General features: G+C 39.5%; 99 protein-coding genes and 3 pseudogenes (1 of these 102 running past the window's edge). 14 read left to right on the forward strand and 88 right to left on the reverse strand.

Annotated features, from left to right (window positions below; genetic code table 11):
* Positions 1-50 precede the first annotated feature (50 nt).
* Together J7E52_RS17390 and J7E52_RS17395 are read right to left on the reverse strand one after the other, a co-directional pair.
* The gene (locus tag J7E52_RS17390) at positions 51-1,520 is read right to left on the reverse strand and encodes a helix-turn-helix transcriptional regulator (RefSeq protein WP_214749154.1); all 1,470 of its coding nucleotides are present in this window, start codon (positions 1,518-1,520) and stop codon (positions 51-53) included.
* Between the two features lie 315 nt (positions 1,521-1,835).
* Positions 1,836-3,149, reverse strand: a complete 1,314-nt coding sequence (locus J7E52_RS17395) for an MFS transporter (RefSeq protein ID WP_214749157.1) — start codon at positions 3,147-3,149, stop codon at positions 1,836-1,838.
* Positions 3,150-3,571: 422 nt separating this feature from the next.
* On the opposite strand from J7E52_RS17395, the gene J7E52_RS17400 reads away from it, so the two are divergent.
* The 3 genes from J7E52_RS17400 to J7E52_RS17410 all read left to right on the forward strand — a co-directional run bounded on the left by J7E52_RS17400 (position 3,572) and on the right by J7E52_RS17410 (position 6,295).
* Positions 3,572-4,177, forward strand: coding sequence for a TetR/AcrR family transcriptional regulator (locus J7E52_RS17400; RefSeq protein WP_214749159.1), 606 nt, complete (start codon positions 3,572-3,574; stop codon positions 4,175-4,177).
* Between the two features lie 133 nt (positions 4,178-4,310).
* Positions 4,311-5,741: an FAD-binding oxidoreductase gene (locus J7E52_RS17405; protein WP_214749162.1), complete on the forward strand. Its 1,431-nt coding sequence runs from the start codon at positions 4,311-4,313 to the stop codon at positions 5,739-5,741.
* Positions 5,738-6,295, forward strand: coding sequence for an MFS transporter (locus J7E52_RS17410; protein ID WP_214749165.1), 558 nt, complete (start codon positions 5,738-5,740; stop codon positions 6,293-6,295). The genes J7E52_RS17405 and J7E52_RS17410 overlap by 4 nt, the downstream gene beginning before the upstream one ends.
* A 268-nt stretch (positions 6,296-6,563) precedes the next feature.
* Here the strand turns inward: J7E52_RS17410 and J7E52_RS17415 are convergent, their stop codons facing one another.
* The 6 genes from J7E52_RS17415 to J7E52_RS17440 form a co-directional block, all read right to left on the reverse strand.
* Complete coding sequence (locus J7E52_RS17415) at positions 6,564-7,154, reverse strand: TetR/AcrR family transcriptional regulator (protein ID WP_214749168.1); 591 nt, start codon at positions 7,152-7,154, stop codon at positions 6,564-6,566.
* A gap of 139 nt (positions 7,155-7,293) precedes the next feature.
* Positions 7,294-7,893: a nitroreductase family protein gene (locus J7E52_RS17420; protein WP_214749171.1), complete on the reverse strand. Its 600-nt coding sequence runs from the start codon at positions 7,891-7,893 to the stop codon at positions 7,294-7,296.
* Positions 7,894-8,002: 109 nt separating this feature from the next.
* On the reverse strand, positions 8,003-8,980 hold the full coding sequence (locus tag J7E52_RS17425; RefSeq protein ID WP_214749174.1) for a ring-cleaving dioxygenase: 978 nt from the start codon (positions 8,978-8,980) through the stop codon (positions 8,003-8,005).
* A gap of 459 nt (positions 8,981-9,439) precedes the next feature.
* Complete coding sequence (locus J7E52_RS17430; protein WP_214749177.1) at positions 9,440-10,363, reverse strand: DMT family transporter; 924 nt, start codon at positions 10,361-10,363, stop codon at positions 9,440-9,442.
* 423 nt (positions 10,364-10,786) lie between these two features.
* A complete protein-coding gene (locus tag J7E52_RS17435) occupies positions 10,787-11,770 on the reverse strand; it encodes an alpha-ketoacid dehydrogenase subunit beta (protein WP_214749180.1) in 984 nt (327 codons plus the stop codon).
* Positions 11,771-11,782: 12 nt separating this feature from the next.
* Positions 11,783-12,778, reverse strand: a complete 996-nt coding sequence (locus J7E52_RS17440) for a thiamine pyrophosphate-dependent dehydrogenase E1 component subunit alpha (RefSeq protein WP_214749183.1) — start codon at positions 12,776-12,778, stop codon at positions 11,783-11,785.
* A 508-nt stretch (positions 12,779-13,286) separates the two neighbouring features.
* Here J7E52_RS17440 and J7E52_RS17445 point away from each other — a divergent pair.
* Genes J7E52_RS17445 through J7E52_RS17455 form a run of 3 tightly spaced genes read left to right on the forward strand, consistent with a single transcriptional unit; the run spans position 13,287 to position 17,343 of the window.
* Positions 13,287-13,766 (forward strand): MarR family winged helix-turn-helix transcriptional regulator, encoded by a 480-nt coding sequence (locus J7E52_RS17445; RefSeq protein WP_214749186.1) that lies wholly within the window; start codon positions 13,287-13,289, stop codon positions 13,764-13,766.
* Entirely contained in the window at positions 13,763-15,487 is a 1,725-nt protein-coding gene (locus J7E52_RS17450) for an ABC transporter ATP-binding protein (protein ID WP_214749190.1), read from the forward strand. Before J7E52_RS17445 ends, J7E52_RS17450 begins: the two co-directional genes overlap by 4 nt.
* A complete protein-coding gene (locus J7E52_RS17455; RefSeq protein ID WP_214749192.1) occupies positions 15,484-17,343 on the forward strand; it encodes an ABC transporter ATP-binding protein in 1,860 nt (619 codons plus the stop codon). Before J7E52_RS17450 ends, J7E52_RS17455 begins: the two co-directional genes overlap by 4 nt.
* Before the next feature lie 122 nt (positions 17,344-17,465).
* On the opposite strand, the gene J7E52_RS17460 is transcribed toward J7E52_RS17455, so the two are convergent.
* A complete protein-coding gene (locus tag J7E52_RS17460) occupies positions 17,466-17,918 on the reverse strand; it encodes a MarR family winged helix-turn-helix transcriptional regulator (RefSeq protein WP_063233436.1) in 453 nt (150 codons plus the stop codon).
* Positions 17,919-18,041: 123 nt separating this feature from the next.
* On the opposite strand from J7E52_RS17460, the gene J7E52_RS17465 reads away from it, so the two are divergent.
* Positions 18,042-18,482: a GNAT family N-acetyltransferase gene (locus J7E52_RS17465; RefSeq protein ID WP_214749197.1), complete on the forward strand. Its 441-nt coding sequence runs from the start codon at positions 18,042-18,044 to the stop codon at positions 18,480-18,482.
* A 127-nt stretch (positions 18,483-18,609) separates the two neighbouring features.
* Here J7E52_RS17465 and J7E52_RS17470 read toward each other — a convergent pair whose 3' ends face one another.
* Both J7E52_RS17470 and J7E52_RS17475 read right to left on the reverse strand, forming a co-directional pair.
* Entirely contained in the window at positions 18,610-19,878 is a 1,269-nt protein-coding gene (locus J7E52_RS17470) for an erythromycin esterase family protein (RefSeq protein ID WP_309476903.1), read from the reverse strand.
* 25 nt (positions 19,879-19,903) lie between these two features.
* Positions 19,904-20,275, reverse strand: a complete 372-nt coding sequence (locus tag J7E52_RS17475) for a hypothetical protein (protein WP_214749203.1) — start codon at positions 20,273-20,275, stop codon at positions 19,904-19,906.
* A gap of 255 nt (positions 20,276-20,530) precedes the next feature.
* On the opposite strand from J7E52_RS17475, the gene J7E52_RS17480 reads away from it, so the two are divergent.
* The gene (locus J7E52_RS17480; protein ID WP_214749706.1) at positions 20,531-21,055 is read left to right on the forward strand and encodes a divergent PAP2 family protein; all 525 of its coding nucleotides are present in this window, start codon (positions 20,531-20,533) and stop codon (positions 21,053-21,055) included.
* A gap of 686 nt (positions 21,056-21,741) precedes the next feature.
* Here J7E52_RS17480 and J7E52_RS17485 read toward each other — a convergent pair.
* From J7E52_RS17485 to J7E52_RS17565, 17 genes are all read right to left on the reverse strand, one after another.
* Positions 21,742-22,845, reverse strand: coding sequence for a chitobiase/beta-hexosaminidase C-terminal domain-containing protein (locus J7E52_RS17485; protein WP_214749206.1), 1,104 nt, complete (start codon positions 22,843-22,845; stop codon positions 21,742-21,744).
* Positions 22,846-22,849: 4 nt separating this feature from the next.
* Entirely contained in the window at positions 22,850-23,185 is a 336-nt protein-coding gene (locus J7E52_RS17490) for an AtuA-related protein (protein ID WP_214749208.1), read from the reverse strand.
* Positions 23,166-24,506 (reverse strand): acyclic terpene utilization AtuA family protein, encoded by a 1,341-nt coding sequence (locus J7E52_RS17495; protein WP_309476904.1) that lies wholly within the window; start codon positions 24,504-24,506, stop codon positions 23,166-23,168. Before J7E52_RS17495 ends, J7E52_RS17490 begins: the two co-directional genes overlap by 20 nt.
* A gap of 7 nt (positions 24,507-24,513) precedes the next feature.
* Positions 24,514-25,818: a CitMHS family transporter gene (locus J7E52_RS17500; RefSeq protein ID WP_214749211.1), complete on the reverse strand. Its 1,305-nt coding sequence runs from the start codon at positions 25,816-25,818 to the stop codon at positions 24,514-24,516.
* 444 nt (positions 25,819-26,262) lie between these two features.
* The gene (locus tag J7E52_RS17505; protein WP_214749214.1) at positions 26,263-27,678 is read right to left on the reverse strand and encodes a sigma-54 interaction domain-containing protein; all 1,416 of its coding nucleotides are present in this window, start codon (positions 27,676-27,678) and stop codon (positions 26,263-26,265) included.
* Positions 27,679-28,288: 610 nt separating this feature from the next.
* On the reverse strand, positions 28,289-28,996 hold the full coding sequence (locus J7E52_RS17510) for a GntR family transcriptional regulator (RefSeq protein ID WP_214749216.1): 708 nt from the start codon (positions 28,994-28,996) through the stop codon (positions 28,289-28,291).
* A 267-nt stretch (positions 28,997-29,263) separates the two neighbouring features.
* Positions 29,264-30,316 carry a YeiH family protein gene (locus tag J7E52_RS17515; protein WP_214749219.1) on the reverse strand — a complete coding sequence of 351 codons (1,053 nt, stop codon included), beginning with the start codon at positions 30,314-30,316 and terminating at the stop codon, positions 29,264-29,266.
* 45 nt (positions 30,317-30,361) lie between these two features.
* The gene (locus tag J7E52_RS17520) at positions 30,362-31,111 is read right to left on the reverse strand and encodes a PIG-L family deacetylase (RefSeq protein WP_214749222.1); all 750 of its coding nucleotides are present in this window, start codon (positions 31,109-31,111) and stop codon (positions 30,362-30,364) included.
* 150 nt (positions 31,112-31,261) lie between these two features.
* Positions 31,262-32,614: an aminotransferase gene (locus J7E52_RS17525; protein WP_214749712.1), complete on the reverse strand. Its 1,353-nt coding sequence runs from the start codon at positions 32,612-32,614 to the stop codon at positions 31,262-31,264.
* Between the two features lie 144 nt (positions 32,615-32,758).
* On the reverse strand, positions 32,759-34,522 hold the full coding sequence (xsc, locus tag J7E52_RS17530) for a sulfoacetaldehyde acetyltransferase (protein WP_214749225.1): 1,764 nt from the start codon (positions 34,520-34,522) through the stop codon (positions 32,759-32,761).
* A 173-nt stretch (positions 34,523-34,695) separates the two neighbouring features.
* Positions 34,696-35,526, reverse strand: coding sequence for a phosphonoacetaldehyde hydrolase (phnX, locus tag J7E52_RS17535; protein ID WP_214749228.1), 831 nt, complete (start codon positions 35,524-35,526; stop codon positions 34,696-34,698).
* A 45-nt stretch (positions 35,527-35,571) separates the two neighbouring features.
* Positions 35,572-36,027 carry a hypothetical protein gene (locus J7E52_RS17540; RefSeq protein ID WP_214749231.1) on the reverse strand — a complete coding sequence of 152 codons (456 nt, stop codon included), beginning with the start codon at positions 36,025-36,027 and terminating at the stop codon, positions 35,572-35,574.
* Between the two features lie 166 nt (positions 36,028-36,193).
* On the reverse strand, positions 36,194-37,606 hold the full coding sequence (locus J7E52_RS17545) for an amino acid permease (protein WP_214749234.1): 1,413 nt from the start codon (positions 37,604-37,606) through the stop codon (positions 36,194-36,196).
* A 376-nt stretch (positions 37,607-37,982) separates the two neighbouring features.
* On the reverse strand, positions 37,983-38,615 hold the full coding sequence (locus tag J7E52_RS17550) for a YitT family protein (RefSeq protein ID WP_214749237.1): 633 nt from the start codon (positions 38,613-38,615) through the stop codon (positions 37,983-37,985).
* A gap of 580 nt (positions 38,616-39,195) precedes the next feature.
* Positions 39,196-39,897, reverse strand: a complete 702-nt coding sequence (gene tatC, locus J7E52_RS17555; protein WP_286197880.1) for a twin-arginine translocase subunit TatC — start codon at positions 39,895-39,897, stop codon at positions 39,196-39,198.
* A gap of 147 nt (positions 39,898-40,044) precedes the next feature.
* Positions 40,045-40,257 (reverse strand): twin-arginine translocase TatA/TatE family subunit, encoded by a 213-nt coding sequence (locus J7E52_RS17560; protein ID WP_214749243.1) that lies wholly within the window; start codon positions 40,255-40,257, stop codon positions 40,045-40,047.
* Between the two features lie 61 nt (positions 40,258-40,318).
* Positions 40,319-42,061 (reverse strand): alkaline phosphatase D family protein, encoded by a 1,743-nt coding sequence (locus J7E52_RS17565; protein WP_214749246.1) that lies wholly within the window; start codon positions 42,059-42,061, stop codon positions 40,319-40,321.
* A 478-nt stretch (positions 42,062-42,539) separates the two neighbouring features.
* On the opposite strand from J7E52_RS17565, the gene J7E52_RS17570 reads away from it, so the two are divergent.
* Positions 42,540-42,707 carry an aspartyl-phosphate phosphatase Spo0E family protein gene (locus J7E52_RS17570; protein ID WP_214749249.1) on the forward strand — a complete coding sequence of 56 codons (168 nt, stop codon included), beginning with the start codon at positions 42,540-42,542 and terminating at the stop codon, positions 42,705-42,707.
* Between the two features lie 1,145 nt (positions 42,708-43,852).
* On the opposite strand, the pseudogene J7E52_RS17575 reads toward J7E52_RS17570, so the two are convergent.
* The 3 genes and pseudogenes from J7E52_RS17575 to J7E52_RS17585 form a co-directional block, all read right to left on the reverse strand.
* Positions 43,853-44,838, reverse strand: a pseudogene (locus J7E52_RS17575) (2-hydroxyacid dehydrogenase).
* A gap of 21 nt (positions 44,839-44,859) precedes the next feature.
* Positions 44,860-46,158, reverse strand: coding sequence for an MFS transporter (locus tag J7E52_RS17580; RefSeq protein WP_214749251.1), 1,299 nt, complete (start codon positions 46,156-46,158; stop codon positions 44,860-44,862).
* Positions 46,159-47,114: 956 nt separating this feature from the next.
* Positions 47,115-48,035 (reverse strand): patatin-like phospholipase family protein, encoded by a 921-nt coding sequence (locus J7E52_RS17585; protein WP_214749254.1) that lies wholly within the window; start codon positions 48,033-48,035, stop codon positions 47,115-47,117.
* A gap of 698 nt (positions 48,036-48,733) precedes the next feature.
* Here J7E52_RS17585 and J7E52_RS17590 point away from each other — a divergent pair.
* Both J7E52_RS17590 and J7E52_RS17595 read left to right on the forward strand, forming a co-directional pair.
* A complete protein-coding gene (locus J7E52_RS17590) occupies positions 48,734-49,018 on the forward strand; it encodes a DUF3784 domain-containing protein (RefSeq protein ID WP_214749256.1) in 285 nt (94 codons plus the stop codon).
* Between the two features lie 118 nt (positions 49,019-49,136).
* Positions 49,137-49,640 carry a DinB family protein gene (locus tag J7E52_RS17595; RefSeq protein WP_214749259.1) on the forward strand — a complete coding sequence of 168 codons (504 nt, stop codon included), beginning with the start codon at positions 49,137-49,139 and terminating at the stop codon, positions 49,638-49,640.
* Positions 49,641-49,825: 185 nt separating this feature from the next.
* Here J7E52_RS17595 and J7E52_RS17600 read toward each other — a convergent pair whose 3' ends face one another.
* The 21 genes from J7E52_RS17600 to J7E52_RS17700 all read right to left on the reverse strand — a co-directional run bounded on the left by J7E52_RS17600 (position 49,826) and on the right by J7E52_RS17700 (position 77,428).
* Complete coding sequence (locus J7E52_RS17600; protein WP_214749715.1) at positions 49,826-52,213, reverse strand: heavy metal translocating P-type ATPase; 2,388 nt, start codon at positions 52,211-52,213, stop codon at positions 49,826-49,828.
* A 103-nt stretch (positions 52,214-52,316) separates the two neighbouring features.
* Positions 52,317-52,523 carry a copper chaperone CopZ gene (gene copZ, locus J7E52_RS17605; protein ID WP_053534714.1) on the reverse strand — a complete coding sequence of 69 codons (207 nt, stop codon included), beginning with the start codon at positions 52,521-52,523 and terminating at the stop codon, positions 52,317-52,319.
* Positions 52,524-52,539: 16 nt separating this feature from the next.
* Complete coding sequence (locus tag J7E52_RS17610) at positions 52,540-52,878, reverse strand: metal-sensitive transcriptional regulator (RefSeq protein ID WP_286197881.1); 339 nt, start codon at positions 52,876-52,878, stop codon at positions 52,540-52,542.
* Positions 52,879-53,309: 431 nt separating this feature from the next.
* A complete protein-coding gene (locus J7E52_RS17615; protein ID WP_214749265.1) occupies positions 53,310-53,612 on the reverse strand; it encodes a hypothetical protein in 303 nt (100 codons plus the stop codon).
* A 151-nt stretch (positions 53,613-53,763) separates the two neighbouring features.
* A complete protein-coding gene (locus tag J7E52_RS17620) occupies positions 53,764-55,014 on the reverse strand; it encodes an ABC transporter permease (protein WP_214749268.1) in 1,251 nt (416 codons plus the stop codon).
* Positions 55,007-55,906 carry an ABC transporter ATP-binding protein gene (locus J7E52_RS17625; protein WP_214749271.1) on the reverse strand — a complete coding sequence of 300 codons (900 nt, stop codon included), beginning with the start codon at positions 55,904-55,906 and terminating at the stop codon, positions 55,007-55,009. Before J7E52_RS17625 ends, J7E52_RS17620 begins: the two co-directional genes overlap by 8 nt.
* 444 nt (positions 55,907-56,350) lie before the next feature.
* Positions 56,351-57,112: a DeoR/GlpR family DNA-binding transcription regulator gene (locus tag J7E52_RS17630; protein ID WP_214749274.1), complete on the reverse strand. Its 762-nt coding sequence runs from the start codon at positions 57,110-57,112 to the stop codon at positions 56,351-56,353.
* Positions 57,113-57,232: 120 nt separating this feature from the next.
* The gene (locus tag J7E52_RS17635; protein WP_214749278.1) at positions 57,233-58,528 is read right to left on the reverse strand and encodes a class II aldolase/adducin family protein; all 1,296 of its coding nucleotides are present in this window, start codon (positions 58,526-58,528) and stop codon (positions 57,233-57,235) included.
* 15 nt (positions 58,529-58,543) lie between these two features.
* Positions 58,544-60,001 carry a rhamnulokinase gene (rhaB, locus tag J7E52_RS17640; RefSeq protein WP_214749281.1) on the reverse strand — a complete coding sequence of 486 codons (1,458 nt, stop codon included), beginning with the start codon at positions 59,999-60,001 and terminating at the stop codon, positions 58,544-58,546.
* On the reverse strand, positions 60,001-61,665 hold the full coding sequence (locus tag J7E52_RS17645; RefSeq protein ID WP_214749284.1) for a ribulokinase: 1,665 nt from the start codon (positions 61,663-61,665) through the stop codon (positions 60,001-60,003). Before J7E52_RS17645 ends, rhaB begins: the two co-directional genes overlap by 1 nt.
* Positions 61,666-61,759: 94 nt before the next feature.
* Positions 61,760-62,797 (reverse strand): autoinducer 2 ABC transporter substrate-binding protein, encoded by a 1,038-nt coding sequence (locus J7E52_RS17650; protein ID WP_214749287.1) that lies wholly within the window; start codon positions 62,795-62,797, stop codon positions 61,760-61,762.
* A gap of 69 nt (positions 62,798-62,866) precedes the next feature.
* Positions 62,867-63,841, reverse strand: a complete 975-nt coding sequence (locus J7E52_RS17655; protein ID WP_214749290.1) for an ABC transporter permease — start codon at positions 63,839-63,841, stop codon at positions 62,867-62,869.
* A 15-nt stretch (positions 63,842-63,856) separates the two neighbouring features.
* Positions 63,857-64,840, reverse strand: coding sequence for an ABC transporter permease (locus J7E52_RS17660; RefSeq protein ID WP_214749294.1), 984 nt, complete (start codon positions 64,838-64,840; stop codon positions 63,857-63,859).
* Positions 64,837-66,384, reverse strand: coding sequence for a sugar ABC transporter ATP-binding protein (locus J7E52_RS17665; RefSeq protein WP_214749297.1), 1,548 nt, complete (start codon positions 66,382-66,384; stop codon positions 64,837-64,839). The genes J7E52_RS17660 and J7E52_RS17665 overlap by 4 nt, the downstream gene beginning before the upstream one ends.
* A gap of 23 nt (positions 66,385-66,407) precedes the next feature.
* Complete coding sequence (gene rbsK / locus J7E52_RS17670) at positions 66,408-67,379, reverse strand: ribokinase (RefSeq protein ID WP_214749300.1); 972 nt, start codon at positions 67,377-67,379, stop codon at positions 66,408-66,410.
* Positions 67,376-68,065: a ribulose-phosphate 3-epimerase gene (gene rpe / locus J7E52_RS17675; RefSeq protein WP_214749303.1), complete on the reverse strand. Its 690-nt coding sequence runs from the start codon at positions 68,063-68,065 to the stop codon at positions 67,376-67,378. The genes rbsK and rpe overlap by 4 nt, the downstream gene beginning before the upstream one ends.
* Positions 68,066-68,255: 190 nt before the next feature.
* The gene (locus tag J7E52_RS17680; RefSeq protein WP_214749306.1) at positions 68,256-69,869 is read right to left on the reverse strand and encodes a response regulator; all 1,614 of its coding nucleotides are present in this window, start codon (positions 69,867-69,869) and stop codon (positions 68,256-68,258) included.
* Positions 69,835-71,706, reverse strand: a complete 1,872-nt coding sequence (locus J7E52_RS17685) for a cache domain-containing sensor histidine kinase (protein ID WP_214749309.1) — start codon at positions 71,704-71,706, stop codon at positions 69,835-69,837. The genes J7E52_RS17680 and J7E52_RS17685 overlap by 35 nt, the downstream gene beginning before the upstream one ends.
* The gene (locus tag J7E52_RS17690; protein ID WP_214749312.1) at positions 71,696-72,733 is read right to left on the reverse strand and encodes an autoinducer 2 ABC transporter substrate-binding protein; all 1,038 of its coding nucleotides are present in this window, start codon (positions 72,731-72,733) and stop codon (positions 71,696-71,698) included. The genes J7E52_RS17685 and J7E52_RS17690 overlap by 11 nt, the downstream gene beginning before the upstream one ends.
* A 1,027-nt stretch (positions 72,734-73,760) precedes the next feature.
* Positions 73,761-75,014 carry an L-rhamnose isomerase gene (gene rhaA, locus J7E52_RS17695; RefSeq protein ID WP_214749315.1) on the reverse strand — a complete coding sequence of 418 codons (1,254 nt, stop codon included), beginning with the start codon at positions 75,012-75,014 and terminating at the stop codon, positions 73,761-73,763.
* A 344-nt stretch (positions 75,015-75,358) separates the two neighbouring features.
* On the reverse strand, positions 75,359-77,428 hold the full coding sequence (locus tag J7E52_RS17700) for a bifunctional aldolase/short-chain dehydrogenase (RefSeq protein WP_214749318.1): 2,070 nt from the start codon (positions 77,426-77,428) through the stop codon (positions 75,359-75,361).
* 767 nt (positions 77,429-78,195) lie between these two features.
* Between J7E52_RS17700 and J7E52_RS17705 the strand changes: the two genes are divergently transcribed.
* Positions 78,196-78,954 (forward strand): GTP cyclohydrolase II, encoded by a 759-nt coding sequence (locus J7E52_RS17705; protein WP_214749321.1) that lies wholly within the window; start codon positions 78,196-78,198, stop codon positions 78,952-78,954.
* Between the two features lie 843 nt (positions 78,955-79,797).
* Here J7E52_RS17705 and J7E52_RS17710 read toward each other — a convergent pair.
* From J7E52_RS17710 to J7E52_RS17880, 35 genes and pseudogenes are all read right to left on the reverse strand, one after another.
* On the reverse strand, positions 79,798-80,025 hold the full coding sequence (locus J7E52_RS17710; RefSeq protein WP_214749756.1) for a hypothetical protein: 228 nt from the start codon (positions 80,023-80,025) through the stop codon (positions 79,798-79,800).
* A 421-nt stretch (positions 80,026-80,446) separates the two neighbouring features.
* A complete protein-coding gene (locus tag J7E52_RS17715) occupies positions 80,447-81,460 on the reverse strand; it encodes a bifunctional metallophosphatase/5'-nucleotidase (protein ID WP_286197852.1) in 1,014 nt (337 codons plus the stop codon).
* A gap of 44 nt (positions 81,461-81,504) precedes the next feature.
* Positions 81,505-81,732 (reverse strand): twin-arginine translocase TatA/TatE family subunit, encoded by a 228-nt coding sequence (tatA, locus tag J7E52_RS17720; RefSeq protein WP_214749324.1) that lies wholly within the window; start codon positions 81,730-81,732, stop codon positions 81,505-81,507.
* Between the two features lie 44 nt (positions 81,733-81,776).
* Positions 81,777-83,324, reverse strand: a complete 1,548-nt coding sequence (locus J7E52_RS17725) for an alkaline phosphatase PhoX (protein ID WP_286197853.1) — start codon at positions 83,322-83,324, stop codon at positions 81,777-81,779.
* Between the two features lie 1,475 nt (positions 83,325-84,799).
* Positions 84,800-85,783, reverse strand: a complete 984-nt coding sequence (locus J7E52_RS17730; protein ID WP_214749724.1) for a tRNA dihydrouridine synthase — start codon at positions 85,781-85,783, stop codon at positions 84,800-84,802.
* Positions 85,784-86,366: 583 nt separating this feature from the next.
* Positions 86,367-87,146, reverse strand: a complete 780-nt coding sequence (locus J7E52_RS17735) for a sulfite exporter TauE/SafE family protein (protein ID WP_214749327.1) — start codon at positions 87,144-87,146, stop codon at positions 86,367-86,369.
* A gap of 52 nt (positions 87,147-87,198) precedes the next feature.
* Positions 87,199-87,426, reverse strand: coding sequence for a sulfurtransferase TusA family protein (locus tag J7E52_RS17740; RefSeq protein WP_214749330.1), 228 nt, complete (start codon positions 87,424-87,426; stop codon positions 87,199-87,201).
* A 41-nt stretch (positions 87,427-87,467) separates the two neighbouring features.
* Entirely contained in the window at positions 87,468-88,595 is a 1,128-nt protein-coding gene (locus J7E52_RS17745; protein ID WP_214749333.1) for an MBL fold metallo-hydrolase, read from the reverse strand.
* A gap of 283 nt (positions 88,596-88,878) precedes the next feature.
* Entirely contained in the window at positions 88,879-89,451 is a 573-nt protein-coding gene (locus J7E52_RS17750; protein ID WP_214749336.1) for a sulfurtransferase TusA family protein, read from the reverse strand.
* 47 nt (positions 89,452-89,498) lie between these two features.
* On the reverse strand, positions 89,499-89,759 hold the full coding sequence (locus J7E52_RS17755; protein WP_214749339.1) for a rhodanese-like domain-containing protein: 261 nt from the start codon (positions 89,757-89,759) through the stop codon (positions 89,499-89,501).
* 48 nt (positions 89,760-89,807) lie between these two features.
* Entirely contained in the window at positions 89,808-90,176 is a 369-nt protein-coding gene (locus tag J7E52_RS17760) for a rhodanese-like domain-containing protein (RefSeq protein WP_214749342.1), read from the reverse strand.
* A 27-nt stretch (positions 90,177-90,203) separates the two neighbouring features.
* The gene (locus J7E52_RS17765) at positions 90,204-90,683 is read right to left on the reverse strand and encodes a DsrE/DsrF/DrsH-like family protein (protein ID WP_214749345.1); all 480 of its coding nucleotides are present in this window, start codon (positions 90,681-90,683) and stop codon (positions 90,204-90,206) included.
* A gap of 85 nt (positions 90,684-90,768) precedes the next feature.
* Entirely contained in the window at positions 90,769-91,074 is a 306-nt protein-coding gene (locus tag J7E52_RS17770) for a monooxygenase (RefSeq protein ID WP_214749348.1), read from the reverse strand.
* 39 nt (positions 91,075-91,113) lie between these two features.
* Complete coding sequence (locus J7E52_RS17775; protein WP_214749351.1) at positions 91,114-91,374, reverse strand: metal-sensitive transcriptional regulator; 261 nt, start codon at positions 91,372-91,374, stop codon at positions 91,114-91,116.
* Between the two features lie 487 nt (positions 91,375-91,861).
* Positions 91,862-92,262 (reverse strand): annotated as a pseudogene (locus J7E52_RS17780) (YybH family protein).
* A 158-nt stretch (positions 92,263-92,420) separates the two neighbouring features.
* On the reverse strand, positions 92,421-93,227 hold the full coding sequence (locus J7E52_RS17785; RefSeq protein ID WP_214749354.1) for a sugar phosphate isomerase/epimerase family protein: 807 nt from the start codon (positions 93,225-93,227) through the stop codon (positions 92,421-92,423).
* A gap of 21 nt (positions 93,228-93,248) precedes the next feature.
* Positions 93,249-94,595, reverse strand: coding sequence for an MFS transporter (locus tag J7E52_RS17790; protein WP_214749357.1), 1,347 nt, complete (start codon positions 94,593-94,595; stop codon positions 93,249-93,251).
* A gap of 165 nt (positions 94,596-94,760) precedes the next feature.
* A complete protein-coding gene (locus tag J7E52_RS17795; protein ID WP_214749360.1) occupies positions 94,761-96,128 on the reverse strand; it encodes an MFS transporter in 1,368 nt (455 codons plus the stop codon).
* 233 nt (positions 96,129-96,361) lie between these two features.
* Entirely contained in the window at positions 96,362-97,174 is an 813-nt protein-coding gene (locus J7E52_RS17800) for a dioxygenase family protein (RefSeq protein WP_214749363.1), read from the reverse strand.
* 27 nt (positions 97,175-97,201) lie between these two features.
* Positions 97,202-98,395 (reverse strand): thiolase family protein, encoded by a 1,194-nt coding sequence (locus J7E52_RS17805; RefSeq protein WP_214749366.1) that lies wholly within the window; start codon positions 98,393-98,395, stop codon positions 97,202-97,204.
* A 4-nt stretch (positions 98,396-98,399) separates the two neighbouring features.
* Complete coding sequence (locus J7E52_RS17810; RefSeq protein WP_214749369.1) at positions 98,400-98,738, reverse strand: DUF3870 domain-containing protein; 339 nt, start codon at positions 98,736-98,738, stop codon at positions 98,400-98,402.
* Between the two features lie 75 nt (positions 98,739-98,813).
* The gene (locus tag J7E52_RS17815; protein ID WP_214749372.1) at positions 98,814-99,929 is read right to left on the reverse strand and encodes a muconate cycloisomerase family protein; all 1,116 of its coding nucleotides are present in this window, start codon (positions 99,927-99,929) and stop codon (positions 98,814-98,816) included.
* Between the two features lie 20 nt (positions 99,930-99,949).
* The gene (locus J7E52_RS17820; RefSeq protein ID WP_214749375.1) at positions 99,950-100,582 is read right to left on the reverse strand and encodes a 3-oxoacid CoA-transferase subunit B; all 633 of its coding nucleotides are present in this window, start codon (positions 100,580-100,582) and stop codon (positions 99,950-99,952) included.
* Complete coding sequence (locus J7E52_RS17825) at positions 100,575-101,264, reverse strand: CoA transferase subunit A (protein ID WP_214749378.1); 690 nt, start codon at positions 101,262-101,264, stop codon at positions 100,575-100,577. Before J7E52_RS17825 ends, J7E52_RS17820 begins: the two co-directional genes overlap by 8 nt.
* A gap of 22 nt (positions 101,265-101,286) precedes the next feature.
* On the reverse strand, positions 101,287-102,006 hold the full coding sequence (locus J7E52_RS17830) for a carboxymuconolactone decarboxylase family protein (protein WP_214749381.1): 720 nt from the start codon (positions 102,004-102,006) through the stop codon (positions 101,287-101,289).
* 14 nt (positions 102,007-102,020) lie between these two features.
* The gene (locus tag J7E52_RS17835; RefSeq protein WP_214749384.1) at positions 102,021-102,707 is read right to left on the reverse strand and encodes a cyclase family protein; all 687 of its coding nucleotides are present in this window, start codon (positions 102,705-102,707) and stop codon (positions 102,021-102,023) included.
* A 240-nt stretch (positions 102,708-102,947) separates the two neighbouring features.
* Positions 102,948-103,781, reverse strand: a complete 834-nt coding sequence (locus J7E52_RS17840) for an alpha/beta fold hydrolase (protein ID WP_214749387.1) — start codon at positions 103,779-103,781, stop codon at positions 102,948-102,950.
* A 278-nt stretch (positions 103,782-104,059) separates the two neighbouring features.
* Positions 104,060-104,521: a pyridoxamine 5'-phosphate oxidase family protein gene (locus J7E52_RS17845; RefSeq protein ID WP_286197856.1), complete on the reverse strand. Its 462-nt coding sequence runs from the start codon at positions 104,519-104,521 to the stop codon at positions 104,060-104,062.
* A 58-nt stretch (positions 104,522-104,579) separates the two neighbouring features.
* Positions 104,580-105,155: a UbiX family flavin prenyltransferase gene (locus tag J7E52_RS17850; protein ID WP_214749390.1), complete on the reverse strand. Its 576-nt coding sequence runs from the start codon at positions 105,153-105,155 to the stop codon at positions 104,580-104,582.
* Positions 105,156-105,210: 55 nt separating this feature from the next.
* On the reverse strand, positions 105,211-106,698 hold the full coding sequence (locus tag J7E52_RS17855) for a UbiD family decarboxylase (protein WP_214749394.1): 1,488 nt from the start codon (positions 106,696-106,698) through the stop codon (positions 105,211-105,213).
* A gap of 129 nt (positions 106,699-106,827) precedes the next feature.
* The gene (locus J7E52_RS17860) at positions 106,828-107,655 is read right to left on the reverse strand and encodes a MerR family transcriptional regulator (RefSeq protein WP_214749397.1); all 828 of its coding nucleotides are present in this window, start codon (positions 107,653-107,655) and stop codon (positions 106,828-106,830) included.
* 565 nt (positions 107,656-108,220) lie between these two features.
* Positions 108,221-108,706 (reverse strand): peptidoglycan-binding domain-containing protein, encoded by a 486-nt coding sequence (locus J7E52_RS17865; protein ID WP_214749400.1) that lies wholly within the window; start codon positions 108,704-108,706, stop codon positions 108,221-108,223.
* A gap of 214 nt (positions 108,707-108,920) precedes the next feature.
* Complete coding sequence (locus J7E52_RS27050; RefSeq protein ID WP_286197857.1) at positions 108,921-109,172, reverse strand: hypothetical protein; 252 nt, start codon at positions 109,170-109,172, stop codon at positions 108,921-108,923.
* Between the two features lie 114 nt (positions 109,173-109,286).
* Positions 109,287-109,512 (reverse strand): annotated as a pseudogene (locus J7E52_RS17875) (tripartite tricarboxylate transporter permease); the annotation flags it as partial.
* Positions 109,513-109,670: 158 nt separating this feature from the next.
* Entirely contained in the window at positions 109,671-111,281 is a 1,611-nt protein-coding gene (locus tag J7E52_RS17880) for an FMN-binding glutamate synthase family protein (protein WP_214749403.1), read from the reverse strand.
* Positions 111,282-111,439: 158 nt separating this feature from the next.
* Here J7E52_RS17880 and J7E52_RS17885 point away from each other — a divergent pair, with 158 nt between their 5' ends.
* Positions 111,440-113,074: an acetolactate synthase large subunit gene (locus J7E52_RS17885; RefSeq protein WP_214749406.1), complete on the forward strand. Its 1,635-nt coding sequence runs from the start codon at positions 111,440-111,442 to the stop codon at positions 113,072-113,074.
* A 27-nt stretch (positions 113,075-113,101) separates the two neighbouring features.
* Positions 113,102-114,535 carry an aldehyde dehydrogenase family protein gene (locus J7E52_RS17890; RefSeq protein WP_214749410.1) on the forward strand — a complete coding sequence of 478 codons (1,434 nt, stop codon included), beginning with the start codon at positions 113,102-113,104 and terminating at the stop codon, positions 114,533-114,535.
* 436 nt (positions 114,536-114,971) lie between these two features.
* Here J7E52_RS17890 and J7E52_RS17895 read toward each other — a convergent pair whose 3' ends face one another.
* Positions 114,972-115,343, reverse strand: the final stretch of a protein-coding gene (locus J7E52_RS17895; RefSeq protein WP_214749413.1) for a M20 family metallopeptidase. Its footprint extends 804 nt past the window's final position; only the last 372 of its 1,176 coding nucleotides appear in the window; its start codon lies beyond the right edge, outside the window; it ends in the stop codon at positions 114,972-114,974.

Below are 115,343 nucleotides of genomic sequence, written 5' to 3' on the forward strand. Positions count from 1 at the left end.
CCTTTTGTCTACAAACTGAAAGGACGATTCATTTATTGAATCGTCCTTTTTTATAATCCAGACCGATATGCTGATGGTGTACATGCTTCAAGCAATTTGAATTTGGCATTGAAATAAGTTTGATGTGAATAGCCGGCTAATTGTGAGATTTCCTCCAATGATAAATCCGTTTCCTTTAATAAACGTTTAGCTTCCCTAATTCGAACTTGATGCAGCGTATTTCGAAAAGACTCGCCGGATTCAGCCGCAAAACGACGGCTGAGTGTGCTTTTATTGATACGCAGAGTATCTGCACAACTCGCTAGATTCCACTGGGCGTCCCAATAGTTGGACTCGATCAGCTCCCTTGCTTTTTCGCTAAGTGTGCGTGCCCCTTCCTGTAATTGTCCATGATCCTGCAGAAGTAAATGGGTGGTGAACGCATGCAGCTCTTTTACTATTTGGTGAATGACTGGTTTGTGTACGATTTGCTGAAATACGTCATAGTATATTGCTTCTAGAGAAGCATTCTGCAAGTTGTATGATTTCATATGCCTACGGACTTGCGCAAGTACGCTTGTAAGGCGAATACGAACGATTTCCGGGTCAGGGTATGGTTGTTGAAAAGTAAGGAATTCACGTTCGATCCAGTTCCTTATGGCTTTCGCATCCCGTCTTTCGAGCATTTCTATCCAAAGCCTTTGTTCAAGGGGCGTGAGGAATGGATCCATCTCTTGAGGGGAAGTTTGTTGACTTTCGGCTAAAATGATATCATATCCATCGAAAAATATTTGCCTCGTAAATTCACGTGTTTGCTGATACATCCTTTTTAAAGACTCATCAGGATTTGCCGCTTTTATTATGATGGCAAGGGGCTCATCCATTCTTTCTTTCCAGTGAGCCAGGAACGCTTGGTATTCTTCCTTATATACCTCAATTTCCTTTGTTTCCTGAACGCATAAAATAAAATCCGATAAAGCAAAGATTTGATTCTTCCCAGTAAAAGAATATCGTTGCAGTTCATCATAAACTAAAGGAAGGGTCTTGTTATCAGGTGTCAAAAATGCCACCATGATTATTCGACTTTCATGCCTCCGGTCTGTCAAGAAGAAATCAGGATACCCAATATCAAGTGTATTCTCACCATCCATGGCGTTAGTCGAGGATAAACCTTTACCATTTCTCAAATGAAAACGCAATTGTTGGATATGCTTTACCAAATCCGCTGAAGAAAAAGGACGGAATAGGACATCTTCAGCGCGAAAACGCAAGGCCCGGTAAGCCGTTTGAAAGATTCGCTCAGATGAAATTCCTAACCATCGAATTCCCCTTCGCTTTAACGATACACCCATCGCCTCACTTTCATCCGTCCAAATATCCATATCCAAAATAACGAATTCCGGTGACTGATTGCGGATGCCCTTTTCAAATTCTTCAATCGTTTTCCACAAGATCAATCTAACTCCCGTTAGGTGGGACTCCACTATCCAACGAATTCCTTGAGCCTCAATCTCATCTTTTGCCACCAAATGAATTTCCACATCATCACCTCATTTCTGCTGATATTCCTGTAATGAAAATAAATATGAAGGTCAGCACTTGAAAAGAAAAGGAATCCCTGGTCTTTTCGAATGCACTTGTATCTTATCTCCATTCTAATCCCGCCGAAAACTACAAACAAGTCTTATTGGGCAGAACCTGCGATTAAGATTGAATTGTTGAAATGCCCAACTGGGATTTTGATATACTCGGGAAGTACCCACATGAAAATATAAAAAGAAACATCATAGGAATTTTGTGATTTCGAATGATGTTTCTTTTTTAGTCACTTTTAATCTTCAATACATTTAGAACCTTTATAATCGATTAATATTGACTTCAACTTCTTTTACGATGTTTTCCTCTGAAGCATCTTTCAATGATAATAGGGTGATGACTCCTATTACAAGTAATCCAGATAAAATAAACATACCTTGAGTAAATGCAACAGTTCCAAGAATCATCGGTCCTACAAAACCGCCTAAAGCCGCAAATGAATTGACTATGGCTATTCCAACTGGTGCAGTGGACTCGGTGAAGAAAAATGTCAAATAGGCAAAGAAACATCCACTGAACCCGTATAACCCGAAAGATGTAATCGTTAACATAAGCACCATCATAAAAACACTATCTGAAAAGCCGCACCCGATAAATCCGACAACTGCTATCATGAGGCAAACGAGCAAGTGTGATTTATGTGCATTGGTCCGATCTGAATTCCAGCCTACAAACATAATGGCAGGTATGCCGACTAACGATGGAATCATCGCTAACCAGCCTATTTCTAGATTGGTTGTTGCATTCTCCGATAAAGATTTAATGATGGTTGGCATCCAGAAAGACAATCCATAGATAGATGTGTACCCTGCGAAATAAAAAAGGGCCAACTTCCAAATTTTCGCATCTTTCAGCATAGCAAGCTTTGTGACTTTATTTATTTTTGAGCTAACTTTCCTTTCTGCACTCAATTCCCCTTCTAACCAATCACTTTCTTCTTTAGATAACCATTTAGCGTTAGTCGGTCTATTAGTTAAATAGAAAACAACAACAATTCCAATCATAATGGCCGGAATGCCTTCAAGGATGAACATCCATCTCCAGCCGGCCATACCGAACCAGGAAATATTGTCAAGAATCCACGTCGACACAGGCGCACCAATCAATCCGCCAATCGGTAAGGCTAAAAGCAGGACCGCTGTTGCCCGTCCTCTCTCGCGGGCCCTGAACCAATAAGTTAAATACAAAATTATTCCAGGGAAAAAACCAGCTTCGGCGACACCTAATAAAAAACGGAGAATGTATAAATGCATCGTTGTTTGCGCAAAACCTGTTAATATTACCACTAGCCCCCACGAAATCATTATACGGGCAATCCATATCCGAGCTCCCACTTTATGCATGATCATGTTGCTAGGAACTTCAAAGAAGAAATAGCCTATAAAAAAAATGCCAGAAAGCAATCCAAAAACTTCAGCGGATAAGGCTAATTCTGCATTCATTTGTAAAGCAGCATAGCCTAAATTGACCCTGTCCAAGTAAGCAATGATATAAAGGAGCAAAATAAATGGAAGAATGCGTTTCATCGTTTTACTGATCGTTCTTTTCTCTATTTCACCACTGGAATGTTTCATGATTACTTCCTCCCTTTTCATGCTACTATTTCCCAAAAAATAATCCGTTTACCGTACATCTCTTTTCCTGCTTCCCGACACTCTGGTTCATTCCCAGGACCATCAATTTACCCTGATTCCCCCCCTCCATTTACATATAATGAATCCAACACCAATTGTATAGGAATCTTAGAAAAATCTAACCAACCTTTTCACCTAATTCTTCTACTTGAAAAACCTCCTCTTTAAACTGAATTAGCCTCCCCATACTTGATCCCAAATCTTTGTAAGCGCTTTCTGAATTTGTAAAATGCAATTAAGAAAACGTTGTGATTATTGATGATCTACGTTAGATTAAATAGACCACCAATCATTTAACTAGACTGTAGTCTGATATTAAACTATACAGGAATATTCTGTCAATTATCATTTGGAGGTTTTTTATGATTGAACCCAGAAAGAAACAGCTTAGGGGAGAAAAGACTCGTGAAAAAATTTTAAAAATATCTTTAAAGTTATTTAGCGAAAAAGGTTATGATAAAGTTACCGTTGACGAGATCGTGAAAAAAAGCGGTACATCAAAAGGGTCATTTTACCAACACTTTTCAGCGAAATCGGACATTTTTTTAGTGAGATTCATAGAAGTCGAAGATTACTATCGCGAAGTCTTCCATTCGTTCCCAGTTGATATGGATGCTACAGAGAAATTGTTTATTTTCATACGCAAATTGATGCGTATTCTGGAAGAAGAAATGGGCAAAGATTTAATGAAAGTGATTTACAGTTCCGCTTTAAATTCAAAAGAACATACTTACTTTTTAAATTCAAATCGCTCCCTCTTCCAAATTATTCGTTCATTAGTTGAAGAGGCGAAAGAACAAAACGACATTGGCAATGACCAATCAGTTAACGAAATTTCACAACTTATCACCCAAAGCCTGATGGGAATCATCTATCATTGGGGATTAAACAACTCAGAACAAAGCTTGGAATCACTATCCATACCGCTAACCAAAACAATCATTAATGGGCTGAAAACTAAGAACTAATACATAAACCAAAAGATTCATTTTCAATCACACTGAATGGACAGGGTAACTCCATTAATCTATAAGTTCATACATTTTCATTATTTCAATTGAGTGTCAGACAAATTAAACGAGGAGTCGAAAGCCAGATATCATGAAACGGTTTTTATTTATCATTCTATATGCACTATTATTTGGATTATCGCTGCAGGCTTTTAATTTCAAGCTTGACCAACCTATTGCAGAAGATATCAGCCGGCTGATGCCAGTTAAAATGAAAGCGATAAAGGCAGAAGATAGTGAAGAAGCAATCAAAAAGGTCGTTTTGGATGCCGAAAAAAATGATGATCCCATTTCCATTGCCGGAATGCAGCATAGCCAAGGAGGGCAGACATTATATCCAAACGGGATCCTGCTCGATATGAAGCACTATGATAAAATAATTGATTTGGATGTAAAAGAAAAACGCATCAAAGTCCAAAGCGGAGCAACCTGGGCTGCTCTTCAGGAATATATCAACCCATATGGACTTGCACTGAAGGTCAGTCAATCTCAAAACATTTTTACCATTGGCGGTTCTTTGAGCGTTAATGTCCATGGCCGAGATATCCGTCATCATGCCTTGATAGAAACCGTGGAATCTTTTAGATTGCTTAACGCAAAAGGACAAATATTAACAGTGAGCCGCGAAGAAAATTCAGAGCTCTTCCATTCGGTTATTGGCGGGTATGGATTGTTTGGAGTAATACTCGATGTAACACTCCACCTTACCGATAACGAACTTTATAACATTAAAACTAAATCACTCCATTATGATGAATATACGTCGTACTTTAAAAGAGATGTTCTTCAAAACGATGATGTTAAAATGCATCTTGCAAGAATATCAGTTGCTCCTGGCTCCTATTTGGATGAAATGTATGTAACGGATTATTATAGGGCAAATGACCAAACAAGGCTATCTGACTACAATACTCTCAAAAGGGAAACGATCATTGCCGTGCCAAAATTCTTTCTTGGCCTCTCACGTTATAATGACTGGGGAAAAAAAAGTTTTTGGGAAACTCAAAAAACCTACACGGCCAAGATTGATGGTACCTTGGTTTCGAGGAATAATGTGATGCGGTCAGACTCTGCCTTTATGGATTACAGCAACCCCAACAAAACTGAAGTGCTGCAAGAATACTTCGTTCCGATTGATCAATTTGCTGATTATATCGATGACTTAAGAAAAACCTTATCTGATGAGAAAGATTTTAATTTATTAAATATTACAATTCGTTATGTGGAACATAATGATGAATCACTCATGTCCTATGCCAAGGATGATATGTTCGCTCTTGTAATGCTCATCAATCAAGGGACAGATAACAAAAGCAAGGCAAATACGGGAAGGGTCATCCGAAACATGATTAATGTGACGCTTGACCATAACGGGAGCTACTATTTGCCCTATTATGGGTACCCAACCAAGACACAATTATTTGAAGCGTATCCGCGTACTGAGGAATTTTTTCGATTAAAGAAGAAGTATGATCCTGATAATCGCTTCATGAATCTTTTCTATGAGGAGTATCATCCATGAATTATAAACGTTTTGTTTTGTACCAAGGCACTGTTGGAATGGCTGCCAGCATGATTTTCCCTTTTTATATTTTGCTTATCAAAAATGTAGGCACAAGTTATTCGCAATTCGGGTGGGCATATGGAATATTCTCACTGACTGCAGCACTTAGCTATCCTTTAATCGGAAAATTCACTGACAAAACCGGTGACAAAGCATTTCTCCTTATCTATTCATGGGGGATGGCACTCATCCTTCTTGCCTTTCCTCTCGCATATGAAATTTGGCATGTCTATCTCCTGCAAATCATTATGGGGGTACTTGGGGCAGTACAAAAAAACACTGAAAAAACGGTACTTGCAAGATATGTTACGAAGAAAACAGCGGGTGAGGAAATTGGAAACTACCATGTTTGGACATCCATCGGTGCTGCAGCGGCGGTGATTGCAACCGGATATTTAGTCGACTTTTTAACGATCGGCAGCATCTTTTACATTGCCTCCTTAATGTTTGCCTGGAGTGGATTTACCATAATGAAGATGGAAAAAATCACAACACTGCCGTTGGAGGAATAATTAAAACACGCCATCCCCTTTTAAAGAAGCATCTACTATTATCCATTGCAGATGCTTCTTTTATTGTTTCACCGCCTGAAGGAATCCGAGTACATCAATTGTTTAAAGGTTTGATTAAATGACCCTGATAGGACTGGTTAAAGCAAAGCAACAGTCTCTCTTAACTTAAGATTGCCTGTTGCTTTGTTTTTTATTTAGTACGGCACGCCTTCATGCGAAACTGAGTGTAAAATGATTTAATGCACTTATATGCGATTTATAAAAACTACTATGGGGTTAAAGCCCTAGTGAATATAGTGACACTCTCTTTAATAAAATCATCCAGTGATATGCTTGAAAAATCAGCATTGGATTCTAACTCGTTCATATAAGCACCAAAATGCATCATCATAAATGATAAGGCTTGCAATTCAGGATTGGTCTGAATGACTTTTCCTTTATCTGACATAACCCTTAAATAATTGGTTAAGATCATCATTAATTGTTGAGGATGCTTTTGCATTTTTTCGTGTAGACCTGGCAAATTAACTTGCTCTTTCATTCCAATTTGGATCAGTTTTCGGTTATGGTTCATAATTTCATGATACTTTCGACTGATAAGAAGCAAGTCTTGAGACAAATTAAAAACGAGTTTTCCCTCAAAAAGGCTTCTCATCTCTTCGGCATAATGAAATCGGTCAAACGCGGTTTCAAGAAGGTTTTGTTTGCTGCCGAAATGGCGAAATAGCGTCTTTTCGCTCAACCCTGCCGCATCCGCTATTTCTTGGGTGGATACGCCATTGTATCCTCTTTCTGCCATAAGATTTATAGCAGCGATCATAATTTTATCAGAAGTGTCTTGTTTTCTATTACCATTCATTTTAATAACCTCTATCATTAATCGTATGTCAGTAGTGACTGACATAAATATATAATATGACATTATCGTTGTCAAGATATCCCGGAACGAAAAAAAGAGCCATTGTGGTTGGCTCTCTGTAACTTATTTAGCATCTCACTCATTTGTAAAATTTTATACGTTCCTCAAGTGGTTTGAATTCTTTATCACCCGGTTGAGCTGTTGGATTTCCAAATGGCATTTGAGCAATCAATTTCCAATTACTTGGAACATCCCATTCTTTTTTCACTTCATCATCAATTAGAGGATTATAATGCTGTAAAGTTGCTCCCAATCCTTCTGCTTCAAGTGCAGTCCAAACAACTAATTGATGCATGCCTGATGTTTGTTGTGACCAGATCGGGAAATTATCGGCATAAGTTGCAAATTGTTCTTGAAGCGAATTCACAACAGATTCATCTTCAAAGAATAATATTGACCCATATCCCGCTTTAAAGGAATCCATTTTTTGTTGAGTGCCAGAGAAATCTCCCTCACCAACCGCTTTCCTCAACGCCTGCGTAGTAATGTCCCATAATTTATCATGTGCCGAACCTGTCAAAACAACAAGGCGGGAAGATTGGGAATTAAAAGCCGATGGCGTGTGTTTTACCGCAAATTCAACAATTTCTTTAATTTTCTCATCCGATACTCCGACCTCTTTATTGATTCCATAATATGAACGTCTTTCTTTAATGGCCGTGTAAAAATCTTTTGTCATGAGTCATTCCTCCAGAGCATTTTTTCTATTTCAAATGATTATTCCATTTTTATTTCTACCTGTTTTAGTATGGGCATAAACCAATATATCATCCGCTAAAGATCGTCAATTATTCTTTAATGAAATCCTTGATGCTTCTTACTGTATCAATGGGACGGACCAACTTTTCGATTTGATCCCTTTTAGGTTCCAAGAACGGTGGCAGAGATAACTTTTCCCCAAGCGTTTCATACGGCTCATCCCCCATGAATCCAGGACCATCCGTGGCAAACTCGAATAAAATTTGCGGTGCCACCCGTACGTAAAGCGACTCAAAAAAGTGACGATCAACATAACCGGACGTATTAAATTGGAAGCTTTCCATTCGTTTGATCCATTCTTCCAGAACGGAACGGTCTTCAACACGGAAGGCTGTATGGTGAACAGTCCCAAACCCCTGCCGTGCCTGAGGAAGGATCGAATTATGCTCGACGATCACTTGTGCACCATTCCCACCTTCCCCTACTTCAAATAGGTGAAATGATCCTTCCTTGTCTATTTCTTTGAATAATAGGACTTTTTCCATCATTTCTTTAAAGTAATCGAAGTTGGCGATGCGAATGAAAATTGGTCCTAATCCTGTAATGGCATACTCCAGGGGAATAGGTCCTTTTTGCCAAGGTATTCCAGCTGCAACCCCTTCATTATTTTCATCTGAAATCAATTGATATTGCTGATCATCAAAATCCACAAAAGAAATGATCTTTTTACCAAATTGTTCTTGGATTCCTGTATTCCCAACTTCTAAGCGGTCGAAGCGCTTAACCCAATACTCCAATGCCGCATCATTCGGTACACGGAAAGATGTTTTTGAAATCTCATTAGTCCCATGCACTCCTTTGGGAATACCAGGAAAATCGAAGAATGTCATGTCAGTACCTGGTCCGCCAACATCGTCGGCAAAAAACAGGTGATAGGTTTGGATATCATCTTGGTTAACTGTTTTCTTGACTAAACGCATGCCTAATATATTTGTGAAAAATTCATAATTCTTTTCTGCACTACTTGTTATGGCCGTTACGTGGTGTATACCTTTTAATCCATTCATAAATTATTCCTCCCATTAAAACGATTCAATTTTTGGATGTTCAGCTTTTTCATTAATCCCCTATATTTTTCCTTCAAGAAGAATGGCTATTCATTAAAGGGGTTTGATAAGGTTTTACTATACTTTTCATTATCTTGAATTAATATATCTTTACTTAAAGATAATTTATCACGAATACCATTCACTGTCAACAACATTATCTCAAATTAATATATCTCAAGATCGAAATAATTACAGCAAAAACACACCACTGTCAATTTTCTTGATTCTAAATATCTTTCGAAAGAATTATGGAAACAGAATATCCATTCTAAAGCAAATGCCATTCCAAGCTATAAGTCCGGCAAAGACGATCAATCACTTGTTTTGCAAAATTGAATCAGAGTTAAAGTGTTTCAATACGAAAGCCCCCCAGGTAAAAACAAAACCTTGACGTGAGGGCTATTTCGTTTTGGTTTCTTATTTTACATGACGCAATTCCCCTTGTTTTCCGGAGGAAGAGTTTGTGCCATCTTTTTCTTTTGACTTCTTAGAAGAAAGGTAAACTCCTGCGAAAATAATCAGCAGGCCAATAATTACATTAGGATTAATCGCTTCCCCAAGCAGAACATAGCCCCAAACCATAGCGCTTGCAGGAATAAGGTATGTAACCGTTGCGGCTAATTCGGGGCTGCCATTTTTATTGATGTAGAAATAGATCAGCTGACCGAGCCCAGAGCCAAAGCACCCAAGACCGACTATGGAGAAAATTGTTAGCGGGTCCATCAACATCACTAGCTTAATCGGCCCTGCCATTAGCATCCCGATCAATCCGATAATGGCACCCGTGAGCAGCGTAAAGGTAGTAATGACCAATATGCTGGTATTGGAAAGAAATCTTTTCGTAAATTGGCCGGCAAAACCATAACAGGTGGACGCTAGCAGCATTGTCCCAATCCCTATGAATTCCTTGCCGAAAAGCTGACCGACTTGAAAATCCATCAAAACTAGAATTCCGAAAAAACCGATAAGAATGCCCATCCATTGCCGGGCGGTTAAAACATAAGAAAAAATGATAAATCCGATGATCCCCGTCCAGATCGGAGTGGTTGCATTAAGAATCGATGCCGTGCTGCTGTTAATCTCTGTTTCACTTAAAGCTATTAAACCCCATGCTAATCCGCAATTGAAGATTCCGACAACGACCAGCGCTTTCCACGGTAATTTCCAGTTGATTTCCCTGCGCCTCCACCATAAAATGGGAAGCAGAACAACAGCACCCGCCAAACAGCGGAGAAACACAATCCCCCAAATGCCCGCTGGCGGGAGCAGCCACTTCATAAAAACAAACGATAACCCCCATATCAAACTAAGACCGATTAAAGCCCCGTATAATCGAAGCATGATGTTCCCCTTCCTACTTTCTTATTATGACAAACATTGTTATGGATTTCATATAAAATCTTGCTATATAAGATGAAATTGAAATTTATTTTCTGCCAAATTCGGTATAGAATAAAAAAACCATGCTTTCTACTGATTGCAAAAGACTGTTCGAGAGATACATGCTGCTGCCTTTATCTTGAAGGTAAAACCATCAGTGAAACGATTAAACGAACTGAACCAAACGTTCGCATCTATTAATTGTAAATATACCCTTCTGCATATCTTCATGTTTCAACTTAACTGTTCATACTTTTTGGTCAAATTCACGGACATCCTTGGCGATTTCCTTAATTGGTTTTTCACCGGCATGATCAATCACGGGAACAAACAAAGCATCCCCCATCTGGGGGGATGCTTTGTTTGTTCTATTTTAAGGTTCATTTAATAGGCAGCCAGGTCCCGCAGGGCCTTTTCCACTTTTTCTGGATTCACCATGAAAGATTTCTCCAATGATGGTGAATATGGCATTGCTGGAACATCCGGGCCTGCGAGTCTCATGATTGGGGCATCGAGATCGAAGAGGCAGTTTTCTGCAATGATTGCCGATACTTCACTAATGATGCTCCCTTCCATATTATCTTCCGTAATCAATAAGACTTTTCCCGTTTTAGATGCTGCTTCCATTATGGCTTCTTGATCTAAAGGATAAACGGTTCGTAAATCAAGTATATGTACAGATATGCCATCACTGGCCAGCCTTTCAGCTGCCTGAAGCGCAAAATGAACACAAAGGCCGTAAGTAATCACTGTAACGTCTTCGCCTTCACGTTTTACATCCGCTTTACCAATGGGTAAAACATAATCATCATTCGGCACTTCTCCTTTAATAAGGCGATAGGCACGTTTATGTTCAAAGAAAAGGACCGGGTCTTCATCGCGAATGGCAGCCTTCAATAACCCTTTTACGTCATAGGGTGTAGAAGGCATGACAATTTTCAGTCCAGGTTGATTGGCAAAAATGGCCTCAACGGATTGTGAATGATATAACGCCCCATGTATACCCCCACCGTATGGAGCTCTGATGACGATAGGGCAATGCCAGTCATTATTGGAGCGATAACGGATTTTTGCAGCTTCTGAAATGATTTGGTTGATTGCAGGCATGATAAAATCTGCGAATTGCATTTCCGCAATCGGCCTCATTCCATACATGGCCGCGCCGATGCCAACTCCTGCGATTGCGGATTCAGCAAGCGGTGTATCAATGACACGCTGTTCACCAAATTTTTCGTATAACCCTGAAGTCGCTTTAAAAACGCCGCCTTTTACCCCTACGTCCTCACCTAATACAAATACACGGGAATCACGTTCCATTTCTTCCCGCATCGCCATTATCACGGCATCTATATAAGATATCACTGCCATCTTCTTTCCCCCTTACTTACCTGCGTAAACGTAATTTGAGAGCGTATCTTCATTTGCAAATGGAGCATTTTCCGCATAATCCGTCGCTTCGTTCACAACTTCCATTATTTCCTCATTCATTTGTTTCTCCATTAGATCATCCATGATTCCTGTCGCTTTTAAATAGGCACCAAAAGTAATGATCGAATCTATTTTTTTTGCCTCCAATACTTCATCAGGCGACCTATATTGACTATCATCATCATCACTTGAATGTGGTGTAAGCCTGTATGAAACCGTCTCGATTAAGCTTGGTCCTTCACCACGCCTTCCTCTCTCGGCCGCTTCTTTCACCACCCGGTATACTTCGATCGGATCATTTCCATCAACCGTCACCCCTGGCATGCCGTAACCAATGGCCCTGTCGGACACTTTCGCGCAAGCCAATTGCTTTTCAATCGGGACGGAAATGGCATACTGATTATTTTCGCACATCAAGATGACCGGAAGTTTATGTACACCTGCAAAATTCGCTCCTTCATGGAAATCACCTTGGTTTGATGAACCCTCTCCGAATGTAACGAATGAAACAATATCTTTTCCTTCCATTTTTGCAGCGAGTGCAATCCCCACTGCATGTGGCACCTGAGTGGTAACTGGCGAAGATCCCGTTACGATGCGATTCTTTTTTTGCCCAAAATGCCCAGGCATTTGACGTCCGCCTGAATTTGGATCTTCTGCTTTGGCAAAACTGGATAACATTAAATCCCTGGCGGTCATCCCAAACGCGAGCACCACTCCGAGATCCCGATAATAAGGAAGGACATAATCCTTTTCACGATTCAATGCAAATGCAGCCCCCACTTGAGCTGCTTCCTGCCCTTGACAAGAAACGACAAATGGAATTTTTCCAGATCTGTTCAACAGCCACATCCGTTCATCAATTCGTCTTGCCAACAACATAATTCTATACATCTCAAGCACCTGTTCATCACTCAGTCCTGCCTGTAGATGACGGTTTTCAACCATATGTCATCATCCCTCCTAATAATTAAAACTTTTCTCTGTTAAAACCAGGATATCGTCCTCATACTTGCACCTAATTTAAACTGGGGCTCTGTATCACAAATTACCAATCTTTCTTATTAGCTGTTTGTTTGTCTCGCAAACTTAAATCCTGTTATGTATCTACGGAAGAAAAATTCTTTTATGTATACATGCGCTTGCCATTTAACACCCGTACACTCTCATTTGCGTTATCATCTAGTATTATTACCTGGTACTAACTCAATATTATCCTAACACTTTTCATCTCACATTTTCAAGTTAATTTCACTTTGTATGGGTTGTTTTCACGCGAAAGCCTTGCCTGACTTTAAAACTCATTTTCATATACGCACCTCAGACTAGATAAACACCGGGGTGTTGAAGTTATTTTTTTGTTGACTAAGCGGATAAATAGCTGTAAATTAAAATGATTCATAAAATTAAATGTTCGGAATGGAACAGTTCAAAACAGAAAGAATGGTGAAGTTGAGTGGAGGATGAAAAACAATTAATGCGTTCCGTACAACTATTGCGTTCATTTTGGAACGTGCAGAAAAATATAATGCGGTTCGTTCAAAAGACAGCCGCAGAAAATGGATTAACAGTTCCTCAATATTCCATTTTGATGACCATTACCCTTTACAAAGAGACCACTCAAAAAAATGTCGGGGAGAAAACATTTCTTCCAAAAAGCACCTTGAGCCAAGCGGTCGATGGTCTCGTTCGCGCAGGAATGCTCCATCGTGAGCATGTGGAGGGCAACCGGCGTGAGATTCAGTTGTCAATCACCGACCAGGGGAAAAATTTATTAAAAACGATTCATTTTCACGAAGGAAGCATCCACCAAATCTTTCAAACGGCCATTGAAATGCTTTCCGAAGAACAGTTTGAAGAGTTGCTAGAAACGCATCTTCAAATTACAAACTTTTTAGAAGCACAAGCAACCGAACAGGGAGAGTGTACAAAATGATAAAAATACTGAAAAATTTATCCGTTTATAAGTGGATTGTTTCAGCAGTTATCGGTCTGGTTTTTATTCAGTCCATGTCGGACCTCTTTTTGCCTACACTAATGGCAGATATTATTGACAAAGGCGTCGTTCGAGGAGACACTCCTTACATTTGGAAAATCGGTGGTTTGATGCTGTTGGTTTCCGCACTTGGCGCTTGTGCATCCATAATCGCAAGCTACTATTCGTCCAAAGCGGCAATGGGGATGGGACGCGATCTTCGCCTGAGAGTCTTTAATCATGTTGAAAAATTTTCATTACAAGAATTTGATGAGGTCGGTACGGCGTCATTGATTACACGGACGACCAATGATATAACACAAGTCCAGCAAGTGGTTATCATGATGCTTCGTATGGTTATCAGTGCACCTATCATGTTAATCGGCGGTGTGATCATGGCTGTATCCATGGATGCAAAATTATCCCTTGTCATTGTTGTCACAATGCCTTTATTGATTGGGTCGATCTTGCTTATTCTATATAAAGGTGTGCCCCTCTTTCAAACGGTGCAAAAACGATTAGACCGGTTGAACCTTGTATTACGAGAAAATTTAACTGGGATTCGCGTCATTCGTGCTTTCAATCGTGAAACACAAGAGAAAGAACGTCTTAAGAAAGCGAATAAAGAATTGACGGATGTCTCGATCAAAGTCAATAAAATCATGGCCTTCATGATGCCTGTAATGATGCTTGTCATGAACTTGACGGTTGTTGGTATCATTTGGTTTGGTGGATTTCGTATTGATAACGGCGGTATGCAGATCGGGGACTTAATGGCATTTATTCAATATGTTATGCAAATTATGTTCGCCCTCGTTATGGCATCCATGATGTTCGTTATGGTTCCACGAGCGGCCGTGTCGGCAACAAGGATAAACGAAGTCCTTGACATGAAACCTTCATTCCTGGATGAGGGGACAGAAAAGGCAGATCGTGAACACGGTACACTTGAATTTGAACATGTGACGTTCAGTTACCCAGGAGCAGAAGAACCTGCATTATTGGATATTAGTTTTTCTGCAAATCCTGGTGAAGTCACCGCAATAATCGGTGGAACAGGTTCAGGGAAAACGACGCTCGTCAATTTGATCCCTCGCTTCTATGATATTTCAAGTGGAACGATTCGCGTCAATGGTGTTGATATTCGTAATTCATCACAAGATGAAGTTCGTTCAAAAATTGGCTTTGTACCACAAAAGGCCGTCCTCTTTACAGGTACTATCGCTGAAAACATTCGCTTTGGAAAACAAACAGCCACACAAGATGAAGTTGAGCATGCGGCTCGGATCGCGCAAGCGGAAGATTTTATCAGCAACATGAAAGACGGCTATGAGGCAGAAATCGAACAAGGCGGTTCAAACCTATCGGGAGGGCAAAAACAACGGCTTTCGATTGCACGGGCACTCATTCGGAAACCCGATATTTATATATTCGATGATAGTTTTTCTGCACTTGACTTCAAGACCGATGCCAACCTTCGCGCTGCCCTGAAAGATGAAACGAAAAATTCGACGGTACTGATCGTTGCACAGCGTGTCAGTACGGTCGTGGACGCTGATCGAATCATTGTGTTAGACGAAGGCCACATTGTAGGTATGGGAACACACAAAGAGTTGCTAAGTACAAACGACATATACCGTGAAATCGCCCTATCACAGCTCACAGAGGAGGAAATTGCATGAGTAATCAAAAAAAACCTCAAGGCGGCGGTCAGGTTGGGCATGGTCCTGGTGGCGGTAACATGATGATGATGGGTCAAAAAGCAAAAGATTTTAAAGGAACACTAAGACGTCTATTGACTTATTTAAAACCTCGGCGCAACAAATTGATTGCCGTGTTCTTCGCTGCAATCATGAGTACGATTTTTATGATTGTTGGACCAAAGATCATGGGAAATGCAATTACAGAATTATTCGAAGGGGCTTACGGGAAATTCCAGGGAATACCAGGAGCAGCTATTAACTTTGATAAAATTGGCCAGATCCTTCTACTCCTTGCCGGACTTTATGCTTTAAGCAGCCTTTTCAACTATGTACAACAATACATTATGTCAAGTGTTGCACAAGACACGGTATATGATCTTCGAGAAGATGTGAACCAAAAGCTCGAGAAACTTCCACTCAAATATTTTGAAGGACGTCCAAATGGAGAAACACTTAGCCGAATGACAAATGATATTGATACAATCGGGAGCACCCTTCAGCAAAGCTTAACGCAGTTCATCACATCAATCGTAACGATTTTGGGGATTATCATCATGATGCTTTCGATAAGCCCGTTATTGACATTAATCTCGATTGTCAGCTTACCTTTGTCAATATTTGCAATCCGCCCTATTTTAAAAAGATCCCAAAAATATTTTGCCGATCAACAGCGTAAACTTGGACAATTAAATGGGCACATTGAAGAGATGTATACCGGCCATCAAGTCGTTAAAGCATTCGGACATGAGAAAAAGGCGAGTGCCCAGTTTACTGCGGTTAATGAAGAATTGTATAAAGCGGGAAGCAAAGCCCAGTTTATATCGGGTATCATCATGCCCATAATGTTCTTTATCGGAAATTTGAGCTATGTCCTCATCAGCGTTGTCGGCGGAATATTGGTAACGCAACGTTCGATTTCAATTGGTGATATTCAAGCATTCATCACATATTCAAAGCAGTTTACCCAGCCAATCACACAAACGGCTAACATCGCCAACATTATTCAGTCGACGGTTGCAGCAGCTGAGCGTGTTTTTGAACTACTAGATGAAGAAGAGGAAATGAAAGAACAAACCACAGTTAATATAAAAAGGGCAAATGGGGCTGTCTCTTTTGAACATGTGGACTTTGGATATGGGGAAGAAATGTTAATTGAAGATATGAACATCGATGTCTTGCCTGGACAGACGGTCGCAATTGTTGGACCGACTGGTGCTGGAAAAACAACTATGATAAATCTCTTGATGAGATTTTATGAACTCAATGGCGGAAAGATTTATATTGATGGTCTTGATACACGGAATATGGCACGGAATGATCTTCGAAAGAATTTTGGTATGGTACTTCAAGATACCTGGCTCTTTAATGGTACCATTAAAGAAAATATCGCTTATGGCAAAAATGGAACAACTGATGAAGAAATTTTTGCAGCTGCTCGCACGGCACATGCCGACCATTTCATTCGGACACTGCCAGATGGTTATGAGACAATCTTAAACGAAGAAGCGTCGAACATCTCACAAGGCCAAAAGCAGCTTTTGACAATCGCACGGGCTGTTCTAGCAGATCCACCAATCATGATATTAGATGAAGCGACGTCTAGTGTGGACACTCGGACAGAAGTCTTTATCCAAAAGGCCATGAACCGACTGATGGAAGGACGAACTAGCTTTGTCATTGCCCATCGTCTCTCAACGATTAAGGATGCAGATTTGATTCTTGTTATGGATCAAGGAAAAGTGATAGAGAAGGGAACGCATTCAGACCTTTTAAGGGAGAATGGTTTCTATGCAGAGCTTTACAATAGTCAGTTTACTGAAAGTGCAGCTGGATAATAAGAAAGAGGCTCAATGTCCAATCGGAATCGAGCCTCTTTTTATAATATCTTTCCGCAACCATTACATTGATGCTTACACCAATTAGTCAACCATGAATCAGTGATAACTTATACGCTGTATCAATACCCCCTCTTATTTCCCTTTTTCACAAATTCCCAATCTACCTCAATATTTTTTCTGACCCTTTGAAGAAGATGAAACATCGTTTCCGTTTCTTCCAAAGAAAATCCAGATAATGCAACCTTGTCGGTATACTCTCCTTCTTTTTTCAAAAAGGGATAAACCTTTTCACCTTTATCAGTAGCATATAACTTTTTAATTTTTTTGTTTTCCTCATCATTTTTCTTTTCAATAAAACCTTGAATTTCAAGTTTTTTAATGGCCCGAGCTGCTGTCGTTCGGTCAACCTTTATCATTTCTGCTAACTTTTCCTGGATGATTCCTGGATTTTCACATATTCGAACAAGATACAAATACTGCCCTTTTGTAAGGTCAAATTCTTTAAATTCGATATTACTTATAGAGTCCAATGCCCTTGCTATCATTCCAATTTCACGGAGTATTTCCTTCATTCAAAAAGCCCCTGACTTTTTTGTTGCATTTACAACAAATATAATTTCGTATATACTATAAAAAGGATATACATATATTATGACTTGTCTTACTGAATAAATCTAGAAAAGGGATGAAGAACATTGGATTCAAAGAGAATAACTACAGAAAATGATTTAAAAATAGCCTTTCTAATCAGAAAAGAAGTATTTGTCGAGGAACAAGGTTTCCCATTAGAAAGTGAATTTGATGAATTCGATACACTTAATGCTTTATCTGAACACATATTAGCCTATTATAATGAAAAACCAGTCGGAACTGGTAGGTTAAGAGTTGTTGATGGTTTAGGAAAATTGGAGAGAATTTGCATCTTAGAGCCTTACCGTAAATTTGGTCTTGGAAAAATAATAATTAAAACGTTGGAAGGAATTGCAAAAGAAAAGGAAATATCCCAGGTTAAATTACATGGGCAAACACAGGCAGAGGGCTTTTATAAAAAACTCGGCTATCAAACTTCATCCGATGTCTTTATGGAAGATGGCGGTCCTCATCTTTTAATGATAAAAGAATTAATGAATGAATAAGAAGTCATCGGGCAGTGATATTTTTCAATTTGGCGAGGACAATTTTTTTAACACCAACATTGGGCAATAGGAATAAGCACGAACAAGCCCTTTATAACTTGAAAGGTTATAAAGGGCTTGAAATTTATTACATAACGGGTGCTTTTTCATGAACAAGCGGGTGAAGGGCCTGAGTTTCATCAATGTAAATAAAAGCATCATATCTATCTGACATAACAGAAGGTACATAGTTTCCATATTGTTCATATTCCGGTCTATATACAACTCCAATCGCCCGATGTCCAATCCTATCTTGGAATAGCTGCCGATTTTCATCGGTGAAAATGAGCAACTTATCATACGCACCCGAAAGGTGCATAGCTTCCTCCCAACTTCCATTCATTGCAGGGGGTACTGTTTTTATTTCAAGATCCACGCCCCACTCATCTGCTGCAATTACAGTTCCCCTGTAGGTTCCGAAACCTGTGATAAATACATCTTCAGCTGGGTTTTGTTCACGAATGACCTGGCCGACATTAATCATCCCGGAATCTCTCATATCTGTAGCGCTGGCATCGCCAACATGGGTATTATGTTCCCATACAATCGCCTTGCCTTCAGAGCCGTAAAAATCCATGATTTCATTTAGCGCATCCACCATATGCATATCTCGAATATTCCATGATTTATCATCATGAACCACCATCGTCCTGTAATAATTTTCTGCATTATACGCTACCAATGCATTCACTTGAAGGTTCAAATTCAATTCTTCATGATGGGGGTATTTTTCTTTTTTCCGTTGAATAGTTGTCAGTAATTTGGCTACTTCCTCTATACAGTCTTCTGAAAAAATGCCTGCTGAAACTGCGTACTCCTCATTATTCCGATTGAATGGCTCAAAACATGTGAACGCATGTCTGGCAGCTTCGAGGTCAGGTGAATCAATTTGTTTTAAGTAATGGATAACTTCGTCCATGGATTCCCACAGACTGTAGATATCTATCCCATAAAATCCAACTTTCGTTTGATTCTGTCCAGACTCATTGTATTCTTTCATCCATTCAATCAGGTCGATCATTTCCTCGTTTGCCCACATCCAGGTCGGCCAGCGGTTAAAACTTTTAAGCACATCCCTTGCGGATTTAGTTACTTGGTCATAGCCTTTAACATACCTATTGATTGCTTGGCATGCGGGCCAATCGCCTTCAACGGCTACAAAGGTGAACCCTTTTTCTTGAATCAGTTTTTTTGTTATTTCAGCTCGGGCCGTGTAAAACTCGGAAGTTCCATGTGATGCCTCACCCAGCAATACAAATTTTGAATCATTAACTTGTTGAACGAGCTTATCCCAATCTGCTTCACTTTTAAGCATGACTGATTGTTCGATTATTGACTGAACCAGATTATGATGCACTGTTTTTCCCCCTTGTTCTCGACAATTAGCGTTTGTACTCAGCATTGTAAGAATTTGCACCTGCGTGTACGGACAGTAAAGTATCAGCGTACCCCACTAGACGATTTATAAGTTCATCACAAATAGAGTAAACCAGCTGAAAGTTTTCCACCTCAAATAGAACAGGGTCATCCAGAATGACCGTCGTGTTAATGAACATATCTTTGTTTCCATATAGATTGTAGTGAACTATAGCCTTTCCAGCAGCTCCCCCAGTAGCTGGATCATTAAAGCCGGGAATGAAAACAAACCATTCTTCAGCAGTAGCTGACCTGAAGTTTTTTGTGAAAGACAATCGCTCGGTTACCGTCAGGATCTTTTTTTGCTCTTCCGGATTTATATCCTTGATCTTGTTCATTCCATTGCCACCTTAACACCATGTTAATAACCTTCCGTTATATATTTTCCTTAAGTGACCCATCCTATAAATAATTATTATGAAATAGTCGAACACGGACACTGAAAAAAGGGTCATTATATACATGAAACTTGACCTTTAATAACAGCCGATAATCATGGAACTGCTGCATATAAAAATTATTATTGGGGTATCAAAAGAGGGAAGATAATATCCTGGATTGGGTTGGACTGGTCTGGAGTGGAGGAGTTGCTCATGGAAAAGATGAATCGGGGAATTTTAACGGCGCTGTCGGCAATCGGCATTGCGCAAGGGCTGAAAATTTTAACGCATTATAAGCTGACGGGAAAGTGGGACTTGAAGCAGGCTTTCACAACAGGTGGCATGCCTAGTTCGCACTCTGCCGGTGTGGCCGCACTGGCATCCTATGTGGCAGCGAATAAAGGCTGGCTGCATACGGAAACAGCACTTGCGACAGTGTTTGGCGTGATTGTGATGTATGATGCTCAAGGGATTCGGCGCCATACAGGCGAAATTGCCAAGCTTGTGAATGATCTAGAAGATAATATGGCGAAATTTTCGGGAGAGTTTCCGAGCTTTGAGTATGTGGAGCGTGAGAAAGAACTGAATGAACTGCTCGGACATCAGCCTGTGGAAGTTGGAGCAGGTGCGCTGCTTGGAGTGGTACTTGGGCTTATTTCGGCTAAATTGGAGGATGGCAAGCCCTCCAAAACCAAACGGCTGAAAACAGTGGGCAAGCCTAGGTATTATAGATCATGAAATACGTTAAGTAAGGAAGAGTCTAAAAAAAATCGTCCAAGATTTATAAATTCCCAACATATACAGATATTTTTAACATGAAACTACCTAAAAAAACTATCTCAGTAAGGTGTTTTTTCTTATACATCCGGAAAAAATTACAATCACGAATACTTTTTTTATCCTATTAATAAAAAATATGTCTATGTTTTTAACATAGACAAAATTAATAATTTATTCTGCTTAACGTATTGGAGTGTCAACTAAGTTGTCTTAAGATGGCCCCGTTATTTACAATCTCTCTCATAGGTGTACTATTCATATTTATTAAAGTGACACAGTTTCTTCAAACTAAGATTAAGCTTAGTTGAAGAAACTGTATTAAAGGATTTCCACATTGAAGATTCTTTTTTCATTAGCTATAAAATCGATCTCGTAAGTAAGCTTGCAAAGTTTTTTCGCGGGACGACCTCCGTTTCTCGATTCTGGAGAAAAGTAGAAATGCATTCTACTATTTTTTGCAGAAAACCTAGACATCGATTTTTTCCTCATATATTCATTTTTTATGAATTCGATAAATCAATAAAAAAACGCGACATATCTTGTCCTTCTTGCGGTCGTGAAAACAGAAAAACCTCTATGTGTTAGAGGTTTTTTCGTTAACTTTAATCACTTGTAAATAGTTAATAAATCATTTTAAACAAAATTTAATTCGAAGACTTCACCTGCTGAAATACCCACTCTATCATTTCTTCATTTTCATAGGCGGGTATCCATGATGCATGGTCATAATTCATTTCTGATCTATATTCCGTGTATATTGGTTCTCCTCCTTCACTTTCAATAGCATCTATAATATTTCTTGAATATGAAACAGGGATGACTGAATCGTCTTCTGCATGAAATGCCCAGGTTGGTACGTGATTGATTAGATGTGCCTTAGCCGGATCAGCCCCTCCCGCTATTGGGACCATCGCTGCAAATGTATCAGGATGTTCCATATTCATATTGAATGTACCAAAACCGCCCTGAGACAATCCTGTGGAATAAAGTCGGTTTGGATCGATATTATATTCTCCTCTTACGTGTTGCAAAACTTCGTATGCCATTTTAAGGTCCTCGGACACTTTGAATACTCTGCTTAAATTAACAATGTTATTAACATCTCTGGTAATCGTGAATCCACCATCAGGAACATTACGCGATTGAGGAGCTAAAATAAAAGATGGATGCTTAGCTTGATTTTCAGGTGCCGCCCAGATAACGGCTCCGTCGTTGGCCATCAATTGCTTCTCATTATCATTTCCTCGTTCCCCACCCCCGTGTAAGAACAAAACGAGCGGATAAGATGTAGTTGAATCATAATTTTCCGGTACGTATAGACGGTATGGCATCGATTTATAGGTGAATTCTAAAAACTTTTCAGCGATCGAGCCCCTGGTCTCGAATGTGTAAGTAAACTCAGCGACATCGCTTTGATGTTTCTTATTCTTTATAGTTGACCCTTTACTTTTCACTTTTCCCCTTATCGCGATAGCTTTAATTACCGAATCGTTATTAACGCGAATCGCCTCTATAAATAAAGTGCTTTTATCTGTAGGAACACTTCCATCTGTCGTGTAATAAATCTTTGCTCCAGGCGACGTTGTATTCAAGACTACTTTTTGTTCCCTATAATAGTTACCGGATGCAGAAGAAGCCGTTGGTTCAGCCACTTTGCTGTTAGTATGATTGCTTTTTGCAAAAACAGGCACAGTAAATAATGATAATATAAGCATCACCATTAACATACTATTTATAAGATTTCTCATCTTCTTATTCCCCTCCTATAAATGCTTCTTGTACTTCTATTTCCATCTCCAATAAGGCGTAACTCAAACTTTTTCCATGCGTATCCATACCGAGTGATATTGTAACTCCGCCAAGCAAAGCTTGATGGCAAACGAACTGGAGAGCAGCGATATTTGGAACCTCATATCGAAAAATTTCACCATCAACAATGTCCTTAAAATGTTGTTTTACTCTCTCTATTGTTACTTCTTTGCATAAAAGGGAATAGTCTTTTTCCTGATATGGAATAAGCGAAAGCATCAAAATATTCCCTTTATCACCGGCGCGGCTGTGGGCAAGCTCATATAGTTTTCTCTTCATGCAGTACACTCTCCTTTATTACAACACTCACTTCAATTTCTTCACGAGGAAGTAGAGAAGAAACAATTCCTAGTACTTCGTGTGTATACTTTCTTGCTCCTCCTCCACCTGCTGGCCCATTTGTGTAAAGAGATTCAACTTCTTCACCAATTTTAGCGGCTTCGCTAAGACTGTGTGATTTAGCTGCGACCCTTAGTCGGACTTCGTATGGTTCAGGCCATTGTCCAAACGTATTCCGGTGTGTGGATGAAACACCGATATAATCAATCCTCAACTCATCAAAACTCATCTCAAGTCTCTTTCTCATAACGTCTCCAGCTAGTTGTGCTCGTGCCCATGCATTTGAACCGGCATATGAAATTTCTCCTTCCCCTATAAACCCTGCATGGTAACCGACGCTTACTTTTAACGCTTCAGGCCGTTTCTTTCCTTTTCCTCCTGTTACTTCTATTCGATCCGGCCCTACCTCGCGTAGCTTTACTGACATAAAGTCGGCAGTTACATCAGGTGTAATATATTCGTTTGGATTTGTGACTTCATATAAAAGCTGTTCTTTTGCCGTCATTAGATTAATAACTCCACCTGTATTTGGAATTTTTGTAATTAAGGCAGAACCGTCTGCTTGTACCTCTGCGTACGGAAATCCTAAATTTTCCATATGTGGAACATCCTTTTTTCCCGGATCTGCGTAATAACCGCCAGCAATTTGACCACCGCATTCCAAAAGGTGGCCAATAATGGTTCCCTGTGCCATTAAATCTGTCTCGTCAACCGACCACCCGAAGTGGTGAACCATTGGCGCTAAAAATAAGGATGGATCCGCGACTCTCCCGGTCAGAATAATGTCTGCTTCTTTTTCTAACGCAGGTAAAATAGCTTCTACACCAAGATAGGCATTTGCCGATAAGATTGGGCCATATGAATGTAGAGGCTTATTTGTTTCCATAGTCTGTGCATCTGTATCCAGGAATGACGATACATCATCCCCTGTCACAGCCGCCACTTTGATAGAAAGACCTAGTCGTTGGGCAATTTCAATTACTTTTTCAGCGCCACTGACAGGGTTGGCTGCTCCCATATTTGTAATTAACCGCACACCATTTTGAATGAGTGTTGGAAGTAAAAGCTCCATCCGCTTTTCAAGCAGCGGATCATAGCCTAATGAAGAATTCTCTTTTTTTCGCTTGTGCGCCAGCGCGATTGTCCGTTCAGCTAAACATTCCAACACTAGATAATCCAAATTCCCTTTTTCTGCAAGAAGTAGTGCGGGTTCCAACCGATCACCTGAAAATCCTGCACCTGAACCGATTCTAATCAACATAATCACCTCAAATAATAGTAATAGCTCCTGTTAGCAGGGCTACGATAGTCATGATAATCGTTGTTCCAAATGCCCATTTAAAAATAAAACGCTGATGATCCCCTAAATCAACTCCTGTCATTCCTATAAGAATAAACGTAGATGCTGTTAATGGACTTAATGGGAAGCCGGTTGTCATTTGCCCCAGTATAGCTGCCCGGCCAACTTCAATGGGATCAATTCCAAAAGTAGAAGCGGTTTGACTTATGATAGGTAACACTCCAAAATAGTAAGCATCCGGTGTAAAAACTAAACTAAGAGGCATGCTTGTAATCGCTGTCAAAATAGGTAAGTAGCCCGCCATCGCTTCAGGTATAACCGACACCATTGAAAGCGCCATAGCATCAATCATTTTTGTCCCGGTCAAAATACCGGTAAAAATCCCCGCCGCAAAAATCATGGTCGAAACCATAACAACGTTGTTTGCGTGACTTGTGATACGCTCAACCTGTTGTTTTTGGTTTGGGTAATTCACCAATAAAGCAATTGTAAAAGCAATAATAAACAAAGTAGGAAGTGGAAGCCATACTTTGATTAAAGCGATGAGAAGAATCAATGTCAAAATAAGATTAAACCAAAAAAGTTGAGGACGTTTAAATTCTATCGTCGTTGCCGCTAATTCTTGAAAAGCTATGTTGTCCTTTTCCCCCATATCTATAATCCCTAATCTTTCCCTTTCTCTTTTTCCAAGCAAATAGGATGAAAACAACACCCATAGGACACCTGCAACCATAGCAGGTAGAATAGGATTAAATAGTTGAGCAGAAGTAACATTCAAAGTTGCCATCGCCCTTGCTGTTGGACCGCCCCAGGGGGCAAGATTCATGACACCTGCGCCCAAAGCCACTACACCTGCTAAAATGAGAGGGTTCATCTTCAATCTCTTATAAAGAGGAAGGAAGGCGGAAACAGTAATCATAAAAGTAGAAGTACCATCCCCATCTAGGGATACAAGCATAGTGATAACAGCCGTGCCCACCACCACTTTTAAGGGATCTCCTTTCACGATAAGAAGCATCTTAGATACGATTGGATCAAACAGACCTGTGTCCATCATCAGTCCAAAATATAAAACAGCAAAAGCCACCATAATTCCCGTAGGAGCAACCTTTTCGATACCCGCTAACATCATTTCTCCTATCCCCAAGCCAAATCCGCCAATCAAAGAAAATACGATCGGCACCAACACCAGAGCAATTAAGACTGATAAACGTTTTGTCATAATGAGGTAAAGGAAAACTCCTATTGTCAAGAAACCTAAAATAGCTAACATATAATCCCTCCCAATGAGTCGTAAATTGAATATTTACTGGCTTAGCTCAGTTGAAAAAATTTTTTCCCCACGAGGCATATTTACCAAAGATTCCATTGCCCTTTCTATAAGAATTTTGCTGTGTACTATACTTTTTGCAAGAACCATGCCTAAACAAAGAAAGTTATATTAAATTATCATTGAAGTTTGATTTTCTTAGGTGTTTGTTCACTCTAATGCTGATTTATCAGTTATTTAAGTACTCACTTAGAAATTTTAAAAACAAAAAAAGAAAGCACTTTATTGCTAGCGCTTTCTTTTATAGTGGATTCAATTTCTAATTTTTTAGAAAAAATTATTACGAAGATTCTCAAATAAATTACTTATCCCCTAATTCTATAACCTTGGTGGATTTCTAATTTTTTAGAAATCCATGGATATTATTCTATTTTTTTAGAAATCACTTTAAATAATACGGTATTTTTTCATTTTATTATATAAGGTGGCCAAAGACACTCCTAGAGAATTTGCGGTTTTTTTTCTTCCTTCCATATCATTTCCGAACTTCCCCAAAATTTCTTGGATGAATTTTGATTCTGCTTCTTCCGTTATGTCCTTTAGTGTTTGACCGTTTGGTTTTAGAGTAGAATCTAAGCGATTCAATTCAAGCTTCATCATCACATCTGGTAAATGGTGGAACTTTATTTCCATACCTTCTGCCATACAAGTTGCATAGTCGATCACATTTCTCAATTCTCGAACATTGCCAGGCCATTCATATGACCGTAAAAATTCTAAAGTTTGTTCGTCAATAGTGTACATAGAACCATCCCTAGCTGGTGGAGTTAATGACGAACGAAGCAATGAATGAACCAATTCAGGGATATCCTCTCTTCGTTCTCGAAGAGGTGCTATCTTTAAGCCTATAACATTAAGTCTATAAAACAAATCTCCGCGAAAATGATTTTTATTTACAAGCTGTTGTAAATCACGGTGTGTAGCGGCAATAATCCTGACATCAATATTTCGCTCTTCTGTTTCTCCTACCCTTCTGATCTTACTTTCTTGTAACACCCTGAGTAACTTAGCCTGAAGATCATATGACATATCACCAATTTCATCCAAAAAGAGCGTACCCTGGTCTGCCATTTCAAATAAACCGATTTTACCGCCTTTTTTTGCATTGGTAAAGGCCCCATCTCCATAACCGAATAACTCACTTTCTAATAAAGAAGGTGGAATAGACGCACAATTAACTGGAATAAAAGGCTTATTACCACGATGGCTTTTATGATGAATAGCCTGTGCGAATAATTCTTTTCCTGTCCCACTCTCGCCGATAATTAAAATTGGAAAGTTGGAATCGGATACCCGTTTTGCTACATACACTACGTCCTTCAACCCGCCATCTTTTCCAATAATGTCATCAAAAGTGTATTTTACCTTATAAAGCGAATTCATCTGCTTTTTAAGCTGGCGGACTTTCTCGTTTTGTTTTTGAAGTTCAAGTGACAATTTATGAACTTCAGTTAAGCTTTTGCAGACGGACACAGCGCCAACAACCTGTTCATTTAGAATAATTGGAGCCATATCGACCACATATTCCCGGTCTTTGGTCTTTCGGTAGACCCCAACACGACACTGACAATCTTTTAGTGTTTTTGTAAGTTGCGCTCCGGGCCGATATTTTACCAGTGGCTCCCCTATGATTTCAGCAGTAACACCAGTAATACGTGTATATTCAGGATTAATCATCCTTACATACCCATTATGATCAATCACTAAAACACCATCATTGATTGACTCTATAATTGCTTTCCACCAGCCTATGCTATTTTCACTAATTGAAGCAGTGTTTTTATTATTTGATTGCTCTTTCAAGGAATTAACTCCTTTCACCCTTATAGTTCATATTTCAGCTTTTTTCGCCTGGATTTATTTCTTTAATTTTATCTCTAAACTTCTCATTCGTGGTAATTTCCTTTGTGGTTGTTATGTTTCGCTTGGCATGTCTGGAGAGGTTAGCCGTTGCAACGATTGACCATAATTAGGACATGGAAGTTGTGCGTCTACTTGTCATTGTGTGTAACCTTATTGACTACCTTTGTTTTCGTATCTTTTATCTTTGTGTACGAGTATGCATAAATAGGCGTTTAAGGACTTGACTTGGAGCCTCTGGGGGGACGATTTGTCTTGAAAGACTGAAGAAGCAGTTATTTCATCAGACGGCCAATCCTATCATAAAGTCCTATCAATATGTACGTTGAATATTATAGATTTACTGTAAATATTGTCTCAACTAAATCAGCCATTTTTCTACCTTAAAACTACGTTGAACCCGGTGGTAAATCATATTATAGCTAATGGGGTTTTAATAGAATGTCTTGACTGGTGTTTTTAAACGGTTCAAAACATCTCAATGATTTTAGAAGCGAAAATGACCTAAGCCTCTCTGATTCTTAGAAAGGCTTAGGTCATTTTATGTGCCAAATCAATTCTTCCGTGACATTTTCATTGCGAATGAGTACATATCAGATCTGAATAATCCTTTGTAATACTCTACTAAATTACCATCTGAATCAAAAATCATCCGTTCTGTAATCAGCAAGCACATCGTTTCTGTTATCCCTAAATGTTCAGCATCTTCTTTAGTCGGAAAGCCGCAGGTTATGATTTGTTCCGCTTCACAAAAGTCAATGTTTAGATCACCTTCGAGTGCATCATACAATACGGTTGTACTTAAATCGAATTTCGTCAATTTTTTTCCTAGGTCCAAAGAATAATAATGCAATTCAATGGCTATTGGGACATCCCCCTGTAACCGCAGCCTTTTAATATGGTAAGATTCATCTTCGAACCCATTAGCATCAGCTATATTTTCAGGTGTCATGACACGGCCATGATCTAGTAGTTTAATACCCATGCTTTTAGTGGTTTCAGTGAAACTTATCATCTTTAGCCATTCTTGTACAGGTTTAAGGGAAACGAACGTTCCCTTTCCATGCCTCTTCTCCAATATTCCCTCACGAACCAGGATGGATACGGCTTCCCGTACAGTACTCCTGCTGACAGAATACATATCCATGAGTTCCCTTTCACTAGGGATTTTGTCTTTATAATAACCTTCCAAAATCTGATTTTCCAATATGGTTTTCAATTGAGCATGTAAAGGGATTGGATTTTTAAAGTCTAACTCCATAAAATTTCCTCCAAGCAGAAAAAGACATCGTAATGTTCGTATCAGTTCTTATATTGTAAACCAAATAGTTATAATATTCAAACATGCCAACACTTGATTTTTTCCTTAAATTAGGATTTCATCAATTTCCACTCGTTTATTTCCAAAAATATTTTTCTTCGATGAATAAAAAAGCCTGAATAAATATATATTCAGGGCTTATCCATATGCATTACTCATCATATATTCAGGCTTACCTAACTGGGACAACAATGGAAAGCTTATATATTAAACGATAAAGTACGAGATTATGGAAAGCAGCAAAGAGGTAATGGTCATGGCTAAAAGAGGACGCATGGCTTTTGTCCGCAGTGCCTGCAGGCTTACATTCAGTCCAAGACCAATCATGGACATTGTCAATATAAATGTAGTGGTTTTGGAAATGCCATCCATTACGAGAGGAGACACCGTAATATAAGTTCCAAACACATAACTTCCTATTAGACTCATGATTATAAAACCAACGAGGAACCATGGAAAATCAATTTTGGCATCATGGCCCATTTTCCCGGATGTGCGTTTTTTCATCCAATACATAAAAATGAAACATAATGGGATAAGTAAAAAGACACGGCCCAATTTTGCGAGGAGTGCAATCGCTAGCGCATCTTCACCAGCCGGTGCTCCTGCCAATGCAACATGGGCGATTTCATGAAGGCTGATCCCAGACCAGATTCCATAATCCAAAGCAGATAGCGGAAGGATCGGACGTAAAAGTGTATAAACAATGGAGAAAAGTGTTCCCATTAAAGCGATTATCCCAACGCCTATGGCTGTATCTTCTTCCTTCGCTTTCACGATTGGAGATATGGCCGCGATGGCTGCTGCACCGCATATCCCGGTTCCTACAGCAAGAAGAAGGGAAATGGAAGCATCTGCCTTTAACCACTTTGCAATCAGGACCATCACGACTATGGCAAATGTTACTGTTCCTATGTCACGTACCAACAATGGCAGTCCTTGATTGAAAATCACATCGATATTTAATTTCAACCCGTATAAAATAATGGCAAAACGCAAAAGTTTTTTTGCGGAAAATTCAATTCCCGTCCGGAACTTTTCAGGATATCCCGCAATTTGACGATAAATCACGGCAATGATGATCGAGCATGCAAGAGGACCGATTCGATTGAATCCTGATATCTTGGACAGCCCCAAGCCTAAGAGGGCAATAAAAAAGGTGAAAGCGATACCGCTCAGCCACAAAAGCACCTTATTTTGTAACGGTTTTTGCTGCACCTGAGGTGTTTCTTCCAGTGGCTCATATTTTTCTAATTCCATACATTCCTTCCCCCTTTCCAGACAAACTTAAGCCCAAACTGCGTATCATCCCATCCTTTCAATCGTTTGAAAAAAATCGGTTTCTTCTATATTAGTAGGTGTATTCCCTTTGATAAAATACTCGGATTCCTTTAAAAAAGGCAAGTTTGGATTTTGATTCCCCCACAATTCAGGAACAGCCAGAGTCTGGGAGCGATGGGACCTTAAGGCACGGATCTTTTTCTGTAAAGTCCCTGCTATATTCACTTCTGTGATTCTGCTCAGCCCGTTTTCCTTTAACCATTCATCATAAAAGGCATGCCAAAGGACAAAGTACAGACTATGAACCTCAAAAGCTGGAAACATTGGATCTGGAGAAAAATCGGGATCACCGGATTTTAGAAAAGCAAATTCGGCAGCACGGCCAATCGCACAATGGTCTGGATGCCCCCCATATTTCTTATGGAATGTTACTAGTGCATCCGGTTGAACTTCACGAATCACCTTTACAATTCTCTCCGCCAATAAATCGAAGTCCTCAAATTCAATCGTTTTATCCCTTACGTTTAAAAATCGCAGGTCTCTGACCCCCAATTCTTCACAAGCGTTTTTTAACTCCTTCACTCTTAGTCCAGGCAATGCCTCCCTTGTTGTAAGAATGGGATTTCCCATGCGCCGGCCCATTTCGCCTTTTGTCGCACATAGTAAAGTTATATGAACACCTCGCTCAGACATTTTAGCAATGGTTCCGCCACACAGGAAAGTCTCATCATCGGGATGTGCTAGAACCGCCAATAACCTTTGTTGTGATTGCATATTGCCTCCTAATTCGGATTCTCCAGTTTTTCCACACTGTCAGACCCAATATGAAAAAATGGACATGGATGTCAAATCGGCTAGACATATCATGCCCATCTTCATTTTTCGTCTATAAATATAGCACCCTAAAGCTAATCTTCTTTTTGGTTAGCATAATTCATATAAAACGGATTTAACCGTTTCTATGACAAAGCGTAAATCTTCAACGGTCGAAGATAAAGGCGGTGCAATGATCAATACATTTCCATATCCAGGAACAGTATCACCATTACGTCCGATGATAAGACCCTTTTCCTTGCATGCCCCGATTATTTTACCCATGAACTCATCGGAAACAGGCGCTTTTTTCTTTTTATCTTCCACTAATTCAATGCCATATAAAAACCCAACTCCCCGAACTTCCCCTACTTTATCCAGGGCTGTCAATTCAAATAGCTCACTTAGTGTCGATTCACTAAGATCAGATACCCGCTGAACGATTTTTTCATTTTCCAAGATTTCAATGTTCTTTAGGGCAACGGCGCAAGATGCAGGGTGGCCTCCATATGTTGACACATGCCTGAAATGATTTAAATTTCCGTTCTCTTTGAATTTCTCATAAATCCTGGAATTCACTGCCGTTGCTCCAAGTGGAAGATAACCGCTGGTCAAACCCTTTGCCATTGTTACAATATCCGGTTGAACTCCATCGGAGTGCATGAACCCAAACATTTTTCCGGTTCTTCCAAAACCTGAAACGACTTCATCCACAATTAAAAGAACATCATGCTTCTTACAGATTTCCGAAACCCTCGTTAAGTATTCTTTCGAAGGAATAAGGACCCCGCCGCCAGAGATGAATGGTTCAAGAATAACACCGGCTACCGTTTCAGCCCCTTCAAAGTTAATGACCTGATCGATATATTCAGCTGCAAGCAAATCGGAGTTTTCAACGTTTTCCCCAAACGGGCTGCGATAACTGTATGGCGGTGGCACATGCAGGAAACCTGGAACCGCCGGATCATATTTCACTCTCCGATTTGCCTGTGCGGTTGCGCTTAGCGCGCCAAAAGTATTGCCATGATAAGCTCTGTACCTAGAGATGAATTTGTATTTACCCTGATTGCCATTTTGGGAATGATATTGCCTGGCTATTTTAAAAGCTGTCTCATTCGCCTCAGAGCCGCTGTTCGTAAAAAACGTTGTATAGGAGCCCTTTAAATGCTCACTTATTTTTGCAGATAATTCAATTGCCGGCTTATGACTCAATGTTAATGGGAAGTAAGATAAGTTAATCATTTGTTCATATGCTGCCTGGGCGATCTCTTTTCGTCCGTGACCCAGGTTCAAGCACCATAAACCGGAAACCCCATCTAAATATTTATCACCTTTAGTATCCGTGAACCATGAGCCGGATCCTTCTGTAGCCATCATGGGAGCATCCTTCTCATTATAGCGATGCATCGCATGCCATAAATGGTCTTTATCCATTTGAACAAGGTCTTTCGTTTCAGTTTCCATCTTCACTTTTGAAACCCCCTTATTATTCATTGAATGCATTAAGTTAAGTTCCCATGCTGTTACAGATCTTCATGAGCAAATTGGTGAGGTGCGATGACCCAAATTCAAGTTATCGCACCTGTCTTATCACTCTTTTTTACACCATTATTTATCCCAGTTTTTATGATCTAAATGAGAATATTTTTCTAATAATCTAGTAGGCATTTTTAATGCATCTTTTCTAAATGGCGGAGCCAATTGTGTTCCATCGACTTGTATATCAATGACAGTCGGTTTGTTTGATTTTATTGCTTCTTCAATGACAGCGCCTAACTCCTCAGGTTTTTCGACTCTAATACCAACAGCACCCATTGATCGGGCAACTTCTGCGAAGTCGGGATTTTGAATATCAGCCCCTACAAAACGGTTATTATAAAAATCGACCTGATTCTTTTTCTCTGCACACCATGCATTATTATTGAAGACACATGCAATGACCGGTATGTTTTCTTCAACGGCCGTACTCACTTCATGTAAGCTCATGCCCCACGCGCCATCGCCAACAATGGCTAATACAGGCGTATTCGGCTCAGCTAACTTGGCACCAAGTGCGGATGGGTAAGCAAATCCCGTGTTCCCGAATGTAAGCGCAGCGATATGCCTGCGGCTCTGGTTGAACTTCAAGTAAGCGTTTGCAGTTGAAGATACATTACCGATATCTGTAGTAACGATGGCATTTTCAGGCAACACTTTAGTCAATTCCAAAAGGGCTCGGCGCGGATTGATTGGCGTTCCATCAATCATCGCAAGTCTCACCAATTCTTCTTCCCATTTTTGTTTTTCATTCGTTACTTCGACCATCCGCTTTTTTTCTTGTTTTAGGTTAGGTTTACTAGCCTTCAACCGTTTCAAGATTTCATGGCTCGCTTCACGGGCGTCTCCGATGATCCCGACTTCCACAGGGTGCGTCCTCGCTATTTGCCTTGGGTTAATATCTATTTGGATGATTTGCGCATCTTTAGGGAAATAATCAATGTCATAGCATGGTAACGTTCCAAATACCGATAATCTTGTACCGACCGCCAATATGACGTCCGCTTTCTTAAGTGTATTCATGGCAGCCTTTGAACCCATGTAACCGATTGGGCCGACTGACAATGGATGATCAGCAGGAAAGGCATCATTATGCATATAGGAGACAGCTACCGGAGCTGTTAAATATTCTGCAATATTCTTAATTTCCTCAATGCCATCTGAATCAACCGTTCCCCTACCGGAAATGATGACAGGATACTCAGCCTCAGCTAAAATTTCAGCCGCTCTATCCAAGGATGCAGAAGAACCGCAGCCCCTTTCATCTACGCGATATTGATGTGGTTGAAGTATTTGATCTTCCACTTCACCATAGAAGTAATCGCGGGGGATATCGAATAAAACCGGTCCCCTCTCGGCATAGGCAATCCGAAATGCTGTCCTGAGGCAATCAGCGACCCGGCCTGGGTGTGTCACTCTAACCGTTTCTTTCGTGATTGCCTTGAAGATGGAAACCTGATCACATTCTTGAAAACCATCCCATCCAACCGTTGGTGTACCAGCTGAAGGTGATATGACCACCATAGGAGTATGAGCTTGATTGGCCGCTGCAACAGAGGTGACCATATTAGTCATTCCAGGTCCGTTTTGCCCGATGACAACTCCAGCAACCCCGGAGACCCGACAATAGGCATCTTCCATATGTGCTGCACTTTGTTCATGGCGGACACCAATGAAACGAATGCCTGCAGTTGGCAATAAATCAAGCATATCCATGAAAGCAGATCCCAAAATTCCCGAGATATGTTTAACTCCCTCGGCCACTAATGTTTCAACGATGGCTTCACTTGGTGTCATTTTAACTTTTGTACCTCTTAACATTTTTGTTTCGACCATAGCACATTCTCCTTAATTATATTATTTCTGATAATGACGTTGCGACGTCCGTACCAGTTATATGATGTATAATACTACCATTGGATGTAACAGTCAATGAATAAATAGAATATTTCGAATTTATTTAAAATATTTGACCATTATAGTCACTAACTCATGTATTTGAATCTTCTTTAACCAATAAATATATCCTTTTTTTCTGTCAATCTGTAGTTGATCCTATCGATGATCTCCAATAAATCACCAATTTCATCAATTACGAAATCGGCACCTGCATTCCAAAAACGATTTTCTGCATGTTTCATCCGTTTTTGCAGATCATATGGGTCCATTTCATTGATTTCTTCTTCTGAAAGGCCGATTTCACTGCCGCCTTTCAATACGGCAACAGTCCACATTCCCGCAGAAATGCCTTCTTTGATGTCACTGATCGTATCGCCGACTTTAACGATTTTGCTTAGTGGATACACTTGGAGATTCATCGCCGTCTTAAAGCACATCCAAGGGGCAGGCCTTCCTGCAGGCACTTCGGTGGACGCAACGATGGAATCTGGTTGATAGCCCCATTTTTCCGCCTCTTCTTTAACAACATCAATCATTTCACGAGTATACCCTGTAGTCGAGCCGATTTTTATTCCTTGCTGCCTTAAACGGCTGACTAATTCAATTACGCCTGGTATTGGCTTGGCATTCTCCTTGAGAACCTTAAAAAGCAAAGCCTCAAAGTCTTTATATAATGATTTTAAATCACTTTCGTCCGGTTCTTTCCCAAATTTAGCAATCCATAAATTGGAGATTCGTTTCATTTTCAGAAGTTCCATTATATGATCCATTTTCAATAAACCCATAGGTTCCCTTGCTTCCTTAATGGTAATATCTATCCCGCTAACCCTGAATATCTCGACAAATGCCTGGACTGGCGCAAAACAACCATAATCCACCGTCGTTCCTGCCCAATCAAATATCACTGCCTGAACCTCTTTGCATTCTTTTGCACTTTCCAATCTATGCTCCCCTCCTTATGGTGATAACCCGGGTATAAAGAGAATTCATTTCACTTCTTCCAAAAATAACTGCAGATCTTCTTTAGTAGCTTCAGAGAGTCGTTTAATCTCTTCAAGGTCCTTATCCGGATTCCCGGACTCCCCAATTAATGGGTAAAGGTTTTTTTCAATCCGTTCATACCAATCGGGGTATTCATCTTCCACTTGCTTTTCTATCGAATCCCAAGTAGAACTGATCTCTATTCCCATTTCTTGTATTTTCCCTGAAGCCGCCCCTGTACTTATTTCTGATTCCAATCCTTTTATGGATTGAATCACATCGCCGACACCTTTTTTAATAACCTCTTCATTTTGGGTTTCACCCGTATTTGAATCAGGATTTTCATTCATGACTGGACTTTTTTCTTGTTGAGCCTCGTCCGGTTCAGCTGAAATGTTGCAGCCCGACAGTATGGCACAAAGGACAACCCCATAAGTTAAAACACGGAAACCATTCAACATAATCCCTCCTTCATGCTATAAAAGACAGATGTCACCAAGCACTTATTGGCACAACTCTCTTATTCTATGGGAATCATATTCTAGCTGATTAGTGATTGAAGAATTTTGTCTGAGGAGTTCCATAGAAGTAAACGAAGCATTTCCTTAAAATGGTATAGAGCCAAAGCTATAACTTTTCAGAATTAGGGGAACCAGAAACAATATTTAATTCATTCTCCATATACTTCGCTTTTTTTCGCCGAATGAAAAAGAATGAACAGATAACGATCAAGCTAAATAGCATGGTAAAGATAAACTGTGGACGCTGTGAATCGATAAAGGCCATTAATATTAACACGGAAATCATGGAAATTATGGTTGCATAAGTCAAATACGGAAATAACCACATCTTGATCTTGAAAATTCCAGGATTCTCTTTCTCCATTCTCTTCCTTAATCGTAGATGGGAAACCGCTATGGCCAGATAAACAAGGATTCCGACTCCACCTGAGGAATTCACTAAAAAGAAAAAGATTTTATCAGGTGAAACATAACTGAAAATGGTGCTGATAAAGGCAAATAAAGTAGAGCCTACTACAGCAAATATAGGAACGCCGTTCTTGCTCACTTTTGAAAATACCTTTGGAGCGTCGCCCTTTTGTGCAAGTGAAAATAACATGCGTGAACTCGTATATAATCCCGAATTCAAACAGGATAGCAATGCAATGAGAATCACTATATTCATGATCAGGGCAGCAGAAGGGATCCCCAGCATTTCAAGTACGGCAACAAATGGACTTTTCAGCAAAGAAGCCGAATTCCAGGGTAATAGCGTCACTAGTATGGCGATGGACCCAATATAGAAAATCAGGATTCGCCAGACCACACTATTCAATGCACTTCTAACTGACTTTACCGGATCACTGGTCTCACCCGCGGCAATCGCTGGAATCTCCACTCCAACAAATGCATGAAAAACAATGGCGACGCCAACAAGCACAGAACTTAGCCCGTTCGGAATAAAACCGCCAAAATTCAAAAGATTGGAAGCACCAGGTGGTTTTATCGTTGGGATAAACCCTAATATCACTGCCACACCCAGGCACAAAAATAGTATGATACTGATTATTTTAATGATTGAAAACCAGTATTCGAACTCACCAAACGATTTTACGGAAAAAATATTCGTCAGTTTCAATAGGATGATCAATGATAGACTTATAACCCAGACGGGAACGGAAGGAAGCCAGCTGTGTATGATTGCTGCTCCAGCTGTTGCTTCCAAAGCAATTACGATAACCCAAAAGAACCAATATAACCAACCTGTTGTAAAACCGGCCCATTCACCTATCCCTTCTCTTGCATAAACGGCAAAAGATCCAGTATTGGGATTCACTGTGGCCATTTCCCCAAGCATCCTCATGACTAAAACAACGATCAAGCCTGCCAAAACATATGATAATATCGCCCCGGGGCCCGTTTGACCAATAATGATACCGCTTCCTACGAATAAACCAGCACCTATGACACCACTCAAAGATATCATCGTTAAATGTCTTTGTTTCAGACCTGGTTTCAGTTCTTCCTGTTGATGTTTCATACCCTCCACCAACTTTCAATATTTTGGGGAATCAACTAACATAATTGCTACTTGAATGTAAAAACAAGGCTTTTTAGCTGCCTGTCCTTTACACTTTCACAAAGATAGTGGGAACTTGGAAACATGGCATTTTAAAAAAACAACACAGGAGATGACGCTATGAACTTAAGATTCTATATCACTATTCCTCCTTCCTTAAGGCTATTTTGAAATTCGAAGCGGATATAACATCACTACGTCATGATGTTAGTACCACTTTCTATGTGTATAATACACTCTGATTTTTTTAAAGTCAATTCAAAAATCAGAATATTTAGATAACGAAATGATGATTTTTAAATACAACAAATGGTGTCCAGTTAGTCTGCAAATTGTTTCATTTTACTTTTTTGACCTTGGAGGTTTCATCCAACACACCTTCCACTGCTGACTTTACGGCCTTCTGCTTCCTATCCAGCATTTTCTTTAAAAGGTATGAAAAAAGCAATGTAAACGCAATTCCTTTAACAATCGATATATAACCATAAACAAGAAGGCCCAATATCAGTACGATAAGATTAATAATCCTTATTGTCGCTGCAATATCTATTTTTTCATTTTTATGATGTAGAATTAAGGCGATCACGTCAAAGCCAACAGTGGAGGCATTTGCTGTAATACATAAATAATATCCTATCGCTATCAATATCGACGAAATGATAATCACTAAAGCGATATTTATATCAAAATTAATATTCAATGAATAAAAGAAATTAAAAAAAACCATATAGCTAAGCGAACTTACAATCGACTTAAAAAAGTACTCTTTCCCTAGAAAAACTAAACAAATGATTAACAGTAAACCTGTAACGAAATTGGCTAGCATGGCAATGTTATAACCCGATAATGCATTCAATAATAATGCCGAGCTGGTTACCCCGCCATTGATAATTTCATTCGGAACGATTAAATATGCATAGGCAAAGGTCATGGAAATGTTTCCTGCGATAATTTTCATTAAATCCTTCATAAACTTCACACCATCCCATTCGATATTTTGATTATGCTTTCCCCCCTAAATATATATTTATACTTGAACCATACGATCCCCATTCATCCCTTACTCCAATTTTTACGAACCTTTCTCCTTTCGATATTTTTGAATCTTTTTACGAAGAATGTTTTATTTTTGTTCAAGTGTTTACAATAATTCGCTAACCAGAATCCTCTCTCCTTCTAATAAATAAAATAAAACATCCCCCTTAAAACCTGAAGATGTCATGTTTACCATATAAACATTTAAGCAATGAAGATTTTTTGTACAACTTATGTAACTTATGATTACCTTGAAACTTTGATTTACCTGAATGAATATGACATCCCACAGGGTAGTACAAGGAAAAAGCATCTTATAATGCTCGCTTCAATAGACTTAGTCCGAGATTAAAAAACCTGACAAAATAAATAAGAAAAGCATTTATGTAAGAAGGAAACGCAAACGCAAGTCCCCTAATTATTCCCATCAAGTATTATATCGCAATAAAAAAGTTGAGGGGTATACCCCTCAACTTTAACTATTTCCTAAGAAATGTTTCTTGCGATTATCCTTTTCATGTTACAGGTAAAGCCGTCTCATCTTTCATAAGCCTTTTTCGATAAACCATATTGGACAGCTGCACACTCACTTCATAGAGCACAAGCAGAGGGACGATAACCAAAATGTCTGAAATTATATCTGGGGGCGTAATCAGGATCGAGATGATGACCAGTAAGAAATAAGAAATCTTACGAGATTTTTTCAACACTGTTGGATTGATGATTCCTAATCTGGTCAGGAACATGACCACTAGCGGCATCTCGAATAAAATCCCGAAAGGTAAGATCAAATTTATCATGAACCGAAAATACTTTTCCGCTGTGAACATCATCTCGAACTGCCCGGCCGATAGGGAAGTGAGGAAACCCAGCACTATTGGAAACAACACAAAATATCCAAATGAGATACCTGTGATGAATAAAATGAACAGACCGGGTATGAATCGAAATGTAACTCTTCTCTCTTCCGGTTTCAACGCTGGAGCCACAAAGCGCCATAACTGATAGGCTGCCAGCGGAATCGTTGCAGCTATTGCGCAAACACCGGCGATTATCATATATACCCACAGGATATCACTCGGACCAAGCACGGCAAGTTTTCCTTCCAAATCCTTAATGAGCAGTTCATATATATCCTGTACGAATATGAAACTCACTATGAAAAAAGCCAAAAAACCTATCAGTGTTTTAATGATTCTGCTTCGGAGTTCCTCCATATGCTCAATAACGTGTAAATCCTTACTCTCCACTTTCACTCCTCCTTTTTAAATATTTTCTTGCACTATTGCAAATAGCACTTCCCCTCGAAATCTTCTCATGAAAAGAAGCAGGCGAGTCTTACCGCCCGCTATAATTCATTTACTTCATCCCTCTTTTTTTACAGCTCTTAATGCGGCTTTATTCTCGTTTTCATCGTCTTTTTCAGAATCATTCACCAATCCTTTTGTTGCACTTTTGAATTCGGACAATGTCCGGCCAAATGCACGGCCTATTTCCGGCAGCTTGGACGGTCCAAAAATAATCAGTGCAATTACGAGGACGATCACCAAACCGGGTATTCCTATATTTGAAAGCATTCTTATTCACTCCAATCATATTTATAGTATTTTTTCCATTCACATTTCCCTACGCTATCTATCAATTAGTGACTTTTCCCTGTTTTTGTAATCTTTGTTTTTCATGTGCGCGATTATGGGCACGTGTCCGATCTTCCTCGACTTCGTTCGTTTTTTGTACACCTTCCATAACCGCTGCTGATGCAACCTTTCGCAGCCCTGTTTGATCCTTATCAAAAACAAAGGATGCTCTTGTCGATATATCCGCTCCCGGTTCTGTCACGAATGGGACTACACGGTAGTCAGCCTTCCATTGTTCTGGTGTTACTTTGCATCGGACATATCCCCGGTAATCATTAAAGAACTTTATATGTGGATTCTGACTTAGTATTTTATCCGTATCCGCACGCTTATCCGCACCATTTCCACCAGATGTGATGGAAGTTCCGACAAACTCCACACCGAAAATCTTTGAATTTGGATCATCGAAATCCGCCTTTAAATTGGCTGCCCAGCTTGCATGTACATCTCCGGTCAACACGACCAGATTTTCCAGGTTGTTTCTTTTGATTACATCAATTAAACGATCGCGTGCAGCCGGGTAACCATCCCAGGAATCCATACTGAATTTGGGAGCGGTTGGTGTTCCATAATTCCGTTGTGCAAAGAAAATCTGCTGCGGCAGAACGTTCCACTTCGTTTTTGATTTTGATAGATTGTCAGTTAGCCACTGTTCCTGCTCTGGACCTAGCAATGTCCGTTTCGGATCAAGTGATTCAGGCGTTTGCGGTGAACTTCCATCGCCGTTTGCCTGATCATCCCGATATTGACGGGAATCCAATACAAAGAAAGAGGCTAGATCGCCATATGTGAAATTTCGGTATAACCGCATATCCGCTCCCTTAGGCAAAGACGATTTACGAAGGGGCATATGCTCATAGTAAGCCTGATAGGCGGCGGCCCTTCTCTTGATGAATGCTTCTACCGATTGTCCCTTTTCCGGGATGACATTTGCATAATTGTTTTCAACTTCATGGTCATCCCAAGTCACTACCCACGGGAAAGCAGCGTGTGCCGCTTTTAAATGGGTATCAGAGCGGTATTGTGCGTATCTATTTCGATAATCCTCAAGTGTAATGATCTCCGGACCACTATGTACACGGACATTACCTGTAGAAGAAACATATTCATTTGGTCCATATTCATATATATAATCGCCAAGGTGGAAGACAATATCCAGATCTTCTTTTGCCAAATGTTTATAGGCCGTATAATAACCGTGCTCAAACTGCTGGCATGAAACGAACGCGAATGACAAGCTCGAAACACTTGAACCTATTGGCGGAAGTGTTTTCGTTTTCCCAGTCTGACTTACTTCCCCTCCGCTTTTAAAACGGTAAAAATAGACCTTATCAGGTGTTAACCCGCTTACTTCCACATGAACGGAGTGGCCAAGTTCCGGCCTGGCTATTTCCTTGCCTTGCTGGACAATCTTTCTGAAATTCTCATCCTTTGCCACTTCCCATTTAACGGAAATGGCTTCTTTTGGCATTCCTCCGCCATTCAACGGATCAGGTGCCAACCTTGTCCATAAAACTACACTGTCCGAGAGCGGATCACCTGAAGCTACACCGAGAGTAAATGGATAATCACTGAATTTCGGGGCAGCATTCACTTCAATCCCGCCCATTGATTGGGCAAGGGCAAGACCTAATGAAAGTCCGGCGAGCTTACTTGCTCCCTGGATAAAGTTTCGGCGGTCCATATTCTTACCTAATTCGCTCCAATTCTTAATTAAATCATCCATTGCTCTTTCATTATTCATTGATCTTTCCCTCCTATTATTTGAATCTGATTCAAGTATAGAAGTCCATTTTTAAAGGTGTATGAAGAAGTGTAAATCAATAAATGCCCAATTAGGAATTTCCATACAGGACTTATGGTACCCATTGAATACAAAAAGAATTTTGATTCACTCAAACATTTACATAGCCCTACAAACTTTTACATATAACGACAGTCTTTCAGCCTAGTTCTCTTCATGAATCATTTATTTAATCGTTACAAATAACTTCCATGGACTATTTTTACAATAAAAAAATTGAAGAATCTTATAGAAATCCAATCCATCCTTTATGATTCCTTGTACATTTTCCAGGAACTCAAAATTCCCAACTTGTTCGAATGCTCTAATAATATTTCATAAGTGAATACTCACTTTCGGTTTAAAAGCATCCTAATTTATGTAATAATAGTTTCAAAACAAAAAATGAAAGTACTTGAGGGATTTTGCATTGGAGAGTATGGAAGCATTATATGAAAAAATTGAGATATTGAGGAAAGAACTAATAGCTGCTGGATTGATATATGGATTTACTGCCCCAAAAACATTACATAAAAGCCTGGAACTAGATGAACTGTTGAATTTACTTGGGCATGAAAAAGAGCCAAATGGTTTAGAATATGTTTAAAAACTGGAATGAAGCGTGACTTGATCTTTCTAACTTCATTCAATCATGTTAGCTGCAAGAACTATCACTTGGTATTATTCCGGAATTCTTTTTATTAGTCACCACTCGATTCATGCAGCACATTTCCCTTACTAAAACACCTCGTATTCTTTTTTTCTTGAACTCTTAGATTAATTTTTCTTTAATATTTAATGAAATGATCATCCCTTCTTACCTAATGCTGCTTAGTCTAGTTTTCAACGTTTTATTTCGTGTAGAATTCGTCATAGGACCAGAACAAAAAAGACTTTATAATAGAAAGATAACCAGACATCAAGGGGGCGTACAATGGATAGAAATGATAAATCCAAGATATTTTAATAAAGGAGCTACTAGAGCTTAAGCTTTCACTGCAACATGAATTAAATCGTGTCACTCAAATAATAGATCATTTAAGCCCGGATGAAGAAGCTGTACAACCGTTAGAAGATGTGACATTACATACTCAATTGGGCGATAAAGATATATTCTCCCTAGTTAAAGTACAATTGCAGAAAAAGATCTCTAAGCCGAGCTATGAGACATGGATGAAAGGTACGCAGAATTAATAAAATCCTTGCTGAAGAGTATTAATGGAAAAGATTATACGATTTGATTTATTGCGAAATAAGGGAATACTTAAACAACCAAACGAAGAAGCTATTAAGGCTTCTTCGTTTGGTTTAAAAAAATAATAAAGCTCCTCTATTGTTCCTAAAGCTTTTGAGTCTGAGACAATATTAATGTAAAACAGCAGCCATTTGGCTCTTTTTTTATTGCCCCGGAATGCCACAATTTCTAAAGGAGCTTTTTCTAAGCATTAATTTTCCTATATCTTAAAGTCATATCAACTATTGTCAATAATAAAACGAACCATAAGATAGGATTTTTCAAGGAGATACCTACAATGGATTTTCCCCCCATTAATGTTAATACTCCCATTAGCACTAAAGTATAAACTAGTTCAAAATGAATGGATGCCTTTTATCGAATTTTTCTTTTATGTGCTGCATTTAACAACAATCTATCTCATCTAAGTTTATGAATGGTGTGAGTTCTCAAATATCAACTATTCTTGTAAATTGTCATCGGCAACCTAATGTATCCGCCGTTTTAATGATTTTTCACTATTTTAGTGACTGAAATCCTTTTAATTCAGGGACAACATTGCTTACCTCCCTTCCAGTAACGGCTGCAACGAGGTTCTTCGCCGCAAGCATGGCCATATCAAAACGTGTTTGAGAGTAGCTGAACCTATATGCGGCAGGGTAACCACGTTCGGCATGGCTAAAAGCGGATTGTCAGGCGATACGGGTTCCTGTTCAAATACATCCAAACCGGCTGCAAGGATTTCCTTATTTTGCAGTGCTTCAATGAGGGCCTTTTCGTCCACCGTCTGACCGCGGGAAGTATTAATAAAGATCGCGGATTTTTTCATCAGTGCGAATTGCTCCCTTCCCATAAGATGCCTCGTCTCCGGAGTATAAGGGACCATTAAAACAACGAAATCGGCTTCCCGTAAAAGGTGCTCTAAAGAGGAATAGGTTGTACTGAGCGTTTCCTCCACTTCTGATTTTCTTCGCCGATTATGATATAAAACGTCCATGTTAAAACCGTATTTGCCTCGTCTTGCAATAGATTCACCAATCCTCCCCATACCGATGATGCCCAATGTTTTTCCATGAACATCAACACCAAAAAGGGGTTCATCGCCTTTATTTCCCCAATTGCCATCCTTTACAAGCTTGTCCAGTTCCGGTATTCGACGGGCTGCTGAGAGCATTAAGGCTAAAGTTAAATCGGCCACGGTTTCATCGAGAACATCAGGAGTATTCGTACCGATTATCCTTCTCTTTTTCATTGCCTCTAAATCAAAGTTGTTGTAACCTACCGAGATATTGCTGACAGCCTTTAGACATGGTGCATGGTCCAGAAATTCGTCATCTATTTTTTCTCCGGTGATGAGCAGTCCCTCCACATCGGAAATTTGCTTTAACAGCTGGCTTCTGTTAATGGGTTCAGGGCCGTTCCATTTTTCATACTGGCAATACTTCGAAATGAATGCCTCTACCTCGGCCGGTACTGGTCTTGCTATATACACTTTTGGCATCAATTTATATCCTCCTCGGTTACACTATTCTTGAATAGGATGTTTTACAATAAACCAATAACAGATTGCGGCGCATCCGGCGATTAAACCGCCAGATATGAAGGCAAGAGAGTAAGAACCAGTTGCATCCACTATCATGCCTGCAACAACAGGGGAAAAGGCTCCACCAAAATAACCGCCAAAATTCTGAATTGCACCTACGGAAGCAACCATAGAAGGAGGGGCAATGTCACCGGCAAGTGCCCACGCACTGCCTGTAATGGCAGAAATAAAACAAAGAGCAAGGGTCAGTAATGTTAAGGTAATGGCGAGCCCTTTGGCAAGTGGAACTGCACATACAACAATAGCGGCCGAGATGGCACATATACTAATTAAGGCACGCTTTGCTTTAATAGGTGTAGTAATTCCCTTGTCAACCCATTTTTTAGTAAGATATCCTCCGAAAATATTGCCAAAGATTCCGCCAAGCCAAGGAATACCAGCATATATACCCATTTCTTTAAGTGAGACATGATGAACATCAAACAAATAAAGAGGAAGGAAGACAAGGAAAATATTCCAGATCCAAATGGTACAGAAGAAGCCCAGAATCATCCCCCACACGCTTCGATATTTAAATAACGAACCCCATTTTATTTTAGATGATTGAATGCCTTGCTCCACTCCACCACCTTCGGACTTAATGTATTCAAATTCCTCCTTGGAAAGTTTTTGGCTTTTTTCAGGATTTTTATAAAAAATGACAAAACCGATCGCGAAGATGATGCCGATCACACCCGTTATATAAAACAGCGCTCTCCACCCAAAAGTCACCATAATGAAAACGAGAATTGGCGGTGCAATGGCTGGTCCCCATTTGGACGAAGAATCCCAAATTCCAGTTGCCAAGCCTCGTTCCTTTTTAGGGAACCAATACGATGTGATCTTAGCCATCGTCGGAAAACACGGTGCTTCTCCCACTCCAAGTAAAATCCGTGCAGCAATAAATGAACCCATTTTATGAACGGCTCCCGTTAAAATGGTCGCACCACTCCACCAAATAAGCGCGATTGTATACACCTTTTTGGTCCCGAACCGATCGATCAGCCAGCCGGAAGGAAGCTGCATCAATGCATAACTCCAAGAAAAAAAGGTTCCCAATAACCCGATTTCGGTCACGCTAAGTCCAAGTTCCTTCATCATTTCGGGAGCTGCAATGGATAGGTTGGCCCGATCTAGATAGTTGATAATTCCCCCAATCAATAACCAGATGACGACGGTCCAGCGAAATTTCCGGCCAATATTTAATGGCTTTTCTTGCTTTGTTTCCATTCTTGCTTCCATACCTTATCCCCCCTTGTTATATAAAACGCCGTAAATGGCAGCGCTTCCAAAATAAGAAAAAGCCAGAGTTCACGCTTGGAGAATATGTATATACAAGGAGGTTTTTGTTTTATAATATAGAACTAGGTTTTGATTTTGTGGCAAAAACATAAAAAGAATTTTCTTTTTATTCTGTAAAGAATCGTATTATGGGGATGTGTGATTGTCAATCTTTATTCTTATTTTCAGGATTATATTCCTAGTAAATGTTTTATGCCAAGTGGGGAAAATTGATAGAAAAAGCGAGCGCCCCTAATCATGAGGGATGGCCATAGACATACCTGATAAAGCAGCATGTAGTTTACCAGATAAGTGAGACATTAATTGTTCGCTTGGCGCTACTGAATCCACTTTTCTATTGATATTACTAAATCTTAATGGAAGCCGTGATGGTTAACGGAGCTTCCACTACTTCCTGAAAGCACCCGGAATACTATTTTATTTGTTGTGGAAATTCCATCCCTTCGTACATTTACTACGAATACAGTATTTTTAAAAGAGGAATGAAGGGCTGGCTCATCGTCCATTCCTCACTGTGACATTGAGATACTCCTACCTCTTCTCCTTTTAGGATCTGTTATTGAATATCTAAAAAATTTATAGCGAAACGATTTGTTCGATAAAATCCACTCCTGAATCAGGTAAGGGAGTTCATGTATGGTATATTTTTTTCTTCCAAACGTTGTTTTCTTCTTTTATTCTTTGATTTCCGTTTATTCATTTAAAAAATTCTAAAATAATATCTTATATTAATTTTTTATGATTTCGTAATTCCAATTATTTCTTTTAAGAAGCTCAAGACAACAATTATGCCTCATATTAAACTATTGTTCGTTAGTTCAATAAGAAAAAGAGCCATTGTAACAGCTCCTTGTCCCCCTCTTTCACCCTTTTGAAACGATAGCGTAATGTTTCTCCTACTTATTTTTTACTCTTTGCATGCGTTTGACCTTATATTGTTCAAAATCCCAATTCGACAAAAATTCTTTTGCAGAAGTATAGCCTGATTGATAGAGAAAGTAGATTTCATCCTCATTCAGTTCAAAATCCGTTGCGTTGATGCCGCCAGTAGGAATTTGAATCGTGCGTTCAATCGTTTCTTCGTTCATATGTCGTAAATCATGGGCTTGAAGCATCGTTTTAAATATATTTTTGAAAAGGTGGATTGGCGTTGGTATAACCGCATCTATGTTAACTTCATCTTTCACAAAATGGAATCCGAATGTTGGAAAACGAGGATTGTCTGTATCAAATATCCATATTGGGAAGTTACTAAGTAAACCACCATCTAAAATGTAGGATTTTTTCCGGTCTTTTGATTTCCAAATAACCGGACGGAAGAAAAATGGTAAAGAGGCACTCATCATTACGGCAGTTGAAACTTTAAAATCAGCAGGAGACATCCCATAGCGGTCCAAATCATCTGGAAAAATAAGCATCTGCCCATTCGAAACATCAGAAGCAATTATCTTCAACTTTCCATCTGGAAGATCCGCGAATGTCTTAATCCCTTTTTCTGAAAGAAGAGAATCCACCCATGTCTCCAAATAATCGTTTTTGTAAATCCCAAGATGAACCATAAGTTCCAAAAAGAAGCCCAAAATGGGAATTCGATTCAAAATTGTCCTGCCTCGAATCTTTGAGTAATTGATTTCACTAAACCGTTCTCTAATTTCATGGCTTTTATAGCCACTAGCCAAAAGAGTAGCTATTACTGCTCCTACTGATGTCCCAGCAAGTCTTTCCCATTCGACTTTTTCCTCTTCCATTGCTTGAATCGCTCCAATAAAAGCAATTCCCCTGACCCCCCCACCTTCAAAAACGGCATCTGCTTTCATATTTCCACCTCTCGATAAGAGTTATTATTTTTATTATTAACAATATTTTAAAATAAAGCGAATTTTCACACTCCTGGGTTCCAAAAATCAGCCCCGTCAGTTGAAGAATAAAACCGCTTGCCATTCATGATTGGAATTAATGACGGTTCTATTTTTCTAACAAATTATTTCGCTAGCATTATCAAGAATCTCATGAGTTTAAAAGGAAAAGGTTGTGTTTTTCAATCTGAAACACAACTTCTGTAATATCATGTTCTTTGACCTTGCCAGCTTTTCTGGTTGTTCGCATGATTAACCGTACTTCTAATCTCTGTTTATGCTATCCATCCCTGATTGACAATTGGTGCATAACTATCCATTTTCACCTTTATTATTACTTCATTTCTGTGGATTCCCTACTTGAGACCCTCTGGCTCTACTGCAATAATATTAAAAGTAGATAGACCCCCTTATCAGTGGTGAACGCAAAATTGATGGTAATCAAACGTAAAAACAATAGTAGGATAGTATCTTTTATCATGGTATGTATAAAACGAGGCATTTGCATGGACAAATTATCAGATACCTTCTAATTTTTCCACCTCATTATCAAAATCACGCTGTGCTGATGAATGTTGCTTTTATTGAAAAAAGGAAACTTTTGTAATTAACAATCGTAAAATTAATAGGAACAAAATTTCACTTTGGGAGGTGTTTGATTGGACTATGGTTTATTGATTATCGGTATAGCTTTGGTATGGGTTTCCTTTTTAGTGGGAATCAAAAAACAAACGTGGTTGTTAGTTGGATTTAATGAAAAGAAAATTAACAATAAGACATTATTGGGGAAGGTGACAGGCGGTGGCTTTTTTCTTCCGTTAGGCTTATTAATCGTTATAAATAGCATGATCGACTATCCTCATGAAGGCACTATTCTTATACTGGCCATATTAGTACTTTTAACAATTGTGTACGTGTTTATCAATAGAAGGTTACTGGATTAGTAACTGAACATAAAATCCTAAACAAAGATAAGTATGGGAACTAAGGAAGCAGCTTTTTGATAAAGGTATTCTTTAAATTATGTCGAAAAGTAAATGTAACGATTGAAGGAGTGAAAAAATGGAAAGTAACCGTGCAAAGAAAATGTATGATTACCACGTTTGGGCGAATCAGCAAGTGTTCCAAAACTTAAACCAATTACCGGACAGAGTCTATGGCGACACGATAAAAAGTGTCTTTCCATCCATCAAGGAAGTCCTTGTTCACCTTTACGCAACAGATATTACCTGGTTGGAGATAATGAAAGGAAGCACAATTCAAGAAACTTTTAAGAAAGTTGAACAGCGGCGGAAAGAAGTGGACGGGATCTCAATAAATGAACTTGAATCCTGCTATGATGAACTTGCAAAGGAATATGACAATTTTCTTACTTCACAGCCTGATCTTGAACGGACCATTATAACCGAACATCCCAAAATGGGGGAGTGTGAGTTTGTACTTGCCGACCTCATCCATCATGTTGTAAATCATGGGACTTATCATCGCGGTAATGTGTCAGCGATGCTCCATCAACAAGGCGAGCGTGGCGCACCTATAGATTATGTATTTTACTGTTTAAAATAAGCTCGGCATGGCTACCTCGACGGAACATCAATTAAAGGTCGCTGTAAACATACTAAAGAACCGCTCATCCAGATGAAAGCCGATGATCCTTTTGCCAAGGAATCATCGGCTTTTATTTTATGGAATGAAAATCCAAACGTTCGTGGCATGGTTATATTCAATCAGTACCAATGCTCTCATTATATTTAGAGCTTTACCCGTTGAAGGCGAAGTGCATTCAATACGACTGATACAGAACTGAAGGCCATGGCAGCACCCGCTAACCACGGGGCAAGCAGTCCGATTGCGGCAATTGGTATTCCGATTACATTATAGGCAAAAGCCCAGAATAGGTTTTGTTTGATATTTCTCATCGTTTTCCTGCTCATGAGGATTGCATCTGCAATACTGTTCAAATCCCCCCTGATCAAAGTGATATCGGCAGCTTCCATGGCTACGTCCGTCCCGGTTCCTATAGCCATTCCTATATCGGCTAGTGCCAGCGCGGGAGCATCATTTATCCCATCTCCGACCATTGCCACTCTTTTCCCGGCGGCCTGCAGTTTTTTCACTTCCTCCGCTTTCCCTTCAGGAAGGACTTCTGCAATCACATGGTCAATGGCGACTTGCTTCCCAATGGCATTTGCTGTCCTTTGATTATCCCCGGTTATCATGATGACCTGGATATCCATTTCTTTTAACCTTTTAATCGCCGTAAGCGAGGTATCTTTTATCGTATCCGCAACGGCAATGAGTCCTGCATATACCCCTTCAATGCTGGCGAGCATTGCAGTCTTCCCTTGCTCTTCAAGTTCTTCCATCGCTGTTAGCGCCTTAGTAATATCGACGTTATTTTGATTCATCAATTTACGCGTTCCGACGAATAACTCTTTTTGATCCACTACCGCTCTCACCCCATAACCAGGAATCGCTTCAAATTCCTCAACCACAGCAAGTGATATCTGTCTTGCTTGAATTCCTTGAACGATCGATTGCGCAAGAGGGTGTTCAGATTGTTTTTCAGCTGCGCCGATTAGAGATAAAAACCGTTCTTCCTCCATACCATTCTCGATGAGGACATCGGTCAACACTGGGGTGCCATTCGTCACTGTTCCCGTTTTATCCAAAATGACCGTATCTATATGGTGTGTGGTTTCCAAGTGCTCCCCGCCTTTAAATAAAATGCCGAATTCGGCGGCCCTACCTGATCCTGCCATGATGGATGTAGGAGTTGCCAGACCTAAAGCACATGGACAGGCTATGACTAGCACTGCAATCATTGCTTCAAAAGCCGGTGTGAATTCTCCAGGGTTAACCCATATCATCCAAACCAGAAAAGTTAGAAGGGCGATTCCGACAACAATGGGAACGAAGACACCTGAAATTTGGTCAGCAAGGCGTTGAATCGGAGCTTTGGAACCTTGAGCATCTTCAACCACTTTGATGATTTGAGAAAGAGCTGTATCCCTTCCGATCTTTGTGGCTTTCATTTTGAGAAACCCATTCTTATTCAATGTTGAACCGATTACAGTATCCCCGTTTGTTTTATCCACCGGAATGCTCTCACCCGTTAACATGGATTCATCGACGGCAGAGTTCCCTTCGACTACTTCTCCATCGACAGGTATCTTTTCACCCGGCTTCACCAAAATCGTATCCCCTACGATGACATCTTCAAGTGGTATTTCCCGTTCTTCCCCATTCCTTAAAACCAATGCCGTTTTGGCCTGAAGCCCCATCAATTTTTTGATGGCCTCGGAAGAACGTCCTTTTGCTTTTGCTTCAAACAGCTTTCCTAATAGAATGAGGGTGATAAGAATCGAACTAGTTTCGAAATAAAGCTGTGCCGTATTGTGATGGGATCCCATTGAAATGATCGCCTGATAAACACTGTAAAAATAGGCAGCGGAAGTTCCCATTGCGACTAATACATCCATATTGGCACTTTTATTTTTCAAGGCTTTATAAGCCCCAACATAAAACTGCTTTCCAATCAGAAATTGCACGGGGGTGGCGAAAGCCATTTGCACCCAAGGATTCATGAGGAAATCAGGCATATAGATGAACGAAGTAAAACTAAAATGGCTTACCATCGCCCATAACAATGGAAAAGATAATATGACCGAAAAGATGAATTTATTCTTTTGTTTTTGAATTTCTTTTTGACGGAAATCCACGGATTCCGTATTATCTTCCTTGATGACCGCCCCATACCCCAGCTTCTCCACCCGTTGAATGATGTCAGCTGGGGAGGCTTCGGATGGATCATATTCGACGGTCGCATTTTCGAGCGCAAGATTCACATTGGCCATGCTTACCCCACCCAACTTATTTAACCCTTTCTCAATTCGGTTAGCACAGGCAGCACAGGTCATGCCAGTAATCGTAAATTCCTTTTTCTCTTTTACTACATCATAACCAAGATCTTGAATTTTCTTTTCAAAGTCCTTGTTGCTTAATTTTTCCGAATCATATTTAATGACCGATTTCTCAAGAGCCAAATTAACGGTGGCTTCCTCAACGCCTTCCATTTTGTTTAACCCTTTTTCAATTCGGTTAGCACAGGCAGCGCAAGTCATGCCCGTAATCTGCATACTTGTTTCTTTTATTTGGCCGCTCACTTCATCCCCGCCTTCCTATACCACTATGGGGTATAATTATTTGTAAAAAAGAAGTGCTTAACAGCACTCTCATAACTTACTCGACATCGTATCCTTGATCATCGATTGTTTCTTTTATTTTCTCAAGGGATACTTTTTCCTTATCAAACGCTACATCCACTTTTCCTGCATCCAAATGCACTTTTACGCTTTCAACACCTGCAAGTTTTCCTACATTCCCTTCAACAGCATTCACACAATGACCACAAGACATTCCACTTACATTCAATGTTACGTTTTCCATTTCAACCACTACTCCTTTATTTTTTCATTAATTTTTGTATCGTTACAAGCACTTCATCTATAACCTCTGTATCCCCTTCATTGAGGCGTTCGACCACACAATTCCTTAGATGTCCTTCCAATAATATCTTCGCCACACTATTCATTGCGCTTTGTGTAGCTGCTATTTGGGTAATCACATCATCACAGTACGTATCTTTTTCAATAAGACCCTTTATACCGCGAATTTGACCTTCGATTCGATTTAACCGGGTCGTTAAATTCTTTTTAACTGCTTCTGAGTGATGACTCTTTCGGCCGTGGGAAGAGGTCGTACAGCATTCTTCTTCATTCACAGAATCTTGACCATTCAACATTTCATCCATTTACCATCCCTCCTCGAAAATTAATATACCATACCCCACTACCCTATGCAAAGAAAAAGATTTATGTTCCTTATTTATTACTATTCGTTTTATAACTTTTTCTATTCTTTAGCTAAGAAACGCATATTTTGTAAGTTGAACTATCCAGAACCCTTTTCGCCAATAACCTCTTTGCCTAAGAATACAAGTGAATAATGGGGTGTAGGACGAATAAACCTGAACGGTCGAATAACTGCCTGATCGGTCGAATAATGTGCGGTGTAGGTCAAAAAAGTACTCCGGCTGAAAGCGACTGCGACTTTTTTAAAACAACTGCAGGCAAACCCGCTTTTCCTTCGAGTTTGCCTGCAGTCTGAACGAGGATACTAATTGATCCTCAGCGTTTTTATTTTCATTTAATTTAAGATTCCAAAATGTGATTATCACAGTTCTTTTGAAATATTATTATTCCTTTTCTTTTTCACTAAAAGAATGATGGCAATCACAAAGGCTACTGCGCTATATATCCAGGTATACATAAAGGCAAGGCCCAACCCGATATTTGCATCCAAATAGTCGTTTTTCACATGATCTATGGCTAAATATAAAAGCGGTGCAGCTCCAATGATGAACAGGATGACAAAGAGGACATTCTTTTTCGGATTTTTGCTTGATAAAATAATAATGATGAAGGATAGCAAGAGAAACGCTTCTGAAGCTATCGTCAACGTTACCAGATTGCTCATAATAATTCACTCCTAATCGTGGTTGCATAAATGGAATATATTTGTTCCCTTATATCTATGCTGCTTTTCGTTCCTTTTTCATAAATCAATATTTTTATCTTATTAAAAAACCTGAATACCTCCAACAGGAATGAAGGATCCAGGTTTCATGTTAATTTTTCTTTGATAATTGCAAGGCATTCTTGATGCTTTTCAGTGATTTTGAGCTTCCATACATCAAGACTCCACCGCGATAGATTTTTGCTCCGATTATTCCAAGTAAAACAATGGTTAAGATCAACACTGCGATGCTGATGGCGATTTCCCAGAATGGAACTTCAAGCATCCCTACACGCAAGAACATGATCATGGGCGTGAAAAATGGAATGAATGATGTGATCGTAATATAACTGGCTGACGGATTCCCCAGTCCAAACATTGCAATCATGAAGGCGATGACAACCAACATGGTCATCGGTGAAATCATTTGCTGGACATCTTCAATTTTGCTGACCACGGAACCAAGGCATGCCGCAAGAGTCGCGTACAGAAAATACCCAAGCAAAGCGAAGATGATTGCATAAATGATCGTTGAGATATCGGTGCTGCCGAAACCGAAAAATGAAAAGAATCCTTCATCCATACCTGTCAAGTTTTGTTTAATCGAGAAATAGCCCACCCCAAAAAATAAAATCATTTGAGTAAGACTAAGCAAAGCGACACCCATTATTTTGGCAAACATCTGTGTGACTGGCGGGACACTTGAAATCAGGATTTCCATGACTCGTGATGTTTTCTCAGTAGCCACTTCCATTGCTATCATCGTTGCATACATCAACACACCGAAGTAAATGACGAATAGGAGAACATACACGAGACCTCGTGCTTGATTGAGATCCTCTTCCGTTTTTGCATTTTTCTGAAGCGCAATCGTATCAAATGCTGGCGGCGTATTTAATTGAGCAATTTGCTGCTCTGTCAAATTCAATTCCTTGGCGGTTATTTGACCCTTCAATTGGGTTAGCGCTAAAAGCAAATCATTACTTACCGCAGAATCTGAAATTTGATTCGCTTTATACGTTCCCTTGAAGCCGAGGGTTTCATCCTTTTCGATTAACAAATACCCAACGATTTCTTCCGTGCTGACCATTTCCTCCGCTTCCTTTTCATCCTTGGCGGATATTATCGATAGGTCATCGTTCACACCTGCTACCGCTTTTTTATAAGAATCAAATAAGCTGCCTTCAGTCTGATCGATGACGGCAACCTTTTCCTGATCATCACTGTCGAATTTATCAATAAGATTCGAAATATTCGTTAGGACAAGAATCAAGGCCATCATAATGATTGTAGAAATGATAAAGGATTTCGTTTTTAATTTTGATAGATATGTATGGGAAAGGACAATCCAAAAGTTATTCATAGACGGCACCTATTTTTTCAATGAAAATATCCGTCAGCGATGGTTCTTCCAATTCGAACTTCCGGACGAAACCTCTTGGTACAAGATCACGAATCATGTTCTCGGCCACATCTTCACCAGTGACTTGTAGAATCTTCCCTTCCATCGTGTTCTTGACTTTTGTTACACCTGAATAATCATCCAAGAAAGATAAGTCAAAATCAGCTTTAATTGAGACATTCTTTTTACCAAAAGAACGCTTGATTTCTTTTAATTTTCCAGCCACAACAGGGGAACCTTTATGCATGATGCAAAGATGCTCGCACATCTCCTCGACATGCTCCATGCGATGGCTCGAGAAAACGATCGTCGTGCCGCTGTCCCTTAAGTCGATGACAGCTTTCTTCAGAATTTCCACATTCACTGGATCAAGTCCGCTGAAGGGTTCGTCAAGGATAAGTAATTCAGGTTTATGAATCATGGATGCGATCAGCTGGATTTTTTGCTGATTACCCTTTGAAAGCTCTTCGACTCGCTTATCGATATACTCGGGTACCATAAAGCGGTCTAGCCAATACTCCAACTCTTTCAAAGCATCCCGTTTGTTCATCCCTCTTAATCTAGCCAAATAGACAATTTGATCGCGGACCTTCAGTTTTGGATATAGTCCGCGCTCCTCAGGAAGATAGCCAATCAATGAACTGGTCGTATAATCGATTTTCTTACCATTCCAGATCACTTCCCCTTCAGTGGGGTCAAGCAGTCCGAGTATCATCCGGAACGTAGTCGTTTTCCCCGCTCCGTTCCCACCTAAAAAACCGAACATTTCCTTCTCGGGAATCGTTAAATCAAGCTGGTTGACAGCTGTGAATTCCCCGAATTTTTTCGTAACCTCTTTGATTTGTAAAGCCAATGCACAACCTCCTATTATATGATTCTTATTATATGTTACCGGAAAGGTTTTCCAATTTCAACTATCACCAAGGAGCAAATAAATCTTCTTATTCCCTTCGATTATATGTAAATTTCTAAAAAATATTTCACTATCTAGCCCCATGAAAGGAAAAACTACCTCTTAACGTTTCACGTTTGCCCTTTACCTTAATAGTATTTTCTCTGCGAAACTTAAGACAAATCCCCATTTCCCTTCCTTAATGGTAACATGGTCAACATTTTCACATCCCCGTACGTCTCCTGCCTACCCCTAACAGCGAGCATGTTACTAAACTGAAAAGTCCATTTTTTAAAAAAGAGGCAACAAAAAATAGGTTGGGTAGCGTAAAGATGCCCAACCTCTATAAGTTATAGATTGCTCGATTTAAAGGACACATTTCCCAACTGTCGCTAATGAGTCTATCTATTTTACAATCGTTACTTTTACATTTCTTTTTTCAAGCGATTTTCTTGATACTTCGTCTATTTCTCTATCCGTAATGACCTCATCCACTTCACTCGGCGGAACGATTAATGAAAACGCCTTTTTTCCAAACTTTGAGGAATCCACCATCAGGATCACGGCATCCGACCTTTCGATCATTTTCTTTTTTAGTAAAGCCTGCCCCTCATTAGAATCACTGAGTCCTTCTTCTAAGTGAATCCCCTTGCAAGACAAAAACGTTTTGTTGACATGATACATCGTTAATGATTTCTCTGCTATTGGACCCACAAATGATAAAGACTTTGACAGCAACCTTCCTCCGGTTGAAATTACCTCTATTTTTTCTTTTTTACTCAATTCCATAACCACTTTGGTGGAATTGGTAATAACCGTTAGCGGTATGTTTGGTAACGCTTTTGACATATACCAGGCAGTTGTACTTGCATCTAAAATAATCCTGTCACCTTCCACTACGCGCTTTGCCGCTTCATATGCTATCACTTTTTTTTCGTTGACATTTGTTATCGCTCTTTCGGAAAAATGGATTTCCGAATCATCTTCTTGCAGGCTAACGGCACCGCCGTGGCTGCGTATTAGTTTTGTTTCTTTCTCAAGCTTTTCGAGATCACGACGGATTGTTTCCTCTGTAACTGAAAAGATTTCACTTAATTCTGTAACACGAATACTCGAACGTTCATTTACGAGTTCGACAATTTTTTGGTGTCTTTGGGCTATAAGCATACCAACTTTCTCCTATCTATATAATCTTTGTTTTCTTTTGTTTGTTTTTGTATTGTAACATATATAAAGCCCTCTATATAAATAGAGAGCTTAGGAACTGCTTTTTTTCATTGATATAAGTTATTTGGCAATTAGCTTAAAACCTTCAATAATTTCTTCAATATCTTCATCACTAATATCGATTACTTCGCCAATACTTTTAGCGTACACCAATGCTTTTGCGCTATATTCAGCTACTTCTAGCCTATCAAATACACTCAGTAAACTTTTTCCTGAGACAACTGCATACCCATTTTCAATTAATAGGACAGGATTATCCTCTGCCAGTTTATCCGCAATCATTCTATTATGATCTTCTCCCATTCCAAAAGGCACTTTATCTATATCCCGAAGAACAATGTAGGCCTCTGGAATTATGTGTGTATTATATTTAACATCTGTCACTGCATAGGCCATTAAAAATCTTGGGTTGGCAATGATTACGGATGTAAGCTCCGGGTTTAACTCATATATTTTTTGATGAAGCTCATAAAACTCACATGGTTCCTTGCCAGCTTCACTAAACTCCTGATGAACCAGAACCAATTCATCTTCCTTAATATATTTACGGTCCTGTTGAGAAGGCGTGATTAAAATAGATCCATCTTTAAGGCGTGTTGAAAAGCTGCCTGAGATACTTGTAAAAAGCTGACGATCGTATAACCGTTCCAACAACCTGATCATTTCTTGACGGCAAGAAATTTCTTCGGCAGAATGGTGCTTCATTTCTATCTGTGTTAATTTATCCACTTTATATAAATCTATTTCTTGTAAATTTTGTTCGGTCAGTTCAATTGGTTTCCCTATATTTCTCGCATTTATTTCCATACAAGCAGTATCTTCAAGGGTTTCAAACAACATAAAGGCATCAAATATAGTGGGTTTCCCTACCACAATACCATGATTCTCCAATATGACTGCATCCCCTCCTTTGGCAAATTCAGCCGAAATATTTTCTTTTAATTTGTCGCTTCCTGGGATTGCATATGGTGCAACCTGAAGAGAATCTGCTACACTCTTATATGCATGTAAAAGCAACTTTGGGTTTGGTCCTTTACGAGCCATACTAAAGGAAACCAATGCCGGGGGATGTGCATGTACGACAGCTTTTATATCGGGCCTTGCTTCATAAATTCCCTGATGAAAAGGAAGCTCTACCGATGGTTTATGTTTCCCTATGACTGAACCGTCCTTTTTGACACACATGATATCATCCATGGTTAATGTTCCTTTATCAATGCCCGATGGAGTAATCCAAAGGTCACCATTTTCATCTATAATAGAAAGGTTTCCTCCTGAAATTGTTGTCATGCCATACTTATAGACACGTTCCATGATCATAACAATTTGTTCGGCTGGATGCAGATTTTCATTCATACTTTATCACTCCTATTATTTATATTCTTTCATGGAAATTGCTTGTTTGAATTTTTCAATCAGGGATGATCCAATTTTTTCTTTTGGCTCATATTTTTTAATAAGGAACGAGTGTTGTATTAACTTACGTGCCGATTGTAAATCGCTTATTTCATTGCCTGAAATCATTTGAACTAGTATATTCCCAATCGCCGTAGCCTCTGTTGGTCCTGCGTATATGGTTTTCCCACTAAGGTCTGCCGTAAGTTGATTAACGAATTCATTTTTCGCTCCTCCACCGACAATATGAAGTTGCTCGATTCTTTTCCCGGTTATCTCTTCTATTTGCCGAATGGACATCGCATAAATAATAGACATATTTGTAAATATACAGTTCGCTAATTCGCCCACTGTATGTGGAATCTCCTGATTCGTCTCCCGACAATACTGCTGAATTTCTTGAATCATATTTTCTGGATTTAAAAATCGTTTATCATTAAAGTTGATGAACTGCCTGCACTCATTTATTTTCTCTGCCTCATATACAAACTGCTCGAAGTTATAGTCTTCCTTCAAATGTCTTCTGACTTCTTGAATAACCCACATGCCAATGATATTTTTCAGAAAGCGGAAGGTTCCGTATGCACCCCATTCATTTGTATAATTGTTTTTAAGGGCTAACTCATTCACTATCGGTTTATCGCTTTCAATCCCAAGCAACGACCACGTTCCGCTACTAATATAGGCCCATTTCTCTCCATTACCAGGTGAACCGACTATGGCGGAAGCAGTATCATGTGAAGCAACGCTAATCACTTCTGTATCGGGAAGATCAAAAGTAGAAAAACGTTCTTTCATCAGTTTCCCTAATCGTTCTCCCGGATTAGCAAAAGGCGGGAATTGATCTTTTGATAGTGCAATCAGGTTTAGTAACTCTTCATCAAACTTCTTCGTGTTTAAATTCAATAATTGCATCGAAGAAGCACTTGTAACTTCTGTGACCTTTTTTCCCGTTAGGCAGTAACCTAAATAATCAGGCACAGTCATGACGTTCCTAGTGACTTTCAGGTTCTTTATATCTTCTTCGTACAATTGGTATAACGTGTTAAATGATAAGAATTGAATCCCCGTTTTTTGATAAATGATTTCTTTAGGTAGTGTTCTTGTGACCTTTTCGATTGTATTTTCGGTGCGCTTATCACGATAAGAGATAACTTCTTGCACTCTTTGTCCATCATCATCCAACAATACGTAATCCGTTCCCCACGTATCAATGCCAAGTGTACTGTGGTCGTATCCAAGCTTTTTTGCTGATTCTAACCCCTTTAAGATTTCATTCAATAAATGATCAATATCCCAAAAACATGTTTCATTTTGGGTGGTGAAACCATTCGCAAATCGATGGATTTCTTCAATTACTAATTTCCCGTTCTCCATTTTCCCTAAGACCAGCCGGCCACTTGAAGCACCAATATCCACCGCGATATGTATCATTAGTCCACACTCCTCAATTTCTTTAAACCATGCATTATGGAAATGTGACCACGGCCAAAGAAGTCATGCAGTTCTAAATAATAAGCATAGAGTTGTTTATAAATCCTTACATTTTCTTTAACCGGTATGAAAGTCTCTTCTTTTACTTTTGCCATTTTAGATGCTGCCTCCTCTATGGAATCATACCCACCATTTATTCGGCCGGCAGCCGTTGCAGCGTATATGGCTGCTCCTAATGCAACCACTTGTTCCCCATCCGCGATTTTAATTTCGCGATTTAAAATATCGGCATATATCTGCATTAATAGTTTATTTTTTTGAGGTAATCCGCCACAGGCAAACAAATCGTTTATCTCTATACCGTCATTCTCAAATGTTTCAAGGATCCTCCTAGTTCCAAAAGCTGTTGATTCTAAAAGTGCACGGTATATTTCTTCCGGCTTCGTAGAAAGAGTAATCCCTGCAATGACACCCGACAAGTTCGCATCTACCAGGACTGTTCGGTTGCCATTCCACCAATCTAACGCCACTAACCCTGATTGACCAGGCATTAAGCAGGAAGCCTTTTTTTCCATTAGGCCATGTAGATTGACACCTTCTTGCTCTGCTTCTTTCTTTACATACTCCGGAACAGCTTGCTCAATATACCATGCAAACGAATCGCCAACAGCCACCTGTCCCGTTTCATAACTGAATGATCCGGGAATTATTCCATCTTCCACTACTCCACAAATACCCTCTACTGTTTGTTTTTTCTCAGAAATTAACATGTGGCAAGTAGAGGTTCCCATCGTCATCACAAATTGGCCTGGATGGACAGCTCCTACAGCTGGAACACCTGCATGGGCATCGATTATAGATACAGAAACAGCCGTACCAGGTTTCAACCCCATCTTCTTAGCCATCCCTTCTGTTAAACCACCCGACCGCCCAGCGATGGGTAAAACTTCACCACGCATTTTTGTATCCAGTATATCTAGAAGACGTTCATCAATAGCCGCTAAAAAAGCAGGGTCCGGATAACCATCTTTTTTATCCCAAAGTGCTTTATAACCGCTCATATTACTGCTGCGTACCAGCTCATTCGTCAGACGGAAGGTAATCCAATCCCCGGCTTCCATAAATAGATCAGTTTCTTCATAGATATCAGGTGATTCACGCAACACTTGTAATATCTTAGGGAACATCCATTCAGAAGAAATTTTCCCGCCATATCGTTGCAGGAATGGTTGATTCGTTGCCTGTGCAATGCGTGTAATATCATCCGCTTCTTTTTGTGCGGCATGATGTTTCCATAATTTCACCCAACTGTGAGGGTCCCTTTTCCATTTCTCATCAAAACAAAGGGGATCTCCCTTCTTATCAATTGGCAAAATGGTACATGAGGTAAAATCGATTCCAATGCCTATCACATCATTCGCATCTACGCCACTTAACCGAATCACTTCAGGAACAGAAGTGTATAAAACGTCCAAATAATCACCAGGATGCTGGAGAGCCCAATCTTTTTCAAGTTTACGTCCGTCTGGAAGCCTATTAGACATTACTCCATGACGATAAGGTGTAACATGTGTAGCCATTTCATTTCCGTTCGCTATATCCACTAACAGCACTCTTCCTGATTCAGTGCCATAATCAATTCCAATTGTATATCTCTCATTCATCCCTTCAACATCTCCTAACATGCAAGTCACTCAATGATTTTTAATAAAAAACCCCCTCTAGATAGTTGAGAGGGGACATTAGGTCTATCTAACATTAAAAATTAAAATCAGCTGCATTGTCTTTCGTAAAATCTGTCGGTGGTCCCATGATGATTGTTTTTCCATCTTCCCACACGTCAATTTCACCTACATTTTCAACTTTCAAACCATCTTCTGGTTTCTCCCCTTCAGCTAGGCGTTTGGCAAGGGCAACGGTTAAATAACCTAGTTTGTCTGGCTCCCAAAGAATGGCTACATCTAGAGATCCATCATTTAAATATGGTGAAGAGTCTTTCGGAAGAGCAGTTCCAACAACTGTAATATCATCTTGCAGTCCTTTCTCCTGAACAGCTTGGGCTGCCCCAAGAGGTGCCGGAGTAGAAAAAGCCATGATTCCTTTTAATTCAGGATTTGATTTTATTAAATCCAGTGTTTTTTGGTATGCCACCTGTTGTTTTTCATCTGTCGCGATTTTATCCGATACTAATTCAATACCAGGATAATTCTCTTCCAGTTCTTTTTTTGCTGCATCAATCCAGGTGTTTAAGTTGGCAGCTGAAAGCCCTCCTGTTAATATAGCGATTTGGCCTTTTTCAACACCCATTTGTTTTACAAGGGATTTAGCAATATGGCGACCGTATGCTTCATCGTCTATTTGGTGGACGGATAATTCTACAAGGGATTGGTCAGCTGGTGTATCCCAGTCCATTACAATTATTCCTTCATCCTTCGCCTTTTGAAGTACTGGTGAGAGTGATGCAGCGTCATTTGGTGCTACCGCGATTACATCCACATCTTGACTAATTAAATCTTCAATGACTTTTACTTGCTGTGCAGCATCTGGTTCCGTAGGTCCTGTGTAAATGGTATCCACACCAAGATCTTTACCTGCTTGAATCGCTCCTTTTTCAGAAGCATTGAAATATGGTATCCCCATTAACTTTGGAACTACGGCAATTTTCAACTTCTCATTACCCCCTCCGCCACTTGTTTCTTTTTCACTGTTTCCCGATGCTCCTTCTTGTGATACACAGCCTGCTAACAGTCCCCCAGCTAAAATAGCTGTTGCTAATATCCCCGTCATTTTCTTCATAATGATCCCCCTTGAATTTTTTTCTTATTTTTTTCAATAGTATTTTCAGAGATTACATGGTCCTGTACATTACGCTACAGAGTTTGAAGGTAAATTCTTTTGATTTTTTTCATCTAATTTCGTTTTCACGAAGTTTATGACCAATACCGTGATTAAAATAACCCCCATCATTACAGTCACGATCGAACGTGGTACACCCATTAAGTTCAATCCACTTGATAACATTTGGAAAATGACCACTGCGTAAACAGTGCCGATAACTTTGCCATAACCACCTTGAATTTCCGTTCCTCCAAGCACGGCTGCCGCTACACTTTGTAATAAATAAGAAGATCCCAGATCCACTTTTGCAGTATTATAACGGGATGTCATAATAATAGAAGCAATTGTGGCAAGAAGTGCCGCATATAAGTAAACCCTCATTAATACCGTGCTATTATTTACCCCTGAAAATAATGTGGCGATCGGATTGCTTCCCACCATATAAACGCTTCTGCCCCATTTGGTTTTTGACAGCAATATAGCTGTTAATATCGCAAATAGTACAAAAATGATGATGGATAGAGGAACGATCCCCATATAGTAACCGTTTCCAATTAAGCTATAACCCTCACTGAATCCTGAAATTGAATTTCCTTTCGTAATGCTTAAGATCACACCTTCAAAAAGGACCATCGTTCCGAGTGTCACCAGTATTGGCGAAACACCGATTTTTGAGATGAGTACACCGTTAATCAATCCGCAGCTCAGTCCGACTAAAACACCGATTAAGATTGCGCCGAGCATTGGGTATCCGCTGCTTGCCATAAGTGCGATTGTCACGCCAGACAAGGCAGCCGTATACGTAATCGATAGGTCAATCCCTCCAGTTACAATCACTACCATCATTGCTAAAGCGATTAAACCAAACTCCGGGAGCTGGAACATCATATTGGTTAAATTATTTGAAGAAAAGAATCCAGGTATCGAAAAACTCATTAACACAAACAAGCCTGCTGTAATTACACCTAAAGTATTTTCTTTTGATATTGAAAGCCGTTTCATTTTTCCACCTCTTTCTTACGCTTCCACTTCAATTTTGGCTAACTTATCTTTTGATCGCTTATATTGAATGTGGTCGTATGACACAGCCAGTAATATAATCAATCCAGTGAATACTTTTTGCCAGAAGGTATCAATTTTTGCCAAGATAAGACCATTTTGTACAATGCCTAGCAGAAGAACGCCCAAAACAGTTCCCAAAATGGTACCGCGCCCCCCCATGATGTTCGCACCGCCCAAGACAACGGCTGCTATGACCATCAGCTCAAGACCAAGCATTCCATTAGGATCCACAGCCTTTGTATATGCCGTTTGAGCAATGGCTGCTATTCCTGCAAGAAACCCCATATAGGAGAAGACAAATATTTGTACTTTGTCAAAATTTATCCCAACCCGAATGGCTGAATCTTTATTACCGCCAATCGCCAATACTTCGCGACCGATTAATGTGTATTTCAAAATATACCAAGTAAACAGAGCAACGGCGATAAAAATTAGAATGATAATAGATATACCAAATACTTCAAAACTAGCAAGCTTGATGAATACGGTTGGAAAACTGCTGCTGTTCAAATACTGTCCATTCGTAATGTACAACACGAGCCCATTAATGATACTCATCATTCCAAGTGTCACGACAATAGCTGGAATTTGCACCTTTGCAACAAGCAGTCCATTCAGTGCACCTAAACAAATCCCAAGAAATGGCCCAATCAAAAAGAGTAATAGTATAGAGATGGGATGGTCAGGCATGAGCATCATTACTTTTCCAACGATGACACAGACAGCGCTTGTAACAGCGGCGACGGATACGTCAATCCCGCCAGTGATGATGACAAGTGTCATACCCACCGCCAGAATTCCAAGTACAGAATTCCCTTTTAGTACATCCAGCAAATTGTCTACAGTTAAAAAATACGGGCTTAAGAATGTCAATGTAATACATAGAAGCAAAACAATCATTGCGACGCTGATTTCCTTCGACTTCAAAATCGCGTTCATGCACGTACCTCCTCTTTTAGCGGAAGCCCTTTTTTGGAAGGCGATTGAGAACCAAGCAGAGCATAATTCATGATATTTTCCTGTGTCGCTTCTTCTATTCCAAGTTCTCCGGCTATTCTTCCATGTCTCATGACCAAAATTCGATCACTGACAGCAAGTACTTCTGGAAGCTCTGAAGAAATCACAATAATGCCCATTCCTTCAGCAGCCAGTTCCCTCATTAACTTATGAATTTCTGACTTCGCCCCAATGTCAATCCCATTCGTCGGTTCGTCAATAATTAGGATTTGTGGTTTGGTAGAAAGCCACTTGCCGATCACGACTTTCTGCTGATTTCCGCCTGACAGGTCACCAGCTTCTCTTTTAGGCAAAGCCGGTCTAACATCTAGCGTTTTCATATAGTGATCAGCCAGCTTAACTTCTTCCTTTCGCTTAATTAATTTGAATTTATTTCTCAATTGTTTCAAAACAGGTAATGAAATATTATTGATTATGGACTGGCGAAGGATGAGTCCTTGCGTTTTTCTGCTTTCTGGAATATATGCAATCCCTTGTTTTACAGCATGTTCAGAAGACTTGATTTTAGTAGAAACCCCATTTATTTTCATACTTCCATCGTAGGGCCTGTTGACCCCGAATATCGCCTGTGCAAGCTCTGTTCTTCCAGATCCGACAAGTCCTGTAATCCCAAGGACTTCTCCAGCTTTCAATTCAAAGGAAATTTCTTTAAAGTTACCTTCTTTTGATAATCCATTCAGTTCCAAAAGAGTTTTTCCCGTTTTTCCTTTTACCATATTCTTTTTATATAAAATCTGACGTCCCACCATTAGTGTGATTAATTTATCTTCATCCAGTTCTTCGGTTTCGTAAGTGCCTACATATTTCCCATCGCGCAATATTGTAAATCGATCGGAAACAGTAAATAACTCTTTTAACTTGTGGCTGACAAAGATTATGGAAATTCCACGATCCTTTAATTTTTGTATAACTTTATAAAGCTTCTCAACTTCCCCGGTGGATAGGGATGAAGTCGGTTCGTCCATTACAATCAACTTTGAATCAAAAGCGAGGGCTCTGGCGATTTCAATCAGCTGCTGTTGAGCAATGCTTAATTTTTCAACGGGTGTATGAACATCAATCTCAAATTCTAGTTCTTTAAGTGCCCGTTTTGCTATATCCTCCATCTCCTTCCATCTAATCTTTTTCCATGGTTTTTTGTCACTATCCCGGCCAATATAGATATTTTCAGCTACAGATAGGTTTGAAAATAAACTTAAATCCTGATAAATGATTGAAATACCTTTTAGCGTAGCATCAATCGGTTTTTGAATTTCGGCTTCTTTTCCTTCAAAGTAAAACTTGGCGCCTGGGTCCGGTCGATAAATGCCAGCTAATATTTTAATGAGCGTTGATTTCCCGGCACCATTCTCACCTATTAGCGCATGAACTTCTCCTTTTTTCACTTCAAGCTGAACGCTATCCAGTGCTTTTACACCAGGGAAGGTTTTACTGACATTCGTCATTTGCAATAAGAAATCAGCCATGTTTCTCTCCTTTCCAACCTTACTCAGTCATAAATTTGATTCAGCTTTTGTTTTTTTCCATAGTAATTAATGTTATTGGCTTCACAAAAATGTTCCACTTCTGCTAGCGTGGGCACTCCATCTTGGGCCCCCATTTTCGTTACCTTCATCGCCGCTACAATTGAAGCAAACTCGGCTGCAGATTCGATCGTCTCCCCATCTGCAATGGCACAGGCAAGGGCGCCTGCGAACGAGTCTCCTGCTCCCACTGTATCAACAGCTTTGACAGCAATGGGCTCGATAAAGGTTGTTTCACCGTTTTGATAAACCAATGCTCCTTTGTGGCCCAACTTAATAATGCTATTCTTCACGCCAAAATGATTCTTAAAGAAAACACCCGCTTTGCATGCACTTTCCTTCGAGTTGACGTCTATCCCAGTCAACACTTTTGTTTCCTGCCAATTCGGCGTAATCAAATTGGCATACGTTAGTGCTTCTGTCGTTACCCCTTCTGCAGGAGCAGGGTCCAGGATAATAAACATATTTTTTTCTTTAGCCCTTTTCATGGCTTGTAGAACAGTCTCATCAGGAATTTCCATCTGTACAAGTAAAACAGCATAGTCATCACTGATGGTAGAAAAGCAATGGTCAATATCACTTCTTGTCAAATGTTGATTGGCCCCTTTAATGACAAGCATGGTGTTTTCTGCCGTAGCATCTACTGTAATGACTGCGCATCCAGTTGGATGTTCTGCAACATGTTTCAAGGAGGATATGTTCACGTTATTTTGAAGAAGAGAACGTTCTATTTCATGCCCGAATGCGTCCTCGCCAAGCGCACCGATAAGCTTTACTGGCTTTCCAAGTTTAGCGCACGTCGTTGCTTGATTAGCGCCTTTTCCACCACTTAATAGTTTCATATTTTCCCCGAAGAGCGTTTCCCCATGCGCTGGATACTGATTAGTGACTGCGACAATATCCATATTAATACTCCCAACCACTACAATCCCTCTCATGCACAACCCTCGTTTTTCATTTTCGTTTGCTCTAAGAATGACCGGAGTTGGCCAACGGCATCTTCCAGTGAAACATCTTTTTTAAATAAACAGGACGTACCGCAAACCAACATGCCGGCTCCATTTTGCAATACACCTGGAATGGTTTCGAACCCAATGTTTCCATCTACCTGAATATCAATTTGGTAGCCTTCCGATTGAATTAATTCTTTAATCTTTTTTATTTTCTTATACATAAGCGGTACAAAAGACTGTCCGGCAAAACCAGGATTCACCGTCATCACCGTTACATAATCGATTACATCCAATACATGTTCAAGCTCTGTGATGGGGGTTGATGGATTTAAGGCTACCCCTGCCTTAATCCCTTCATTCTTCAGTTTTTGTAATGATCTCTGTAAATGGGCAGTTGCCTCTGCATGAATGGAAATCATATCTGCCCCCGACTGAATGAAAAGATCTAAATGGTCTTCCGGTCTTTCAACCATTAAGTGAACATCAAATGGTTTATCCGAGAATTGCCTAATGCGTTTAATTAGATCCGGGCCCATTGTAAAATTAGGAACAAACGATCCATCCATTATATCTAGATGGAAGAAATCAACACCTGCACGGTCTAATTTCAATACTGATTCTTGTAAATTCCCCATATCTGCACACATAAGTGAGGGTCCAATTAAGGTCATAAAAACACTCCCGTTCCATTTCGTCTTTTATCAAGAAAACGTTTTCTTTTTGAAGGAAGCGCTTTCTTTATTGATACTTTCACTATAAATGGATTTGGCATAAGCTGGTAGGTGATAATATTCGGGTAGGGGGGATTTTCTTCGGGACATTTTCCATGGAGGCAAAAAAAAAGCCCCGGAATGGAAGCTTCTACTCTTTCACAATACACTCATGAGTATCTCTATATTGAGACGGCAGTTGTCCTGTCCATTGCTTAAACAGCCGACTAAAATATTTGGTATCTTGATAGCCTACTTTTGAAGCAATATCGTAAATCTTTAAATCTGTATGACTTAATAATTCCTTCGCCACTTTTAACCGTTCATTTGTTACATAGTCAAGCACGGTTTCACCTGTCTGATTTTTAAAATACTCACAAAAATAGGTTGAATTTAAATGGACATGATTGGCGATTTTTTTTATTGTGATGTTATCGCCTATATGTTTTAGAATCCATTCTTTTGCCAGGCGAATAGGATCTGTTTGGTCATTTTGAAATGCTGCTTGCTTTTTTAACATATTCATGACCCATCGCTCCATCTCCTTTTTCAAATGATTAAAATGAGAAGAATCCTCAGCGATGCTAAATGCTTCCTCAAGTAATAGCGGAAGCTCTTTAAAACCATCACTTTTAATCCATCTATTTATAATTCTAATAGACAAATAACGAACCGATTCTTGTATTACGAAAGGGGACGTGACATCTTTCAATTCGTTAAAAAATTGCATGAGAGCACGAATGGCAGCTTCTTCTCCATGCTCCATCGCCTCCACTGTCTCTTCTGCCCATTTATAGATGGATGGCGGCACTTCGATCACTTTATTATAGGATACATGTTTAAGCATTTCAGTTCTGAAAATTTTATTGCCTCCTTGTATCATTCGATATTGCAAGGTAGATCGTAATTCATCTTTAATATTTACTAAAAGGGTAAGGTCATTAAACTCATTCCCAAGGGCAATAGAAACCGTAAAAGGGGTTTGCCGTTGGACAGTTGTTTTTAATGTTATACATAATTGCTCCAAAGCTGTAGGGGTAGTATCCTTAATCAATAACCAACTGGCATGTAGACTATCTTTCCACATCCAATGCGTTGAATGATCATCTAGTAAATCTTTTATCAGCTTTTTTATAACATCATTCCATCCCCCCCAATCTTCTGGTGAAAAACTTTGGGTTTTGGCAGATGTTTGATCGATTCCGATATGGATCAGGGAATAGGTTCCTTCTGGAAATTGTCGTGTCCATTCAAGTAATGATAAGTCCAATGAATCTTTCCACGTTATTTCCATCAGCAATTGAAGCTGCTTTTCATGGGTTGATATCAAGGCTCTTTCTTCTATTTCTCCTATCTTCTCCCTTTCCTTTCGCGCCTCAATTACTTTTTCCTGCACATTCTTCAATTGCAGTTTAAACTTTTCTCGATCAATCGGTTTCAATATATAATCAACAGCACCTTCCCTTAGGGCAGTCTGTACATAGAGAAAATCATCATACCCGCTTATAATGAATGGAAATAGCGTTGGTTTAGTTTTTTTCAACTGTTGAATTAACGTTAAACCGTCCATGACTGGCATTTGTACATCTGTTATTAATACATCAACTGCTTCTACATGATTGATAATTGCATCGTAGGCCTCTTGGCCATCGGAGTATACACCTACAACCTGCCACTCATCCCCACAAGATTGTACTAGTCTTTCAATGCCTCTTCTTATCCTTGGTTCATCATCTACTATGACCGTCTTGACCCTTTGTATCATCTCTGCTCTTCTCCTCTCCTTGAACGTACATGCTTACTTGTTGCGCATTTATTTTGGGAAGCCGTATAATCACAGTCGTTCCCTTTCCGTATTCGCTATTAATTTGAAGGTTATATTGTTCCCCGAACATCATGCCAATTCTTGCATTTACATTGATAATCCCAAAGCCAGAGTCTCGTTTCATCATTGGATCCAAACGTAACTTTTCATTTAATTCAATTAATTTGTTTACTGTTATCCCCGGTCCGTTATCACTGACTATCAGCAAAAGATCTTCCTCACCTGTCTGAGTTTCCTCTTCAGAAATATGTATTTGAATGTCTATTTCCTTTCTTTTTTCCAGTCCATATTTAATGGAATTTTCAACGATTGGCTGTAAAACAAACTTGGGTATATAATAATTAACCGTATCTGTCCCTTTTTCTATCATAAAATGCAAACGATCTTCAAAACGGAATTGTTGGATGCTTAAATAATCCTCTATGTGCTGAACTTCACTGTTTATAGGAACCAAGCTTTCTTTATTACTGATTGAAAAGCGCATCATTCTGCCAAGCAGAGTCACCATCTTCACGACTTCCTCGCTCTCTCCTTCTTCCACAGCCATGCCTATGGTTTCCAGCGTATTATACATAAAGTGAGGATTTATTTGAGATTGAAGGGCGTATAATTCAGCTGTTTTTTTTCGCAGTTCAATGTGGTAGTTTTTTTGAATCAGCTCTCTTATCTCTGCAAGCATTGATCGAAAACTGTTCGCAAGCATCCCGACTTCATCCTTGGAATGTATGGGTATATCTACTAATAAATCACCTTTTTCCACTCGCTTCATGATATCTCCTAATTCGTTTAGTGGACGTGTAACGGTCCAGGCAAAAAAGATAGAGATCAATGTAGTAATGAGTGTGAAAATGATAAAAAAGAAAATTGTTACATTTCTGATAACATCCGTTTTTTCCGTCATGTTTTTGATTGGCATGCTATGAACCAGTACCCATGGCAGCTCATTTGATTCACTTATACTGATTAAATTCCGCTTTCCATCGATTTCAGTACGAAAACTACCATTCAGTAATGGGTAATCATGTATCCCTTTTTCCACAGAACCAATTTTTGAATGATCCTTATGATAAATTATCTTCCCCTGCTTATTCATAATCCACATCGTAACATTCTCTTCCTTCTGCAAATCCTGAAGAGATTGCTCAAAAAAGGCTACATCGATGGCTATATAGAGCGTTCCTAGATTTTTTCTATTATCGAAATCAGTAATTGGTTTGACCAGCATAAAATAGGAGGGATCCCCTTCAAACGTTAAATTAGTCTGATTAGGAAGGAGCAACTGCATCTCGCCTAACAATCCTAGGTCATCTGCATATGGCAAGGAACCATCTTCAAACCCAAAACTGTCATAATGCAGACTTGTACTGGCAAATGTACGATTCTTGGAAACAAGAAACGCCCCCAAAATATGAGATGTATTGTTATTTAAATAGGTCCTTGTCAAATAACTCTTCATGATATATTCATCGTGTAGCAAAACAGATTTTTTTTTTGATTGGCTGTCTCTTAAAATAGCCATAACATCACCGGAATTATAAATTAAATCAGGTAAGGTCTCTAGTTTTTGAATGTCATTTTCAATGTTGCCATTTACCTGTTTGACAAGACGGGGAATATATTCTCCTACTTCTTCTTCTATTGATTTTGTGTATTGCCAGTATGCAATGAACCCGAGGAAGGCCATTGGTAGAACCGTTAATAATGTATAGGTTGTAACTAGTTTTGTCGTTAAACGAAAGTTTTTTATCTGGATCCGCTTTTTCCCTTTAAAAATCATACTGGTTCACATTTCCCTTTGTAAAATCGAGGGGCTCTCCCATAATGACCATATCACCGTTGAATTTAATCGTACCTATGTTTTTAATGTTCTGTCCCTCATAAGGAATTTCATCATTCAATAAGTTGTTTGCTAGGCTAACAGTCAAGTAGCCCAACTTTTGTGGACTCCATAACGTAATGGTCTGGGCAGCCCCTTCCTGTAAATACTCATTCATTAAATTAGGAGTCGATGTACCAACTACGGCAACCTTGCCGATTTTCCCTGCATCTTTCACAGCCTGAGCCGCAGCAGGAGGGTTAACCGTTGAAATACCAATAATTCCTTTTAGGTCTGGGTATTTTTTAAATAAATTTTTTGTTACCTTATACGCTTTATGAATATCTTCGTTTGTATATTCCACTTCAACTAGTTTCATAGTTGGATAATATTCTTTTTGTTGGATTTGAATCCAATCAATCCATGTATTAAGATTGGCAGCGGTAGGAGATCCCGTCATAATCGCAAACTCCCCTTTTTCTTCCATTTCCAATGCGAGAGTATCCATTACATGCCTGCCGATTATCTCAGGATCTATCATGTTCACAAAAAAGCTTCTGTATGATGCATTAGTATCAGAATCCCAGGTGATCACCTCGATTCCTTTACGCTTTGCTTTTTGCAGCACCCTTCCTAATTTATATGGATCATTTGCAGATACCGCAATTACGTCCACTTTTTTTTCAATTAATTTTGTTATAATCTCTTCCTGCTTTTCAGAGCTGGGGGTAGGTGGACCTATATATAAGACCTTAACCCCTAAGTCCTTTCCCGCCTCCAACGCCCCCTCTTCTACCGCGTTAAAATAAGGAATTCCGTCAATTTTAGGTATAACAGCTATCGTATACGGATCTTTTTTATTCTCAACAGGTTTTGTAGTGACGTCGATACTTTCTTCATCATTGTAAATAATCTCGTATTCTGAAGAATGATCACAGCCGCTTAGTATAAATAAAAACAAAATAAAAAAGATGGGCATCCTTAACATGATTAGCTACCTTCTTTCTTAAATTCTAAACATTAGCACGTATCATAGATACGGTAATAAGGAATGATTTAATAAATGCTTTTCTCATCCGGTTACGTTCACCGCTGCTTCTTTCTAAGAAAACGGTTTCATAAATAATAGAACTTACCGGGAGTACAACATTACTTTCTTTACTAAAATAGGAAACCTTTATATACTTTCAGGTTTCCCTACAATTATTGTCTGGCTATGACCTTCTCTGTTATGATCAGCTACTAACTTAAACGAAAAGTGGAATGGAAACTGGAAAAATCGCATTTTAGCATCAAGAGTGGAGGCCTTTCTCTTTCTCTTCTATATGTTTTAAAAATACCACTATTGTACATTTGAACCCCATCATTTTTCCTTTTTATTATTGATTTTTACTGTTTTTGAAAGGTTTGTCAATTCAAATTTTACAAATATTTTTAAAATTCAAATAATATTTTTATATAGTTTCACTTGCTCATAGTGTTTCAGTTTTCGTTGTATTGGAAAATTAGAAATCAGTCTACGTTATTACATTTTCTTTATCCTCTTTGTATAGTGCTTTTATTTTAAACTGTAAATTGATGCCTTCAATTCAGATTCTCACGATTTAGAAAAGGTTACCAAAACGACTCTTCCTCATTCCTCAATCTAATTTTTATCTCATTAAATCAATATGGTGTACTAAATCTCATTCCGGATATTACATTTCTAAAACAAATTGACTAGCTTTCAAGTCTATTCATTAACGTGCAATCAAAAAAATAAAATATACCCAAAGAGAGACCTGTGTAATAGATCGTTATAGGTATATTTTATAAAGGAATTACCTTTCTTAAAGGTTTTCCTTTTAACTATATTAATTTTCTATTTTAAATCAAAAATCTTTTTTCTTTTACCCCATCCCTCGGTTATACTTTGGAATTTCCAGACCATTCACTCGGGACGAATCGATAGACCCCATATTAATTCAGTGGGATTAGTCGCTCATCGGTTTGCCGATTCAGGATAACCCGTTAATTTAACGTTTTGCTAACACATCCCGTTCATAATCTTTTACTTGCATCAGCCATCTCTCCTTCACCGGCACATTCATCTGCTCACAGTAATAATCCCAAATTGCACCAAATGGATAAGTTTTAAATTCCTCCATTAATGCCAGGCGCTCTGTAAAATCACCTTTTTCTTGTAACTCTTTCAAATGATCGTTCGGTACAAGTAAGGCATATAAGAGGGCTTTAATCATATTACGCGTACCAATCGTCCAGGCAGCAACACGGTTTATGCTGGCATCAAAGAAATCAAGACCAATGATCACCTGGTTTAATGCATCATTACGAACAATTTCAAGTGCAATTTCACGAAGCTCATCGTCTAAAATTACGACGTGGTCACTGTCCCACCGAACCGGTCGCGAAACATGAAGTGCTAGTTTATCACTGTATAATAGCATCGAAGAAATCTTGTTCGATACAGTTTCAGTCGGATGATAATGACCTGTATCCACTAAGCAAATCTTGTTATTTTTCAGTGCGTAGCCAAGATAGAATTCATGCGATCCTACGACATATGACTCGGAGCCGAGACCGAATACTTTACTTTCCACTGCATCCCAATTACATGATTCATCCACTTCTGCTGTAAAAATTCGATCAAGGGATTCTTTTAATCTCTTTCTCGGTGTCAAACGGTCGCTTGGAATATCTTTGTAGCCGTCTGGAATCCATATATTTGTTAAGCAGGGCTTGCCTAGCTCACGGCCAAAGTACTCTCCGATTTTTCGGCTGGCGATGCAATGATCAACCCAGAATTCACGAATTTCTTCATTTGGATGAGAAAGTGTCAAGCCGTCTGCTGCTTTTTCATGGGAAAATAGTGTCGGGTTAAAATCCAAACCAAGACCGTTTTCTTTAGCCCAATTCAACCAGTTTTCGAAGTGCTTTGGCTCAAGCTGATCGCGTTCGACTGCTTCTCCATTTGTTTCCGCATAAATGGCATGCAAATTGACCCGATGTTTCCCCGGAATAAGAGATAGCGCTTTTTCAAGATCCATGCGTAGCTCTTCCGGCGTAGTGGCTTTTCCTGGATAATTTCCCGTTACATCTATACCGCCCGATAATTCACTTTTGTTCACTTCAAATCCACCAATATCATCACCCTGCCAGCAATGAACCGAAATGGGCACTTTTTTCAGTGTATCGAGTGCCGCATCAACATCAATTCCCCAATTCGCATACGCTTGTTTCGCTGCTTCGTACTGTTCTTTAATTGTCATATCGTCCCATCCTTTTTAACGGATTGAATTTATTACTCCACGATTCCTACTACCTTTTCCTAATCACATACTCTTCATTTTTCATGATGTGTAGGACAAGCTTTATCTATTACCATCCGATTGAACAACACCGTTTTCTACCACTAATGATATAATCCTGGTGCAAGTTTCAGATTTCTTTTTACAAACAAACGATCGATGGGAACGGATTCCGTCTTTCACTATAAATCCCTACTCAGGCGTTAATTTTCTTTCATTTTTGGATAGATTGATTTCGCCAATGATAAACTCTCCATTTAAGCAACAATATCCTTCAAGCATGATGGAAAACAGGCAAAACCTATTCAGCGATTAAAAGCTCCAGGTACACCGCCGTCTACTGTGACCATGCACCCCGTTGTTTTGTCTGCTTTTGATGAAGCGAAAAACGCTATGGACTCAGCAATGTCCTCCGGGAATATATTCACCAGCAATGTGGTGCGTTTTTTGTAGTGATCTTCAAGCTGGTCTGGCTCTATTCCGTATGCAGCGGCACGCTCTTGACGCCAACCCGATCCCCAAATGGAAGATCCCTGTAATACGGCGTCTGGCAAAACAGAGTTAACACGGATTCCGAACTCCCCGCCTTCCACAGCAATACAACGTGCAAGATGTGTTTCAAGTGCTTTGACTGAACTGTAAGCAGAAGCATTTTTTCCAGCGTAAACAGAGTTTTTCGATCCGACAAATACCATATTTCCACCTGTACCCTGTCGTTTCATTTGCTTAAAAGCTTCACGCGCTACAAGGAAATAACCTGTCCCCAGTACATTCATGTTTAGGTTCCATTCTTTTAAGGTTGTTTCATCAAACGGACTGGATGTGGCAAGGCCAGCATTGTTGACGATAATATCAATTCCGCCAAATGTAAGAGCTGATTTCTCAAAAGCAGTCTGTACCTGTTCTTCACTGGTGACATCCATTTGAAAAGCTGCAGCGCGTTTTTCCCCGTATTTTTTATTGATTTCATCCACAACTTTTTCTGCACCTTCAATATTTAAATCAGCTAGAACTACATGGGCACCTTCAGAAACTAAACGCCGTGCTGTTGCGCTTCCAATACCGCCCGCACCGCCTGTAATGAAGGCTACTTTGCGTGAGAACTCCGCTTCCGCCGGGGAAAGAGACAATTTATAAAGCTCAAGTGGCCAGTATTCAACGTTGTATGATTCATTTTCACTGAGAGAAACGAACTCGCCAAGTGCTGTTGCCCCTTTCATAACCGCAATCGCACGATGATAAAGTGCTCCGCTCACGTTTGCCATAGTAACGTTTCTTCCTGTGTTGACCATTCCGACACCTGGAATCAAAATAACTCGGGGTGGCGCCTCAAACATCACATCGCCTTCGTTTTTATTGCGCTCGAAGTATTGCTTATATTCTTCCTTATATTGTTGAATACCCGTTTTTACTTTTTCAACCAAGGATTCTGTCCGTTCATTTTGAGGATCCCAATTAATGTAAAGCGGCTTCATTTTAGTATGTACTAGGTGATCCGGGCAAGCGGCACCGACTTGTGATAAGGTTGCCGCATTTTTGCTATTCAAAAATTGCAGAACATCATCAGCATCATCAAAAGTTAAAAGCATTTTTTTCTCTTCGCCCACAGCACCGCGGATAACCGGCATAACCGAAGCAAGTACCTTTTTGCGCTCTTCTTCAGATAAAGAGTCATATGCCTGTCCACCAAATGCATCTTCTTCATGCTGGCGGCTGTTAATAAACTCTTCTGCTTCCGTAATTATCGAAATTGTTTTTTCATAGGCTTCTTTCGATGTTTCACCCCAAGTAACCAACCCGTGTTTTTCCATTAAAACAAGCTCTGCTTGCGGGTTATTTTTAACACCTTCTGAGATCATTTTAGACAAAGTGAAACCAGGGCGCTCATATGGTACCCAGACAAAACGATCACCGAAAATTTCATTGGCGACTTCTTTTCCATTGTCTGCACAGCAAAGACTAATAATTGCGTCCGGATGTGTATGGTCAACATGTTTAAAGGGAAGGAAGGCATGAAGTAAAGTTTCAATCGACATACGTGGATGCTTACTGTCGATCATGCAGTGTGACAAATATTCAACCATATCTGCATCGGGCATTGCATCACGCTCGATTAACGGGTGAATATCCGCTAGATTCAAACCTGTGAAATTGCCCGCTTTCATTGTCGCAAGGTCGGAACCGCTTCCTTTTACCCACATGACTTCAATTTCCCGGCCACGAAAATCCTTTTCCATTGTTTTCATGGATGTATTGCCGCCGCCCCAGTTGCAAACGGCTCGATCCGTACCGATTAAATTAGACCGATATACCAGTTCTTCTAATCCAGATGTTACTTTTGACGCTTCTTTATCATTCCATAAATTTTCAACCATTTTGTTTTACCCCCGTTTATTTTTATTTATGTTTGTTTTATTGTATAACACATTTGTTTTCTTTTGAAGAGGTTTTTTAATTATTACCAATTTTTCGAAAACAATGAAAGTGGTTGAGCGTAAAAGACCAAGGATGTATCCTCCATTTTCGACAATCAAACTCATTCTGCAAAGTAAAATCATCTTATAAATCACGATTTAGATGAAATTTGTAAAATAAACGTAAGCACAACAAATGACCATGATTGAAAAGACCATGTCTCCCTTTCCATCTAAGTAGAAGACTGACCGATGCAAAACTTCCCAAAGACATCGCAGGACATTTCCTTCCGGAAGCAAAAAAACATCATTTTCCGGGGTAAACAGGCAGCTGAAGACAAATGTTTTTAACAGAATACCATCGATGCAATAATGCCTCTACATTAGGGAAATCTTTTTTTGTTGAATTTGAGAGATACAGTGTTTTTAGTGGGGAATTCCATCTAAAAAATCGGTGCGATGGGTACAATCTACAGCTTTGCGTTATTGAGGTGTATGAGTTATTTTTCAAGTTGACAAGAAATAGACAGGGGTTTTAACTCCAATGTAGAGGATAACCTTTTGCTCTTTTCTCTCTCTTTAGTTAAATTTGGAGCTTTTGTTTAAAAACAAAGATTCACAAAAGAGTGATTGGGTACAATATGAACAGATCTATAAAGTATAAATGGTCCAAAATAATATTTTGCCAAACAGTAAACTAAATATTTTGAAGCATCAGGAGGAAGTAAATGATTAATGAAAAAGTGGCTTTGATATTAGAAGATAAAATTAACGTTATTAAAAGTGATGAAACATCCATTTATTTAGTCGGCCCCATCAAATTACCTGTTAACTTAGACGGCGAAACAATTATATTCCAATGGTATTGCTGGTTACGATGTGAGAATATGGCAGGTCATTTTTGTGGTGACGGCACTTATAATATAGAAAAGATCATTGAAACTTTAGCCTCTTCCAACTTAGCGGAAATGCAGCAATCAAGTGTGTTACTGTATGGAGATTTTCAAAGCTCCTCCGATGCCCTTATCCGGATGCATAGTATTTGCCATACTGGGGATATATTTGGCAGCAAACGATGTGATTGTGGCTTTCAATTAAAGCAGGCTATGAAAATGATTGCAACTCAAGGATCCGGTGCTTTATTTTATTTAGCGAATCACGAAGGAAGAGGCATCGGATTATTTAGTAAAGCCATGGCTTATGTTCTGCAAGAAAAAGGATTGGATACGGTGGAAGCGAATTTAGAGCTTGGATTTATGGATGATGCACGTAACTATGATGACGCCATTCGAGTGTTAAAAAACCTGCGTTCTAACCCAGTGACCCTTATCACCAACAATCCGAGAAAATTAGAAGCCCTTCAAAACTCAGGTGCCAATGTTGCAGGCAGAGTTCCGTTATGGGGAGATATTTCCGAGTTTAATGAAAAATATTTAAAAACTAAAGTGGTACGTTCCGGTCATTTAAAAGATATTAAAAATGATTGACTGATTGGTTTTATAGGAAATTGGTTATACCCCTGAATAGGTTTATACGATTGTTTCCGAATTTTCGGAATATTCGTGGGAACCACAAGAATCATTGAATGTATTATCCTGTAAATAATCTTTAAAAAATCATTTGTCATGGAAATCAAATGTGTTATTAAAAGATTATTTGATAAAAAAGTAAGAAAGGATTTTTCGATTCGACTATTCCATAAAGACATATTCAATACTGAGTTTCTCACAATGTCATTCAATTCTATCGCAGATTTTTGGATGAATTAAAAAAAAGAGGGAATATCCCCCCTCTTTCTATAATATTATATGTGGTTATATACCCTATGTCCACATAGCTACAAGTTTGATGACCTTCCCTTCCTTATTTGCTTATGCTGCTCTATTCGTTTTGCATAACACAATCATTCTTCCCGATGATATGGTCAATCAGCATAACAATTATTGTAACCGCAGCGACAATAGATATTATCCATTCCTAATGGATTACCGATAAGATACCAGATAGTTGTCGTATTACTGCAAAGAGCATTCCCAATACTGCTCCTAGGACACTGCTAAAACGCGGGAAATAATTCATCAAAACAACAATGACGGCTAGAATGGTTCTTAATGCAATAGCAAAGAAGACCATGCTTAGTATATCTGGAGCAAAGCTCGCAAATTGAATGGGAATCAGCCCTATAACAATTGAGGCAGTCCTGGCAAATCGCAGTGATTTCTTGTCATTAATTCTTAATTAAAAATTGGATTATAGAAATCTTTTAATAGAAGAGCAGCTGGAGTTAAATAACCATAAAAATCCTTAATGTATTTCCTAACCCTTCTCAATTAATCTTGGATTTTTCCATTAATGACAACACACTTCCCATTTGTATGTTGCTTTATCATCCTTCCATCCTTAATGTATACAGTGTAAGTATTATTGACTTTAGCATCTAATCTTGCTAGGTCTCCCGTTCTTGCTATGATATTTTTGACAGCTTCCCTCTTCAGATTATTCATGACTTGCTTTTTCCATTGTTCCCGTTTGTTTTTTTGTTTATTTTCATCAACCATCAGGATCACATCCTTCTTGTTTGATTTATGTCTTCTCCGATAATAGTGTATTATTTTTTTATCATCTTGTTACCCTTATGCTTTTCCTTATTAAGTTCTTTTTTTTATTTTATAATGGTGATTTAAGTAAAACCCTTCGCTCAACTCAATGGCATAAAAATGCTAGTTTCCTAACAATCCTTTTTTATAAATAAGTTGTGGAATTAAGCTAAACGGCAAAGATAAAATCTACACTAAGCTCGACGCTCTTCAGAGAAAATGGCGGGAAATGAGCAAAAATAAAAAGGCCGCCAGTCAGTTTAGTTTTCACCAACATTCTGGACAACCCCTTCCATTCTTACTACATAATTAATAAAGAAACGACAAAGCGAATAACCTCGCATTGTCCATACCTCATAGCATTATGAAGACTTCATTTGAATTATTGCGCTTTCAACTCTGCACGATAATCGTCTATAATCGCTTGTATCTCCGGATCTGCCGGAACATTTGTGACGTCGTAGAGGAATCCATCGGATTCGACCAAAGTCATTTTGCCGTCAACGACTTCAAAAGTCAAATTCAGGCGGCCCAAATAATTTTCTTGTTCTCCGCCAGCTTGAGTAATTGGCACCATCACCTCTCCATTGAATTCGTATTCTGGAGTTGTGATGACCTTGTGTGTATCTGCACCGATTACAGCCGAAACTCCGGGAACCTGGGCCAGCTTATGGTCTTCAGGGTTTCCGGCATGCGAAAGGACAATGTTAATGTCCGACTTTTCACTCAATTCAGGAAGCAACGCATTCAACGCTTCAACCGGTTCGATGAAATCGAGGTCTGCAACATCATTCCAACCGCGGATTTCCGGCTTCATCGAAGTAAGGCCGATCATGCCGATTTTAACGCCAGTGAAAGTAAAACTCTTCCAAGGCTTGACATTCTGTATGTATTTTCCTGATTCTCTGTCTATGACATTACCAGTAAGAATGGGGAAATTCACGTTGCGGTGGTAATTCTTTAACTGTTCGTAACGGCTGTCAGGTGTGCCCTCTCCGGCAGGGTAAACGCGGAAGTCATTGTTTCCAAGAGCCATCGCGTCATAATCCAAAGCTTTCAAAAGAGACGTCTCCAACTCTCCTTGACCCGCCTGAAACTCGCCGCGCAGGAATACATCCCCGCCATCGACGAGAAGCACATTCTCCTCTTCATTGCGCACATTTTCAATGATGGTGGCATACTTCGCAATAGAATTGTGATGGAGGGTTCCATTATCCAGCGTGACGACGTCATCCAAATGACCATGAAAGTCATTCGTCTGGAGAATGGTGAGTTCAAACTCCTCTCCCTCCTTGAGCTTTTCCTCCGCATCTGCCGTAACAGGCAGTGCGACAAAAGCAGCGGCCATCGCCAGCGAAAAGCCGCCCGTCAATAACATTTTTCTCATTTTACTCATACTATTTCCTCCAAGCAATTACTCTACTATTGTAAAAAAGGTATTTAGTTTCCAGTCTTTTCGGATTTCTCTAGTGCTACTAGTTTAGTTTTTTCTTCAGAGTTAGATTTTTCTTCTTTGTCATTGCTGATCAAATCATTTGTTGCTTTTTTAAATTCATTTAAAGTCTTTCCAAAAGCACTTCCGATTTCCGGTAATTTAGAAGGGCCAAAAATGATTAACGCAATGACTAGAATGAGAATTAGGCCAGGGATGCCGATGCTAGATAACAAACGTCTCACCTCCTTGAACCATGATGATTTGTTCGTATCATTATTTATAAAATTGGCATACCATGACGCTCTAAAGCTGCTGCTTCTAATATAGACATGCCTTGTTCTTCTGCGAATGCAGTAATTTTATCCGAAACAACAGGAGCAAGACTAGCTGGCGGTAGAGCCTGGTTCATAGCTCGTCTACGGGAAGAATTTCTGCGTGCAAATGGTCCCCATATCGCAAACGTGATACCTGGTGTTTGCATATTTACAAAGAAAGTATTTCCATCTGGAGAAAATGTAGGGCCAGCAAATTCAGAACCGTTCATCATATTTTCAGCGAAAGTATAAATATTTCCTTCAGGAGTTAATCCGACAATACGATCATTACCGCCACCATCTTCGGCAATCCAAAGATCTCCCCAAGGAGTGATTGTAATGTTATCTGGTGCTTCTAATTCATTTTTATCAGTAGACTCATAGAATAGTTCTAAGGTGTTTGTCGCTGGCGTGTAGCGATAAACGCGGCCAAGGCGTGCTGAACCAGCACTTGTATCATCAAACCATAAAGTACCTTCTGAAAAATAAGCCCCTTCTAAGCGGCTAAACTGAATACAGCCTTTATCCTTAGCATCTTGCTGAGCGATTTCAGGGTTTAATTTTTTCCAAACAATCCCGAATTTTTGTCTAGTACTAAATTGACTTGCAGCTGCAGCTGGTAATTCATCAATCGCTGCTGCTTCAAGTGTACCGCCCTTTTGCAGAGAACCTAGCTTTTGACTTCGGTCATGTGGTGTAAAACGGTACAAGAAGCTTGGACTTGCGTCTTCGGTTAAATACCAAATTCCTGTTGAAGGGTCAACATGCCCAGCTTCATGGGAGAAATAACCCATATCACGGATCGGTGTTCTTGACATTTCGCTTTCAGGATCAAGCGGATTTACTTCAAATACAAAGCCATGTCCCATATCACGAGTTTCTTCCATTGTTAACCAAGTACCCCAAGTCGTAGCTCCACCCGCACAGTTACGGATTGTGCCTGAACTTGATACATACTGATCAATGACATTGTTATTTTGTCCAACGATTAATGTGGTTGTGCCGCCGGCAGCACCAGCGCTCCAAGGTTTTTTTCCGTTTACAGGGTAATCTGAATTTGTCCCATTTTCATGGTTTCTTACAAGAATGGTAGTACCCTTCTCCCCTTTAAAGGCAGCCATTCCATCGTGAGCAGAAGGGACAAGGTCACCATTAGGCATAGTATCACCAGTTCGTGAAAGCATTTTGTAATGAAATCCCCTTGGCAGATCAAGAACTCCATTTGGATCTTTTACTAGTGGGCCATATCCACCAAATCCACTTGTTGGATTGCTGGATTTCGCTGCAAATCCGTTTGTAGCTCCCGCAAGAGAAAATAACCCCGTTGAACCAAGTGTTAATGCTAAAGTACTCATTCCGCCAACTTTTAAGAAATTACGTCTGTTTAAACCGCTATTGCTAGATTTCATCAACATTACCTCCAAAAAATCTTTTTGAGGGATGCTATATTTCTTATAGCAAACTCTACCTTCAAAATTAACAGACCTTTTTAAATGCTCTGTTAATCCCATGTGATTTTATTCCTTCGCATGAAAAATAAACCAAAAGTCACGGTTTACCCGAAAAATAATGGGGGTTAATACCACATTTGTAACATGCAGAGGGTGGAATTTGATGGTATGAGTCAAAAGCGGAGAAAAAATAAGGATTTTGTCATAAAAAGACGGATTCAGATTATTAAATCTTATTAATAGTTTGTAAATATAAGAGATACACTATGACAAACTAGTTAACCCAATTATTGCCCAAATCTAATGAATTTTGGAGAGAGGAACCGGCTAAAGACATGCTTAACATTAGAACTCTTCACACCCTACTCCATCTCAACCTGGAGGTTATTCAATGTCTGTTAAAAAAGCAGGTAAAGTATCGTCATTTCGGATTAATGCCGGGATTGATAATCTAACTGGGAAACGAAAACAAAATTATCGAGTGGTTTTAAAACGAAGCGCAAAGTTATAGAAGATTAACATTAGTATCAGGTTTAATTGCTAAAAGGCCAGAAACAAAAACCTTTTTTCGGAGTTTGTATTTTTGTAATTGGGAAAAAGGTGCTCTGGTGATTCGGTTACTGTGGAGGTTTTAAATAATTTAATATAGGAACTTCGGGATCGTACGAATGAATACGCAAAGGGTAAAATTGGTTATTTGATGCTTATGACCAATTGCTCTTGTTACTATTTTTAATTCCTGAAGAAAAATTTTTAGTGAAGAAAAAATTGAAGTATCAATAGGGGATATTGAGCATGAAGAATAACCAAAAGAATTAATTGGGAAGAAAGAGTTAGTATAATATACAATAGTGCGTGGTTTCAAATATCTATGTAGTAAGAAGTAATTCTTCCAGGAAAATTACTTCCTTTATTATTTTTGTAAGTTTTAAAAATAAAATAAATGCCCTTCTCTAATCAGAAGGGCAACTATTAATTATATGGATAGTCCAAAAAAACTTAGCAATAGTCGATGTCATGACTAGAAAGTACTGATGAAAAAGCAGCAGAACACTTTTATAACCTGTTTAAAATATAAAATTTAAAAAATGTGAGTAAAGTAATATCGGGAATCTTAGTACAACTACCTCTTTTTTTCAATTTAAGATTTTCGCCACCAATTCACCTGTATTACTTCAAATAATATCCTGGTACAACGAAAAAACTTTGATAAAATAAGGGGTACCAAGGCTTTGTTAAAGATAAATTATTAGCCTACAAGTAAAAAACTCAGCTAAAATGGCGTCTTAAATGAAATATTGCTAACGGAATCAGGTGATACTGGTTCCGTTAGTTTTTTGTAAAATCATCAACACCCCTTGTGTTGTCATTTCAGTCCATAATAGAACAAACATATAAAGCAAAAATTGGCGGGAATGCGTCCGGTTCAATAACGCCTTCACACCAGCCAATTAACTGCTTAGTATAAACTCTAACTTTTTGGGGGCACACCAGTTTAACATCCTATTTCGCTTTTACCTTGAATTGGTACACTTCTACTGTTCCACCATTCCATCAAGATTCTTTGAACCAAAGTTATCGAGCAATGCACGCACTTCATCTGTTGACTCTGTGCTCATTAATTGATTTCTTAATTCACTTGCCCCTCTAAACCCACGGACATATATCTTAAAAAAGCGATGAAGAGCCTTGAACGGACGTAGCTCTAATTTTGAATATTTATCATGGAGATCCAGATGCAACCTTAAGAGATCAAGCAATTCCTCACTACTATGATCTTTCGGCTGCTTTTCAAAGGCAAATGGATTATTAAAAATACCACGCCCAATCATAACCCCATCAATACCGTATTGATGAGCGAGCTTTAAGCCAGTTTGACGGTCAGGGATATCCCCATTGATCGTCAAGAGTGTATCTGGTGCCACCTGGTCACGAAGTTTCTTAATCTCCGGGATTAGTTCCCAATGAGCATCTACTTTGCTCATTTCCTTTCTTGTACGCAGATGAATGGAAAGATTAACAATGTCTTGATTCAATATATGTGTTAGCCAGTCGTGCCATTCGTCTACATCCGTGTAACCAAGCCTTGTCTTTACACTTACGGGCAATCCTCCTGCTTTTGCTGCTTGTATTAATTCTGCCGCAACTTCTGGACGACGGATAAGGCCACTTCCCTTCCCATTCTGTGCCACATTAGGTACAGGACAGCCCATATTGATATCCACACCCCGATAGCCTAGTTTCGCCATACCAATACTCATTTGCCGAAAGTATTCAGGCTTATCCCCCCATATATGGGCTACAATTGGTTGTTCATCCTCTGTAAAAGTCAAACGCCCACGCACACTATGGATGCCCTCTGGGTGACAATAACTCTCCGAGTTTGTAAACTCTGTAAAAAACACATCAGGTCTGGCTGCATCACTCACTACATGGCGAAAAACAACATCCGTCACATCTTCCATTGGTGCCAGTATAAAAAAAGGTCGTGGTAAATCACGCCAAAAGTTATCTATCATATTCAAATTCAAATCCTCTCATTATGGGGTACCAGGCCAACCCCTTATCCCAAAATTAAAAAGCAAAATGTCCCTGCTTCTTTTACACTTATACCATGCTTAAACACTTTTTATCAAACTGATTGGAAATGTTTATTTTCACGAAATCGGGGTTTGTATCGGAAATGTTTATTTTAACTTAACAATCTCTGTACAACAACCAAAATATCTCCTGCTGAAATCCACCCCATCAACCAGCATTCCACTGTTCGAGTTAAAATAAAGTTTTGCTAAAAAAGACTGAAAAGAAAATTGGAAGAACACTGGATTGACAAGGAATTAAAAGGAAAAAGAACCCGAAATCGCAAAAGTATTTTTTAACGAAGTCAGGGTCGGACTGGCAAATGTTTATTTTAACTAGCAAGAGCGTTTTTTAATTAGACATCTTCAATTCCAAATCCGTCACGACTTCTACATGTCTAGAGTGTTTGTGGCAACACATGGGGTGCTCGGGAGATAATTTTTGATTAATAAATCATCCTGATAAATATTCTTAAACCGCTGCAATGCGCCCCTCCCTGTCAAGGTCAAGCCAGAAAGTACCTCAAGACATGATCCCCACCCAGGTTTTCACAGCCGTCGCTAAAATCAATAGAGCCAGTATGACTTGCAGGACTTTTACATTCATTTTTTTACCGGCCATCGCCCCAAGCGGAGATGCCATTAAACTGGCAACAACCATGATTAATGCCGGATAGTAATCAACTTGTCCCGTTGAGATTTTCCCTGCGGTTGCACCAATGGATGAAATGAAAGTGATGGCTAATGAAGATGCAATCGTCACCCTGGTTGGAATTCTTAAAACGATAAGCATGATCGGAACTAATAGAAAGCCTCCTCCGGCGCCGACTATACCGGCACCTAAACCAACGATTAAGGCAAGGACGGCCGCAAGCCATTTGTTGAAGGTAACTTGATCCAAAGGAATGTCATCTATCCCTTTCTTCGGTATGAACATCATGATAGCCGCTATCAACGCCAAAACGCCATAGACGATATTTACTCCGTTTTCCGACATCGACCGTGATCCAAAACTTCCAACTACGCTTCCGATTAACACACTGATCCCCATATAGAGAATAAGCGTTTTATTTAAATGTCCGCTCTTACGATAGCTCCATATACCTCCGATGGAAGCGAACAAGACTTGTACAGCACTTATACCTGTCACATCATGTGCACTAAATGCCGCTAAACCGAAGATTGTGGGAATGAACAGCAGCATTGGATAATTTATTATCGAACCTCCGATACCGAGCATTCCAGAAACGTATGAACCTATAAAACCAATCAAAAAGATGGTAATGATAAAGGTGATATCCATTTGTAAGTGCCTCCCTTAAAAGAAGGGAACCCTAATGGTTCCCTTCTCTTTATCAGCCTTTTCTAATCCAAAATTTCAGTATATCATTTTCTTCTGCCGTTTCCACCAGTTCATGGCCACTGGAACTAGACCAAGCAGCTAAGTCGGCTTTAGCTCCTTTATCGGTTACATGTATTTCCAGCACTTGCCCGGTTTGCAAATCATTCATCGCTTTTCTCGTTTTAACGATCGGCATAGGACATGCAAGTCCCTTAGCATCTAACACTTTATCTGAATTCATATTTCATTCCTCCTATTTTCTCGGCTTCTATTTTTTCAGTATTAACGTACCGCACAACGATTTGGTCCGATTTCCATTTCGCGCTGTTTTTCATCATCAGGCTCGATTTTCCCCATATTGGTTTCGCGAATTTCTTGATAAGCGTTTGGCTGAGGCGGTAAATTCCCTGTTACCAGCTTTCTGAATTCCGTTTCATCTTCAATGTTCAATCCATGATTGTCAGCAAACAGCGCTCCCAACTTTTTAGCGACACTTCCGTCTTCGTTCAATTCATCGATGATCATGAAATGTGATGGCAAAACGATTAACTCGTCTGATAATTCCCTATAACGTGTATACAGTGTTTCTCTCAAGTCCCCTACCCAATCCTCAGCCAATCCAGCTAGGTCCGGCCTGCCAATGGAATCGATGAATAGTATATCCCCGCTTAGCAAGTATTTTCGATCGACCACAAATGAAGTGGATCCAATGGTATGGCCCGGGGAGTATAATGCTAGGATTTCAATCGCTGTTTGACCGATCGTTATCACATTACCGCTTTCTAATGGCTCATATGGAAAAGTTACTTCAGCCGCATCTTTTGGCGGCAGCCAGTAAGCTGCATTCGTTACTTCCGCTATTCGTCTTCCTCCTGAAATATGATCGGCATGCAGGTGCGTATCCAGTACATGTTTAATTTCCACTCCGATACCATCGGCGAAATCAAGATAGGCATCAATCATTCTTGTAGAATCTATAACTGAAGCTTCACCATTGGAAACGACCATGTAAGATAAACAGCCTTTACCTAGTCGAACAAATTGGTAAACTTCGCCGCCGTTGGTCAATTCGCCGATTTTCACTGGTTGCAAATGTTCACTCCATGCTTTCATGCCGCCCTTTAAATAAGAAACATCCAATCCAGCTTCAGATAGCATTTCAGCTACCATAACAGATGAGCCTTCCTTTGCACATACTAAAAGGATTTCTTTATTGGCCGGGATTTGATCGAGGATTTCTTCCACACCATCCAGTAGATCAAAGTATGGGATATTAAGGAATCCAAAATTCTTTCCTTCAATTTTCCAATCCTTAAAGTCACTTTCATTTCGAACATCCAAAATAAATAAGTCGTTTTTATTGATTACTTTCTTTGAAACCTCAGCGGCTGTCATTTGCTTAAACGCCATCTTTATATACCCCCTATGGTAATATATTTTTCAAAAATTTTTACCTTCATTGAAAGGTTAATGTAACATCAGCACCTTTAACGAACTCCAATAATGTGCCAGCTCCACCTACTATAGTAACTATTTCTAGAAAAGAGGGAACATTAGCCTTTTAAAGCCTTCGGCAGAGTGCTCTTTACCTTAAGGCAGTGAAAGTTGTCCTTTCGCTTCTTTATGATTTAAGTTCAAGCTAAAGAAAATCGCTACTTCTTGATTTGTTGCTGCTCACATTTAATAGTCACTTTTATTCATTCACGGATTTTTGTGAAGGACCGTTCCATTGGCTCATGCCGGGTACAACATCGAATACCTCTTTAAATCCGGCCGCAGTCAGTTTTCGTGCAGCAAGATCACTTCGGCTACCTGTACGGCAAATCACGAAAATCTTTGAATCTTTATCAAGTTCACCCATACGTTGTTCCAATTCATCCATTGGAAGGGATCTTGCTGCTGGAATATGATTAAAAGCGTACTCTGCAGATTCTCGTACATCCAGGATGATCGTATTTCGATTTTCTTCCATTAGTAGAAGAAGTTCTTCATTTGAAATGATTTTTTCATGCTTCTTCACTGCTGTTTCTTCTCCGCTTGCTTTCCGAAGATAATGTTTTAGTGTGCTTCCTTCTTCAACCGTGCCCAAATATTGATGACCCGAACTTTCCGCCCATGCTTTCATATCGGCTGTCGACCCTTTATCAGTCGCTTGAACTTCAAGAACTTCCCCCGCTTCCAGGCCATTCATGGCTTTTTTCGTTTTTACGATCGGCATTGGACAAGCTAAACCTTTAGCATCCAAAACGGAATTTGTTTTAATCATTATATTTCCTCCTTGTTTCCTTTATAGGGATGGGGGTATATTCAGATTTATTCTGTGGGACCTTCCCATTCATTCATACCACCCATCATGTTCAACACATTATATCCATGATCCTCAAGTAACTGTGCGGCTCTTGAACTTCTGCCCCCTGACCGGCAGACGATGATATATTCTTTTGATTTATCCAGATCCTGCATTCTAAATTCCAATAGCCCCAACGGGATATTCAAAGCATTTGGTATTTTTCCTGCCTTTACTTCCTCCACCTCCCGCACATCAATTATGTGGACTGGCGAGTTTCCCTTCAATTATGCACTCACTTCATTTGGTAATATTTCTTTCATATGATCTTCCTTTTATTGGCGCCAAGAATTCATGCCGCCTTTTACGTTGGTGACTTCTTTAAATCCTAATTTTTTCAATGCTTTACTTGCATTACTGCTCCTCATCCCGCTTTGGCAGATCACAACCACTTCTTTATCTTTTGTAAGTTCGTGTGCCCTTTTGCCAAGTTCGCTTAAAGGTATATTTTTAAAGTCCTTAATATGATTGCCCCTATATTCATTAGGAGTACGGACATCAATGAATTGCTTACTTCCTTTGTTATTCAGTTCAGCTTTTAACTCAGCCACTGTTATATTTTTTATCCCCTTGGCCGGAATAAATCGCTTATATAAAAACCAAACGACGAAACCCAATATGATGAGATTAAATAAAGTTCCCATTTGAACTCATCCCTCCCTTACCCATATTTATATAAATAAGTTTACATTTCCATCCTCTGCTTCAGCTAAATAAGCTGCAACACCTGCATACTCAATTCCATCCATTAATTCCTCTTGCTGCAAGCCCAATAAATCCATTGTCATCGTACAGGCTATTAGTTTGATTTCCTGTTCTTGGGCCAACTCAATTAAATTTGGGAGTGACATGGCGTTATGTTTTTTCATCACATGTTTGATCATTTTAGGCCCCATCCCTGCAAAGTTCATGTTTGATAGGCCCATTTTATCAGAACCACGGGGCATCATTTTTGCAAACATTTTTTCAAGAAAACCTTTTTTTAATATAATCGGCTCATCCTTCCTTAAAGCATTCAATCCCCAGAATGTATGGAAGATGGTCACTTCATGATCGTAAGCCGCCGCCCCATTTGCAATGATATAAGCAGCCATTGCCTTATCATAATCACCACTAAATAATATGATCGTCGTTCTTTTCTTTTCAGTCATTTATGTTTCCCCCTTATTGCACTTCACTCATATACCCAACGGGGTATATAATATGTTAAAAAATATATGGAATAAGTTTCTCTTTTTATTTAATTGGTCCATGATTAATTGAAGTCAAAACTTCATTCACTTCGAATATTTTACCATTAACCTTCTCTATACCAAAACCTTTTAACCGAGCTGTGTGCATAGTCAAGTACCTACATGCGGATTCCTTCGTTTCAAACAGATAAATGCCGCCTGCTTCCTTTACCTCACTGTCCTCGGTCCAAATCTTCCAGATCACGCCTTCTTCATCATTAATGCTTTTTGCTAAATCAGTAAATTCTTTTACCATTTCGTGACCAAATAGTCCCTCCATTTTAAAATCCACTTGTAAAATATAAGACATGAATAACACTCCTTTTTCTACTAGTCAGGTCAAATTCTTTTACCTGCTTTTAATTAGTAACTCAACCGCTTCCTTGACTAGATGTTCAGTGCCTTCACCTTTCTCGACATTTTCCCGAACGCATTTCTCAAGATTGTCACTTACGATAACACCCATGGTCCTATCGATGGCATTACGTGCAGCCGATAACTGAGTGACGACTTCCCTGCAATCTTTTCCCTGCTCCATCATTCCAAGAACACCCTTGATTTGTCCTTCAATCCGCTTCAAGCGATTAATGCTATTTTTATCATACTCCATAATCCGCCCTCCCATCTATTTACAACAATCTCTATTCTCCTTTTCCGTTTAAGAAGTGCAGCCCAAGTTCACTTCCAGTTTAATAGAAGTTGAGATCTATGTTTTCATGTCGGATTTCATCATTAATAAGTCTCAAATAGGCATAATTAACATTATCTTGCTTATGATAATAAGCCCATAGTCAATAAAATCGCACTTTACTCGTGAGTTTAGGCACTTTACTCGTGAGTTTGCATGTTTTACTCGTAAGTTTAGGCATTTTACTCGTGAGTTTGTGCATTTTACTCGTGAGTTTGCACGTTTCACTCGTAAGTTTGTGTGTTCTACTCGTGAGATTGCAATTTACTCGTGAATTTGTGCGTTTTACTCGTGAGTTTGAGAGTTCTTAACTTGTGAGTTTATATTATACCTGCAGGGGTATGTTGTCAAGCCGTTTAATCTTCACTTTTTTAAATAAAAAGCCACCATATACGGCGGCTTTCACTAATTACTTCATTTCTTCAATTATTTCAGCACCATAAGAGTTGTCGATTATGCAGCGCCATGTACCGGCGGAATCCTTTTTAAATACATATGTCGCGGTTCTTTCCATGGAGAATTCGGAATCGTCCTTTTGATTGGCACTAAGCTGGGCTTTTGCCACAACCAATGCCGTATCACCCGTTTCGATTATTGCCATCTTATCTTGATTGACGATTAAACTATGATTAAAGTAATCAGCGATAGCAATGAATGCCCGACGATTTCCGCTTTCCCTTTTGCAAATGTTCCAGGTTTGACAACTAAAGTTGCATCCTCTGAATAGAACTCCATTAAATGTTCGAAATCCTCATTATTTATTGCCCTGTCCGCATTTTTTATTATTTGTTCCAGCTCATGATTTTGCATATCCACCATCCTATTCAACCTCTCGCATATGAGACCAGCCTTATACTAATTGTTATTCGACTGTCATGATGGGTATCCTGCTCATTAAGGGAAAAGAGTACGATTAATATCAGTTAAATAAAAGTTCTATTGATCTTCATCTAAAATACGCAAAGAAATCAATAGGTCAGTTGTTGTTTCCATTGTTCTAATGAGGCAAGCAAGTTAGGCATTCCTTCCTGACCAAAATACTCCAAAGAAACAAAGCCTGTATAATTCCACTTTCTCAATTCTTCGAGTAAGCGAATATTGTCAACATCCCCACTAAAAATGGGTGCTGGTTTGTTCTTATAACGCTCTTTATGATTGTAGTGATAATTTTTCAAATGTACATGGCTGACATGGGGGAAGATGGATTCCAATACCTCCTTCGGATTCAATTGATCAACGTATAAGTTAGCGCCATCGAAAATCAGTTTTATCCTTGGATGGTCAATATCTTCTAAAAGCTTATGAATGGCTTCGAGGTTATCAGCAAAGGAGTCATAGTGAATTTCTATTGCTACATCCACTCCATAGAGATCTGCCATTTGCCCTAATTTATTTAATTCGGTAGCCGTTTCCGACCATTGCTCTGGTGAGGCATTCCTTGATGCTATATGTCCTGCGAAAGTCCGTATTAATGGGCAGTTTAATTGATGAGCCATATCTAACAATTTTCTTGCTTGATTGATTTCGTTTTGATGTTCTTTTTGGTTCCAGAGTTTCGAAAAAGTCGTATATCCACTAATGGAAGGTATTTGTAAATCATTGTTTTCAAGTAATTTGGCTAATTTGTCCAGTGGTCCGTGCTTCTCCTGAAATCGCTCTATATGTTTATTCCATAATTCAAGTCCTTTAACATCCGCTTGCAATGGAAGCAGCCAATTTATTATTTCCTCTATGTCCCATTCTTTAAATCCTGTAGTGCATAAACTCAGTTTCAATGTAATTCCGCCTTTCTCCTTTTATTTTTTCATTGTGATTTCTATACGCTGTACTTTTCCGAGAAGAAAGATATAAGCAAAAGCGCCAATTAGGGCCACTACGGAGATAAAGGTTAACGCTGCTGCATAAGAATGTGTCGCACTAATGATTAAACCGACGATTAACGGAGATAATGCCCCGCCTATGTTAGCTACAAAATATAGTGAGGAACCCGTTAGGCCTACCATTCCTTTCGGGGCAATATCAGCTAAAAGGGCACCGGTAACTGTTGATGCCATCCCCTGTCCGAAGAATGCTATCGCCATAAAGGTGATGACTATGTTTGGTGAATCCGTGTAATTCCCCCCGAGAATCAAACAAGACAGTAACAATCCGACAATGATGGGAAGTTTACGTGCCAATCCTGTTGATACCCCGCGTGTCAGCATCCAATCGGAACTTCTTCCGCCAATGAGAGTTCCTAATATGGCTACGATGTATGGAATACTCGCATAAATTCCGGTTTTTAACATCGTCATTCCCTTTTCATCTATCAAATAGGATGGAAACCAAGTCATAAAGAAAAACAAAGTAGTTTGAATGGAAAATTGCCCGATGAACATTCCCCAAATTTGACGGTGTTTAAGCAATTGGCCTATTCGGTTCCAGGAGAAAGGATGCTTCTCTTCAGTTCCGATCATCCCTCCGCCTTCTTTGATATAATTTAGCTCTTCCTGGGAAATCCGCTTATGTTCCTTGGGGTTCCGATAGAATCCATACCAAACAAATCCAATAAGAATCCCTATAATTCCGGCGATATAAAAAAGGTAATTCCATCCAAAGGTAATGATGATCCAAGTAAAAACTGGAGTCAGGAAGGCTAACCCAATATATTGGGTACCTGTATAAATCCCTACAGCAGTAGCACGTTCTTTTTTAGGAAACCACTCGGATACACACCAGGCATTAGTAGGTATGGAGGGAGATTCAAAGGCACCCAGCCCTATGCGATATGTAATCAGTGACGATATATTTTTCGCGGTTCCTACCAAGAATGTAAATACAGACCATAAAATGAGCGAAACCGTGTATACCTTTCTAGGACCGAATCTATCAAGAAAGTAGCCGCTGAATAGCATGGAGAAGGTATAGCTCCAGCCAAATACGGAAAATATGATTCCCATCATAGCCGGATCAATATGTAAATCGGCTTGAATATTCGGAGCCGCAAGCGAAATGATGGCACGGTCGATGTAATTAATACACGTGACTAAAGCAATTAGAAATAAGATAAACCATCGAACAGTTTTCTGTTTTCCTTTTTTTGATCTGTCAGTTACCAGTTCCGATGTGCGATCTTCTATTATTGCCTTTAATTCTGAGCTCAATATTTTTCCCCCTAACCTAATGCCCAATATTAGTACATCGTTCTACTAAATTTATTGAAAATTTTATAAATGCCACTATGTTTCCTTGAACATTGTAATAGCAGATCCCCTTGTTGCAAAGTTAAACAACTAAGGGGAATATATTCTGAATTGTGAATCATTTCTTTATATAGTTACAGTCTTCTCTGATTCTACCTCTTCATTGTCCTCCTTGACTACCCTGTCAAAAGATCCATGTTTTTCTTGGACCAGAATATAACCGACCGCTGCGATGATACTTGGCAGGACAAATGTAGCAAAGGCCACCTTTGGATTCATGCCTGTTGACAGAAGAAAGGCAATTAAAGTAGGAGCGAGAATTGAGCCAATCCTGCCTATAGCTTGCGAATAGCCCATACCCGTCGTACGGATTTCTCGGGGGTAATATTCCGTGATATACGGATTGGCTAAGTTCATGGCACCTACAGTACAGGCACCCCCCACAAAAATCAGTAAATATACTCCGATGGTATTAGTCGTAGCGCTCAATGCGACAAAGGTAACGGCCCCTAATAAGAATAGTGTAACAAGAATTTTACGATGTCCCATTTTTCCAGCATAATAACCGCCTACTAAGGAACCTCCAATTTGACCAAGGCATAAGACCAGGTTAAATGAAAGGCTTGATGTGATACTGAATCCCGAATCCTGCATCATTTTTGGAAGCCATGTATTTAATCCATAAGCCATCATCAATGTACAGAACACAGCCACCCATATGGAAATCGTACTGAATGCCCGTTTGTTCGTGAATAGTTTTTTTACTGGAGATCCTTTCCCCCTCTGTACAGCTTCACTAAGCCTGAAATCGTCAGTTTCTTTAAAATCCCCTTCTGGTTTGACTTTATTGAGGATTTCAACAACCTTACCAATTTCCTTCTTTGCTAAATAGTAGGAAAGGGATTCAGGAAACTGCTTCATGAAAATCGGAAGTGTAAGTAATGGCAAAATTCCAATAAAGTATAATACACGCCAATCCGTATAAGGAATGATATACATTCCCACTAATGATGCCATGATTCCACCGATTGAATAGCCACAATACATCGCAGCTACAATAATGGCCCGATTTTGTTTTGGGGAATATTCAGTCATTAGTGAAATAACATTCGGCATCAAGGCTCCCATGCCAATTGCCGCAATGAAACGCATGACGGTGAACCATGTGAGGTTTGGTGCAATCCCTGCCCCCAAGGTAAATACGCTGAACAAAATCATGCAAATGACGAGAACATTCTTCCTGCCATATTTATCTGCGATCGGAGCTAAAATCAGGGCTCCAATCATCATGCCGAATAAGGAATAACTGCCCACTGCCCCTGCCTGAATGGAAGTTAAATCCCACTCTTCCATCATCCAAGGCAAACCCACACCATACATCGCTATTTCATACCCGTCGAAAGCGATGGCATAAAAGCACCAAAGAAAAACAAGTAAATGAAAGCGGTTAAATTTACTGACAGCAATGATATCCGAAGCAACTACACTACGCATTTTCCGCCTCCCATCATTTATAAAAATATCCGTTTCGAATGTATTTTCCGAGTTCCAAAATAGGAACTCGGAAAATACTCGGAAAAATCAGATAATATATATTGAAATTGGCCATTAACAAACCATCTTCAGCATTTTTATTACCCACTTAGACACTCTCGTTTAAAAGGTATATATACTAAGGTAACTAACTCCTTTTTCGAGATTCTTTGCATGCATATTCTTATAGATGATTAGTTTTTCAAGATTGCCTTATTAAAAACAGGTTTATCTTGTAATCTAAGTTCAAAATCTAAATGAGCCGTATAATAATCATTTTTCAATCCTTTTTCTGCACCAGAATGTTTTTCTAACTTCGTAATCAAGCTTCCGCGAACACCTTGTGCAACATCATTTTCTAAATATTCATCGCCTTCAAAATATATTTGTGTTACTAATCTATCGCCATTTTCCGGTTGGAATAAGAGATGCAAATGTGCTGGACGAAATGAATGATGATCAATCCACTTTAAGAATTGACCAGAAGGTCCATCTGTTGGAATTGAATAATTACCCGGAACAACCGTTTTAATTTCAAAATTACCATTCGCATCCGTATAAAAAACACCACGTAAATTATCATCTGGAATACCTTCAGCGAAGTATGAGTATTCACCATTTGTATCAGCCTGCCACATATCGATTTTGGTATTTGACAACGGGTTTCCATTAACATCTTTAACAGATCCTGAAAAGTAAAGGGCGTCACCTGGTTCGTTTTCACGTTGTGGCAACACTCCGGGATTTTGAACGATCGGCGTGTTTTCAATGTAATAAGGTCCTAGAATAGTAGGTTCAGTTCCTTTTACACTTTTATACATTTCTTGAAGTGCATGAGTTTCAAAGAAAACATCCATAAATAACGGAATTTCCCCTGCCCTGCCTAATTGATCCATCCAATCAACAAGAGCTTGATAGTCATTATGATCAATTTCGTATTCACTAACTAATTCCTTGAATTTAACTACCAATCCATTATAAACATCGATTACTTTTTGATTCTTCATAATACTTCCTCCAATTTTTTTAAGTTTTTATATCTGTTTATTTTCAATGATGGTACTGATTCCTAATCCACCTGCTATACATAGTGTGATCAGCCCATATCTTTTTCCGGTTCTTTCTAACTCATGTATCAATTTGGTTGCTAAAATTGCACCTGTGGCACCAATTGGATGTCCCATGGCAATGGCACCGCCATTAGGATTCACCTTATTCATATCAAGCTTCAATTCTTTTATTACTGCCAAAGCTTGTGCAGAAAAAGCTTCGTTCAGTTCTATCAAATCAATATCATTCATTTTCAGCCCTGACATTTGAAGCGCTTTCAAGCTAGAGTTGACAGGCCCGAGCCCCATGTAATTCGGAGATACGCCTGCTGCCGCTTGAGCAATCATTCTTGCTTTCGGCTTTTTACCACGCCTTTTTGCCGCTTCTTCCGACATAAGTATCAGAGCGGATGCACCATCATTTCTTCCACTACTATTTCCAGCGGTTACCGTTCCATTTTTCTTGAAAACCGGTTTTAAACTAGCCAACTTTTCCAGACTGGTTTCTCTTGGGTGCTCATCCACATTAAATTCCATTAACCCTTTTTTCGTTTTAATTTGATAGGGAACGATTTCTTTCGAAAATATTTCAGTAGAAATTGCCCGTTTTGCATTTTCTTGGCTCCTTAAAGCAAATTCATCTTGTTCAGTCCTTGAAATGGAATATTTTTCAGCAAGATTTTCTGCTGTCATTCCCATCGTTAACATACCGTAATCTTCAATGGGCTGTGAACCTGGCTGGCTTTCCGTATTCGGGTCCAATAACTGTCCATTGCCTGATTTCAACCCAAAACGGATATTTCTCATATAGTATGGAGCCGTGCTCATTGATTCCGCTCCGCCTGCAATGATTACCTCTCCAAATCCGCATTGTATTTGTTGACTGGCAGAATTGATTGCCTGGATGCCGGATCCGCATTGTCTGTGTACGGTATAACCTGGAACTTCCACAGGAAATCCTGCCCGGAGCGATGCAACTCTTGCCAAATTTGATGCGTCTGAGCTTTGTTTGGCTTGTCCCATAATCACTTCATCAATACTCTCTTTAGGAATATCCGCTCTCTTGACAACTTCATCTAGGACAGCGCCAGCCAGGAAGTCGGCAGGAACATTTTCCAATGCTCCCCCCAATTTCCCTATAGCGGTGCGAACCGAGTCTATAATAACTACATTGCTCAATTTTCTACCCCCTTCTATTTTTATTTCTTTCTTCTAAACTATCCTTATACCTTTGGTGTGCTATTTTCAAGGCAACAATCACCGACTGCTGCGATGGAGCTAAAAAGTCCGTTTTAATATTCTCTATTAAGGGATCAATATCTTTACTAAAATCAAAACCAACTATCATTCGCTTAAAAAAATCTTGGGCCAAAGTCGTTAAAAACGTAAATTCTGCATTAATGATAATGTGACTTTCCTTGTGGATTTCCAGTACCATCCCAGCGTATTTATAATTTTCATACATGCTCGTATTTTGCGGTGCCTTCGCATAGGCCGTGATTAATAATGTTGGCTGTCCCATATAAAACTACATCCTCTCAAGATTACTTGCATAAACCAGTGGGTGTTCCATAATCCCCTTTCCAGTTTATATTAATTAAAGGCCTCTTGAAAAATGTTTTACTTTTTCCTTATCTATCTCCATGCCAAATCCTGGACCATCCGGGATGATTATTTCATAATTCTCATATTTAATTTGGTTTAGCGTAATATTTTCTTTGAAAAGTAACGGTCCAAATAATTCTGTACCGAATTCAAATTTTGGAATGGTTGAATAAAGTTGTGCACAAATGGCCGTTCCTAATGATGATTCAATCATCGTTCCCCCATACAAACCAAAACCTACTCCTTCAGCAATTGCAGCCACCTTTTTCGTTTGGGTCATTCCACCATGTTTACATATTTTCAAGGCGAAGGAATTACCTGCTCTATGTTTAGCTATTTGGAATGAATCCTGAACAGTATTCAATGATTCATCGGCCATGATCGGGACCTTAAACCGATCGGTCAATCTTGACATCCCTTCATTATCCCAAGCAGGCAGCGGCTGTTCGACCATGGAAACCCCACCTTCCTGTAAGGCTTCAATGCAATACGTAGCTGTTGTTTCATCCCAAGCTTGATTAACATCAACAGTAAAGCGTGCTTGATCTCCTACGGCTTCTATAATTTTCAATACATGCTCCACATTCTTATATGGATTACCTTTGCCAATTTTCAATTTAAAGATATTATGACGTTTTTGGTGTAAGGATTCTTTCGCTTCTTCGATATCTTTATTCGTATCCCCACTTGCCAAAGTCCATGCCACCGGCAATGATTTATGAATTTTCCCTCCGAATAGTTCATAGGTAGGGATGTTTCTCCTTCTAGCTACTAAATCCACCATGGCCGACTCAACGACAGCCTTCGCAAAATTATTTCCTCTAACATTTAGTGAAACTTCATGCATGATTTTGTCATAATGGACTGGGTTTTTACCAACTATAAGCGGGGTGATATATTTATCAATATTCACCTTTATTGCCTCAGGCGTCCCCTCACCATATGAAGCCCCCCCTATTGTCGCCACTTCTGCCCAACCTTCCGCTCCCTCTTCATCCATGACACGGGCAAGAATGATCGTTTGTTCCACAATCGTATGCATGGCAAGCTGATGAGGACGAATTGTGGGTAAATCAATAATGTATACATCAATTGAACGTATTTTCATTTAATCCACCTTTTTAACATTTAATAGATAAAATCCGCTTCCGTTTTTGCTCTTACTTCTTCAATTGTTACACCCGGCATTAATTCAATCAGATTCAACTGTTTGTCAATAACTTCAAAGACAGCCAATTCGGTGATGATCATGTCAACGCTTCGAGTGGAAGTAATCGGGTAGGTGCATTTCTTTAAAACCTTACTTTTACCTTCCTTACTTGTATGATTCATTGTCACGATCACTTTTTTGGCGCCAACCAACAGGTCCATCGCTCCTCCAACACCCATGATATTCTTGCCAGGTACCGCCCAATTTGCAATTTCCCCGGTTTGACCTACCTGCAAAACACCTAAGATAGCAACATCAATATGTCCTCCACGGATCATTGCAAACGATTCTGCACTATTAAAGAATGATGCACCAATCGTTTCCCCTACCGGTAACTTGCCTGCATTAACTAAATTGGGATCGATTTCATCTTCATCAACTTCTGCAACCCCTAGTAATCCATTTTCCGTATGGAAAAAAACATTTTCATCATCAATGTATTTTGCAACCAAGGTTGGAATCCCGATTCCAAGGTTCACTGTACAAGGACACGTCAATTCTTTTGCCGCGCGTCTTGCAATCATATTTTGCATTAATTCTTTGTCACTCATGATCTTTGACACCTTCCTTCGTCAGGATTTTCTTTGCCTTGATAATTCCATCGACGAATAGATGCGGTGTTACAATCTCCTCTGGCGGGAGTTCTCCAGGTTCAACTATCTCATCCACTTCCGCAATTACGATATCTGCAGCTGTTGCCATAACCGGATTAAAGTTTCGGGCCGTTTTATAATAAACAAGATTACCAAGTGTATCTGCCTTCCATGCCCTGATCAAAGCCACATTTGCTCTTATGGCAGGTTCAAAAATATATGATGCTCCATTTATTTCCCTTTCTTCTTTTCCTTTAGCTAAATCGGTCCCTACACTTGTCTTCGTATAGTAACCGCCTATGCCAGCACCGCCAGCACGGATGGATTCCGCTAATGTCCCCTGTGGTAATAGTTCTAATTCAATTTCACCACGTTGGTAAAACTCCCCTATTTCACGATTGCTTGTAAAATAAGAACCAATCGCCTTTTTTATTTTCTTCTGGCTTAGGAGAACTCCCAGACCTTTCCCTTTCTCGCCTAGATTGTTACTGATTACTGTCAAGCCTGCTACATCCTTTTTGGTCAAACCATCTATTAATGTAAGAGGGGCACCGATCAAGCCAAATCCACCTACCATTAATGTATGATCGTTCTTCACACAAGATAAAGCTGCTTCTATATCTTGATGTACTTTCGTCATGTTTTTTCCCACCAATCTCACGTTACTTATTTTCAATTAATGAATCACTTGCCTCAAACCAAGCAGGTATTCCAGCAGTCAATAAGCAAATCAGTCCCACTTCAGCTAATTGTTCTTCCGAAGCGCCATTTAACCTTGCCGCCTCCATCCATTCCCCAACCTGTTTCCCTTTTAATTCTGTAATGAATATTCCTGTCATCAGGAGATGTTTTAGCCTTTTTGACACCACTGAATCACTTAATATATAATCTTTGATGGAGTTTTGGTCTTCCGATTTAACCAATTTCAAAACATTCGAGACGAAACCCGACTCCTCATCCCCTAATAGTTCAATCATATAAAGCAGGATTTCTTCAGCTGTTCCTTGAGGGCAACTTGCTTCGGGATATCGAATGCCTTTAAGTGTAAGAGCATACTCCAAAGACTTTATTCCAGTTTTTAATCCTTCAGTTCCGTTATATAAGTAAGAGACAATTAGGTATTCCACCAGTTCGGGTATTGTTGCTCCACCATCCATTGCCCCTTTTGTATGGTAAACCATACTCCGTTCATATAACCTCGCAGCATTCATGCCTACTAGTAATATATCTTTCTCCTTCTTCGTCAAGGCTCCTTCTTGCATGATGTTACTGCGTAAGTTTGTATAGTGATCAAGTGCATCAGGGCTATAATCGTGCATTTTTTGCACCCAGCCTGGTACCACATCATAAACTTTTTTGAAATACAATAATCCTTCGCTCATTCGTCTGCACCTCTTTAAATTAATTGAGAGTCAAGTATCGATAGTGCTCTTATAGGTGAGGCTGTTGCATTTTTTAGTTTTAAAGGGATCCCGAAAAAAAGAAAGCGAGAATGCTTAGGCAATTTTTCAAGATTCACTAGATTTTCAACGATATATATATCATGGTTCAGTAATTTTTGATGAATTCCGCTTTCTGAATACTGGTTCAAATCGGCCTTGGGCAAATCCAACCCGACAATATGTATTTGCTTTTCAATAAACCATTGTGCCACACTATCATCTAAGGCCTGCGCTTCAAAAAAGCCTTCTTCGCCCCATGATTTCCCCCATGTCCTGATGAGGACGATATCGTTTTTTTCAACATATACCCCCTGCCTGCGTTCCGCCTCTTCAAGTAAAGCTTTCGTAACAGGTTCATGTGTCGCTTTTAACATGCTTACATCCAATATGATGGCATCCCCAAACATATTCTTCAGATTGATGTTTTCCACCGACTCCCCGTTTTCAGAGTAATGGGAAGGCACATCGACATGCGTCCCACTATGGTCAGAAAAAGAAATCAACTTGGAACGGTATCCTTTAGGATGTGAATCAGATTTTCCCATATGTTCAAGAGGTTCGTCTTTAATGCCTATTGCAGGTAAATCATTATTTGTAACTAGACCATCGTAAAGTTCCAATGTTAAATCAATGATTTTCAACCATAAAACCCCCAAATTCATTAAGCGTTTACATTATCACGACAAAAATGGCTACCCTAAACATTACTATCAATAATTGATAGCAGGTGTTTAAGGTAGCCAGTTGTTCACTAGTTGTTATTAAAAAAGGTTATTTTTTAATAGCTAGTGAATAGGCAATAATTAAGTTTATTATATATTCTTAATATTACACTATTTTCTGTTAATTTCAATATTATTTTTAAAATAACTGCAAAAAAATCAAATTCGTTTTAAAAAAGATTTTATCCCTTCGTTGATTTCCACTCTATTTTCAAACACCATTGTATAGTGATTACATGCAGAAACGATCGTTTCGATATCAGGTGTATATTTCTTCGTATCAGCATAGGCTTCTTCATAAAATAATGGAGGAAATTCCCCTATTTTCCCACTGGCATACACCAATAAGGTTTTACAGGAAATTTGTCTACAAACTTCTTTAGGGACAAAAGAATAAAAACTATCAAAATCTCTAAGAACGCTATCTTCTGATGATTTATTCTCCCAGTGACCATCCACTTCATGAACCTCATACTCCACCACACTTTGCAGATGATCCGTCCATTTGATACCCAAACGGCTATAAATTCCCTTTATTTCTGCAATATAACTTTCTTGAGATTCATATTCTTTACTTAATCGGCCTAGTGATGGCTGTACGATGTCCCTTTGTTGTTGAGAGGAAGCGGCAGCACCATCCAATAATATCAGGGCTTGTACCGAGGTTAATTTGCTGGCTACAACGCTTGAGATGAAGGCCCCCATTGAATACCCGATCAAAATCGGATTTTTAATCTTTAACTCTTGAATTAACTCAATTACATCTTCTGCATGCTTGAAAAGAGTAGACTGCACATCTGCCCTCGAACTATTTCCCCTCCCTCTTAAGTCAATCGAGATGACTCTGTACTCGCCTTTTAACATTTCTGCATAATAATGCATTTGCTTATGATTACCAGTTAAACCATGTATGGCGATGATTGGCCCTTTCGTTCCGGGATAATCAGCAATTTGGATTCTGTGATTCCCCAATTCCTTAACATACATTTCCATAGTGACACTCCTCCATATCCATGATTAATAACATAAACCAGCCTACATATTTAATAAAAAAAGCTATCTTAACTTCACCATCAAGATAACTTGATCGAGAAATTAAGATAGCCAGTCAGTTCATTAATTTTCATTAAAAAAGGGCTTTTTTTAATGATTAATGAATAGGCAAGATATAAATACATGTAATGATTCCATTTTACATGAAGTTCTAATTTTCTCAATTATAATTTGATGATTTTGATTTATCAGTGATTTAAAGCTGGTACCTGGGAATTTTATCGAAGGAGATCCTCTATGGTCTCACTCCATCGTTCAACAACTTCTTTAGGATTTTTCAAGTCGATTTTAATTCCAGAGGTTATTTCAGCATACTTAGCCATATCCTCCCGTGCCTCTACTATTTGGGCGTAGAATCTTTCTCTTTGGTGCTGGGCATTTGGCAGCTCTTTTAATCTCTCTAATGAAAGTCGAATATATTGTGCTTTACCTTTCCAAAACAAAACCAGTGTAGCTTTTTGGGTACGAATGACATTGGCTGTAGTCGAAGTATCCGGCCATAGGCCAATCCTTAATTCCTTCCGGCTTACCGCTACGATCTCACCCACGCTAATCATTGCAGTATGCGGCCATCCTTCTTCACTTACCGTCAACAGCATCATGGCTTCATGCTGCTTGTCGACAGGTTCTTTACCATTTAACAAGTCGAATACCTCTTCTGGCATTTCCATCCCATTCATTTTTTCACCTTTTTCTTTAATTCCTTAAGTAATTAACACTAAATCCCCTGCTATTCTGTTATATTTTGGCGCGATATTTCATTCCGTCCCAACGTTTTGCACCGTGAATATCGATTTCAAACTGATCTAACGCCCTATAAGCAAGATGATCAATGATATCGTTAACATTATCAGGATGATTATAGAAGGCTGGCATCGGGGGGAATATAATGGTCCCCATTTTGGAAAGCTCCGTCATATTCTCCAAATGAATCGTATTTAGAGGGGTTTCTCTTGTCATTAGTAATAATTTTTTTCTTTCTTTCAACATGACGTCAGCAGATCGCGTTAATAGATTATCCGCTAATCCCATGCGAATGGAAGCTAGTGTTTTCATACTGCAAGGTGCCACGATCATGCCATCAACTCGGTATGATCCACTTGATATTCTTGCTGCTTGATCTTTGTAAGAATAGGAATGATCAGCTAATCCCTCCACATCTTTAACAGAATATGAAGTTTCATGTTGAATTGTGGCATGTGCCCAAGGGGACATGATTAAATGGGTCTCCACTTCACTGCTTTTAAGCATCTGAAGGATCCTAATTCCGAAAATGGCTCCAGTCGCTCCTGTTATCCCAACAATGATTTTCATTAATTCCCCTCCTTATTCATTAGTCATTGAATCGAAACTTTTTAATATAGAGAATTTATGCATTGGGGAATCCTGGAACAAATCGACTTGGATCCACCTCTTTAAATTCAGACCTTTTAAATTCATCTTTTAAATGAAAAGGTACTGTACAGTCAAAAATGGTTTTACAGGAAATCCCCTTTTCCTGAATGGTAGGGCTGTATGCGGGATCTTGTGAAGGATCTAACGGATGACAGCGCACTCCAGGAATGAAAACCGTATCAACATCACCTTGGTAACGAGTATTTAACGCCCATAAAACATCGTTACTATCGAAGGGATCCACATCTTCATCCACAATGAATACATGCTTAAGTTCAGAAAAGGCAGAGAACGCCAATAGTGCAGCTTGTCTTTGGCGCCCTTCATCACTTGGCTGACTTTTCTTGAATTGAAGAACAGCCATGTATTTACCTCCTCCTGAAGTATGGGCATAAACATTCAATAATTTTCCTGGCATGGACTTTTCCACCATTTGCAGAATGCTTGCTTCAGTTGGAATGCCAGCCATATTCACATGCTCCTCACTTGGACCAATAACTGTTTGCATGATTGGATTGACACGGTGCGTTACGGCTTTCACCTTGATTAGAGGCAGGTCCGCAACAGCTGAACCTGTATAACCAGGGAATTCCGGCATTGCTTTTCCAGTATTGGTGTTTTGATCTTCCCGAACACGCACACCGGGAACCAATTCCCCTTCTATTACATATTCAGCATTCGCGATAGCTTTTTCATCAATGGTCAAGCATTTGACCAATTCTACCGCTTCTTTCCTGATTGCCCCTGCAATACTCAGCTCATTAAAGCCAAGGGGAGTCGTAGGTGCTTCAAAACAAGCAGCGACTTCAATAGCAGGGTCAACACCGATACTAATGGAAATTGGTAACGGTTTTCCTGCTTTTTCAGCCTTTTCACGAAAAACTTCTAAATGGCGGCCAGGAACAAAATACATGGACATCTCATCTTTACTTTGTAAACATAAACGGTGTATCGTTATATCAGATTCACCGGTTTCTGAATCGGAGGCATAGCACATGCCTATGGTGATATACGGTCCTGCATCTTCCTCTGTATTCGTAGGCGCAGGTATTAATTTTCTGATATCGAAATCCGGATCTTCTGCGTAGTGAACCACTTCTTGAGCTTTCGCTTTATCATTTGAAATGGTGATTGGATCAATTGGATTCTTTACAGCTTCATTTAAAAGGAACCCGAGTCGCTCCGGTCTTGTATCCAGCATGTGGCCGACTCTTTCCCGGCTGGATAAGAGTCCGATCACCACGCTTGAATCTTCATGTCCCAATACATGATTGAAAACCATGGCAGGTCCGATTTTTGTTGGACGCATTACTGTCCCGCCAGCACCGACATGTCGATACACCCCAGATAATTCAGCATGAGGATTGACTGGTTCATCCGTTTCAATCAATTGTCCTGGAATCGACTTCAGTAGTTCCAGCGCAGAACGTAAATCTGTCACTTTATTCTTTTTTTCAGACATAAAAAATCCCCCTATCACTTTATGATCAGTATCCTATGTATAGTCACATTCAAATACCATATATGTTATCGGTTACAAATGATATTCTAAAGTGTATTTCTACTATACAGTCAATGGATATTTGAAAATTCAAGTAATTTTCTCTACAGGGATTTGCAGCTGACAAAAATCAACACTATTATCATTCTCGTAAAAGGTTGTATCCAATAAGCAAGCGTCCACGACGTTCCCTACAATTCTATACTGATTTTCACCGATCCAATGGACCAAGTCATTTAAAAACTCAAAGTTATATGGCATTCCATATTTATATACGCATGCATATTGCCCAGCAGGCAACGTCATCATGTTATCCATATCAGGATCTATAAAAGGTAATGAAGTATATATTCCCGCACCCTCGAAAACATCATCCGTTCCAAGCTTATCCTTTAGAATAACCGTGCCAAATCCCTCGGAAGGAAGCATCTCATGTTTACTTAATACATTCCACGCCTTCATCAGCGTTAAATGTAATTCTTCCCGGCACAATTCATTTTCAAATGGTATAAATAAGACATGCCTTTCAGGAAATTCTTCTATAATAGGTTTATCCAATTCACTTTTAATATTTTTGGCTTCTGAATATTTCATTAATCTCTGTTGAATAAATGTACGTGTATTCATCAAGGCATTTATTTCTTTTTCTATGAATTCTTGATGAAATTCCAATAGTGACATGGCAGAGGTTAAATTCCGATTTCCAATATGGTGCTTAATATCATTCAGTTTGATGCCAATCGACTTCAAAAAGCAAATTTCCCTTAGAAATGGAATCTGAACTGCACTATAATACCGATAACCATGTTCATCTATATGTACAGGTTTAAATAATTCGATCTTATCGTAATAAATGAGTGTTTGCCTTGAGATACTGTGAATGGTAGCCATTTCACTAATTGATAAGTAATTTCCCACATGTGTTCCTCCTCCGCAAAGCCTTTTTGCTGTGTTCTTCCTAAGTCTTACATTTACTTTTACAACCATAATTTAATTTAATGATTTTTTGATTTCCCTCCTTCCAAACGGATGTTACAACGATTGGAGAGGATCAGTTTGAAAGACAACATCTATCCTCCCCTAACTTTATCATTTTTCCATTTAAAATGAATGGAATTTCAAATACCCTGTCTATCGAAAAAACTGGCATATCAACTTCTTCATTTATAAGCAATAAGCGAAAAAGCGAAATACACTTTTAATAAATTTCAAATAAGTTAAAATTACCTTCTTTGAATCAGAAGGATTAATGGATTTTTTCACCATCTTCAGCAGTAACATCATTACCTGCTTTAATGTTTTGGACTTAAACTGATCTCCTGGAAGGAATTTCATTTATGTTAGAAAGGAATGTCCAACACAATATCCAAGAAGGAAACAGGAGTTTACTACATACAATCAACTCGTGAAAACAAAAAATAAAAACGTGCCTATTTGTGGACACGTTTATCATATGAAAGGAATTATTGGTCCTTCCTGTATCTTAATTTGCATACAATCGATATTGGTCGCTTAATGTATCTCCATTACCGTAAATATAGGCTTTAGAGCCGGATGTATAGGAAGAATTGTCGTACTTCCATTTAATTCTGAGTCCCATGTTTCCGCCTGCTCCATATGTTTCATTGCCATTCTTCTTAATATATTGCGAGAAACTATCCCACGTCCGGGGGCCAACCACACCATCCACTTTCAAGTTGTTTTCTTTTTGATATTTCTTTACACCTGCTTCGGTTTTCGGTCCAAAAATTCCATCAACGTCAACCACTGCTGAATCCGTATAAAATCCCATGACATTCAGGATATATTGCATATTCCTGACCTCCACCCCATGAGTGTCCTTCCGCAAAATAGAGTTTTTCTCCCATCTTTCGGGGTGGTGAAAACCTCCAGCAGATGCTGATGCGGTGGAAAAAGATATCCCAAGGGCCATTGCCAATACTACCAAACTAGTAAGTAATTTCTTCATAGCTCCATCTCCCTCTTTTCATCTATCTTACTATTTCCCTCTGATATTAAATATCCCTTCCGACCGATGACCTGTTTTGAACTTGCTATACAAACAGTTTTCCAGAAGGACTAAAAAAATGGGGTAAATCAGTAAATTAACAAAGGGAAGTTAATGTATCAATCCATTTCAAATCGAATAATCAACTTCACCTGAGATATTTGCCATGCTATTTTCACACAATTCTAGCCATTAAACTCTCAACAGAAGGTGGAAGATTTCCCCTAGACGCATGGATACAGAATTCCGTAGATGTTCTAAATCCAAAGCGGTGATAGTATCGATAATCTCCTTCAATAATGATGAAATCCAATCCGCCTAAGGAACCAACGATACGGAAAAACAGGTGCAAAGACGACTTGCTGCTATGAACGCCAAATACCTCCCCTTTTCTTTTATAAGGTGATGCATCATAAGTGGTAGTCATTTAGAGTGGTCTTCTGCATTCTAATCCCACTCCCATAAGAGCACTTACTAGCGCGAATATATGAACATGATCTGTAATCGGAATAAATAGAAACGCGATTCTCACGGTAAGGTCCTTTGCCATTGGATATCCATCCAACACTGCAGATGAAGCTTCGCCCGGCGTGTTTAGGAGGATAGAAGCGGTAGAACCGCCATACATCGCTCCATAATAAACACCAGCAAAATATAATTGAGCTGGCTACAGCTTGTTCAGGAGGCATTCCCCCTGTCAATGAAGATGTTACAGGAATTAGTAGTGCAACGCCGCTAATTGGCCCAATTCCTGGAAGTACCCCCACCAGCCGTCATAAAGCCAACCATCAAATAATGTAGCGGATCCATACAAGGAGATCAAAAACTCGGAAGCAGATAATAAACAGTTAATAGTAGTCATAGGAATAATCAAAATCCCACACCGTTACTGTTTGCTAATCTTTCAGTTAATAAGGAACTTCTGCTAACTAGATTCACTTATACCGATTTGCTGCCGGATTTCCTGAATGATGTTTTCCAGTGATGTCACGACGCCTTTTTCATCTTTATAACTAATATGTTTCGGTTGAAAATGGACGGGTGAATCCAAACCTGCTGCTGCTGAAATTCGAAATAGTCCTTTTCGAAGTGTCACGAGAAAGTTGACGACGCGGTATTTCTTTTCGTCAATTACGAGTGCTCTTTGCAATTCTGGGTCTGTTGTCGCTACCCCAACTGGACAGGCATTGGAATGACATTTCAATGTTTGGATACATCCTATGGTAATCATGAATCCACGTGCAATATTGACAAGATCCGCTCCCATCGCCAAAGCAATCGCAATCCGGTCAGGGGTGAACAGCTTACCTGAAGCTATAATTTTAACCCGGTCGCGTACCCCATATTTTTGCAGGGTCGAGACCACAATTGGTAGGGCTGATTTAATCGGCAAACCGACACTATCAATCAATTCTTGATAAGAAGCTCCTGTACCGCCTTCCCCGCCATCCACTGTGATAAAATCCGGGCCTTTGCCGGTCTCCTTCATATACAGAGCTAGTTCTTCTATGCTTTCATTGCCGCCTACAACCAGCTTCATTCCAACTGGTTTACCTGTATGGTTACGAATTTTTTCAATGTATTCACACAACGTCGGTATATCATTGATCTGTGGAAAACGATTGGGACTATCAATCGATTTGAATGGTTCCACTTTGCGAATTTCGGCAATTTCTGGTGTGACTTTTTCAGCATCTATATGTCCCCCTCGTGTTTTGGCACCTTGAGCAAGCTTAATCTCAAATGCTTTTACTTGAGGAATTTCACTTTTCCGCTTTAACTCGTCCCAATCCATTTCCCCATATTTATCTCGCACTCCGAACATGGCCGGGCCAATCTGCATAATAATATCGACACCGCCTTTTAGATGATAGGAAGATAGACCGCCTTCCCCAGTATTCATCCATGTGCCTTTCGCTAGAGCCAATCCTTCCGATAAAGCTGTGATGGCATTATATCCTAGTGAACCATAGCTCATCGCTGACATCCCGATCAAACCTTTTAATCTAAATGGTTGTTTTGTATTTGGGCCAATGACCACGGCATCATCGTCATGTAATAAGTAAGCAGACGATTCCTCATCCTCCCATTTTTCCTTTCGCTGCGTAAATAACGGATCCTTCAATAAAATAAATCTTTTGGTCATCACCTTAGTTTCTCTATCGAATTTTTCTTCTTCGGCTAATTTAGGGAACATGGCATTCCGAACAAATAGTCCTTCTTCATCAAAATCACGCTTTGAACCAAACCCAACTACATCTCGCATATACTTTGAACTTTTTACAATATGTTCATAGTCCTCCCTTGAAAATGGCTTCCCTTCAGTATCCTCGTTAAATAAATATTGCCGAAATTCCGGGCCGACTTTTTCTAAGAAATAGCGCACCCGGCCTAGTACTGGATAATTCCGTAGGATGGCGTGATGCTTCTGATTTCGGTCAAATATTAATAAATAGATTAGAAAAATGACAAGTGCTATTACAACAAGTGCAACAGTGAAAAATGAGATGATAATTAAACGACTGGCGATATCCATTTTTTACCCCTCCTAGTAAAGACTATAGAGGTTAATTTACTCGTACCTGAATCTCTTTATACAAGGGGCGAATGTTTTTAATACACGCAAGTACATATTTTCTTCCAGGCAAAGCCAACATATAGGGAAAGAAATTGAATGTTCGAGGAGGGAAAAATTTGAAGGCATCTGATTTGTTTATAAGGTGTTTAGAGAATGAAGGGGTTCAGTATATTTTTGGGATACCTGGTGAGGAAAATACGGATCTTGTTGATTCTCTAATAAGCTCTGATATTAAATTTATCTTGGTTCATCATGAACAAGCTGCAGCTTTTATGGCAGACATCTATGGCCGGCTAACTGGAAAGCCTGGCGTTTGTTTGGGCACATTGGGACCGGGTGCAACCAATTTATTGACAGGGATAGGAAGTGCTTATCTGGATTATTCGCCTGTAGTCGCGATAACGGGTCAGGCTGGCCTTGATCGAATTCATAAAGAGTCGCATCAATATGTGGACATTATCGGGGTATTTAAGGAAGTAACGAAATGGAATCAGCAAATTAAGGTGCCGCATACGATTCCGGAAATTATCCGTAAAGCTTTTAAGACTGCAGTCATAGAAAAGCCGGGAGCTGTTCATATCGAACTCCCTGAAGATGTGGCGGCGATGGATACAGAGGGTGAACCTCTTCCGGTTACACCAATGCCCATATCCCGCCCAGCCGAGGAAGAAATCAAAAAAGCCGTCGAATTAATAAATCGCGCTAAAAAGCCCATTATTCTAGCTGGTAATGGCGTAATCCGCGATGGAGCTGCTGATTCCTTACGGAAATTTGCAGAAGCGAAGCAAATTCCCGTTGTGAATTCGTTCATGGCCAAAGGAGTTTTACCTTCTAACCATCCATTGACCCTTTTTACAGTAGGGATGCAAGCAAGGGATTATGTTCTATGCGGGTTTGATTTGGCCGATGTTATTATTACCGTCGGCTATGATTTCGTCGAGTATTTGCCAAAGTATTGGAACGATGAGGCAATGAATCCGATTATTCATATTGATGCTCGACCTGCTGAGATTGATGCTTACTACCCCGTTCAAGCTGAATTGGTCGGGAATGTTACGGAGGCACTTGATGCCTTGTCCACTGGCGTAGTAGAAAAAGAGCTTTGGCCCGAAGTGAAAAGGTTAAGGTCTCAAATCATTGAAAAATTTCATTCTTCGGATGATGTATCAGGGAGCCCTATCATCCCTCAGCGGATTATCGCCGATTTGAAAAGGGCGGAAAAGGGGAATGCCATTGTCATTTCGGATGTGGGTGCCCATAAATTATGGATTGCCAGAATGTATCAGCCGGAAATGCCTAATCACACTATCATTTCTAATGGCTTTGCATCAATGGGGATTGCCATTCCCGGCGCAATTGCAGCCAAACTGGCAAAACCTGATAAACCTGTCATTGCGGTCACAGGGGATGGTGGATTTCTGATGAACGGGGTTGAATTGGCAACTGCAAAACGTCTAGGTCTTGCCTTCGTGATAGTCATTTTCCATGATTCAAAATATGGTCTAATTGAGTGGAAGCAATTGAATAAATTTGATCGTACGAATGCGATTGAATTTACAGACCCGGACTTTTTAGGGTTCGCAAAAAGCTTTGGGGTTAAAGGAGTGAAAGTAACCCACTCCGATGAATTGCTTCATGCATTAGAAGAAGCGATTTCGAGCCAGGAAATTGTCTTGATTGATGTGGATGTCGATTATTCGGAAAATGTAAAGCTTTCGAAAACACTAGGTGATTATATTTGTAAATTATAAAGGCGTATATTAATGGAGGGAATTCAGATGAAGAAAAAGTGGCAATTGTGGATTGGTGGTAAATGGCGGGAGGCTAAATCATATGAGCCATTATATAATCCCCATTCAAACGAAGAAATTGCACAAATCGGACAGGCTGAACCAGCGGATGCCATTGAAGCGATTGTTGAGGCGAATTCAGCTTTTCAGAAATACCGATCCTACCCGGCTCATGCACGAGCGGAAATTTTATTTAAAGCTGCAGCAATCATGGAAGAACGCAGTGAGGAACTTGCGAAAATCATTTCGCTGGAGGCGGCGAAAACGATTCGAAATGCCCGTGAAGAAATGAATCGTACGGTTCAGACCTATCGTTTTGCTGCAGAAGCGTCAAAGAACAATTATGGAGAACAAATACCGATGGATGCGGCAGTGGGTGGGGTAAACCGTTTTGGCTTCACGGTTCGCACCCCGATTGGCGTCGTTACCGCGATCACCCCATTTAACTTTCCATTTAATCTGGTCGCCCATAAAGTTGGTCCAGCTATTGCGGCTGGAAATTCGATTGTGTTAAAACCTGCCGAACAAACCCCTTTGAGTGCACTGGTGCTTGCCGAAATTTTTAAAGAAGCAGGGTTGCCAGATGGAGTATTGAACATCATTCCGGGCAAAGGGGATGTTTTAAGTGAAGCGTTAACGACCCATCCACATGTAAAAAAAGTGACTTTCACAGGCAGTGTAGAGGTCGGACACCTCATCCAGCAGCAGGCAGGCTTCCGTAAGCTTACCCTTGAACTCGGATCCAATTCGCCGTTCATCATTGATGAAGGAGTCGACATAGATAAAATTATTCAAAGAAGTGTGATGGGTTCATTTACTAATAATGGGCAGGTGTGTATCTCGATTCAACGGATTTATGTCCACAAATCACTATACCAACAATTTTTGGATCGATTCGTCAGTGCAACAAAACAGCTTGTCATCGGTTCCCCGCTAGAGGAAAATACAAATATTACAGCGGTTATTTCAAAAAAATCATTGGAGCGGTTACAAAGTTGGATTGACGAGGCAGTACAGGAAGGAGCAAAAATTGAGTGCGGCGGTACAGTGGAAGGCAATGTACTATTGCCTACCGTCTTAACCAATGTAAATCGTGACTCAAAGGTATTTCGTTTCGAAGTATTTGGTCCGATTGTCTGCATTTTCCCATTCGATACGCTGGATGATGCCATCAAAGATGCAAATGATTCTCGTTACGGATTGAACTCAGGTGTGATGACACCGAGTATAGAACGAGCTTTTTATGCGGCGGAACGCTTGGAAACGGGCGGAGTGGTCATAAATGATATCCCGACCTACCGGATTGATAATATGCCTTATGGAGGCTGGAAGGACAGCGGTGTCGGCAGAGAAGGCGTCAAATATGCGATGAATGAAATGATGGAGCAAAAGTTTATCAGCTTTAAAATAAGCGACGAATGATGATTTGTGAAAATTATAAACCCGTAGTGTATGAGACGGCGATATCTTAAAGATTTCGTCTTCTTGTTTGTCGTAAATTACATTTTTACAGTAGCCTTCGTAATTAATGGGCACAATCAGAAATATCATTATTTCCTTAACGTTGTAAATCCGGATTTTCCTGATTGTACCCCTATGGGTTAAAACAGCGAATGTTTACAATAAATCATTCAGCATGGCAAATCCAGCCCGCAAAAAGTCAGTAGAATAAACTCGGGTTAAAGGTGATACAGAACTTCAACACAGAATAAATGTACGAAAACCCTTTTTTTTGGAAGTGAGATACGATTCATCCAAACTTGACGAGCCTTTTATTCCCGAAATTGAAAGGCTATTGGAAGTAGCCGGCTTTACGAAATCGAGATGATATATTAAAGGCAATTGCAGACAATGTCCATTATTCGTTCAAATATGCCCATGCATATTGAGCGTAAAGTTCTGCACCGGTAGCAAGCGCATCCTCGTCGATGTTGAATTTCCCGTGGTGATGGGCCCATTGCGTATCTTTTTCAGAGTTTCCCGATCCTACTAAAGCGAAGCTTCCAGGTACTTCATCTAAATAGAAGCTAAAGTCTTCTCCACCCATTGTGGGCTTTTCATTATATATTGCGTCTTCGCCAAACGCATTTGAAGCCACTTTTTGCACTAATTTGGCACTGTATTCATCATTAATGACAGCTTGCGTTCCACGGTAGTATTCAACCTCTGCGGTCGCACCGTAAATATTGGCAACATTTTCAGCATAAATCTGGAGCTGTTTTTCAATATG

This window comes from Bacillus sp. ISL-34 (assembly GCF_018613325.1).
Classification (GTDB): Bacteria; Bacillota; Bacilli; order Bacillales; family DSM-1321; genus Peribacillus.

Coding starts and splice junctions, on each gene's coding strand:
- J7E52_RS17395 (WP_214749157.1), bottom strand. CDS start 3,149: ATGAAACATTCCAGTGGTGAAATAGAGAAAAGAACGATCAGTAAAACG.
- J7E52_RS17400 (WP_214749159.1), top strand. CDS start 3,572: ATGATTGAACCCAGAAAGAAACAGCTTAGGGGAGAAAAGACTCGTGAA.
- J7E52_RS17405 (WP_214749162.1), top strand. CDS start 4,311: ATGAAACGGTTTTTATTTATCATTCTATATGCACTATTATTTGGATTA.
- J7E52_RS17410 (WP_214749165.1), top strand. CDS start 5,738: ATGAATTATAAACGTTTTGTTTTGTACCAAGGCACTGTTGGAATGGCT.
- J7E52_RS17415 (WP_214749168.1), bottom strand. CDS start 7,154: ATGAATGGTAATAGAAAACAAGACACTTCTGATAAAATTATGATCGCT.
- J7E52_RS17420 (WP_214749171.1), bottom strand. CDS start 7,893: ATGACAAAAGATTTTTACACGGCCATTAAAGAAAGACGTTCATATTAT.
- J7E52_RS17425 (WP_214749174.1), bottom strand. CDS start 8,980: ATGAATGGATTAAAAGGTATACACCACGTAACGGCCATAACAAGTAGT.
- J7E52_RS17430 (WP_214749177.1), bottom strand. CDS start 10,363: ATGCTTCGATTATACGGGGCTTTAATCGGTCTTAGTTTGATATGGGGG.
- J7E52_RS17435 (WP_214749180.1), bottom strand. CDS start 11,770: ATGGCAGTGATATCTTATATAGATGCCGTGATAATGGCGATGCGGGAA.
- J7E52_RS17440 (WP_214749183.1), bottom strand. CDS start 12,778: ATGGTTGAAAACCGTCATCTACAGGCAGGACTGAGTGATGAACAGGTG.
- J7E52_RS17450 (WP_214749190.1), top strand. CDS start 13,763: ATGATAAAAATACTGAAAAATTTATCCGTTTATAAGTGGATTGTTTCA.
- J7E52_RS17455 (WP_214749192.1), top strand. CDS start 15,484: ATGAGTAATCAAAAAAAACCTCAAGGCGGCGGTCAGGTTGGGCATGGT.
- J7E52_RS17460 (WP_063233436.1), bottom strand. CDS start 17,918: ATGAAGGAAATACTCCGTGAAATTGGAATGATAGCAAGGGCATTGGAC.
- J7E52_RS17475 (WP_214749203.1), bottom strand. CDS start 20,275: ATGAACAAGATCAAGGATATAAATCCGGAAGAGCAAAAAAAGATCCTG.
- J7E52_RS17480 (WP_214749706.1), top strand. CDS start 20,531: ATGGAAAAGATGAATCGGGGAATTTTAACGGCGCTGTCGGCAATCGGC.
- J7E52_RS17485 (WP_214749206.1), bottom strand. CDS start 22,845: ATGAGAAATCTTATAAATAGTATGTTAATGGTGATGCTTATATTATCA.
- J7E52_RS17490 (WP_214749208.1), bottom strand. CDS start 23,185: ATGAAGAGAAAACTATATGAGCTTGCCCACAGCCGCGCCGGTGATAAA.
- J7E52_RS17495 (WP_309476904.1), bottom strand. CDS start 24,506: ATGTTGATTAGAATCGGTTCAGGTGCAGGATTTTCAGGTGATCGGTTG.
- J7E52_RS17500 (WP_214749211.1), bottom strand. CDS start 25,818: ATGTTAGCTATTTTAGGTTTCTTGACAATAGGAGTTTTCCTTTACCTC.
- J7E52_RS17510 (WP_214749216.1), bottom strand. CDS start 28,996: ATGGAGTTAGACTTTAAAAATCCAATCCCTTTACATGCTCAATTGAAA.
- J7E52_RS17515 (WP_214749219.1), bottom strand. CDS start 30,316: ATGGAATTAGAAAAATATGAGCCACTGGAAGAAACACCTCAGGTGCAG.
- J7E52_RS17520 (WP_214749222.1), bottom strand. CDS start 31,111: ATGCAATCACAACAAAGGTTATTGGCGGTTCTAGCACATCCCGATGAT.
- J7E52_RS17525 (WP_214749712.1), bottom strand. CDS start 32,614: ATGGAAACTGAAACGAAAGACCTTGTTCAAATGGATAAAGACCATTTA.
- xsc (WP_214749225.1), bottom strand. CDS start 34,522: ATGGTCGAAACAAAAATGTTAAGAGGTACAAAAGTTAAAATGACACCA.
- J7E52_RS17540 (WP_214749231.1), bottom strand. CDS start 36,027: ATGTTGAATGGTTTCCGTGTTTTAACTTATGGGGTTGTCCTTTGTGCC.
- J7E52_RS17545 (WP_214749234.1), bottom strand. CDS start 37,606: ATGAAACATCAACAGGAAGAACTGAAACCAGGTCTGAAACAAAGACAT.
- J7E52_RS17550 (WP_214749237.1), bottom strand. CDS start 38,615: ATGAAGGATTTAATGAAAATTATCGCAGGAAACATTTCCATGACCTTT.
- tatC (WP_286197880.1), bottom strand. CDS start 39,897: ATGGAGGAACTCCGAAGCAGAATCATTAAAACACTGATAGGTTTTTTG.
- J7E52_RS17560 (WP_214749243.1), bottom strand. CDS start 40,257: ATGCTTTCAAATATAGGAATACCCGGTTTGGTGATCGTCCTCGTAATT.
- J7E52_RS17565 (WP_214749246.1), bottom strand. CDS start 42,061: ATGAATAATGAAAGAGCAATGGATGATTTAATTAAGAATTGGAGCGAA.
- J7E52_RS17570 (WP_214749249.1), top strand. CDS start 42,540: ATGGAAGCATTATATGAAAAAATTGAGATATTGAGGAAAGAACTAATA.
- J7E52_RS17580 (WP_214749251.1), bottom strand. CDS start 46,158: ATGGAAGCAAGAATGGAAACAAAGCAAGAAAAGCCATTAAATATTGGC.
- J7E52_RS17585 (WP_214749254.1), bottom strand. CDS start 48,035: ATGAAAGCAGATGCCGTTTTTGAAGGTGGGGGGGTCAGGGGAATTGCT.
- J7E52_RS17595 (WP_214749259.1), top strand. CDS start 49,137: ATGGAAAGTAACCGTGCAAAGAAAATGTATGATTACCACGTTTGGGCG.
- J7E52_RS17600 (WP_214749715.1), bottom strand. CDS start 52,213: ATGCAGATTACGGGCATGACTTGCGCTGCCTGTGCTAACCGAATTGAA.
- copZ (WP_053534714.1), bottom strand. CDS start 52,523: ATGGAAAACGTAACATTGAATGTAAGTGGAATGTCTTGTGGTCATTGT.
- J7E52_RS17610 (WP_286197881.1), bottom strand. CDS start 52,878: ATGTTGAATGGTCAAGATTCTGTGAATGAAGAAGAATGCTGTACGACC.
- J7E52_RS17615 (WP_214749265.1), bottom strand. CDS start 53,612: ATGAGCAATCTGGTAACGTTGACGATAGCTTCAGAAGCGTTTCTCTTG.
- J7E52_RS17620 (WP_214749268.1), bottom strand. CDS start 55,014: ATGAATAACTTTTGGATTGTCCTTTCCCATACATATCTATCAAAATTA.
- J7E52_RS17630 (WP_214749274.1), bottom strand. CDS start 57,112: ATGCTTATAGCCCAAAGACACCAAAAAATTGTCGAACTCGTAAATGAA.
- J7E52_RS17635 (WP_214749278.1), bottom strand. CDS start 58,528: ATGAATGAAAATCTGCATCCAGCCGAACAAATTGTTATGATCATGGAA.
- rhaB (WP_214749281.1), bottom strand. CDS start 60,001: ATGATACATATCGCGGTGGATATTGGTGCTTCAAGTGGCCGGCTGGTC.
- J7E52_RS17645 (WP_214749284.1), bottom strand. CDS start 61,665: ATGAATGAGAGATATACAATTGGAATTGATTATGGCACTGAATCAGGA.
- J7E52_RS17650 (WP_214749287.1), bottom strand. CDS start 62,797: ATGAAGAAAATGACGGGGATATTAGCAACAGCTATTTTAGCTGGGGGA.
- J7E52_RS17655 (WP_214749290.1), bottom strand. CDS start 63,841: ATGAAACGGCTTTCAATATCAAAAGAAAATACTTTAGGTGTAATTACA.
- J7E52_RS17660 (WP_214749294.1), bottom strand. CDS start 64,840: ATGAACGCGATTTTGAAGTCGAAGGAAATCAGCGTCGCAATGATTGTT.
- J7E52_RS17665 (WP_214749297.1), bottom strand. CDS start 66,384: ATGGCTGATTTCTTATTGCAAATGACGAATGTCAGTAAAACCTTCCCT.
- rbsK (WP_214749300.1), bottom strand. CDS start 67,379: ATGAGAGGGATTGTAGTGGTTGGGAGTATTAATATGGATATTGTCGCA.
- rpe (WP_214749303.1), bottom strand. CDS start 68,065: ATGACCTTAATTGGACCCTCACTTATGTGTGCAGATATGGGGAATTTA.
- J7E52_RS17680 (WP_214749306.1), bottom strand. CDS start 69,869: ATGATACAAAGGGTCAAGACGGTCATAGTAGATGATGAACCAAGGATA.
- J7E52_RS17685 (WP_214749309.1), bottom strand. CDS start 71,706: ATGATTTTTAAAGGGAAAAAGCGGATCCAGATAAAAAACTTTCGTTTA.
- J7E52_RS17690 (WP_214749312.1), bottom strand. CDS start 72,733: ATGTTAAGGATGCCCATCTTTTTTATTTTGTTTTTATTTATACTAAGC.
- rhaA (WP_214749315.1), bottom strand. CDS start 75,014: ATGACAATTAAAGAACAGTACGAAGCAGCGAAACAAGCGTATGCGAAT.
- J7E52_RS17700 (WP_214749318.1), bottom strand. CDS start 77,428: ATGGTTGAAAATTTATGGAATGATAAAGAAGCGTCAAAAGTAACATCT.
- J7E52_RS17705 (WP_214749321.1), top strand. CDS start 78,196: ATGATTAATGAAAAAGTGGCTTTGATATTAGAAGATAAAATTAACGTT.
- J7E52_RS17710 (WP_214749756.1), bottom strand. CDS start 80,025: ATGGTTGATGAAAATAAACAAAAAAACAAACGGGAACAATGGAAAAAG.
- J7E52_RS17715 (WP_286197852.1), bottom strand. CDS start 81,460: ATGAGTAAAATGAGAAAAATGTTATTGACGGGCGGCTTTTCGCTGGCG.
- J7E52_RS17725 (WP_286197853.1), bottom strand. CDS start 83,324: ATGGGATTAACAGAGCATTTAAAAAGGTCTGTTAATTTTGAAGGTAGA.
- J7E52_RS17730 (WP_214749724.1), bottom strand. CDS start 85,783: ATGATAGATAACTTTTGGCGTGATTTACCACGACCTTTTTTTATACTG.
- J7E52_RS17735 (WP_214749327.1), bottom strand. CDS start 87,146: ATGGATATCACCTTTATCATTACCATCTTTTTGATTGGTTTTATAGGT.
- J7E52_RS17740 (WP_214749330.1), bottom strand. CDS start 87,426: ATGAATTCAGATAAAGTGTTAGATGCTAAGGGACTTGCATGTCCTATG.
- J7E52_RS17745 (WP_214749333.1), bottom strand. CDS start 88,595: ATGGCGTTTAAGCAAATGACAGCCGCTGAGGTTTCAAAGAAAGTAATC.
- J7E52_RS17750 (WP_214749336.1), bottom strand. CDS start 89,451: ATGATTAAAACAAATTCCGTTTTGGATGCTAAAGGTTTAGCTTGTCCA.
- J7E52_RS17760 (WP_214749342.1), bottom strand. CDS start 90,176: ATGGGAACTTTATTTAATCTCATCATATTGGGTTTCGTCGTTTGGTTT.
- J7E52_RS17765 (WP_214749345.1), bottom strand. CDS start 90,683: ATGACTGAAAAGAAAAGAACGACGATCATATTATTTAGTGGTGATTAT.
- J7E52_RS17770 (WP_214749348.1), bottom strand. CDS start 91,074: ATGTCTTATATTTTACAAGTGGATTTTAAAATGGAGGGACTATTTGGT.
- J7E52_RS17775 (WP_214749351.1), bottom strand. CDS start 91,374: ATGGAGTATGATAAAAATAGCATTAATCGCTTGAAGCGGATTGAAGGA.
- J7E52_RS17795 (WP_214749360.1), bottom strand. CDS start 96,128: ATGCGTAGTGTAGTTGCTTCGGATATCATTGCTGTCAGTAAATTTAAC.
- J7E52_RS17800 (WP_214749363.1), bottom strand. CDS start 97,174: ATGAAGAATCAAAAAGTAATCGATGTTTATAATGGATTGGTAGTTAAA.
- J7E52_RS17810 (WP_214749369.1), bottom strand. CDS start 98,738: ATGGGACAGCCAACATTATTAATCACGGCCTATGCGAAGGCACCGCAA.
- J7E52_RS17815 (WP_214749372.1), bottom strand. CDS start 99,929: ATGAAAATACGTTCAATTGATGTATACATTATTGATTTACCCACAATT.
- J7E52_RS17820 (WP_214749375.1), bottom strand. CDS start 100,582: ATGAGTGACAAAGAATTAATGCAAAATATGATTGCAAGACGCGCGGCA.
- J7E52_RS17825 (WP_214749378.1), bottom strand. CDS start 101,264: ATGACGAAAGTACATCAAGATATAGAAGCAGCTTTATCTTGTGTGAAG.
- J7E52_RS17830 (WP_214749381.1), bottom strand. CDS start 102,006: ATGAGCGAAGGATTATTGTATTTCAAAAAAGTTTATGATGTGGTACCA.
- J7E52_RS17840 (WP_214749387.1), bottom strand. CDS start 103,781: ATGGAAATGTATGTTAAGGAATTGGGGAATCACAGAATCCAAATTGCT.
- J7E52_RS17845 (WP_286197856.1), bottom strand. CDS start 104,521: ATGAATGGGATGGAAATGCCAGAAGAGGTATTCGACTTGTTAAATGGT.
- J7E52_RS17850 (WP_214749390.1), bottom strand. CDS start 105,155: ATGAAAATCATTGTTGGGATAACAGGAGCGACTGGAGCCATTTTCGGA.
- J7E52_RS17855 (WP_214749394.1), bottom strand. CDS start 106,698: ATGTCTGAAAAAAAGAATAAAGTGACAGATTTACGTTCTGCGCTGGAA.
- J7E52_RS17865 (WP_214749400.1), bottom strand. CDS start 108,706: ATGAAGAAATTACTTACTAGTTTGGTAGTATTGGCAATGGCCCTTGGG.
- J7E52_RS27050 (WP_286197857.1), bottom strand. CDS start 109,172: ATGACTACCACTTATGATGCATCACCTTATAAAAGAAAAGGGGAGGTA.
- J7E52_RS17880 (WP_214749403.1), bottom strand. CDS start 111,281: ATGGATATCGCCAGTCGTTTAATTATCATCTCATTTTTCACTGTTGCA.
- J7E52_RS17890 (WP_214749410.1), top strand. CDS start 113,102: ATGAAGAAAAAGTGGCAATTGTGGATTGGTGGTAAATGGCGGGAGGCT.